Source organism: Streptomyces sp. NPDC031274, assembly GCF_055570235.1.
The window spans coordinates 12,864-121,124 of record NZ_JBVIHP010000009.1; the positions used below are offsets into that span (position 1 = coordinate 12,864).

The following is a 108,261-nucleotide window of genomic DNA, read 5'->3' on the forward strand; positions in this document are numbered from 1 at the left end:
GGGGGAAAGGGGGGGGGGGGGGGGGGGTCCGGGGGTGGTGGGGGTGCGGCCGGGGGGGGGTGGGAGTCCCGGTCCCCGGCGCCGGGACTCCAGCCGCCGTGCCTCGCGTCCGCTCCGCCGGGTCCTCTCACCCGAGCCGGCGGGTCATCCGAACTGGCCGGGCTTGTAGTCGCCCGCAGGCTGCTGGGTGAGGACGTTCAGACGGTTGAAGGCGTTGAGAACGGCGATGATCGACACCAGGGCGGCGAGCTGGTCCTCGTCGTAGTGCTCGGCGGCGTTCTGCCAGGCCTCGTCGCTGACACCGCCCGCAGCGTCGGCTATGCGTGTGCCCTGCTCCGCCAGCTCCAGGGCGGCCCGTTCGGCGTCGGTGAACACCGTCGCCTCCCGCCAGGTCGCCACGAGGTTCAGACGCTGCGCGCTCTCACCGGCATGCGTCGCGTCCTTGGTGTGCATGTCGACGCAGTATCCGCAGCCGTTGATCTGGCTGACGCGGAGCGCGACCAGTTCCGGCGTCGCGGGCGGCAGGGACGCATCCATGCCCTGCCCCGCCGCGGCGAGGTGCTTGACGACCTTGGCCGAGACGGGGTTGGTGTGGAAGTTGATGCGGGCTTGCACAATGATCTCCCTTTTGATGTCCGGCCGTTCCACCGGAGAGGCGGAAGGCCTGTTCGCGGGATCGTGTTCGTTCCCACCATCACGACGAGGCAGCCATCGGAAATGTGAGGCGGCGTCCCGACGTCACATTCCGGGCGGCTGTCTCGTCGTAGTGGTGAAGACACCTGCGGCAAAGGGAGCGGCGACACCATGAGGTCCCAGTTGGAGCCCGGAGACGGACGGCTCGACCCGAGCCTGAGCGCGATCATGAGTGAGCGGCGGCAGCTGATCAATCTCGCGTACCGGCTCCTCGGCTCTCTGACCGACGCCGAGGACGTCGTGCAGGAGGCCTACACGCGCTGGTACGCCATGTCCCCGCAGCAGCGGGAGTCCATCGCGTCCCCCGGTGGCTGGCTGACGAAGGTCGCCACTCACATCTGCCTCGACCAGCTCCGCTCGGCACGGGCCCGGCGCGAGAGCTACGTGGGCGAGTGGATCCCGGAGCCGCTGCCCGATCGCACCGAGTGGGTCGCCGGGCGGCGGGGCGCTACGACCGCCGACCCGGCCGACCGGGTCACCCTCGACGAGTCGGTCGACATGGCGTTCCTCGTCGTCCTGGAATCGATGACCCCGGCCGAGCGCGTCGCGTTCATCCTGCACGACGTCTTTCGCTACTCCTTCGCCGAAGTGGCCGAGATCGTCGGCCGGAGCCCGGCGGCATGCCGTCAGCTGGCCTCATCGGCGCGCCGCCGCATTCGTGCCGCGCACGCTCCCGAGCGTCCGGCGGCCCGCCGCGCCGCCGTCGTCAGGGACTTCAAGCAGGCGTGGGAGGCCAAGGACATCGAGGCGCTCATCGGTCTCCTCGACCCCGACGCCACGGCGCTCGCCGATGGCGGAGGCCTGGTCAACGCCGCGCCCCACCCCGTCGTGGGAGCCGAGGAGATCGCGCGCTACTTGGTGGCCGTCACCGGCATGGTGCCCACCCAGACGATCCTGGAGCGCACGGTCAACGGGCGGCCCGGCCTGGTGGTCCAGCACGGCGGCGTCACCACGTCGGTGATGGCCTTCGAGATCGCAGGCGACAGGATCAAGCGCTGCTGGGCGGTACGGAACCCCGAGAAGCTGCGGCCCTGGACGACGTGCTGACGACTGACGCACCCGGCTCCGCTTCGGCGCCGGTTTCACTTCTTATATCGCGCGAAAGGTACTTTGCTCTCTTTGTCGTGCGGTAAACTAACGAAGTGAGCCAAGGTGCTCTCTTGAGCACAAGGTTGCTCAATATTCAAGCGGGCGACGGTGATCGCCGACGGTCGGATGGGGTGGGGCAGGAGATGGGTCGCAGTGTTCGCGCCGCCTGGATCCCCGTGACCGGTACCTCCCGTGACGGCGCCGAGGTGCGTGCCGCCAGGGTCGTACGCGTCGACAACACGCCCCGCGACAGCGTGCCTGATACCGACGGCACCACGACGAGCAGCCCGCGCCGCTGACGCATCCGGAGTCTCGACTCCGTACGTCCCGCGCCCAGTTGTTGTCATCCCCCATGCCCGACGGCATGAGTGTCGCGCGCCCGTGTCGCGCTGCCGTGTCCGCCTCCTGCCGGCGAGCCGCCGCGCTTTCGGCGACCCGCGCCGGGCCGTAGGCCATCGACCCGACGAGGGAGAGCAGATGACCACCCAGGAGATTCCCGAGCAACTCCTCCACGGCTACGCCGACATACTCACCGGGGCGGCAGCGACCGGCCGCCGTCTGACCCGCGAGGAACTGACGTCGCGCCGGGCGCTCGGCGCGCAGGCCGCCAACGCCGGATACGCGTGGCGCGGCCTCATACGCGAACACCTCAACGCCACCCGGCTCCACCGTCCCGCGACCGGCGACCCGGACCACCTGCTCGCCACCGCCGAGCAGGCCATCGACGCCTTCGCCGAAGGCTACGAACACGCACAGCGCCAGGTCGTACGTCAGGAGGAGGTCGCCCGGCGCGAGTTGATCGACGATCTGCTGTACGGACGTGGGGACTTGGGCCGCCTCTCCGCACGTGCCGAGCGATTCGGTCTCAGGCTGTCCCACGCGCACGCCGTGGCCGTGGCGGAGGGCCTTTCTCCCTACGACGAGACCGATCCCGTGGCGCGGGACGTGGAGAGCGAACTGGTCGGCCGCTTCGGCGACCGCGACATCCTGCTCACCACCAAGGACGGCCGCCTCGTGTGTATCGCCCCCGCCGGCCAGGACGAGGTGCTCACCTATTTCGCCAAGCGGGCGCACGCCGCCACCGACGGCGGCCGCATCGCCATCGGGCGGCCGAAGCCCGGGGCGGCGGGTATCGCCCACAGCTACGAAGAAGCCGTGAGCACCCTGGAGCTCGCGACGCGCATGGGCTTCGACGAGCCCGTGCTGCGCGCCGCCGACCTCCTTGTCTTCCCCGTCCTCGCCCGTGACCGGCAGGCACTGGTGGACCTGGTGCTCAACACGCTCGGCCCGCTGGAAGAGGCGCGGGGTGGAGCGGTTCCCCTCCTTGAGACCCTGTTCGCCTACTTCGACACAGGGTGCGTGGCGGCCCAGGCGGCGCGGCAACTGTCGCTGAGCGTAAGAGCTCTGACGTACCGCCTGGAGCGCATCCGCACCCTCACGGGGTCCGACCCCGCCGACCCGCTGGACCGCTACACCCTGCAGACGGCGGTCATCGGCGCGCGGCTCCTCGGCTGGCCGGCCACCTCCCTGTGAGGGGGCCGGCATGAGGGTCAGTCGGTGACGTCGATCTTTCCGTTGTGCTTGGCGGGGGCCGTGCTCGCGGGTTCGGGGGACTTGCCGCCGGTGATGTTCTTGAGGAGTTCGGCGACGTCGACGCCCGTGGTGGAGCTGAGGAGTTCGACGCCCTGGGCGACGTTGTCGGCGACCGTACGGGAGAGCTGGCCCGCGCCGTCCGTGGAGATCACGGTCATCTTGTCGATCGCGCTGAGCGGTTCGGACGCCTTGGCCACCACGTTGGGCAGGACCTCGACGAGCATCTGCAGCACCGCCGCGTCGCCGTACTGGGCGAACGCGTCGGCCTTCTTGCGCATCGCCTCCGCCTCGGCGGCACCCTTGGCGCCGATCGCGGCGGCATCGGCCTCGCCCTCCAGGCGTACGGCGTCGGCGAGCGCGGCACGCTGGGCCTTCTCGCCCTCACCGGTCAGACGCGCCCGGTCGGCGTCGGCCTCCGCCTGCTTGACCAGGGAGACGCGGCGGGACTCCGCCTCCTGCTCCGCCTGGTAGCGGGCGGCGTCGGCGGGCTTGCGGATCTTGGTGTCGAGCTCGCGGTCGGTCAGCGCGGCCTGCCGCTGGGCGACCTTCTCCTGCTCGGTGAGGACCTCCTGCTGGCGGGCGGCCTCGGCGAGCGGTCCCGCGGCCCCGGCACGGGCGGCCGCCTCGTCTGTCTCGGCCTTGATCTCGGCCTGCTTGAGGTAGAACGTCCGCTGGGCGACGGCGATCTCCTCCTCGGCCTTCAGCCGGGCCTGCTCGGCGGCGCGGCGGGCGACGGCCTCGGCGATGTCCGCCTCCTGCCGGGCACGGGCCGCCTCGGGGCGGCCCAGGTCCTCCAGGTAGGAGCCCTCGGTGGTGATGTCCTGAATCTGGAAGGCGTCGAGAACCAGGCCCTGGCCGGACAGGCTCGCCTCGGCCTCCTCGGCGACCTGACCGGCGAAGGCGGCCCGGTCGCGGATGATGTCCTCCACCGACATCCGGCCCACGATGGAGCGCAGCGCGCCGGAGAGCACTTCCTGGGTGAAGCCGACGATCCCGCCCTGCTGGGCGAGGAAGCGTTGGGCCGCGGCGCGTATGGAGTCCTCGGTGCCGCCGACCTTGACGATCGCGACGCCCTCCAGGTTGGCCTTCACCCCGCGCAGAGTGACAGCGCCGCGCACCGCGATGGGGATGTGCCGCGATGAGAGTTCGAGCGTGAACTTCTGCTGGACGAACGGCACGACGAAGACGCCGCCGCCGACCACGACCTTCTGGCCGCTGTTGTCGATGACGATGCGGCCGGTGTCGGGATCGGTGGACTTCTTGCCGCGCCGCCCCGTCACGATGAAGGCCTCGCTGGGCCCGGCGACCTTGTAGCGGGTCACGACGACGAGTGCGAGCAGTACGAGGAGTACGACGACTCCGATGACGGCGATCAGAACTGGACTCATGGTGAATTCCCCCCTGCCTCCCTCAGGGCGGCAGATCGGTGATGTGGTACGTGGGGCCGGGTGTGGGCGTGGGCGCGAGCGGTGCTCAGCGCTGCACGGGGCGGACCGCGACCGATGTCGGCGAAAGCGCCGACTCCACCCAGATCTCCGTGCCGCGGGTGACGGCCACGGCGCTCCTTGCGGAGAACTTCACTGGCTGACCGCCCAGTTGGAGCAGCACCTCGCCGTACCCGTCGACGGGGATCGCGGTGACCACGGCTCCCGCGGTGCCCACGAGGTCGTCGCCCCGTGGAGTGGCCGCGGTCTGATCCCGCATCAGGGCACGGCTGAACTTCCAGGTCAGTAAGGCCGCTGCCACGCCGACGACGGCTCCGACAGTGGTGGCACCGCCCGCGCCGAGCCCGGTCGTGCCGAGCACGATCGCGCCGCCGAAGCCGAGCATGGACACGAACCCCGCGATGACGGGAAGGGACAGCAGCCCCTCGAAGAGCCCGTCGAGGACTCCGATGCCGTCGAAGAGTCCTTCAAGAACCCCGCCGAAGACGAGGGAGAAGACCAGCAGTGCGATTCCCGCGATGCCAAGGCCCAGGAAGACAGTCACCGGAGCACCTCCCCAACTTGCCGGATGTCTCGGTGTGGTCGGGATCGTCGCATGCGGGGGAGATCGCGCACATTGCCACGATCCGGCAATGATCAGCCTTCTTTCATGCCGGTCCGTGTTCCGGCCCGTGCGCCGGTCCGTGTTCCGCCTCAGCCGGTCCGGCTCCGGGCACGTCGACCGAGGAGTTCCGCCAGGCCCTGGCGCGTCGCGGCCAGGACGACGCGGTCCTGGGGGCGCAGTACGTATCCGGGGTGGAGGTCCCAGACGAGGCCCGCGGGGCGGTCGGTGTCCTCGTCGGTCCGGGCGGCCGTCAGGTCGGGGAGCCGCTCGTCCGGTGCGGTGGAATCCAGGGCGATGACCCGCCACACGCCGGGCCGGAACGATTCGGCGATGGTCCGTCCCTCCAGCTGACGGTGGCCTGCGACGTCGAGGGCGGCGAACAGGAGCACCCGCCGCTCGACGGGGATCGCGCCCAGGATCTGCCGCCCCATCATGGCTCCCGCGAAGGCGGGGGCGGCGAGGGTGGAGACGCTGCGGCTGCGCGTGAGGGCCTGCGGGTGGGCGGTGCGCAGGGTGCGGTAGACGGCGGTGGCGAACGTGTCGTCGTACAGCCGAAGGGCCACGCGGACATTGGGCTTGATCGAGCGGGCGTACAGGGCGGCTTCGAGATTCGTCGTGTCGACGCTGGTGAGGGCGAGCAGCGCGTGTGCGCGGTGGATCTTGGCGGCTTCCAGGACACCTTCGTCCGTGACGTCGCCGACGACCGTGGGCACGCGCAGGCGGCGGGCGAGCGGGATGCCGCGCGCCTCGGGGTCCTCCTCCACGCACACGACGGGGATGCCGAGTTCACGCAGACGGGCCAGGACGCGGGTGCCGATCTTGCCGAGGCCGAGCAGGACCACGTGGCCGGAGAGGCCGCGCGGTGGACGGCGCAGGGAAGAGGCCGTGCGGAAGGTGCCGAGGGCCTCCAGGACGGCGGCGAACAGCACCGGCAGGAGGAGCAACCCGGCCAGACCGGAGAGGAGTTGAAGCACCTGGCGGGCGGTGGATTCGCCGATCGCGGGGTCGTCGATGGCGAACAGGTCGAGCAGGGTCAGATAGGCGGCGGCCAGCGGGTGGGCATTGCTGGTCAGCCAGTTCGCCACCGCCAGGCCGAGCACACAGGCCATGAGCCCGGCCACCGACCAGCGCAGACGGGGCGAGAAGAGCGAACCGAACGGAAGCCCGCGCGCGGCCAGGCGGCCGGTCGACCGGTCGGACCCGGCGTACGAGACGGCCTTGAGGACCACCGTTCCCCTGCCCGTGGAGGAGCTGACGGTGCTGTCGTCGGGCAGCAGCAGGGGCCCGTCCTGGCCGCAGTCGTCCGAACCCTCCGAGCCCGCGGGGTCGTTGGTGGTCGACGAGAGCACGGCGAGCGTGCACAGGCCGGGGTCGGCCGTCGCTTCGCGGCCCTGCGGGTCGCGTTCCACGGCGCGCAGGAGCAGTCCGTCGGCCTGGACGACCTTGCTGGTTCCCGCGACGGCGGTGGCCGCCAGGGCGGGGGCCGCAGTGTCGGCGTCGGAGAGGACGGTGGTGGAGGCGTTCACCTCGGCCGGGTCCAGGCCGGGGAAGGCGACCGAGGCGGCCTGGTCGAGGAGATCTTCCAGGTGCTGGCCCAGCTTGCGGTTGTAGAGCCGGATCACGATCCGCAGGCGGGGGTTGAGACGGCGGGAGACGAGGGCGGCGCGGATGTTGGTCTCGTCGTCGTCGTACACGAGGGCAAGGGCGGCGGCGTCGTGGACGCCCGCTTCCACGAGGGCCGCCTCGTCGGGCTCCGGCGCCTCCAGGACACGGGGGACTTCGGGCCGCGCCGCCCCGTCCGCGCCGCCGGGCGTACCGGCCGCGCGCGCCATGACGGCCTGCATCCGGCCCAGGAGGGCGGTGGTCCGGGCCCGTCCGGCCGATCCCGACCGTGGGCCGTCGGCCGGAAGGGCGGAGGGGACGACGACCGTCACCCGCTCGCGGTACACCGCGCGCAGCTCGGCGGCGAGGCGTTCGGCGAGGGCGTCGTCACCGCACACGATCATGTGGCCGCTCCGCGGTGGTTGCCGCGCTTGACCGGGAAGCGGCGTGCCGTCCTCCGGATCCGGCTGGCGGCGATCCGGATGGCCGCGAACGGGCTGCGGGTTCCCGTGGCTCACGACTCGTCCTCCCCTGTACCGATGCCCACGCCGACCTCTGCACCGACGCCCGATGGCAGCAGCGAACCACGATTGATCATGAGGACCAAGGTAGTTGGCGTACGGCGCTGGTCGTTCCTGTGGGGCTCATGGGGGCGGGCAGGCGCGAAGGCTCCTGGGCAGGCCGGTCGGCGGCCTAGACTGGACCCTCGCGTACGAGACCGTCGTACGCGCGAGTCCTGGCGCGGAGGGAGGACGACCGTGGAAGCAGACGGAGCAGTCGGAGCAGTCGGAGTGGACGGCACCGGCTTCAATGATCCATCGGCCGATGTCCTCGCCGAGGCGGCCGCGGCATTCGGTCTGCTCGCCTCCTCCGCGCGGCTGCACATCGTGTGGGCGCTCGCGCAGGGCGAGAGCGACGTGACCGGTCTCGCGGACCGGGTCGGCGGTGCGCTGCCCGCGGTCAGCCAGCATCTGACCAAGCTGAAGCTCGCCGGTCTCGTCCGCTCCCGGCGCGAGGGCCGGCGCCAGGTCTACTTCGTCGACGACGCGGACGTGGTGACCGTGGTGCGCCTGATGGTCGGCCAGCTGACCGACCGGGCCGACCGCGTCGACCAGGCCGACGTCGCCGATCATGCCGCGCAGTCTCCCGGACGCCGGCTCCGCGGCCTTGGCGCCTGAGGCCGCTGCCGGTGGGCTCACCTCCCTGGAGGTGCTGCGCCATGTGGACAGCGGCCCGCGCGGCCTGACCGACGCGGAAGCCGAGCGGCGCGGAGTCCGGTTCGGCGAGAACACCCTTCCCGACCGGCGTGCGGTGTCATGGCCGCGGCTCTTCGGCCGCAGTCTGCGGGATCCGTTCACCGCGGTGCTGCTCTGCCTCGGCCTGGTGTCGGCCACCGTCGCCTCCTGGGGCACCGCCTGCGTGATCCTGTGCCTGGTCGTCGTCAGCGGAGTGCTGCGGACGTCCGGTGAGCACCGCGCCGACCGGTCCATGACCGCACTGCGCGCACTGGTGGCCACCACCGCGACCGTGCTGCGCCGCGCGGAGCGGGACGAGAGCCCCGAGGAGCGGGAGATCCGGGTCGAGGATCTCGTGCCAGGAGACGTGGTGCGGCTCGGCCCCGGCGATCTCGTCCCCGCCGACGTACGACTGCTGCGCGCGAGCGGGCTGAGCGTGCGCCAGGCGGCGCTGACCGGGGAGTCGGCGCCGGTGCCCAAGGCCGCCGCCGACGTACCGGGCCCGCTGCTCCCCGACGGAGCCTTCGAGCAGCCTCATCTCTGCTTCCAGGGCAGCAGCGTCGCCTCGGGCAGCGGCACCGCGGTGGTCGTCGCGACCGGGGCGCGGACCCGGTTCGCCGCCGCGCACGGCATGCACGGGCGGCGGCGCGGGCCGAGCGCCTTCGACCGCTCCGTGCACGGCATCTCCTGGGTCCTCATCCGGTTCATGCTGCTGACCCCGCCGCTCGTCCTGATGGCCAACGCCGCCCTGCGCGGGCGCGGCCTGGAGACCCTGCCGTTCGCGGTCGCCGTGGCGGTCGGCCTGACGCCGGAGATGCTGCCGGTCATCGTCACCATCTGCCTGGCGCGCGGGGCCTCCCTCCTGGCCCGTACGCACGGGGTGATCGTCAAAAGGCTGCCCGCGCTGCACGACCTCGGCGCCGTCGACGTCCTGTGCCTGGACAAGACCGGCACGCTCACCGAGGACCGCCCCGTCCTCGACCGCACCCTGGGCGCCGACGGCCGAGCCGCCCCCGACGCGCTGCACTGGGCCGCGGTCAACTCCTGGTGGACACTCCAGCTCGCCGAGCTGCCCGCCGCCGACCCGCTCGACGACGCGGTCCTCGACGCCGCGGACGACGGCGGTGACGCGGCGATGCGGTACGACGGCGTCGCGGCGCTCCCCTTCGATCCCGTACGCCGCCTCGCGACCGCCGTCGTACGCGGCCCCGGAAGCCTCGGCACTCACACGCTCGTCGTCAAAGGCGCGGTCGAGGCCGTACTGGAACGCTGCGTGCTCGAGGACTCCGAGCGCGAGCGGCTCCTGTCCCTCGCCGCCCAGGAGGCACAGGGCGGCCTGCGCCTCCTCGCGGTCGCCACCGCGGAGCGGCCCGCCCGCACCCGCGACTACACCCCGGCCGACGAGCGCGGCCTGACCTTCCACGGCTTCCTCACCCTGCGGGACGCACTCGCCCCGACCGCCGCCACCGCCCTGCGGGACCTCGCGGAGAGCGGCATCACGGTCAAGATCCTCACCGGCGACCATCCGGGGACGGCGGAGCGGGCCTGCCGCGAACTGGGGATCGGCGTCGGCGGAGTCCTCACCGCCGACCGTGTCGACGCCCTCACCGACGCGGAACTCGCCGACACCGCCGGGCGCACCACCGTTTTCGCCCGCTGCACCCCCGAGCACAAGGCCCGCATCACCGAGGCGCTGCGGTCCCGCGGGCACACCACCGGGTTTCTCGGCGACGGGGTCAACGACATGCCCGCGCTGCGGGCCGCCGACGTCGGCATCGCTCCGCGGGCCGCCGTGGACGTCGTACGCGAGAGCGCCGACGTGGTGCTCGCCGACAAGGACCTCACCGCGATCGGCCACGCGGTCCTCGCGGGACGCCACAGCAGCGGAAACATCGCCACGTATCTGCGCGTCACGCTCTCCTCGAACCTCGGCAACGTCATCGGGATGCTCTGCGCGGGACTCCTGCTGCCGTTCCTGCCGATGCTTCCCGCGCAGGTCCTCGTGCAGAACCTGTGCTTCGACGCCGCGCAGCTCTCCTTCGCCTACGAGCGTCCGCACCCGGCGGTCCTGCGCCGCCCCACCGTGCTGCGGCCCCGAGCCTTTCTGCGCTTCATCACCGGCTTCGGCGCTCTCAACGCCCTCGCCGACCTCGCCACCTTCATCCTCCTCGCGCTCGCCCTGCACGGCCCCGGCGCCGTGGACGACCAGGCGATGTTCCACTCCGGGTGGTTCACCGAGAACCTGCTGACCCAGGGCCTGGTGATGCTGCTCCTGCGCACCGGCCGCCGCCGGGCCGAGGGCAGGACACCGGGCCCGGTCGTCCTTTCGGTGGCCGCGCTTGCCGCCGTCGGCCTGCTCCTCCCGCTGTCGCCACTGGGCCCACTCCTGGGCATGACGGCTCTGCCGGGCCCGTACTACCTGCTGCTCGCGGTGGTGCTCGGTCTGTACGCGGCCGCGCTCGCGGCAGCTCGGCGACGGTGGGACGTCGAGCCGTAGCCAGCAGCAGCCAGCCCCTGGTCACCCGTCGTCAGCCGTAGGAGAGGTCGGAGCACGGGTTGTCGTCGGCGGAACGGGCGTCGTCGGCGACCTTGGAGGGGACGGACTCCGGCTCACCGGATGCGGAGGGCGAGGCCGAGGGGGCGTCGGCGTACGACTGGCCGAGAGTGACGGTGAGGCCGGACGCCGTCGCGGACTCCAGTTCCGCGCCGGGGAACAGGCGGGCGACGGACTTGGCCTTGGCCTTCTCGCCGGGGCCGTACGCGATCACGGTGGTGGCGTGATCCTGAGTGCCGGCCGTTGAGGTGCCGGTGACCTCGAAATCGTGTTCGGTGAGGGTCTCGGCGGCGCGGGCGGCGAGGCCGGTGACCGTAGTGCCGTTCCGCACGGCCACGGTGGCGCCGTCGCCGGAGACAGGTGCGGTGGTCGTCGCATCTCCGGAGGGCGTCTTCTTCTTGCCGGACTTGCCGGACTTGCCGCTGGCGTCCGTTCCGTCCAGCGTGCGGTCGTTCTTGAGCGACGCCCACAGCGCGTCGGCGTCCGGCTGGACGATGGCGACCCGCGAACCCTTGTACCGCCAGGGGATGGTGACGAACTTGGTGTTGCTCAGGTCGATGTCCTTCAGGGACATCACGAACGAGATGAGCTTGTCCGCGGAGCCGAGGCCGGGGTCGACGGTCATCGCATTCGTTGCGGCGTCCGCGAGCGGAAGCAGCTTGGTGGGAGTGAGGCCGTCACTCTTGACCTTCTTCAACAGGCTGGCGACGAAGGCCTGCTGGCGCTTGATCCGGCCTATGTCGGAGCCGTCGCCGATGCCGTGCCGGATGCGTACGTAATCAAGGGCCTTCTGGCCCGACACCTCCTGCTCGCCCTCGGCGAAGAGGCGCTTTCCTCGGGTGGCGCGGTGGGGATTGAGGTCGCGTTGATAGATGTCCTGCGGCAGGCACACCTTCACCCCGCCCACCACGTCCGTCAGCTCCGAGAACCCCTTGAAGTCGACGACGACGGTGTGGTCGACGCGCAGTCCGGTGAGGTGTTCGACGGTGTTCTGGGTGCAGGCGGGGTTGCCCTTGGCGGTCTCGCCGACGGAGTACGCGGCGTTGAACATGGCGTTGGACTGTTCCTTGGTCCAGCTTCCGTCCGGCAGCTTGCAGGGCGGGAGGTCCACGAGGGTGTCGCGGGGGATCGATACGGCGACGGCGTGCCGGTGGTCGGCGTAGACGTGCAGCAGGAAGGCGGTGTCGGAGCGCCCGATGTCGCTCTTGTCGCCGCCGCCGAGCGCGCTGTTCCCGTCGGTGCGGGCATCCGAGCCGATGACCAGGACGTTCTCGCCCTTGGAGGCATCCGCGTCGGGCCGGTCGCCGGAGACACCGTCCGCCGCGAAGGTGTCGATGTTGCCGTTCAGCCTGAAGTACACCCACCCGGCACCTGCCGTCACGAGGACAAGGAGCGACAGGCCGATGCAGAGCATGAGCCGCGCACGGCTGCGCTTGCGCCGACGGCCGCGTACAGCTGCACGGTGGCTGGTTGTCATGGGTGCGCCCTATCCGTCCGAGTCGTTCCGCCTTCATGGAGAGGGACCTCCCGGCCCGCCCCATGGTTGTACAGTTGCGCAATGTAGCAATCTTTTCTGAGGCTACCGGCAGCCGATCGGCGGCTGAGACATCTACGGAGAAGGGCGGACGACGATGATTCGTAACGGACTGGAACCCTGGCATCTGCTCATCGTGGGGATCGTGGTCATCGTGCTGTTCGGCTCGAAGAAGCTGCCGGACACCGCCCGCGCGGTGGGCAAGTCCCTGCGGATCCTCAAGAGCGAGACCAAGGCGATGAAGGAGGACGGGGAGCGGGGAAGGGTTGAGCGGGCCGGGGAGCGTGCCGAACAGCCTGGGGAGAAGGCCGAGCGGCTGGGAGAGCGCTGAGCGGACTGAGCGGACTGAGCGGCGGGGGAAGGGGCGCCCGTGACCGGGCCCAACTGGTCGTATTCGCCTACGAGTCGGGACTCGTCGCGGCCCGCAATGCGGCTCCGTAAGGGAAGGGGCGAAGTTTCGTGAAGCCAGGAACGTGAGGCCGGAAGGGGGAAACTCTGGCCATGGCATGATCTCCGCGTGACCGTCATACCGTTCAGACACGTCGCCCGGGTGAGACGCATCGCCGCCCTCGCGGCCGTGGCCCTGCTCGCCTCCGGATGTGGGCTCTCGGAGGAGTTGGAGCGGGAGCGGGATCCAGGACGGACGGCGCCTGCGGAGAGCGACCGGTCCGGTGCGGGGGACGGTCGGTCCGCCCCGACGGCGGCGCTTCCGGACACTCCGACCGGCGAAACCGTCGAGACGGGACCGCCGGAGGTGCCCGTCGCGCCCTCGGCCTCCTGCCCCGCCTCCGGCGTCCGCATCGAGTCGGGCATCGTCAGCTCTGCCATGGGTCTGCGCGCGATGAGCGTGACCCTCACCAACTGCGGCAAGGGCGTCTACCGCCTGAAGGGCTACCCGAAGCTGCGGGTGCTCGACGAGCACCGCGAGCCCCTCGACGTACAGATCCTCGAAGGCACCGCACCCATCATGACCAGAGACGACGACCCCGGCCCGAACCACCCCGTCTCGCTCAAGAAGGGCGAGGCGGCCTACACCGTGCTCGTCTGGCGCAACACCGTCACCGACACGACCACGACCGCCGTCAGCGGCACCTACGTGAAGGTCACGCCGATGCCGGGGGCCCGCTCCGGGACCGTGACCCCGGAGGGCCGCATCGACCTCGGCAACACCGGCCGCATCGGCACGACCGCCTGGCAGCGGGAGCCTGCGGACGACACGGACCCGTCCAGGCCTTCCAGGCCTACGGCACCCGCGCCGTCCACTCCGGCGAGCTGAACTTCGTCCGGGCGAGCTCCCGCGCCCTCGCCATCTCCTCGTCCGTGACCTTGCCCGCCGTCAGGCCGTACCGCGCGCGGAAGGAGTCGAGCATCCGCTCGATCACGGTCTCGCGGGGCAGCCCCGTCTGGCGGCGCAGCGGGTCCACGCGCTTCTTCGCGCTCCTCGTGCCCTTGTCCGAGAGCTTTTCGCGGCCGATACGGAGCACCTCGACCATCTTCTGGGCATCGATGTCGTACGACATCGTCACGTGGTGCAGCACCGCGCCGTGCCCGCCCGCGACCCGCTTCTGGGCGGCACCCGCGACCTTCCCGGCATCGGTGGCGATGTCGTTGAGCGGTTGGTACCAGGCGTTGATGCCCATATCGCCCAGGGCTTCGAGGACCCAGTCGTCCAGATAGGCGTAACTGTCGGCGAAGGACAGGCCCTGCACGAGGGAGTCCGGGACCGAGAGCGAGTACGTGATGGCGTTGCCCGGCTCGCAGAACATGGCGCCGCCGCCGCTGATCCGGCGCACCACCTGCACGCCGTGCCGCTCGGTGCCCTCCTGGTCCACTTCGTTGCGCAGCGACTGGAAGCTGCCGATGACGACGGCCGGGGACTCCCACTCCCACACGCGCAGCGTGGGCGGGCGGCGTCCGGCGGCGACCTCCTCGGTGAGCACCTCGTCCAGGGCCATGAGCAGGGCGGGGGACTGCGGGGCCTCGTGGATCAGCTGCCAGTCGTAGTCGGTCCAGTCGGTGGCGTGCGCGAGGGCGCGGCGCACCGCGGCACCCACACCCTCCGATGTGAGCCCGTAGAGCACGGAGCCCGCCGGAAGCGCCGCGTCGATGCGAGCGGCGAGGCCCGCCGCGTCGGTGTCGGCGGGGGCACCTTCCAGCGCGTGGCTCAGGGCGTCGAACGCCTCGTCAGGTTCGAGGAAGAAGTCCCCCGCCACCCGCACATGCCGCAGCACGCCGTCCTCGACCTCCAGATCCACGACGACGAGCTTGCCGCCGGGGACCTTGTACTCACCGTGCACTGTGTTTCCTCCGGGCCTTGCCGAGTCGCGGGCATGCCGATCAAGAACATGTCGATCACGAACATGCTGAATCACGAACATGCCGAATCGCGAACTCCATCAGTCTGCGATTTCATATCAGGACAACTCGACCCACTAGGGATAGATTCCCGCACAGGGTGGTCAGTCGTTCCTCGGCACCGGCCCTGACGGGAGCTGACGGGGAATCCATGAGCCACGCTGAGACGGGTGACGCAGGCGCGAGTGACAAGGCCGCCACCGTCGGCGCGTCACCGGCCGTCAAACTGACGCTCACGACGCTGACGATGATGGTCGTCGGCTCGATGGTCGGCGCGGGAGTGTTCTCGCTGCCACGCCGGTTCGCCCAGGAGACCGGGGTCGCGGGCGCGCTGATCGCCTGGGCCGTCGCCGGTACGGGCATGCTGATGCTCGCGTTCGTCTTCCAGACCCTCGCCGTCCGCAGACCCGATCTGGACGCCGGTGTCTACGCCTACGCCAAGGCCGGGTTCGGCGAGTACCTCGGCTTCTTCTCCGCCTTCGGGTACTGGGCCAGCGCCTGCGTCGGCAACGTCACCTACTGGGTGCTCATCATGTCGACGATCGGCGCCATCTGGCCGAGCCTCGGCGACGGCGACACCCTCATCGCCGTCGTCCTCTCCTCGTTCGGCCTGTGGGCCTTCTTCCTGCTGATCCGCCGCGGGGTCAAGGAGGCGGCGGCGATCAACAGGATCGTGACCGTCGCCAAGATCGTGCCGATCCTCGTCTTCGTGATCCTGGCCCTCTTCTTCTTCAAGCCGTCCGTGTTCGCGGACAACTTCGGCGGCGCGGACTACGCGGGGTCGCTGTTCAACCAGGTGCGCGGCACCATGCTGGCCACCGTCTTCGTCTTCCTCGGCGTCGAGGGCGCGAGCGTCTACTCCCGGCACGCCAAGCGCCGCGAAGACGTCGGCCGGGCCACGATCCTGGGCTTCCTCAGCGTCTTCGCCGTCTTCGCCTCGGTCACCATCGTCTCGTACGGGATCCTGCCGATGGCCGAGATCGCCGAGCTGCGCCAGCCCTCCATGGCGGGGGTCCTGGAAGAGGCCGTCGGCACCTGGGGCACGGTCTTCGTCAGCGTCGGACTCATCGTCTCCGTGCTCGGCGCCTACCTCGCCTGGACGCTGATGGCCGCCGAGGTGCTCTTCGTCGCCGCGAAGGACGACGACATGCCCCGCTTCCTGCGGAAGGCCACCTCCGAGGACGTGCCGGTCCCCGCGCTCCTCATGACCACCGCGCTGAGCCAGGTCGTCCTGATCGTCACGATGTTCTCCGACGACGCGTTCAACTTCGCGCTCGACCTGACCAGCGCGCTGAGCCTCATCCCGTTCCTGCTCGCGGCCGGTTTCGCCGTCAAGATCGCCCTCGGGTCCGGCCGTCAGGGCCAGGATGTGGCGGTCGCCGGGGAGAGCACCCGCAGGGAACTCGTGATCGCGGTGATCGCCACGCTGTACACGGCGTTCCTGCTGTATGCCGCGGGGCTCAAGTTCGTCCTGGTCTCTTTCATCCTCTACGCCCCCGCGACCCTCCTGTTCATCAAGGCCCGGCGGGAACAGAACCGGCGTCTGTTCTCCCCGCGCGAGGCCGTCATCTGCGGGGTCTCGATCGCGGGCGCCGTCGTGGGCGTGACCGCTCTCGCGGCGGGCTGGATCCATCTCTGAACCTGCGAACCTCCGAGACCTCCGATACCTCCGAGACCTCCGATACCTCCGTGACCTCCGAACCTCTCAACCTCTGACCGAGCCGTCGAACCACTGTTGCCACCGACCGACGAAAGGCGCACCGTGACAAGCCTCGACACCCCCGCCACCCCGACGTTCGGTGTCCACTCCGAGGTCGGCAGGCTGCGCAAGGTGCTGGTCTGCGCGCCGGGACTCGCGCACCGCAGGCTGACCCCCACCAACGCCGACGACCTGCTCTTCGACGACGTCATGTGGGTGGAGAACGCCCAGCGCGACCACGCGGACTTCGTCATCAAGCTGCGGCAGCGCGGCGTGGAGGTCGTCGAGCTGCACGACCTGCTCGCCCAGACCATGGCGATCCCCGGGGCGAAGGACTGGCTCCTCGACCGGAAGATCACCGCGAACGAGGTCGGTCTCGGGCTCATCGACAACACCCGCGCCTTCCTGGAGACGCTGGAGCCCAGCCAGCTCGCCGAGTACCTCATCGGGGGCCTGGCCACCGCGGACCTGCCGGACGAGTTCCGCTCCGGCTACGTCGCGCTCGTACGCGAATCCACCGGCGTACGCGAGTACCTGATGCCGCCGCTGCCGAACACGCTCTACACCCGCGACACGACGTGCTGGCTGTACGGGGGTGTCACGCTCAACCCGCTGTACTGGCCGGCCCGGCACGACGAGACGCTCCTGATGAAGGCCGTCTACCGGTTCCACCCCGACTTCACCGGCGCCACGGTGTGGTGGGGCGACCCCGAACTCGACTGGGGTCAGGCGACGTTCGAGGGCGGCGACATCATGCCCGTCGGCAACGGCGTCGTCCTGATGGGCATGAGCGAGCGCACCTCGCGCCAGGCCGTCACCCAGGTCGCCTCCGCGCTGTTCGAGAACGGCGCGGCCGAACAGGTCGTCGTCGCCGGTATGCCCAAGCTGCGGGCCGCGATGCACCTCGACACCGTCTTCACCTTCGCCGACCGCGACATCGTCACGCTCTACCCGAAGATCATGGACGCCGTGCACTCCTTCACGCTGCGCCCCCGCGACAAGGCGGCGGGTATCGAGATCACGGACGAGGGCTCGCGTGCGTTCGTCGACGTGGTCGCGAGGTCACTCGGTCTTCCCGAGCTGCGCGTGATCGAGACGGGCGGAGACGTCTACGCCTCCGAGCGGCAGCAGTGGGACAGCGGCAACAACGCCGTCGCCCTGGAACCCGGCGTGGTCTTCACCTACGACCGCAACACCCAGACCAACACCCTGCTGCGCAAGGCGGGGGTCGAGGTCATCACCATCGTCGGCGCCGAACTCGGCCGCGGTCGCGGCGGCGGGCATTGCATGACGTGCCCGCTCATCCGTGACGCCGTCGACTTCTGAGGTGCCGTGGGCGCGTGATGTCGCTCAGTACCGCTGGGCCTTGACCAGCTTCGCGGAGAGCTTCGGCTCCGGGGGTTCGTGGCTGATGGCGTACCGCTGGGCCCGCTTGCCCGGTTCGAGGTTCTCCGTGCCCACGTAGCGGGTCTCCACGGTCTTGCCGGAGGAGTCGAGGAAGTCGACCCGCACGGCGAAGTCAGCCGTCTTGTCGGTCCTGTTGGTGAAGGTCACCACGGAGGCGAGCACACCACCGGTGTCGGAGCGCGGCTTTCCCGTCATGGAGACGTCGGATGTCGCGTTGCCCCGCCCGTCGACGTCCTTCAGCGCGTTCTCGGCGGCCTGGTTGGCGCGCTCCGTATCGGCCGACACCGACGCCTCGAACTCGTCCGCGCGCTCCGACGCGGAGGCCTGTGCCGCGGAGGCCGAGGCGCGGGCCGACTCGGCGGCCTCGGAGGCCTTCGACTCCATCGGGGAGGCGGTCTTCTGCGAGAACGACGACGAGTCGGGGGCGGTCGGCCGCTCGCTGGCCTTCCGGCTGCCCTCGGCCGATGGAGCGTCGCTGTCGGTACTGCACGAGACGAGGGCGGCGGCTGTCACCGCGGCGGCGAGCGTGAGGGCGGCGGACACCACGGGCCCGCGGCGCCGCTTCCCGTTGGGCGGCATGGGGTTCATTCGGCGCGGTCCTTTCCCGGTTGCCGATGGCTGCTGATGCTTGTCGTGAGGGGGCCGGTGTCAGTACCTCAGGGCGCAGGCGATCCGGCCCCGGTCGGTGAGCGTGCCTTCGGGTACGAAACGGACCTGGGCGCCGGTGTCCAGGGCCCGCTCGACGATGTCGTCGACCACGTCGTCCACCGCGTCGAGATCGTCGGACCCGGCGGGCACCAGATGTCCGCCGTCGTCGCGCACGGTTGCCTGGTAGGTGTCCTCCACGGCGAGGAGGCGGACCCGGTCCGCCGTGACGTTCTGCCAGACCTCGTCGAGTCCGGCGGCGTACTGGTGTCGGCCCTGCGCCGCGTCCAGCTCATGCAGCGTGGAGGCGAGTTCGGCCTTGTCCCGGGCCACGAGGAAGGGGCGTACCGTCTGCCACACCGCTTGCGCCGGGCCATGGGCCAGGCCGCCGTGCGGCACCCTGGTGGCTCCCTTGGTGGCCGTCCCGGCGTCGTCGATGAGGGAGAGCGCCGCGGCCTCCCCGGCCACGAACAAGGGGCGCGGATGGGTGCGGAGCACACCGGCCGCCGCTGAGTCCGCCTCGCGCAGGAACTTGCGGGTCTGCTCGTCGCGGAACGTGCTCGGCAGGTCGCCGATCCGCTCCTTGCGCTCGGCGTCCGGGTCGTCGAGGCTCCGGGTCAGCGGGAATCCGTCCGTCTTGTGCTGGGTGACCCGCTCGGGGGTGCCGCTCCACAGCGTGACGCGGTCGGCCGAGACGGCGAGGACCCAGTAGGGGCGCTCGGCGGCCTGGGCCGCGACGACGTTGCGCGTCAGGAAGGTGTCCGAGAGCACCACCCTGGACGGCACCGTCCTGGCAAGGGACCACACCTGGTGCTCCCCGGGAGCGGCGAAGACGGCGAGCCCTTCCTCGGCGTGCACGAGATCGATCTCCGCCACCGCCCGGTCGAGCTGCGCGGCCACCTCGGCCCGCTGCTCCCTGGCCACGGCGGGGTCGGACTTCAGCCGCTCCTTGGCCTCGGCGACGAGGTTGCGGAGCCGCACGGGATCCTGGGCGTTGTCCGGCTCCCTGCGGTGGGTCGGCAGCAGGACCGTGACGGCGGGGTAGGGGCGCGGCTGACGCAGCCCGGCCAGTGTGGCCGGGTTGAGGGAGGGGTGCATGGACGTCACCCTTTCGGGGCGGGGCGGCGGATGAGTGACCCCCGGAGAGGTCGTTACGCCATGAGATGCACCCTATGCCGGTTCCATGATCAGGGCATATCGCCCGGAGATGGTCACTTCAGCGGCGCGGGGCCCGCCCTGCTGGGCGAGGGGGCGGGGCGCGGACCGGGCCCCGGGGTCAGTTCACGGGGGATTCATCTCGTATCCAGCCCCCGTACAGCCGAGCCGTACGGATTGTCAGTCCGGCGTGCTCTCATGGATACATGATCGAAGCGATCGAAGACTTTCTTGTACGTGGCGTTCCCGATGTCGAAGAAGCACTCCGCAAGGCCGCCGCGGCCGAGGTCATGCCGCGGTTCCGGCAGCTCGCCGACGACGACGTCGTCCAGAAGAGCGGACCGCACGACCTGGTGACCGTCGCCGACCGGCTCGCCGAGGAGCACCTGACGGCAGCCCTCATCACCCTGCTCCCCGGCTCCGTCGTCGTGGGGGAAGAAGCGGTGCACGAGGACCCCTCGATCTACGAGGCGATAGGCGCCGACGCGCCGGTGTGGATCGTCGACCCGGTCGACGGCACACGGCAGTTCGTGCGCGGCGACCCCGGATTCTGCATGCTGATCGCGCTGGCATGGCGCGGAGAGGTGCTCGCTTCCTGGACGTACGCCCCCGCACTCGACGAGATGGCCGTCGCGGTGCGCGGCAAGGGCGCCTGGCTGGACGGTGAGCGCCTTGTGGCCGGTTCACCGGGGGAGGTCATCGAAGTGGCGACCTCGCACCCGGACTTCACCACGCCGGAGCAGAAGCACGCGCTGCTCGGCCTGCGCGTGGAAGGCGTCGCGCCGCGGCCCTGCGGTTCGGCGGGCCTTGAGTATCTGGCCATCGCCCGGGGGGAGTTGGACGCGGTCGCGTTCTCCTGGGAGCTCGCCTGGGACCACGCGGCGGGGCTGCTCCTTGTCGCCGAGGCCGGGGGCTGCAATCTGACCGCCGCCGGGGAGCCCTTCCGCATCGAGGGCGGGAACGCGCTGCCGTTCACGGCCGGCCGGGACGCGGCCACCGTCGACCGGGTGGTGGGGTTGCTGTCGGCCGCAGCCTGATCTGCGGAGCACTGCGCGGCGGCTCGAGGTGGAAAGCCACGGCGGCGACCTCGAACTCGGCGACGGTGCCGACCTCCGGCCAGTCCTCGGGGTCGAACGGGAGCTGCAGCATGTCCACGAAACCGGCGACCGGAAGTCCTAGGTCGACGAAGAGCCCGACCGTCCCCGGGCCCCACGGCAGGACGCTGACCGTGCCGGTCAGGCGGGTGCCTTGAGGGAGCGGGCCACCCGTTTCCGGTGCCGAGACGTTCAGGCTGTGGCGGGCACGCTGCCACGCGGCCTCGAAATCCGCCTCGGAGACCGGCTCCCCGACACTGACGGGGCCGTTCGCGAGCTCGCCGTACTTCGCCTCGTACAGCTGCGCCCCCAGCGTCTCGAACTTGTCGAGAACCCAGGCCAGTTCGGAGCGCGAGGACGCCACGGAAGCAGAACCGTCCGGGCCGCGGAAGGACGCCTGACGTACGACGATCGCCTCGTCCTCCGTCTCGAACGTCTCGGACGTCTCGAACCAGTCGTCGGAGCCCGCGTCAGCCCGGCGAAACCAGTACGTCACCCGTCAGAGGCTACCCGCGCCCACGGCACTGTCGGTGGTCCGGCCTATCCTGGGCGGCAGAGGCCATCGGCTGACAAAGGAGTCCGAAGGTGCCGTCGATGCTTGATGCCGTCATCGTGGGGGCGGGACCGAACGGTCTGACCGCTGCCGTCGAGCTGGCCCGCCGCGGCTTCTCGGTGGCCGTGTTCGAGGCCAAGGACACCGTCGGCGGCGGGGCGCGGACCGAGGAGCTGACGCTTCCCGGGTTCCGGCATGACCCCTGTTCCGCCGCACACCCCCTTGGCATCAACTCGCCCGTGTTCCGCACGATGCCCCTCGACCGGTATGGCCTCGAGTGGCTCCAGCCGCAGCTGCCCATGGCGCACCCCTTCTTGGACGGAAGCGCCGCCGTGCTCTCCCGGTCCGTCGCCGAGACCGCCGCCTCGTTCGGGCCGCGTGACGCGGGGGCGTACCGACGCCTCATCGAGCCCTTCGTCGACAAGTGGGACACCCTCCTCCAGGACTTCATGGCGCTGCCGTCGACCGCCCTGCCGCGCGACCCCGTGACCCTCGCGCGCTTCGGCCTCGCGGGCCTGCCACCCTCCACCTGGCTGATGCGGCGCTTCCGCGACGACCGGGCCCGCGCCCTGTTCGCCGGGCTCGTCGCCCATGTCATCGCCCCGCTCGGCGGAGTCGCCACCGGCGCGGTCGGCATGGTCTTCGCGCTGGCCGCGCACGCCCGCGGCTGGCCGGTCGCCCGGGGCGGCTCACAGTCGATCTCGGACGCGCTCACCGCGTATCTGAAGGACCTCGGCGGCGCGGTCCACACGGACTACGAGGTCAAGCGGCTCGACGATCTGCCGCCCGCGCGCGCGTACATCTTCGACACGTCACCCACCGCCCTCGCCCGGATCGCGGGTCTGGGGCGGAGCTATGAGAACTATCGGTACGGCGCGAGCGTCTTCAAGATCGATTACGCCTTGGACGGACCCGTCCCCTGGACGGCGAAGGAGGCCCAGGTCGCGGGGACCGTGCAGATCGGGGCAGGCAGCGCAGAGATCGGCGCCGCGCTGCGCGCCGCTTCGCGCGAGAACCGCGCGCCCGATCCGCCGTTCCTGATCACTGTGCAGCCCAGCGTCGTCGACCCCTCCCGCGCGCCCGCGGGCAAGCAGGTCTTCTGGGCGTACGGGCATGTGCCGAACGGCTGGGACGGGGATCTCACCGACGCGATCGAGCGGCAGCTGGAGCGTTTCGCTCCCGGGTTCCGCGACCGCGTCCTCGCCCGCGCCACCGCGGGGCCCGCCGCACTGGCCACGCGCAACGCGAACTACGTCGGCGGTGACATCGCCTGCGGCGCCGCGAGCGGTATCCAGCTGCTGCTCCGCCCCAAGCTCTCCCTCTCTCCGTACGGCACCGCGCACCCGGCCGTCTTCATCTGCTCGTCCGCGACGCCGCCGGGGCCCGGTGTGCACGGGATGTCGGGGCACAACGCCGCGAAGGCGGTCTGGCGCAGGTTCCGTCTGTCTTGACGTGTGCCGCTCTCCCGGGACCCGGGTTGGTTGCCCTGCGTCTGCCTCCAGACGAACAAGACTTCCCCCCACCGCCTGAGCGCCCCGCGGCAACGCCCATGTCGGATTCTCGCCAGCCATCCCACCCGGCGTGGACGATCCTTGAGGCATGTCCACCGACCCGCACGCCGCGGCCACCACCACGCCGCCCCTCTCGATGCATACCGACGCCGAGCGCTGCGTACGTGCCGTGCAGTCGAAGGATGCCCGGTTCGACGGGTGGTTCTACACCGCGGTTCTGACCACCCGCATCTACTGCCGCCCCAGCTGCCCCGTTGTCCCCCCGAAGCCCGAGAACATGACCTTCTACCCGAGCGCGGCGGCCTGCCAGCAGGAAGGGTTCCGGGCCTGCAAACGATGCCGTCCGGACAGCAGCCCTGGCTCGCCCGAGTGGAATCAGCGCGCCGACCTCGTGGCCCGCGCGATGCGCCTCATCGCGGACGGCGTGGTGGACCGCGACGGAGTCCCCGGCCTCGCCACCCGCCTCGGCTACAGCACCCGCCAGGTGGAACGGCAGCTCCTCGCGGAACTCGGCGCGGGACCCCTCGCCCTGGCCAGGGCCCAGCGCGCCCAGACAGCCCGCCTGCTCATCGAGACGACCACCCTGCCCATGGCGGAGATCGCCTTCGCCGCGGGTTTCTCCTCGATCCGCACCTTCAACGACACCGTCCGCGAGGTCTTCGCCCTGGCCCCCGGCGAACTGCGGGAGCGCGCCCCGCGGAGCAGGAGGAAAGCAGCAGCTTCCGCCATGCCCGGCGTCCTCTCGCTCCGCCTCCCCTTCCGCGCCCCGCTCAACCCCGACAACCTCTTCGGCCACCTCATCGCCACCGCCGTACCGGGAGTCGAGGAGTGGCGCGACGGCGCCTACCGCCGCACGCTCCGTCTCCCGTACGGCCACGGAGTCGTCGCCCTCACTCCCACCCCGGACCACATCGCCTGCCGCCTCAGCCTCACCGACATGCGCGACCTCACGATCGCCATCAGCCGGTGCCGCAGGATGCTCGATCTGGACGCGGACCCGGTCGCGGTGGACGGCCAGCTGAGCGCCGACCCGCTGCTCGCACCCCTGGTGGCCAAGGCGCCCGGCCGCCGCGTGCCGCGCACCGTGGACGAGGCGGAGTTCGCCGTACGCGCGGTGCTCGGCCAGCAGGTCTCCACGGCTGCGGCCCGCACCCACGCCGCGCGCCTGGTCGCCGCGCACGGTGAGCCGATCGACGACCCCGGTGGCGGCCTCACCCACCTCTTCCCGGCACCGGAAGCCCTCGCCGCGCTCGACCCGGAGGCACTCGCCCTGCCGCGCAGCCGCCGCACCACCCTGACCACGCTCGTACGCCACCTCGCCGACGGATCACTCAGCCTCGGCGTGGAGAGCGGTTGGGAGGAGGCCCGCGCGCGGCTCACCGAACTGCCCGGTTTCGGCCCCTGGACGGTGGACGTCATCGCGATGCGGGCACTCGGCGACCCCGACGCCTTCCTCCCCACCGACCTCGGGATCCGCCGCGCGGCACAGGAACTCGGGCTCCCGCACACCCCGGCGGCGCTGACCGCACGGGCCGCGGCCTGGCGCCCCTGGCGGGCGTACGCGGTCCAGTACCTGTGGGCGACCGACGCCCATCCCATCAACAGCATCCCGGCATGAGAGAGCCACAGAGACAGCGGACAAGAGCCACAGAGACAGCGGACAAGAGCCGCAGAGACAGAGAACAGAGGACAGAGGACCTATGCACCGCCAACACACCCTCATCGACAGCCCCTACGGCCCCCTGACCCTCGTGGCCACCGACGGCACCCTCAGCGGCCTCTACATGACAGAGCAGCGTCACCGACCACCCGAGGAGACGTTCGGCGACCGCGACGCCGGGCCGTTCGGGGAGACGATCAGCCAGCTGGAGGCCTACTTCACGGGCGAGTTGACGGAGTTCGACCTGCCGATGCGCCTCGACGGCACACCGTTCCAGCGCACCGTCTGGCGGCAGCTCCAGCTGATCCCGTACGGCGAGACCCGTACGTACGGCGAGCTCGCGGCCGCCCTCGGCAAGCCCAACGCCTCGCGCGCCGTCGGCCTGGCCAACGGCAAGAATCCGATCGGGGTCATCGTGCCCTGCCACCGGGTGATCGGCGCGGGCGGCTCCCTGACCGGCTACGGCGGCGGACTCGACCGCAAGCAGCGGCTGCTGGCCTTCGAGGGAGCGACCGGGGGGAGCGAGGACGCCCTGTTCTGAAGCCTTCTCCTGGCGCCTTCTTCTGACGCGCTCTTGGGACGCGCTCTTCTGAAGGCTCGGCGAGGTTCAGCCGACCCGTACCCCGTTCTCCAGCTCCGCCGGCCCCGTCCCCGCGTCAAGCGCCGCGAGCCCGGCCCGTACCCGCAGCCCCAGCTCACCCGGCAGGAACTCCGCGAGGTCCTCGCGGGCCACAAGGCGCCAGGAGAGCAGTTCGTCCTCCTGGAGCCTGATCGACTTCAGCTGGTCGTCGCCGAGCACCCCGCCGTCGTACAGATAGGCGACCAGCGGAGGCCGCGCCGTACCCGGCACCCAGTCCACCGCGAGCAGGGCGCCCAGCTCGACGTCCAGGCCGATCTCCTCGGCGGTCTCGCGGCGTGCCCCCTGTCGCGGCGTCTCGCCTTCGTCGGACTCGATGGTGCCGCCGGGCAGGGCCCACCCCTCGCGGTAGTTCGGCTCGACGAGCAGCACACGCCCCTGGGAGTCCCTGAAGAGCGCGGCGGCCCCGGCGATGATGCGCGGGAGGCCCGCGATGTACGTGGCGTAATCCTGAGTGGTCACCTGGAAAGGGTAGACGCGAGGGGAGAGGGCGCGAGGGAGGCAAGAGGCGGGGGACAGGGCAGGCGCGGGGGACAGGGGAAGCCCGTGCTAGGCCTCTGCCAACTCGACTGTTCTTGCCGCGAGTTCACTGATCCTTGCGCCGTCGAAACCGAACACCGCACTGCGCACCCGGTCTTCGAGAGGATCCCGCCACTGCGCGGGGATCGCCTTGGCCCCGCAGAGGACCCCCGCGACGGACCCGGCGGTCGCGCCGTTCGAGTCGGTGTCGAGGCCGCCGCGCACCGTCAGGGTGATGGTGCGGGTGAAGTCGCCGTCACCGTAGAGGAGCCCGGCGGTCAGGACGGCCGAGTTCGGCACCGAGTGGATCCAGCCGAGCCCGGAGGTCTCCTCCTCGGTGGTGGCGAGCGTCTCCTCCCAGCTGAGCCCGGCCTCGTGCAGCGTGACGACCCGGCGCACCGTACGCGCGAGCCGACAGCTCGACGGGATCACCCCGAACGCCGCCTCGAGCGCGCCGCGCGGCGTGGCCACCGTGAACGCGGCCGCGACGAGCGCCGCCGCCCACATCGACCCGTACACGCCGTTGCCGGTGTGCGAGAGCACGGCGTCGCGGCGGGCGAGGGAGGCGGCGCGGCGCGGGGCGCCGGGGTTCGTCCAGCCGAAGATGTCGGCGCGGATGAGGGCGCCTATCCACTCCTGGCAGGAGTTCTCGTACGTTGCGGTGAGAGGCGGCTTGAGACCGTTCGCCAGATTCCGGTACGCGGCGCGCTCCGCGGTGAACGTCTGCAGATAGGGAAGGCGGAGCAGCCACAGCTCGCCGACCTGTTCGGTGCTGAACGCGAACCCGTGCGTCTCCAGGAGATGCAGTCCGAGGATCGCGTAGTCGACGTCGTCGTCACGGCAACTGCCGTGCACCCCGCCGCGCACACACTGCTTCCACTCGGGCCGCAGCTGGAACTCCTCCACCCAGGAGGGTGGTTCGGGCAGATAGTCGGTGAGCGGCAGCGCGTCGGCCTGCCGCAGATAGCGCTCGATGCGCTCACGCGTCCAGTAGTCGCCCCGCTCGATGGGTTTGCCGAGCATGTTGCCCGCGATCCGCCCGATCCAGCCGCCGAGAACGCGGTCGGCGAGTTCCATATGCACTGGGGTCATGCGTCCGGTCTACCGAATTCGGTGCGCCTTGCGCGGTCAACGCGACCGGTTCGGCGCGGATCATGAGACGTTTGTCTGGATTTCGATCGGACCATACGACTCGCGAGGGGCGGGCGACTCGAACTGAACCGACCCTTGATCGATCATTTCTGAGATCTCAGTGCACCCTTATCTATCCCTTTAGGGCGATTTAAGGGGGAGATCCGAGGCTCCGAAATGCGGGCGCCCATGGGCAGGCGCCCCTTCCTGCGGTTATGGTCGCAGCGGCGCGACTGCCTTGACGCGAGCAAGGCCCGGAAAGCAAGGGGATGCAAGGTGGCGGACGCTGCTGGGACGGCGGGGCATGTGCTCATCGCCGCGGACAAGTTCAAGGGATCGCTCACGGCCGTGCAGGTCGCGGAGCGGGTGACGGCCGGGCTCCGCCGCGTCGCCCCGCAGGTGGAGGTCGAGGCCCTGCCGGTGGCCGACGGTGGTGACGGCACGGTCGCCGCGGCGGTCGCGGCCGGGTTCGAACGCCGTGAGGTGCGGGTCACGGGACCGCTCGGTGACGAGGTCACCGCCGCGTACGCGCTGCGGGACGGAACCGCCGTGGTGGAGATGGCGGAGGCGTCGGGCCTCCAGCTGCTGCCCGAGGGCGTCTTCGCCCCGCTCACGTCCACGACGTACGGCTCCGGGGAACTGCTGCGCGCCGCGCTCGACGCGGGCGCGCGCACGATCGTCTTCGGCGTCGGGGGCAGTGCGACGACGGACGGCGGGGCCGGGATGCTGGCCGCGCTCGGTGCGGTGTTCCTGGACGCGGAAGGGGCGCCGGTGGCGCCGGGAGGCGGCCCGCTCGCCTCGCTGGCCACGGCGGACCTGTCCGGGCTCGACGAGCGGTTCGCCTCGGTCGACCTGGTCCTGGCCAGCGACGTGGACAATCCGCTGACAGGGCCGAAGGGCGCCCCGGCGGTGTACGGGCCGCAGAAGGGGGCGACCCCGCAGGACGTCGCCGAGCTCGACGCGGCCCTCGCCCACTTCGCGCAGGTGCTCTCCGAGTCGGTGGGCTCCTCCGCCCTGGAGTACGCCGAGTCCCCGGGAGCCGGAGCGGCAGGTGGCATCGGCTACGGCGCTCTCGTAGGCCTCGGCGCGAGTTTCCGCCCCGGGATCGAGGTCATGCTGGACGTCCTCGGCTTCGCACCGGCGCTCGCGCGGGCGTCCCTCGTGATCACGGGGGAGGGCTCGCTCGACGAGCAGACTCTCCACGGCAAGGCTCCCGCGGGGGTTGCGGCGGCGGCGCGTGAGGCGGGCGTCGAGGTCGTCGCGGTCTGCGGACGCCTGGCGCTTCCGGCGGAGGCCCTGGGCAAGGCGGGCATCCGGCGCGCGTACGCACTCACTGACGTGGAGCCGGATGTCGCCCGGTGCATTGCTGAGGCGGGGCCCATCCTGGAGACGGTGGCGGAGGGCATCGCCCGGGATTTCCTGGGCTGATCCCGGGGAGGGCGGTGGGAGGGCGGTCCGTGCGGGGCTTGCCCCCATCCCGCCCTTTCCCGCCCCTTCCCGAGACTGGGGCTCCGCCCCAGACCCCGCTCCTCACACGCCGGAGGGGCTGAAAGTTCAGTCCCTCCGGCGTGTGTTTGCGGACGAACCAGGCGAAGCCGGTGCTGAACGCTCTAGCCCGGCGCCAGCCGATACGCATCGAGGGCCAACGTCATCTCCATCAGGTCCCGGGGCCGAGCAAGGGACCGTGAGGTCAGCTGTTCCAACCGCCGCAGGAGGTTGAACACCGTGTTGCGGTGGCAGTAGAGCCGCCCCGCGGCCCGCCCCGCGGACCCCTCGCACAGCAGCCACGCGTCCAGCGTCTCAAGCAGCACCGCCCGATCCCCCGGCTCAAGGGCAAGGACCTCACCGAAGACGTCCGACACAAGGCGCCCCGCCAGCTCCGGCTGGCTCACCACCAGGGCTGTCGGCATCCGCTGGTCGAGCCGTACGATCCCGGTCGCGTCCGGGGGACACGTACGCAGGGCCAGTTCGGCCAGACGCCGCGCGTGGCCCAGTTCGGAGAGTCCCGCCACCACAGGGCTGATGCCGCCGGGGCCGGGGCACCGCCCGTCAAGCGCGGCGGCCAGCTCGGCCAGGCCCTCCTCCGCCCCGAGCGCCACCACCCCCACCTCCCGGTCCGTCCGCATCCGCCAGACGAAGCGGAACCCGGCCCGCTGGATCTGCCGGTGGAACGCGGCTCGTCCGTCCCGCCGCTCGGCGCGCAGCACCACCACCGCGTACGGGCCGCGCTCCGGAAGATCGAGCCCCGCGGCCACCTGCGCGGCGAGCCCGGGTCCTGACTGGCCCTCGAGGAGCGCGTCGAGCAGCGCCTGCAGCTGCTCGTCGGTGCGCCGCCGCAGCTCCATCTCCGTCGCCCGGTACGCGTCGGACGCGGACTGGGCCTGCGCGTCGACCGCCGACCACACCATCGTCGCCGACCGCATCAGGACCGCCAGCTTCTCCGGCGCCTGCCCCTCGGTGCCTTCGAGCAGCGAGTCCCAGACCAGATAGCCCGCGTTGCGGTACGAGTGCACCACCAGGTCGAGCGGCAGGCCCTGCTGCGCCCGGCGCCGACCGGCCTCCTCCGCGTACTCCAGATCGCGACGCGGTGACGCGCGCGGCGCCGAGATGGTCTCGATGCCGATCCGCATCGCTTCTTCCGCCTCCCGCCACTGCTGGTCGTGCGGGAGGACTCGCGCGTACACCGGCGAGTGCTCGAAGAGCTGCCGCAGATGTTCGTCCACCAGCTCGGGGACGCGGGGGAGCAGTGCCACGCACGCCTCCTCGAGCACCTTCCAGTCCTGGCCCGTCCGAGGTCTGCGTCCGCTCATGGAACCCCCATCGCCGCCGTCCGCCGTGACTCCGTGCTGCGGAGGATGCCATCGCTCGACCGCCCTGGCAGGCCCCTGACACGCGGTGTTGTGCCCGTGCACAACAGGCGGCCGGTCCCGCTGGTCACCCGCAGCGATTCGGACACAGGCCGTGGACGGGGCGGGCGCGGCGGTGTTGGGGTGAGCGCCACGTGCAGGGCCGTGGGGCACGAGCGGCCGAGCGTCATGAGCAGGGCAAGCGGAGGACGAGGGGGGTCCAGGTGGGTGGTTCCGGACTGGTCGTACAGGACGCGTCGGTCGGATACGGGCCGGTTCGCGCACTGCGCCAGGTGTCGCTCGAAGTGCCGGACGGCGCCGTCGTCGCCGTGCTCGGCGGCAACGGCGCGGGCAAGTCGACGCTCCTGCGCGCCATTTCACGCACCCTCGGCTTTCACCGGGGGGCGCTCACCACCGGCTCCATCCACTTCGGCGGGCGGCGCATCGACGGACTGCACGCGGACCGCGTGGTCGCCGCCGGGGTCTCCCAAGTACCGGAAGGCAGAAGGGTGTTCGCACGGATGAGTGTCGCCGACAACCTGCGGGCGGGCGCGCTCGGCTCCGCGGGAAGCCGGGGCGCGAAGGCCCGGGCCCTGGACCGCGTCCATGAACTGTTCCCCGTGCTCGCCGAGCGCGCGGGCCAGCGGGCCGGGCTCCTCTCGGGCGGCGAGCAGCAGATGCTCGCGGTGGCCAGGGCGTTGATGGCCTCGCCGAAGCTGCTGCTCCTCGACGAACCCTCGCTGGGGCTCGCCCCGTTGATGGCGGCACGCATCGCCGACACCATCCAGGAGATCAACACCCAGGGCACCGCGGTCCTCCTCGTCGAACAGAACGCCGCACTCGCGCTGCGCCTCGCCTCACGGGCGTACGTCCTCGACGTGGGCGAAGTGGCTCTCGCCGGAGCGGCGGACGAGCTGTCCGCCTCCGACGAGGTGCGCCGCCGCTACCTCGGCGTGGTCGACGAGACCGCCGCCGCCGATGCCTCGCGCGGCGTCGACGCGCTGCCGGTGCTGCGGCGCTGGGCGGGCCGACGATGACGATGAGCGAGGACCAAGGAGCGCAGGACGCGGCCGTACCCGCTCCGGAAGCAACGGCCGTACCCGCCCTGGAAGTACGGGACTTGACCGTCCGTTTCGCGGGCCTCACCGCGCTCGACGCCGTCAGCTTCACCGTCAGGCCCGGCACCGTGCATGCCGTCATCGGACCCAACGGCGCGGGCAAGTCCACCTGCTTCAACGTCCTGTCCGGCGTGTACCGCGCCACCGGCGGCAGCGTCCGCCTCGGCGAGCACGAGCTGACGACGATGCCTCCGCACCGCATCGCCGACCTCGGCGTCGCGCGCATCTTCCAGAACCTCGCCCTGCCGCCGCGCGCGACGGTCGCCGACAGCCTGATGCTCGGACGCCACCGGCTGACCCGCACGGGATTCGTCGCCGCGGGGCTCCGCCTCCCGTCGGCCGCGCGCGAGGAGCGCCTGCACCGCGAACGGGTGCGTGAGATAGCGGAGTTCGTCGGCATCGAGCATCAACTCAACACCCCGGCGGGCTCCTTGCCGTACGGGCAGCAGAAGCTCGCCGAGCTGGCCCGTGCCCTGTGCATGGAGCCCCGGCTGCTCCTGCTCGACGAACCCGTCGCGGGCATGACCGCGGACGAGCGTCGACGCACGGCGGCCGTCATCGCGGGTGTGCGCGACAGCCTCGGAATCTCGATCGTCCTGGTGGAACACGACATGGGGGTGGTGATGCGGCTCGCGGACGCGGTGACCGTACTGGACTTCGGCCGGCGCATAGCGGACGGCGCACCGGCGGCCGTACAGAACGACCCGGCGGTCGTGCGGGCCTACCTGGGAGAGGAGGCCACCTCATGAACACCTTCGTCGAGCTGCTGCTCAACGGTCTCTCGATGGGCTCCGTCTACGCCCTCATCGCCCTCGGTTTCGTCGTCATCTTCCGGGCCACCGAAGTCGTGAACTTCGCGCACGCCTCGCTGCTCCTGGCGGGCGGCTACATGACCGCGTCCCTGCACGACGACATCGGCTTCTGGGCGGCGCTGCTCGTCGGCATCGCGGGAGCCGCGGTCGTCGGTGCCGCCATCGAGTTCCTTGTCATGCGGCGCTACCGGGGCTCCGACCACAGCGTCCTGGCCATCGTCACCATCGGCGTCGACATCCTGCTCACCACCGAACTTACCCGCCGCCTCGGCACCGATGTGCTCGCCCTGGGCGACCCGTGGGGCGACTCGGTACTCACCGTCGGCTCTGTCTCCATCGCGCACACGCGGATCGCCGCGTTCGTCGCCGCCGCGCTCCTCATCTCCGTCTTCCTGCTCGCCTTCCGCTACACCTCCTGGGGCGTGGCGATGCGGGCCGCCGCGGAGAGCCCGGAGACCGCGGCCCTGATGGGTGTGCGCCTGGGCCGGGTCTCCCTCGGCGCCTGGGCGGTCGCGGGGGGACTCGCCGCCGTGGCCGCCCTCTTCCTCACGGTCTTCCCGACCCCGGGGCTCGAACGGGCCACCTCCCTGGCCGCACTGAAGGCGTTCCCCGCAGCCATCCTCGGCGGCCTCGACTCCACCACGGGCGCGCTCGTCGGGGGACTCGTGGTCGGGGTCACCGAGTCCCTCGCCACCGGCTATCAGAGTGAACTCACGTTCCTGGGACGCGGGTTGGGTGACCTCGCGCCCTACCTCGTGATGACCGTCATCCTCCTCGTCCGGCCCGCCGGACTCTTCGGCACGAAGGAGCTCACCCGTGTCTGAAGTCCTGGCCCGTGGACGGGAGTTGCGTTCCCGAAACCGTACGATGCTGACGCGCCCGCGGATGTACGTATGGATCGCGGGCGCCGTGCTCCTGCTCGCCCTGCCCTTCTACCTCGACCGGTTCTGGCTCCAGGCGGGCCTGTTCGCCATGGCGGCCGCGATCGGCGCGATCGGCCTCAACCTCCTCACCGGCGCGACGGGGCAGCTCTCCATGGGGCACGCCTTCTTCCTCGCGATCGGCGCGTACGGATACTGCGTCTTCGCAGGGGAGGGTGAGGGAGGCCTGACCGGGCTCGGGCTTCCCACCTGGATCGCCGCCGCCCTGGCCGTCGGCGTCGCGGGGATCGCGGGCGGGCTCTTCAGCCCCATCGCGGGACGCCTGCAGGGCGCGTATCTCGGCATCGCGACGCTCGCCCTCATCTTCATCGGGCAGCACGTGCTCTTCAACGCCCATGACCTGACCGGCGGCTCCAACGGACGCGACGTACCGCCCCTGAGCGTCTTCGGTATCACCTTCGACGACAGTGAACTCCTCGTCGCAGCCGTGCCGTTCGGGGCGTCGGAGAAGCTCTGGTACGCGGGGCTCGTCCTGCTCGTCGGCTGCGGGCTCTTCGCCCGTGGCGTGCTGCGCGGGCGGCCGGGGCGTGCGATGAACGCCATCCGCGACCACCGCGTCGCCGCAGGCGTCATCGGGGTGCCCGTGGCCCGCTACCGTGCGGGCGTCTTCGTCCTGTCGTCGATGTACGCGGGCCTGGCCGGGGTCCTCCTTGCCCTCGTCTTCCAACGCACCGTGCCGGACTACTTCGGCATCACACTGTCCCTCGAATACCTCGCCATGATCGTCATCGGCGGCCTCGGCTCGGTGGCGGGTGCGGTGGCCGGTGCGGCCGTCGTCTCCCTGCTGCCGCAGCTCCTGACCCGGTACAGCGACGCGCTGCCCCTGGTCTCGGCCCCCGGGACCGGCGGGATCACACCGGGTGAGGCATCCCGGTATCTGTACGGCGCCGCCGTCGTGGCGGTGGTGCTGTTCCTGCCCGGCGGCCTGGCCAGCATCGCCGCCCGGCGCTCCAGGCCGGCGTCCGGCCCAACTCCAGGGGAGGAACAATGAGTTCACGCACATTGAGAAGGACCACGAGAAGGACCACCGCGACGGCTACGGCGCTCGCGGCACTGCTCGCGGTGGCGGGCTGCAGCTCCAAGGCGAACGACGACAAGGGCGACAAGGAGGGCGCGGGCGGGGTCAAGACCGGCGTCGGCGTCTCCGCCGACACGATCACACTCGGCGTGCTCACCGACATGACCGGTGTCTACGCGACCCTCGGCAAGAGCGTCACCCAGGCACAGCAGCTGTACGTCAAGCAGACCAACGCCGACGGCGGCATCTGCGGCCGAAAGCTGAAGCTGACCGTCCGCGACCACGGCTACGACCCCCAGAAGGCGATCGCCGCGTACACGGAGCTGGAGCCCGAGGTCCTTGGCTTCGCCCAGTTCATCGGCTCCCCGTTCGTCGCCGCGGTCGAGCAGCGGGTCGAGTCCAACAAGGGGCTCGTACTGCCGCAGGCCTGGTCGGCGAACCTGCTCGGCAGCTCGTACGTCCGGGTCGTCGGCTCGACGTACGACCTGGAGACGATCAACGCGATCGACTTCCTGATGAAGGAGAAGGGCCTCAAGAAGGGCGACAAGCTCGGCCATGTCTACTTCGAGGGCGACTACGGCGAGAACGCGCTGAAGGGCTCGCAGTACATGGCGAAGAAGTCGGGCCTCACCGTCGTGGAACAGAAGATCAAGGCGACCGACAACGACATGACGGCGCAGGTCGCGGCCCTCAAGAAGGCCGGGGTGAAGGCCGTGGTGATCAGTGCGGGCCCGCGGCAGGCGGCCTCGCTCGTGGGTGTCGCGGCGGCGGGCAAGTTCGACGTCCCGGTCATCGGCAACAACTCGGCGTTCGCGCCCCAGCTCCTGGGCACGCAGGCGGGACCCGCCCTCGCGAAGAACTACTACGTGGCCTCGCCGACCCTCCCGATCGGCGCGGACACCCCCGCCGCGAAGAAGCTGGTCGCCGACTACAAGAAGGCGTATCCCAAGGACTCCCTGGACAACGGCGTGACGGCAGGATGGACTGCGGCGTCCGTCTTCGGCGAGGCCCTGAAGAAGGCGTGCGAGAACAAGGACCTCACCCGTCAGGGCGTCGACAAGGCGCTCCTGACCATCGACTCCTACGACACGGGCTTCGGCGTCTCCCAGGACTTCACCGACCCCAAGGCGCCCTCGTCGAAGGAGAGCGTGATCCTGCGCCCCGACAAGGGCGTGACGGGCGGCATGAAGGTGGTCAGGGAGCCGGGCGCGGCCGAGGCGGCTGAGGGGTACACGGCGGGGGGCTGATATTTCAGCCCGTGGGGGGTCCCCCTGCTCCTTCAGAGCTTGGGGAGATTGAGGACGAGCCCGAAGGGCGATAAACGGCACGCAAAGGGGGCCTGAACCATTCGGTTCAGGCCCCCTTTGGACCGTTCAAGCGCCGCTACGGCAGCTGTGCCGCCCGCGCCTCGCGTCGGTTGCCCCGGAAGTTGTTCACCCGTCGGGCCGTGGCGAACAGCGGGATCACCGCGCCGAGCACCAGCTGCAGCGCGCAGCCCGTCTGCAGCAGCAGCTGCCCGCCCGGAGCCTCGAAGGCCCAGGCCGCGAGCAGACCCATCGCCGCGACGATCCACGCGAGCATCGCCACCGCGAGCGGACCCCTCGGCTTGGGGTACTCGACCCGGCTCACCATGAGCCACGCCGTACCGATGATCGCGAGGAGCGTCGCCACGAAGGGCAGCTCAAGGAGAACGATCGAGACGACCGTGAGCGCACCGAAGGGCGAGGGCATGCCCTGGAAGGTGCCGTCCTTCACGGTCACGCAACTGAACCGCGCAAGCCTCAGCACCACCGCCAGAAGCACCACGATCGCCCCCACCGCGGCGACTCTCTGGTGTGCGTCGTCGGCGACCATGCCGTACACGAGCACGAAGTACGCGGGCGCCAGACCGAAGCTGATCAGGTCCGACAGGTTGTCGAGCTCCGCGCCCATCGGCGAGGACCGCAGCTTGCGCGCCACGAGTCCGTCGAAGAGGTCGAAGACGGCCGCGCAGAGCATCAGGATCACGGCGGTCGCGGCGGAGTGCCGCGCCATGCCGCTTTCGTTGCTGCCTTGCAGGTGCGGGATGAGGATGCCGGTGGTGGTGAAGTACACCGCCATGAACCCGCACGTGGCGTTACCGAGCGTGAGGGTGTCCGCTATCGAGAGGCGGAGTGAGAGAGGCATCTCCTCATCGGCCTCGTCCTCGGCCGCCTCGGGCACCCAGCCCGCTTGTGTCTCAGGATCAACCACGGTCAATGCGAGTCACCCCAGCCACGGTCTTCTGACCGACCTCGACATCCACGTCGACACCCTCGGGGAGGTAGATGTCCACACGAGAGCCGAAGCGGATCAGGCCGATCCGTTCGCCTTGCTCCACCTTCGTGCCCTGCGGCACGTAAGGAACGATGCGTCGCGCCACCGCGCCCGCGATCTGGATCATCTCGATGTCACCGAGCTCGGTGTCGAAGTGCCAGACAACGCGCTCGTTGTTCTCGCTCTCCTTGTTGAACGCCGGGACGAACCCGCCGGGGATGTGCTCCACGGACGTCACCGTGCCCGCCAGGGGCGCGCGGTTGACGTGGACGTTCAGCGGGCTCATGAAGATCGCGACGCGCGTGCGCCCGTCCTTCCACGGCATGATGCTCTGCACCACACCGTCGGCCGGCGAGATGACCCGGCCCTGGGCGATGTCGCGCTCGGGGTCGCGGAAGAACCACAGCATGCCTGCCGCCAGAGCGGTGGCAGGCACGGCCACGGCCGCGGCGCCCTTGGAACGGCGCGCACGGACGAGGCTGAGTGCCGCGGTGGCGACAGTCGGCAGGAGCCACGGCGATGCTCCGCGCGCAAGGCGTACGCCAGCGAGGCTGTCGCGTGGTGCAGAGGTTTGGCTGTGGGGCATGGATGACCTTCGTAGCGGATGATGCCGCGCACTAACGGGGGACGGCGGCTTTTTCCGGATGGTATCGGTTGCGAGCCACAACTGGGCAAGCCAGGAAGCGGAGTCGACGGCCGAAGAGTGTTGACAGGGTGTGACCTTCTTCTCGGTTAAATCACCCCAAATCGGGCATTTAGCCCTGGAGTCGATACTCTTCGAGCAGTCGGCGCCCAATGATCATCTTCTGGATCTCGGCGGTACCTTCACCGATCAACAACATCGGAGCTTCACGGTACAGGCGCTCGATCTCGTACTCCTTCGAGAAGCCGTAACCGCCATGAATTCGGAACGCGTCCTCTACGACTTCTTTGCAGTATTCGGACGCCAGGTACTTCGCCATCCCCGCTTCCAGGTCGTTTCGTTCCCCGGAGTCCTTTTTGCGTGCGGCATTCACCATCATCGCATGGGCCGCCTCGACCTTGGTAGCCATCTCGGCGAGCTTGAACTGGATCGCCTGATGCTGGGCGATGGCCTTGCCGAAAGTGTGACGTTGCTGGGCATATGAGACACCGAGCTCAAATGCACGCTGAGCGACTCCGCAGCCACGCGCCGCGACATTTACACGACCGACCTCGACGCCGTCCATCATTTGGTAAAAACCGCGTCCGGTTTCCCCGCCGAGCACGCGATTGGCCGGAATTCGTAGCCCGTCCATGATGAGTTCGGTCGTGTCGACGCCCTTGTAACCCATCTTGTCGATCTTGCCGGGGATGGTGAGGCCGGGGCGGACCTCTCCGAAACCGGGCTCCTTCTCCACGAGGAAGGTCGTCATCGACTTGTGGCGCGCCGTGCCCTCGGGGTGTCCTTCGTCACTCCGGCAGAGAACGGCCACCAGCGTGGACGTGCCGCCGTTGGTGAGCCACATCTTCTGACCGTTGAGGACGTACTCGTCGCCGTCCTTGACGCCCTTGGACGTGATCGCCGACACGTCGGAGCCGAGCGCGGGCTCCGACATGGAGAACGCGCCGCGCACCTCGCCGGCCGCCATGCGCGGCAGGAAGGTGTCCTTCTGCTCCTGCGTCCCGTGCTGCTTGAGCATGTAGGCGACGATGAAGTGGGTGTTGATGATGCCGGAGACCGACATCCAGCCACGCGCTATCTCCTCGACGCACAGCGCGTACGTGAGCAGCGACTCGCCCAGACCGCCGTACTCCTCCGGGATCATGAGCCCGAAGAGGCCCAACTCCTTGAGTCCGTCGACGATCTGCTGGGGGTACTCGTCACGGTGTTCGAGCTCCGTCGCGACCGGAATGATCTCCTTGTCGACGAACTCCCGGACGGTGGACAGGATCTCTCGCTGGACGTCCGTCAGTCCCGCGGTCTGGGCGAGTCGGCTCATGGCTACTTCTCCTGCGTCTTCTTGGGAGTGTCCAGGAGCTCCGGGCGGCCGGGCTGCTCGCCGCCGCGCTCCTTGATGTACGTCTCGGTGGGGACCATCACCTTGCGGCGGAACACGCAGACCAGCGTGGAGTCCTGCTTGTAGCCCTTGGTCTCCACGTAGACGATCCCGCGGTCCGACTTGGACTTCGACGGAGTCTTGTCCAGGACCGTGGTCTCGCCGTAGATCGTGTCGCCGTGGAAGGTCGGCGCCACGTGCTTGAGCGACTCCACCTCCAGGTTGGCGATCGCCTTGCCCGAGACATCCGGCACGGACATGCCCAGGAGCAGCGAGTAGATGTAGTTGCCCACGACGACGTTCTTCCCGAAGTCCGTCGTCTTCTCCGCATAGTTGCTGTCCATGTGGAGGGGATGGTGGTTCATCGTCAGGAGGCAGAAGAGGTGGTCGTCGTACTCGGTGACCGTCTTTCCGGGCCAGTGCTTGTAGACGTCCCCGACGGTGAACTCTTCGTAGGTGCGGCCGAACTGCATGTCAGGCCTCCGGGATCTCGAACTTGGAGGTGCGGGTCATGCCCGCGGCGCGCCCCTTGCCCGAGATGACGAGGGCCATCTTGCGGCTCGCCTCGTCGATCATCTCGTCGCCGAGCATCGCGGAGCCCTTCTTGCCGCCCGCCTCGGAGGTGCAGTAGTCGTACGCGTCCAGGATCAGCTCGGCGTGGTCGTAGTCCTCCTGGGAGGGCGAGAAGACCTCGTTGGCGGCCTCGACCTGGCCGGGGTGCAGGACCCACTTGCCGTCGAAGCCGAGCGCGGCGGCGCGGTTCGCGACCTCGCGGTAGCCGTCGACGTTCTTGATCTGGAGGTAGGGACCGTCGATCGCCTGGAGGTTGTTGGCGCGCGCCGCCATCAGGATCTTCATCAGGATGAAGTGGTAGGCGTCCGCCGGGTAGCCGGGCGGCTGCTCGCCGACGACCAGGGACTTCATGTTGATGGACGCCATGAAGTCGGCCGGGCCGAAGATGATCGTCTCGACGCGCGGGGAAGCCTGCGCGATCGCGTTGACGTTGTTCAGGCCCTGCGCGTTCTCGATCTGCGCCTCGATGCCGATCTTGCCGACCTCGAAGCCCATCGTCTTCTCGATCTGGGTGAGCAGGAAGTCGAGCGCGACGACCTGGTCCGCGCTCTGCACCTTCGGCAGCATGATGCAGTCGAGGTTCTGGCCCGCGCCCTCGACGACCGTGACGACGTCGCGGTACGTCCACTCGGTCGTCCAGTCGTTGACACGCACCACCCGCGTCTTGCCCGTCCAGTCGCCCTCGTTGAGGAACTTGACGATGGTGTGCCGTGCCTCCGGCTTGGCGAGCGGCGCGCAGGCGTCCTCCAGGTCGAGGAAGACCTGGTCGGCGGGGAGGCCCTGGGCCTTCTCCAGGAAGCGCGGGTTCGAACCCGGTACCGCGAGACAGGAGCGACGGGGTCGCAGGCGGTTGATGGGCGCGGTCATGCGGGGACCTCCAGAGGGTCGAGCTTGTTCGCTTTCCGGATCTCGTCGACGATACGGCCGATGATCTCGGTGATGCCGAAGTCCTTGGGCGTGAAAACGGCGGCCACGCCGGCCGCCTTCAGGTCCTCGGCGTCGCTGTTGGGGATGATGCCGCCCGCGATGACGGGGATGTCGGGCGCACCCGCCTCGCGCAGGCGCACGAGCACGTCCGGCACGAGCTGCGCGTGCGAGCCGGAGAGGATCGACAGGCCCACCGCGTGCACGTCCTCGGCGAGCGCGGCGGCGACGATCTCCTCGGGCGTGAGCCTGATGCCCTGGTAGACCACCTCGAAACCGGCGTCACGGGCGCGCACCGCGATCTGCTCGGCCCCGTTGGAGTGCCCGTCCAGGCCCGGCTTGCCGACCAGGAAGCGGAGCTTGCCGGTGCCGAGGTCGGCGGCGGTCTTGGCGACCTTGTCGCGGACGAGGGCGAGTGGGGTGCCCGCCTCCGCGGTGACGGCCACCGGGGCGCTGGAGACGCCCGTGGGCGCCCGGAACTCCCCGAAGACCTCCCGCAGGGCCCCGGACCACTCTCCGGTCGTCACACCGGCGCGTGCGCACTCCAGAGTGGCTTCCATGAGGTTGCCCGTGCCCGCGGCGACCTCCTTCAGCTTCTCCAGGGCCTTGCAGGGGCGCGGGTGGTTGAACGGCGGCTGGTAGCGGGTGTCGCGCCAGCGCCCCAGGGCGGTCACGACGCGGTTCTCGACCGCCGGGTCGACCGTCATGATCGCGGTGTCCAGGTCGGCGGTGAGCGGGTTCGGCTCGGTCGACTCGTAGGCGTTGACGCCGACGATCTTCTCCTCGCCCGACTCGATGCGCGCCCTGCGCTCGGCGTGCGAGGAGACCAGCTGCGACTTCAGGTAGCCGGACTCGACGGCGGCCATCGCGCCGCCCATCTGCTCGATGCGGTCGATCTCCGCGAGCGACTCCTCGACGAGGGAGTCCACCTTGGCCTCGATGACGTGCGAGCCCTCGAAGATGTCCTCGTACTCCAGGAGATCGCTCTCCAGGGCGAGCACCTGCTGGATGCGCAGCGACCACTGCTGGTCCCACGGCCTGGGCAGGCCGAGCGCCTCGTTCCAGGCGGGAAGCTGCACGGCACGCGCGCGTGCGTCCTTGGAGAGCGTGACGGCCAGCATCTCAAGGACGATGCGCTGGACGTTGTTCTCGGGCTGCGCCTCCGTCAGACCGAGGGAGTTGACCTGCACGCCGTAGCGGAACCGGCGCTGCTTCGGGTCGGTGATGCCGTACCGCTCGCGCGTGATCCGGTCCCAGATGCGGCCGAACGCCCGCATCTTGCACATCTCCTCGACGAAGCGGACACCCGCGTTCACGAAGAAGGAGATACGGGCGACGACGTCACCGAACTTCTCCTGGGGCACCTGCCCGGAGTCGCGCACGGCGTCGAGGACGGCGACGGCGGTGGACATCGCGTACGCGATCTCCTGCACCGGAGTGGCCCCGGCCTCCTGCAGGTGATAGCTGCAGATGTTGATCGGGTTCCACTTGGGGATGTTCGCCACCGTGTACGTGATCATGTCGGTGGTGAGGCGGAGGGAGGGCACCGGCGGGAAGACGTGCGTCCCGCGCGAGAGGTACTCCTTGACGATGTCGTTCTGCGTCGTCCCCTGGAGCTGCGTGATGTCCACGCCCTGCTCCTCCGCGACCACCTGATAGAGCGCCAGGAGCCACATGGCCGTGGCGTTGATCGTCATCGAGGTGTTCATCTGCTCCAGGGGGATGTCCTGGAACAGGCGCCGCATGTCGCCGACGTGCGAGACGGGGACGCCGACCCGGCCGACCTCGCCGCGGGCGAGGATGTGGTCCGGGTCGTAGCCGGTCTGCGTGGGCAGGTCGAACGCGACCGAGAGGCCCGTCTGACCCTTGGCGAGGTTGCGCCGGTACAGCTCGTTGGACGCCTCGGCCGTGGAGTGACCGGCGTACGTCCGCATGAGCCACGGCCGGTCCTTCTGACGCTCTGTCATGTGCGAACCCCTCGACCCTCAGACGTTACGGAAGCGGTTGATCGCGTCGACGTGCTTGGCCCGCGTCTCCGGGTCGCGCACGCCGAGACCTTCGCGCGGCGCGAGCGCGAGGACGCCGACCTTGCCCTGGTGGAGGTTGCGGTGCACGTCGTAGGCGGCCTGGCCGGTGTCTTCGAGGGAGTAGACGCGGGACAGGGTGGGGTGGATCTTGCCCTTGGCGATGAGCCGGTTGGCCTCCCACGCCTCGCGGTAGTTGGCGAAGTGCGAGCCCACGATCTTCTTCAGGGACATCCACAGGTAGCGGTTGTCGTACTCGTGGGTGTAGCCCGATGTCGACGCGCAGGTGACGATCGTGCCGCCCTTGCGCGTGACGTACACCGAGGCGCCGAAGGTCTCGCGGCCCGGGTGCTCGAAGACGATGTCCACGTCCTCGCCGCCGGTCAGCTCGCGGATGCGCTTGCCGAAGCGCTTCCACTCCTTGGGGTCCTGGGTGTGCTCGTCCTTCCAGAACTTGTAGCCCTCGGCGTTGCGGTCGATGATCGCGTCGGCGCCCATCGCGCGGCAGATGTCCGCCTTCTGCTCGTTGGAGACGACACAGATGGGGTTGGCTCCGCCGGCCAGGGCGAACTGGGTGGCGTACGAGCCGAGGCCGCCGCTGGCGCCCCAGATCAGGACGTTGTCGCCCTGCTTCATCCCGGCGCCGTTGCGCGACACCAGCTGGCGGTACGCGGTGGAGTTCACCAGGCCGGGCGATGCGGCCTCCTCCCAGCTCAGGTGGTCCGGCTTGGGCATGAGCTGGTTGGACTTGACCAGGGCGATCTCGGCGAGGCCGCCGAAGTTCGTCTCGAAGCCCCAGATGCGCTGCTCCGGGTCGAGCATCGTGTCGTTGTGGCCGTCCGAGGACTCCAGCTCGACGCTCAGACAGTGCGCGACGACTTCGTCGCCCGGGTGCCAGGCGTTCACGCCGGGTCCCGTGCGCAGCACGACGCCCGCGAGGTCGGAGCCGATGACGTGGTACGGCAGGTCGTGGCGCTTGGTGAGCTCGCTCAGGCGGCCGTAGCGCTCCAGGAAGCTGAAGGTGGAGACCGGCTCGAAGATCGAGGTCCACACGGAGTTGTAGTTCACCGAGGAGGCCATGACGGCCACCAGGGCTTCGCCAGGACCGAGTTCGGGGACCGGCACGTCGTCCAGGTGCAGCGACTTGCGGGGGTCCTTGTCGCGGGTCTCGAGCCCGGCGAACATCTCCGCCTCGTCCTTGTGCACGGTGATCGCGCGGTACGAGTCGGGGAGGGGAAGAGCGGCGAAGTCGGCGGGTGTGGATTCCGGCGACTGGATCGCGTCCAGGATTTCCTTCACGGTGATGCCTCCGGCGAAGTTCGTGCCCCCTTTGAGGGGAGCACGCTCTTGAGGGTTACGTCGGGTGCTGCTGGTGCAGGTGGTGGAGGGTGTGCCGTCGGTTCGGCGAAGGGTGTGGCTCGGCAGCGCTTGGTGTGGCGCGGGAGGTTGCCTGTGACGCAGGCGTCCGGGCACACGAGCCGTGGCTTGCGGGGACAGCCGGCGTACGGAAGTTCTCTGCACGCCGGCCGCCCGGACAACATCAACGTATGACACCGCGTGCCAGTGAGCAAGACACTGAGTGCCATCAATTTTTGACCGATGATCGATCAGCGCAGGTCAGAGGGTGTGACGGCATGACAGAGGGGGCGCTACCGGTTGGTAGCGCCCCCTCTGATGTCAAGGATGAAAGGGCCGAAAACGGGACCTTTCGAAGGTTTGGATCTATGAATCCCGCTCCCGCAGCGCCTTCTCGATCATCCGCATGATCTCGTCGAGCGGTGCGTCCGTCCGTGCCACGGTGACCAGCACATCGCCCCCGGTGCTCACCGACGCCGCCGGAGCGGTGGTGGTGTCACGCCCCGCCCCGATGCCCGAACCGAACGTCCTGCGGACGATGGCGAAGGCATGGTCCAGTTGGGTCTCCACGTCGCCCTGGCCGCCCGCACGCAGCCACCGCCGAAGGACGTGGTTGTGCGCCGTCACCACCGCCGACGCCGCCACCTCCGCGAGGAGCGGGTCGTCGTTGCCGTCGTGGTGGGCCTGCTCGTCGAAGTGGCCGAGGAGATAGCGCGTGAAGAGCCGCTCATAACGGGCCACCGAGGCGATCTCGCGCTCGCGCAGTGTCGGCACCTCGCGCGTCAGGCGGTAGCGCTCCACGGACACCGCGGGCGACGCCGCGTACATCTTCATGACTTCCTTGATGCCCCGGCACACCGTGTCGAGCGGGTGCTCGTGCGGCGGTGCCGCGTTGAGCACCGACTCGGCCCGGGTCAAGGTGTCGTCGTGGTCCGGGAAGATCGCCTCTTCCTTGGAGCGGAAGTGCCGGAAGAAGGTCCGGCGGGCGACCCCGGCCTGCGCGGCGATCTCGTCGACCGTCGTCGCCTCGTACCCCTTGGACGCGAAGAGCTCCATCGCCGCCGCCGCGAGCTCCCGGCGCATCTTGAGCCGTTGGGCGGCGGCGCGGCTGCCGGCCGCGCTCTCGGGAGCGTCGGGCGTAGCGGGCGTACGTGAGGACTTGGCGGCCTTGGGCATGACCCGAACGTACTGCATGTGCGCAGCCGATTGCTCCTGCGGGACGGGGCCGCCCGACGGCCCGAGCAGCCCGCCCCAGTCCGTGCGCGGCCCTGCCCCAGGCGCGCCCCCGTCCGATTCCGGCCTAGCGCCGGGCATATTCGCGGAAGCCGCGGCCGGTCTTGCGGCCGAGGCAGCCCGCGGCCACCAGGTGTTCGAGCAGGGGAGCGGGGGCCAGGCCCGGGTCGCGGAACTCGCGGTGCAGGACCTTCTCGATGGCGAGCGAGACATCAAGGCCGACGACGTCCAGGAGCTCGAAGGGGCCCATGGGGTAGCCGCCGCCGAGCTTCATCGCGGCGTCGATGTCGTCGAGCGTCGCGTAGTGCTCCTGGACCATCTTGATCGCGTTGTTGAGGTAGGGGAACAGGAGCGCGTTCACGATGAAGCCCGCGCGGTCGCCGCAGTCCACCGGGTGCTTCTTGATGGTCGCGCAGACCTGGCGGACCGTCGCGTGCACGTCGTCGTCCGTGAGGACCGTGCGGACCACCTCGACCAGCTTCATCGCCGGTGCCGGGTTGAAGAAGTGCATGCCGATCACGTCGCCGGGGCGCGAGGTGGCGCGGGCGCAGGCGACGACCGGCAGCGACGAGGTGGTGGTCGCCAGGATCGCGCCCGGCTTGCACACCTTGTCGAACGCCGCGAACAGCTGCCGCTTGACCTCCAGGTCCTCGGCGACCGCCTCGAGCGCCAGATCGACGTCGGCGAACGCGTCGTACGTACCCGCCGGAGTGATCCGGTCCAGGGTCTTGGCCGCGGTCTCCGCCGTCATCCGCCCCTTGTCGACCGAGCGCGAGAGCGACTTGCCGATACGGGACTTGGCCTTCTGTGCCTTCTCCTCGCTGCGCGCGGCGAGCACCACGTCGTAACCGGCCTTGGCGAAGACCTCGGCGATGCCGGACGCCATGGTCCCGGATCCCGCGACACCGACCGAGCGGATGGTGCGCCCACCGGTGCGCCCACCGTCCTGCGGCGGGGTCAGCGCGTCAGGCACGACGACCGAACTGCCCGGCTCCTCGTACGAGTAGAACCCGCGCCCCGACTTGCGGCCGGTCAGGCCCGCCTCGCTGAGCTGCTTGAGGATCGGGGCGGGCGCGTGCAGACGGTCGTGCGACTCGGAGTACATCGCGTCGAGGACGGTGCGGGCGGTGTCGACGCCGATCAGGTCGAGCAGCGCGAGGGGGCCCATCGGCAGGCCGCAGCCCAGCTTCATCGCGGCGTCGATGTCCTCGCGGGACGCGTACTTCGCCTCGTACATCGCCGCGGCCTGGTTGAGATAGCCGAAGAGCAGGCCGTCGGCGACGAACCCGGGCCGGTCGCCGACCGCGACGGGCTCCTTGCCGAGCGTGTACGCGAGGTCGGTGACGGAGGTGACGGCCGCGGGCGCGGTCAGCACGGACGAGACCACCTCGACCAGCTTCATCGCCGGTGCCGGGTTGAAGAAGTGCAGGCCGAGGACCCGCTCTGGGCGCGCCGACTCGGCGGCCAGACGGGTCACGGACAGCGCGTTCGTGCCGGTCGCGATGATCGTCTCGGGGCGCACGACGCCGTCGAGCTCGCGGATGAGCTGCTGCTTGATCTCGTACGACTCCGGGGCGACCTCGATCACCAGATCGGCGTCGGCCGCGGCCTGAAGGTCGGTGAAGGTGCGGATGCGGGCGAGCGCGTCACGCCGCTCGTCCTCGGTGAGCTGCTCTCGGCGCACGGCGCGCGCGGTCGACGACTCGATGGCGGCCACCGCCTGGGCGCCCGCGGCCTCGCTGATGTCGATGCCGATGACCTCGCGTCCGGCGCGGGCCAGGACCTCGGCGATGCCGGTGCCCATCGTGCCGAGACCTATCACGGCGACGGTGTTCAAGGGAGTGTCCATGCGGGGACTCCAGGAAGTGAGTGACGACTGAGGGGCGCACGCGGAGCGCGACAACGGCGGCGCGGCGTACGGAAGATGAGCTGCTGCGTGTCGTGACCGGGCGGCGAAGCGCGCACGCCCGTGAGGAGTCGACCGGCTCTGTCCCGAAGCCGCGCCGTACTGGATGGAGCTGGGTACTCGAAGTACCGAACCGACAGACACATGCACTCACGACGGCTGCGTCACCAGGCCGCCATGAGGAGGAAACTGCTTAACGAGGAGTGTGCCCCGCTCACATGAGATTAACCGGCGAGTAACGAGCGCGCCAGTCCTCAGGGTTTGTGATCTGCATCGCGGATAGGCTCCCGTCATGGACGTGGAGTTGCGCACGGTGACGGAACGCTTACGCCGCGAGGCGGGGGTCTCGGAGAGTTACGAGAGGCTGGTCGCGACCGGCGATGTGGAGGAACTCGCGGAGGCGCTCGTCGGCGCGGGCCAGCCATTGTGGGCGCGGGAACTGGCGGCGGTCCGGCTAGGTACCGCCGGTGACCGCCGGGCCTTCGAGTCCCTGGTGCTGCTCCTCAATCACCGGGACCCCTCTCGGTGCGCGGCCGCCGCTTACGCCCTGGCCAGGCTGCGCGACCCGCGTACGGCCAGGGCGGCAGCGGCCCTGGCCACCAATGAGCTGCGCATCGCCTACGCCTTGTACCCGGTGCGTCTGCTCACCGAGCTGCGCGCGCCCGAGTCGGCGCCCGCCCTCATCACCACGCTGGGGCGCAGGCTCGCCCCGGCCGATCCGTACGGGAAGATCGCGCTGGCGTGCGTCGAGGGCCTGGGGGCACTGGGGGACCCGCGGGCCCGGCCCGTCCTGACGCAGGCGTGCGGCTTTCCGCGGCTCGCCGCGGCGGCGTCCGCGGCTCTGGCGCGGCTGCCGGGCTAGCCGGTCGGGCTGGCTGGTCGGGCGGGGTGTCACAGGACGGCGTACGCCTCGATCTCCATCATGAACTGCGGCGAGACGAGCCCGGCGACCTGTACGGCGGAGGACGCCGGGAGTCGCGCCGGGTCCATGTGGACGTCCCGTGCGGCCCGGATCGCCGGCATGTGCGCCATGTCCGTGACGAAGTACGTCAGTTTCACGATGTCGTCGAAGCCGCCGCCCGCGGCCAGCAGGCAGCGCCGCAGATTGTCGAAGACCTGCCGCGCCTGGGCGGCCGGGTCGCCTTCTCCGACCAACTCCCCGTCCTGGTCGAGGGGGAGCTGCCCGGATATCGCGACGAAACGTCCGGTGCCCATGACGACGTGCGTGTACGCGGTGGCGGGGAAGACGCCGTCGGGGGCGTTGATGTGGGTCAGTCGGCTCATGGGGCCATCCTGGATCATGGTCGGGGGGAGGGGTGTGCCGCGGTCGGCGCGGTTCGTCGGCGCGGTTCGACGGCGCGGTCCGACGGCGCGGTCCGCCGAAGCGTTTCGTCAGAGCAGGGTGAGCTGGGTGCCGCCGACTGGGGCGGGCGCGGTCTCGGGCTCCTGAGGTGCGCGGATGCGGCGAGCGGCGCCCGCGCGCGTGGGTCCGATGCCGAACTCCTCGGCCAGCTCGTGCACTTGGCGGGTGATCCGGCGCTGATACCACTTGGGTGCGTAGGCGCCTTCCGCGTACAGCCGCTGGTAGCGCTGTACGAGATGCGGATGGTGCTGCTCCAGCCACGTCATGAACCACTCGCGCGCTCCGGGCCGCAGGTGCAGCACGAGCGGCGTCACGGAGGTGGCCCCGGAGGCGGCGATGGCCCGCACGGTCGCCCGCAGTTGGTCGGGCCTGTCCCCGAGGAACGGGATCACGGGCGCCATGAGCACTCCGCACCCGATCCCGTGATCGGTCAGCGTCCGTACGACGTCGAGGCGCCGCTCCGGAGCGGGCGTGCCCGGCTCGACGGTGCGCCACAGCTCCTGGTCGACGAAGCCGACGGACACGGAGACCCCGACGTCGGTGACGGCGGCGGCCTGCCGCAGCAGATCGAGGTCGCGCAGGATCAGTGTGCCCTTCGTGAGGATGGAGAAGGGGTTCGCGTGATCGCGCAGGGCGGCGATGATCCCCGGCATGAGGCCGTACCGCCCCTCGGCCCGCTGGTAGCAGTCGACGTTCGTGCCCATCGCGATGTGCTCGCCGTGCCAGCGGGGCGAGGCGAGCTGGCGGCGCAGCAGCTCGGGGGCGTTGACCTTGACCACGATCTGGCTGTCGAAGCCGAGCCCCGTGTCGAGGTCCAGATAGCTGTGCGTCTTGCGCGCGAAGCAGTAGACGCACGCGTGTGAGCAGCCACGGTACGGATTGACCGTCCACTCGAAGGGCATGCGGGACGCCCCCGGCACCCGGTTCACGATCGTTCTGGCCCGGATCTCGTGGAACGTGATTCCAGCGAACTCGGGCGTGTTGAAGGTCCTCGTGGTGACCGCGTCCGCGCCGAACAGCGCGGCGTCCGCGGCACCCCGTCGCGGGCCGTCGGTGAGGTTCTCCCAGCGCATGACGCCTCCTCGGTAGCACTGACCACAGAATAGAACATACGTTCCCTTGATCGTGCGACCCGATACCTCGATCACCTCGGCGCGACCCCGAGGTGATCTAGAGGCGACCCCGATTTGAGAGGCCGGTACGCAGGGTGGTTGGCTTTCCGCGAACCACCCCCCGAGTAACCGAGTGCTGGAGGAAGTGACATGGCGCAGGTCGAGGCGACCACGGAGCGGATCATCGCGGCGCGGCCGGAGGACGTCTTCGACGCACTCGCCGACTACGCGGACACGCGCCCGAAGATCCTGTCGGAGCACTTCAGCGAGTTCGAGGTGCGCGAGGGCGGCGACGGCGACGGGACGCTCGTCCACTGGAAGCTCCAGGCGACCAGCAAGCGGATCCGGGACTGCCTCCTGGAGGTCTCCGAGCCGACCGACGGGCAGCTCGTCGAGAAGGACCGCAACTCCTCCATGGTCACCACCTGGACCGTGACCCCGGCGGGCGAGGGCAAGGCGCGCGTGGTCGTCGCCACCGTGTGGAACGGCGCGGGCGGCATCGGCGGCTTCTTCGAGAAGACCTTCGCCCCCAAGGGGCTCGGGCGGATCTACGACGAGGTGCTCGGCAAGCTCGCCGGTGAGGTCGAGAAGTAGTCCGACGCCTGACCGGTCCGTCTGGCCGGTCTGCCTGGCCGGTCTGCCTGGCCTGTCCGTCTGACCGGCTATCAACTCCGGTAACCCGTCGGGGTTGTTGTCACGCTCACCGTTTCGAGTGGTTTTCTGTTCGGGCCACTTGTACGCCGTAGGGCTCCCACCGGCACTTACGTCTGCCGGACCCCATATAAGGGCGACTCGTCGCGCTTGCTCGTAGTTATCGCGTAATGCGAGAAATGTGCGGCGCAGGCGCGACGAGGGGAGCAGGACGTGGGTGGCACGACGCTGGTGACGGGCGCCGAACGGGAGGTCCCGGCCGCGGTCGTGGCGCCCGAGGACCCTCAGGAGGCGCCACCGCCCCAGGAGCACGTGTCGGCGGCCGAGGGACTCAGCCCGGCCCGCGTCCGCATGGTCTTCGTCGGGCTCATGCTCGCTCTGCTGCTCGCCGCCCTCGAGCAGATGATCGTCGCCACCGCGCTCCCGAAGATCGTCGGTGAGCTGCACGGCCTGGACAGGATGTCCTGGGCGATCACCGCCTATCTCCTCACGTCCACGATCGGGCTGCCCATCTACGGCAAGCTCGGGGACCTCTTCGGGCGCAAGGGCGTCTTCCAGTTCGCGATCGTCGTCTTCATCATCGGCTCCGCGCTCGCCGGTTGGTCCCGGACGATGGACCAGCTCATCGCCTTCCGCGCCATCCAGGGCATCGGCGCGGGCGGTCTCATGATCGGCGTACAGGCGATCATCGCGGACATCGTGCCGCCCCGGGAACGCGGCCGCTACATGGGCCTCATCGGCGCCGCGTTCGGCCTCGCGTCGGTCGCGGGGCCACTGCTCGGCGGGTTCTTCACCGACCACGTCACCTGGCGCTGGTGCTTCTACTTCAACGTACCCTTCGGGCTCGTGACCCTCGCCGTCGTCAGCTTCGTACTGAAGCTTCCCCAGCGCACGAGGAAGGCCCGACTCGACGTGATCGGCGCGCTGTTGCTCGCCTCGGCCTCCACCTGCCTGGTGCTTCTGACCAGTTGGGGCGGCACCGAGTACGAGTGGGGCTCGCGCGTCATCCTGGGTCTGGCGGCCGGGGCCTTCGCCTCGGTCGTGCTCTTCACCGTCGCCGAACGCTTCGCCGCAGAACCGATCATCCCGCTGCGCCTGTTCCGCGATTCGGTCTTCAACATCACCGGCCTGGTGGGCATGGTCGTCGGCGTGGCCCTCTTCGGAGCGGCCAGTTATCTGCCGACGTTCCTGCAGATGGTCGACGGCGCGAGCGCCACCGAGTCCGGACTGCTCATGCTGCCGATGATGGGCGGTGTCGTCGGCGCCTCGATCCTCTCCGGACAGCTCATCAGCCACACCGGGCGCTACAAGATCTATCCGGTCGTCGGCGGCATCCTGTCCGTCATCGGCATGTGGCTCCTCTCGCGGCTCGAAGTCGACACGCCCCGGCTGCACTACAGCATCTGGATGGCCGTACTGGGTGCGGGAGTCGGCCTCGTCATGCCGGTGCTGATCCTCGCCGTGCAGAACGCGGTACGCCCCGCCGACCTCGGCACGGCCACCAGCGCCAACAACTACTTCCGGCAGATCGGCGGCAGCGTCGGCGCCGCGATCTTCGGCACTCTCTTCGCCGACCGTCTCGCGGACTCGCTCGCCGACCGCGTCCCGGCCGGTGCGGGCATCGCGGACCCCGAGGCCATCACCCCGCAGCTCGTCCACGCGATGCCCGCCCCGCTGCGCGACGGCTACATCCAGGCGTACGCCGACGCGATGCCGCGGATCTTCCTCTATCTGGTGCCGGTGCTCGTCCTCGGCATGCTGATCACCTTCTTCCTCAAGGAGACTCCCCTGTTGTCCAGCGCAGCAGCGTCCCCGGACGCCCCCACGACACAAACCACGCCCCTTCCCCAGGCCCGCGCCTCGTCGTACGCCGCAGGAGTGCCCGTCTGCGGCACCGTGCAGCACCCGGACGGCACCGTGGTGCCCCGCGCCGCGCTGACCCTGATCGACGTGGCGGGCCAGCAGATCGGCCGTGGCGCGAGCGGCGACGACGGGCGGTACGCGCTCTCCACGCCGGGCTCGGGCTCGTTCGTCCTGATCGCGGCGGCGGGCGGCCACCAGCCGCAGGCGGTCACCGTCACCGTCGGGGAGCGCCCCGTGGAGCTCGACGTGGTGCTCGGCGGCGCGGGACGCCTGGCCGGCAGCGTGGTCACCGCCGACGGGACCCCGGTCAGGGACGCCGCGGTGACCCTCACCGACGTGCGCGGAGAGGTCGTCTCCAGTACGCGGAGCGGGCGCGAGGGCGGCTACGTCATCACGGAGTTGGTGGCGGGCGAGTACACCCTCGCCGCCAGCGCCCCCGCCTTCCGCCCCGCGGCCATGCCCGTCACCGTGCAGGCCTCGCGCGAGACCCGCCAGGACGTCGAGCTCGCGGGCGGCGCCGTTCTGCGCGGGACCGTGCGGGCCAGCGGGGGGCGGCCCGTGGAGGACGCGCGCGTGACGCTGCTCGACGCGGCGGGCAACGTCGTGGACACCCTCACGACCAGGGAGGACGGCACATTCCGGTTCATCGATCTGTCGTCCGGCGAGTACACCGTCATCGCCGCGGGCTACCCGCCGGTGGCCACCGTGCTCCAGGTCGCGGGCGGCGGGCGTACGGAGCGGGATCTCCAGCTGGGACACGAGGACTAGCGAGGACTGGAGGGGGCTGGAGGGGCTGGTTCTGGCGGGGCGGCGCAAAGTACCCGCCGGCGGCGCCCCCGCGCCGCCCAATTCCCTTATTGCACCGCACGGCAACCCGCACCGGCCGTACGGTGGTTGGGGCGGCGCAGGTCTTCGCGGTGCCGCCGGAAGGAGCGTAGGCCATGGAATCTGGCACCCCGGACGGGCCGGTGGCGCAGCCTGCCACGGCCGGCCGGATCCCCCTCGCCGTGGTCGTCATCGACGGGGCGGGCGCTGTCTCGCACTGGAGCACCGGCGCGCGCAAGCTGTTCGGGTACTCCAGGCAGGAAGCCGTCGGCAGCCCGGCGGGCGACCTGCTTCCGGTGTCCGGCGCGATACCGGACGGGCACGCGAACTTCGCTGTGTACGACGGCCTGGGGCCGGACCTGGAGACCTCCCTCGACGGACACATCTCGTACCCCTCTGCCGGGCGCGCGCGGCTCTCCGTGCCCGGCGGGCTCTCCGCGCCGGACGGGCTCTCCGCCTCCGACGGGCTCTCTGTGCCGGGCGCTGAACTCCACCGCGTGGACGTCCTGTGGTGGGCGTATCCGCTCGTCGGCCCCGGACCCGAGCGGCTGCTCGTGCTCGCGGCCGACGCCGACCGCCTCGCCGATGAGGAGGGCCACGAGCCGGGCCAAGTGGAGCGCATAGCACCCGGGTTCGCCCTGCACACGGACTTCCCCGGAGCGGACGACCTGGCGCGCCGCCTTCCCGAGATCCTGCCCAGCATGAGCGTGGGCGAGAGCTCCCGCATCGTGGCGCAGGTCCTCGAACTGGGCTATCCCGTCCTGGAGTTCAGCAAGCAGGACCGCGTGCCCGTCACCCCGGACTGGGGCGTGCCCCGGCGCGCCGAACGGGGGGCGCGCAGGCTGCGCGGTCGGCGGGCGACCGCCGACGGCATGTCCCCCGAGCTCACCACGCCCGACGAGAGCGAGGATCTCGAGTACGCGGCGGTGCGCGAGCGCCTGGAGTTCCTGAACGAGGTCAGCGGGCGCATCGGCTCCTCGCTCGACCTCTCGCGGACGATCATCGAGGTCAGCCGCGCCGTCGTGCCCCGGTTCACGGACGTGGCGGGCACGTACCTGCGCGAACAGGTCGTGGCGGGGGAGGGCTTTCCCGAGGGGCCGCCGGACGAGAGGACGATGTGGCACCGGGTGGCCGTGGAGCACACGGACGAGCCGGGACGCTGGGACGACGTCGTGCCCGTCGGCGAATCCATGCCCTTCCCCTCGCGCACGCCGTTCTTCCAGTGCATGACCTCCGGCGATCCGGTCCTCGTACCGCGCATCACGGAGGAGATGGGCAACGCGATCGCCTCGCAGTTCGAGAAGCGGGACATCCGCCCGCTCATCAACCACCGCTCGATGCTCGTCGTACCGCTGAAGGCCCGCAATGTGGTGCTCGGATTCATGATCCTGCTGCGCCACCGCGAGCGGCCCGTCTTCAACGACATGGACCGCGTCACCGGCGCCGAACTGGCCGCCCGCGCGGGCCTCGTGCTCGACAACGCCCGCATGTACACCTACCAGGAGAGCGTCGCCGACACCCTCCAGGACAGCATGCTGCCGCACATCGAGCCGCGCATGACGGGCTGCGACATCGCCACGCGCTATCTGCCGGGCACGCTCCTGGGCCGGGTCGGCGGCGACTGGTTCGACTCCGTGAAGCTGCCCGGATCGCGCACCGCCCTCGTGGTCGGCGACGTGATGGGGCACGGCCTCAACTCGGCCGCGATGATGGGCCAGTTGCGCACGGCCGTGCAGACCATGGCCGCCCTCGACCTGCCGCCCGCACAGCTCCTGCGCAACCTCGACGACCTGGCACAGCGGCTCGGCGAGCACTATCTCGCGACGTGTCTGTACGCGGTCTACGACCCCATAGCGGGCGAGCTGCACCTGGCCAACGCGGGACACATCCCGCCCGTCCTGGTCCGCGCCGTCGACGGCCGCAGCGAACTCCTCGACCTGCCGACCGGGGCCCCCATCGGCGTCGGAGGCGTGCCCTTCGAGGCGGTCACCGTCCGTGTGGCGCCCGGCGACCGGCTCCTGATGTGCACCGACGGCCTCGTCGAGGTGCGCGGCGAGGACATCGGCGTCGGCCTCGCCACCCTCACCGAGACCGCGGCCCACCCGGCGGCCTCCATGGACGACGCCTGCGACACCATCATCCGGGCGCTCAACACGCGCGGCGGACGCAAGGACGACGTGGCCCTCCTGATGGCGCGCCTGAACGGCGTCGCGGACGAGGACGTCGCGAGCTGGCGCCTCGCGCTCGACCCGAGCGAGGTGAGCAGGGCCCGCGATCTGGTGCGCGGCCAGCTGATCACCTGGTCCCGCGAGGCCCTGTCCGAGACCGCGGAGCTCCTGGTCAGCGAGCTCGTCACCAATGCCGTACGGCACTCGCGGGGCCGCCGTGTCGAACTCCGCGTCGTGCGCTCCGGGGCCACGCTGATCTGCGAGGTCGAGGACGACGATCACACCCTGCCCACGCTGCTGAGTGCGGGCCCGGGCGACGAGTTCGGGCGCGGGCTGCGGATCGTCAGCGTGCTCGCCAAGGAGTGGGGGACCAGCCGTACCTCATCCGGCAAGACCGTGTGGTTCGAGCTGGTGCCGCCGCGTAAGGGATGAGCCTGAGGGGCTATCAGGGGCGCGCGCTCGGCGGAAACACATCGAAGGCGCGGTGAATGCGTGCGCCGGTGACTTGTCCGTACACCCTGGGCGCGGTAGACCGATCTTGCCGTCGGCTTCGGCGGCCGTCGTCGCATCCTGGGGAGCGGGCATGAGCGTCACGAGTCGGTACAAGGAGGCCTGGGAAGGGTTCTGGCGGGAAGCCCCCGGCGAAGAGGGGGCCGTCTTCTGGGACGCCGAACCCGTGCTCACCGTCGGTATCCATCTCGCCCTCTTCGAACCGCACATGAGGGCCGCGGGACTCCCCGTGGTGGACGTCGGCTGCGGCAACGGCACCCAGACCCGCTTCCTGGCCCACCGCTACCCGCACGTCCTGGGCGTCGACCTGTCCGCCGCCGCCCTGGAGCACGCACGGCGGGCCGACCCGGCGGAACAGGTCGAGTTCCGGCAGGTGGACGCCGCGGAGAGGACCGAGGCCGAGCAACTGCACGCGGAACTCGGCGATGTGAACGTCTATATGCGCGGGGTGCTCCACCAGTGCGATCCCGCCGACCGCCAGCCGCTCGTCGACGGCATCGCGGCACTGACCGGCGAGCGCGGCAGAGCATTCGTCGTCGAACTCGCGGAGGCCGCGGGGACGGTGCTCAGAGGCCTCGCCGAGAGCCCCGAGGGCCCGCCACCGAAGCTGGCGCCGATCTTCGCGCACGGCATCGCTCCGGGAGAGGTCGCGGACGCGGCGGTGCCGGAGTACGTGGCTGCGGCGGGCCTCACGGTGGTGGCTGAGGGCGAACTCCCGCTCATCACGACCGAGTTCACCCCTGACGGCACACGGGTCGAACTGCCGTCGAAGTGGCTGGTGGTGGGGCGGGCGGGGTGAGCCTCGGAGGTCGGAGGTCGGAGGTCGGAGGTCGGAGGTCGGAGGTCGGAGGCCGGGCGGCCGTCGGCAGTGCTCGGTCTCGGCGGACCGGACTCTCACGAGCCGGATGCCCGCCGAGACCGGCCGTCCTCGGGATCCGCCCGCGCCGCGCCTCCGGCCTCCGCGGGTCTCAGTCCACCGCGATGGTGACGGCCCCCGGCACCACACTCCCGGGATCTCCCCGCACCACGTCACGGACCACCTCGCGGGCGGTCCTCTCGAACGTCTTGATCGCCCCCGTCCCGTGGCCGGCCCGCCAGACCAGGCCGTACCCGACCGGTTCGGCGTCGGCGAAGGGGACGTACGCGACACCTGGCCGGGTGAAGTACGTCCCGGTGTGCGCGGGAGCGAGGAACGCGCCCTTGCCGCCCGCGACCAGCATCAGCGCCTCCTGCATGTTGGTCACGCCCGGACCGCGGCTGATCGGCCTGCCGGAGGGGGTGCGCGAAGGGACGTGGTGTTCGAGCCAGTAGTCGGGTACCTCGCCGTCGATCGTCAGGAGCGGCACGTCGGCCAGGTCCTCGAGCGACACCGCGTCCCGCGCCGACAGCGGGTGCGCCGACGCGATCGCGAGGACCCGTTCCTCCGCGAGCAGCGCCGGACCCCCGCCCAGGTCCTCCTCGCGCACCGGGAACTCCGTGAGCTGCACGTCGAACTCGCCCTTGCGCAGCGGCCCGTACGGATCACCGAGCGGCACCTCGCAGATCTCCACCGCGAGCCCCGGGTGGCTCACGCGCAGCGCCTCCGTCGCCCGCATCACGATCTCACCGGCCAGCGGATTGGCGAAGCCGACGTGCAGCACGCTGTCGATGCCGCGCGCGGTGGCCGCGGCCCGCTCGACGGCGGCGTCGATGGCCCGGTGGTGCGGTTCCAGGTCGGCGCGGAGCTGGCGGCCGAGCGCGGTGAGGCCGACGCGGCGGCTCGTGCGGATGAACAGCGGGGCGCCGACACGGCGTTCGGTGCGCTGGATCAGCTGGCTCACCCGGGCGCGGGAGAGCCGCATGCGCTCGGCCGTCCTGCCGAAGTGCAACTCCTCTGCGAGCAGTAGAAAGCACTCCACTTCATCGCGTTCCATCGACGTCCCCCAGCCAGCTCGGATCGGTAAGCCTGGTTGAACGAACGTTGCGATCTTCGCCGTTGTTCCGTCCCCGCGCCCTGATCGATGGTGATCGAGCCGGGAAATACCCCGCATCAGCGGTCAATTGGCGGAGAAATCACGTGAGTACGCAGACACAGTCATCAGCCGGGGTGCCGAGCGCCTCACCGGTGGGATTCGAGCCCGGAGAGTGGGGCGTTCTGCTCGTCCTGTGCGGCGCGATCTTCCTCGAAGGCATCGATGTGGCCATGCTCAACGTGGCCCTGCCGTCCATCCGCGCCGACCTGGGCCTGTCCACGGGGTCCCTGCAGTGGGTCATGAGCGCCTACGTCCTCGGCTACGGCGGCTTCATGCTGCTCGGCGGCCGAGCGGCCGACCTCTTCGGGCGCCGCCAGATGTTCGTCCTCTGGCTCTCCGTCTTCCTGGTCTTCTCCGGGCTCGGCGGCTTCGCCACCGACGGCTGGATGCTGATCGTCGCCCGCTTCGTGACCGGCGTCGCCGCGGCCTTCATGACTCCGGCGGGCCTCTCCATCATCACCACGGGCTTCGCGGAGGGACCGCGCCGCAACAAGGCACTGCTCTTCTACTCCGGCACCGCCGCGGGCGGCTTCTCGATCGGCCTGGTGGTCGGCGGGCTGCTGACCACGCTCGGGTGGCGCTGGGTCTTCTTCGTGCCGGTGGTGCTCTCCGCCCTGATCCTCGTCGCCGCGCTCGCCTTCGTCCCCAGGTCGCCGCGCCCCGAGCGCGCCGGACAGAGCGTCGACCTGGTGGGTGCCTTCACGGTCACCGCCGCGATCGTGCTGCTCGTCCTCGGCGTGGAGCGCGCGTCGCACGCGAGCGCCGCCGCCACGACCGGCATCCTCGCCGCGGGCCTCGCCCTCATCGCCGTCTTCGTCGCCGTCGAGCGCCGCTCGGCCGCGCCACTCGTCCGCCTGGGGATCTTCCGCAGCGGCGCCCTGGTCCGCGCCAACCTCTCGGGGCTCTTCTTCGCGGGCGGCTTTTTCGGATTCCAGTTCCTGGTCGTTCTCTACCTCCAGGAGCTGCGGGACTGGTCCACGCTCCAGACCAGCTTCGCGATGCTCGTCATGGGCGTCGACGCGGTCCTCTCGCCCACCCTCACCCCCAAGCTGGTCGAGCGCTTCGGCAACGCGCGGGTGATCTTCGGCGGTCTGCTGCTCGCCGCGCTCTCCTACGCTCTGTTCCTGCCGGTGGGCGCCGACTGGACGTACCCGGCGATGTTCCCGAGCCTGATCATCCTCGGCCTGGGATTCGCCCTCGCCTACGGACCGCTCACCATCGTCGCCACCGAGGGCGTCAAGGAGGAGGAGCAGGGCCTGGCAGGCGGGCTGCTCTACACCGCCTTCCAGTTCGGCGCCGCGCTCGGCCTCTCCACGGTCACCGCCGTCAACGTCTGGGCCACCACGTCGAGTGCGCCCTCAGCCCTCCTCGACGGCTACCGCGCGGCCCTGTGGATCCCGCTCGCCGCGGCCCTGCTCGCCGCGCTGATCAGCGCCTTCGGGCTCCGCTCGCGGCCGGGCGCGGCGCCGGCGTGAGGAACTCCCATGCGACCCCGTGCCGATGCGTGGCACGGGGTCGTTCTTTCGTGCTGCCGCATTCCAGGCGTTCTCGAATGCCACGAGCAGAGGGCTGTCCGGCACCAAGTCCGCCGTGGCGGTCCACCGTTCCTGCGATCATCCGATTTAGCGGAAAAGGGCTGGTCGCAGGACGTGCGAGGTGGGTTCAGTGGTCTGGACCACCGATAGATATCCACAGGCCTGGCCGAGGCGGTGGGGCAGCGCGTACGGTTTCGAGACATGAAGATCCCCGTCACGACTGCACGGTGTCGCAAACTGCTGTCAGCGGCCCGACAGCACGCCGCTGACCTGCGAGGAGACGGACCGTCATGAAAATTCTGATCAGCGCCGACATGGAGGGCGCCACGGGCGTGACCTGGCCGGCCGACGTGCTGCCCGGCACCCCGCAGTGGGACAGGTGCCGTTCGATGTTCACCTCGGACGTCAACGCCGCCGTGCTCGGCTTCTTCGACGGCGGCGCCGACGAGGTGCTCATCAACGAGGCGCACTGGACCATGCGCAATCTGCTCCTGGAGGAGCTCGACGAGCGGGCCGAGATGCTCACCGGGCGGCACAAGGCCCTCTCCATGGTCGAGGGCGTCCAGCACGGCGATGTGGACGGCATCGCGTTCATCGGCTATCACGCGGGTGCCGGGATGGAGGGTGTGCTCGCGCACACCTACCTCGCCAACTCGATCACCGGCGTGTGGGTCAACGGCGACCGGGCGAGCGAAGGACTGCTCAACTCCCATGTCGTCGCCGAGTACGGGGTGCCGGTCGTTCTCGTCACCGGCGACGACCTGGCCTGCGAGGACGCGCTCGGCTATGCGCCCGGCGCGCTGAAGGTCGCCGTCAAGGACCACGTGTCGCGGTACGCGGCTGTGTGCCGCACCCCGCGGCGGACCGCATCCGACATCCGGGCCGCGGCGAAGGAGGCGACGCCCCTCGCCGTGCGACACGATCCGGTCCAGGGCGGTCCGTTCACCGTGGAGCTCGAATTCGACGCCGAGCATCTGTCCATGGCGTCCACCGTCGTGCCGGGCGTGCGGCGCACCGGTGAGCGGAAGATCGCGTACACCAGCGAAACCATGTACGAGGGTATTCGTACGTTCAAGGCGGTCACGACGATCGCATCGGCGGCGGTGGAGGAGCAGTATGGCTGAGGAGCAGCCGGGGCATCAGGCCACCGGACACGTCGACGGGCAAGCGCTCGACGAGGCCGTCCGGTTCACCTCCGATCTCATCCGCATCGACACCACCAACCGGGGCGGCGGCGACTGCCGTGAGCGGCCCGCCGCCGAGTACGCCGCGGAGTGTCTCGCCGGAGCCGGGCTCGAACCACGACTCCTGGAGCGCACGTCGGGGCGTACGAACGTCGTCGCGCGCATCGAGGGCACCGACCCCTCGGCCGACGCGCTGCTCGTGCACGGCCACCTGGACGTCGTGCCCGCCGAGGCCGCCGACTGGAGCGTGGACCCGTTCTCCGGGGAGGTCCGCGACGGCGTCGTGTGGGGCCGTGGCGCCATCGACATGAAGAACATGGACGCGATGATCCTCTCCGTGGTCCGCGGCTGGGCGCGCGCGGGCGTGCGCCCCCGGCGGGACATCGTGATCGCGTTCACCGCCGACGAGGAGGCGAGCGCCGAGGACGGGTCCGGGTTCCTCGCCGATCAGCACGCGTCCCTCTTCGAGGGATGCACGGAAGGCATCAGCGAGTCCGGTGCCTTCACCTTCCACGACGGGCGCGGCAATGAGATCTACGCCATCGCCGCGGGGGAGCGCGGCACCGGCTGGCTCAAGCTGACCGCGCGCGGCAAGGCGGGCCACGGCTCGAAGGTGAACCCCGACAACGCCGTGAGCAAGCTGGCGGTCGCGATCGCCCGTATCGGGGACCACCGCTGGCCGGTGCGGCTCACGCCGACGGTCCGGGCCGCCCTGACCGAACTGGGCGCGCTGTACGGACAGCAGGCGGACCTCGACGCGCCCGGATTCGACGTGGACGCGCTCCTGGAGAAGCTCGGCCCGGCCGCGGACCTCGTCGCGCCCACCGTCCGGGGCAGCGCCAACCCGACGATGCTGCAGGCCGGTTACAAGGTCAACGTGATCCCCGGGGAGGCCGCCGCCTACGTGGACGGCCGCTTTCTGCCCGGCGGCGAGGAAGAGTTCGCCGCCACCCTTGACCGGCTCACCGGACCGGACGTCGACTGGGAGTTCCACCACCGTGAGGTGGCCCTGCAGGCACCGGTCAACTCGTCGACGTACGCGAAGATGCGAGCGGCCGTCGAGGAGTTCGCGCCCGAGGGACATGTCGTGCCGTACTGCATGTCCGGTGGTACGGACGCCAAGCAGTTCTCGCGACTCGGCATCACCGGCTACGGCTTCTCGCCGCTGAGGACACCGGAGGGCTTCGACTACCAAGCGCTCTTCCACGGGGTCGACGAACGTGTGCCGGTCGACGCGCTGCACTTCGGCGTCCGCGTCCTCGACCGCTATCTGAGAACGGCCTAGGGAACACAACTGATCATGGGGGAAGAGAAGGACATGATGGAGACCCAGGCTTACGGATCATGGCCGTCACCCATCGACGCGGCGCTCGCCGCGGCCCACGACGGGTCCCCGGCCCATGTGGGCTTCGTCGGGGGCGAGACGTGGTGGACCGAGCCGAGGCCCGCCGAAGGCGGCAGGCGTGCCCTGGTGCGGCGGCGTCCGGACGGCGCCGAGGAGTCCGTGCTGCCCGAGCCGTGGAACGTACGCAGCCGGGTCATGGAGTACGGGGGGCGTTCATGGGCCGGAGCCGACGCACCGGACGGTCCGCTGATCGTGTTCGCGAACTTCTCGGACCAGCGCCTGTACGCGTACGAGCCCGACGCGCCCGGGGCCGCGCCGCGCCCGCTGACCCCGCTCTCCGATGTGGGCGGCGGCCTGCGGTTCATCGATCTGTGCGTGCACCTGGACCGACGCGAGGTCTGGTGCGTCCTGGAGGAGTTCACCGGTGAGGGGCCCACCGATGTGCGGCGGGTCGCCGTCGCCGTGCCGCTCGACGGCTCGGCGGCCGACGACCGCGCGGCGGTGCGCGAACTCTCCGACCACCGGCACCGGTTCATCACCGGGCCCCGCCTCTCGCCCGACGGCACTCGCGTGGCGTGGATCGCCTGGGACCACCCCCGGATGCCGTGGGACGGCACGGAACTCCTTGTCGCCGGGGTCCGCGAGGACGGCACGTTCGGTGCCCCGCAGGTGTTCGCGGGCGGCCCGGAGGAGTCCGTCGCACAGGTGGAGTGGGCGAGCGACGGTCGGCTGCTGTTCGCGAGCGACCGGACCGGGTGGTGGAACCTCTACCGCGCGGACCCGGTGAACGGCGGGCACGAAGACCCGATCTGTCCGCGCCAGGAGGAGTTCGCAGGGCCCCTGTGGCAGGTCGGCTCCGGCTGGTTCGCGCCCCTGGACAGCGGACTGATCGCCGTCGTGCACGGCAAAGGCGCCACCGCGCTCGGCGTGCTCGACCCGGAGACCGGCGAAGTCGTCGACGCGGCGGGCCCCTGGACGGAGTGGTCGGCGACCGTCGCGGTGAACGGCACACGCGCCGTCGGTGTCGCGGCCAGCCCCCGCAGCGCGTACGAGGTCGTGGAGCTGGACACGAGCACCGGCCGTGCCCGGGTGATCGGAGCCGCACACGACGACCCGGTGGACACCGCGTACTACCCCGAGCCGCGCATACGCACCTTCAGCGGACCGGCGGGCCGCGAGATCCACGCGCACGTCTACCCCCCGCACCACCCCACCCGCGTCGCCCCCGACGAGGAACTCCCGCCGTACGTGGTGTGGGTGCACGGCGGTCCCACCAGCCGCTCCCCGCTCGTACTCGACCTGGAGATCGCCTACTTCACCTCGCGCGGCATCGGCGTCGCCGAGGTCAACTACGGCGGCTCGACGGGCTACGGCCGCGAGTACCGCAACCGCCTGCGCGAGCAGTGGGGCATCGTCGACGTGGAGGACTGCGCGGCCGTCGCCCTCGCCCTGGCCGACGAGGGAACCGCCGACCGCGACCGCCTCGCGATCCGCGGCGGCAGCGCGGGCGGCTGGACCACGGCGGCCTCGCTGACCACGACGGACGTGTACGCCTGCGGCACGATCATCTATCCGGTCCTCGACCTCACGGAATGGGCCGCGGGCGGAACCCACGACTTCGAGTCCCGGTACCTCGACTCGATGATCGGGCCGTTCGACGAGGTGCCGACGCGGTACGTGGAGCGCTCGCCCGCGGAGCACGCCGACCGGGTCAGCGCGCCCTTCCTGCTTCTGCAAGGGCTTGACGACGTGATCTGTCCGCCCGAGCAGGCCGAGAGGTTCGTCTCCGAGCTCGAAGGGCGGGACGTGCCGTACGCCTACATCGCCTTCGAGGGAGAGGGGCACGGATTCCGCCGCGCGGACACCCTGATCAGGGCTCTGGAGTCCGAACTCTCCCTGTACGCCCAGGTGTTCGGTCTTGACCTGTCCGGTGAAACCCCCACCCTGGAGCTCTCCAAGTGACCCCCCTGATACGGCCCGCTCGGCTGACCCCCGGCGCGCGGGTCGCCGTCGTCGCGCCCAGCGGTCCCGTCCCGGAGGACCAGCTCCAGGCGGGCCTGGACATCCTGCGCGGCTGGGACCTGGAACCGGTCGTCGCCCCTCATGCCCTGGAACGGCACCCGCGGTTCGACTACCTCGCGGGCACGGACGCCGACCGCGCCCGTGACCTCCAGGAGGCGTGGTGCGACCCTTCCGTCTCCGCGGTGATCTGCGCGCGCGGCGGTTACGGCGCACTGCGGATGGTGGAGTTGCTCGACTGGGCGGCGATGCGGGCGGCGGGCCCCAAGGTCTTCGTCGGCTACAGCGACATCACCACGCTGCACGAGGCGTTCGCGGCGCGGCTGGGCCTCGCGACACTGCACGGCCCGATGGTCGCGGCCCTCGACTTCCTCAAGAACACCCGCGCGCAGGAGCACTTGAGGGCCACGCTCTTCGAACCGGAGCAGGTCCAGGTGATCGCCTCGGGCGGGACCGCTCTCGTGCCGGGCCGCGCGCGGGGCGTCACGCTCGGCGGCTGCCTCTCCCTGCTCGCCTCGGACATCGGCGCTCCCGGGGTGCGCGCGTCGGCGCGGGGCGGCCTGCTCTTCCTTGAGGACGTCGGCGAGGAGGCCTACCGCCTTGACGGCTATCTCACGCATCTCGCGCGCGCGGGGTGGCTGGAGGGGGTGAACGGGGTCGCGCTCGGCTCGTGGGTGAACTGCGATCCGTACGACACGGTGCGGGCGCTGCTCCTTGACCGGCTCGGCGGGCTCGGGGTGCCGATCGTCGAGGAGTTCGGGTTCGGGCACTGCGACGGGGCGTTGACGATTCCGTTCGGCGTGGCGGGTGAACTGGACGTGGACGCGGCGACGTTGACGCTGGATGTGCCCGCGCTGGTCTGAGGAGCACGCCCGGACGCACCCTCCTCGCGAAAATTCCGTCAACTGCCGTCCATCGCCGTCAACTGCCTTCAGCTGCCGTCAACCGTCGGCGAGAAACTCCTGTCCTGGGCGTTGACCGGCACCTGACACGTGTCACAACATGACCTCGGGCCGGTTACTTACCGGTCGGTAGCCGGTTGTCCTCAGCGTGGAGGTCTCGTGCCCCGTCGTACCGCGTCCCGTCGTACCGAGCCCCGTCGTGGTGCCGTCTCGCGTACTCGCACTCGTACTCGCGCACCGCTCGCCCTCGCCGTCGGTGCCGCGCTGGCCGCGCCCCTGGCGCTCGCGGCACCCGCACCCGCGAGCGCCACCGGACAGTTCACCGTCACCCCGTTGAAGTTCACGGTGGAAGCGGGCGGCAGGAGCTGCACCGTCGACGCCGACCTCTACCGTCCGGCCGGAGTGGACGCCGCGCACCCCGCGCCCGCCGTCCTGACCACCAACGGCTTCGGCGGCAGCAAGTCGGACGGCGGGACGGCGGCCACCGGGAAGGCCTTCGCCGAGCGCGGCTACGTCGGGCTCGTCTTCTCCGGACTCGGCTTCGGCAAGTCCGGCTGCCTCGTCTCCCTCGACGACCCGAAGATCGACGGCAAGGCGGCCTCCGGGCTCGTCGACTTCCTCGCGGGCAAGCGCGCGGCCGACGACGGCACGACCATCGACTACGTCACCAAGGACGCCGAGGCCGATCCCCGCGTCGGCATGATCGGCGGTTCGTACGGAGGGGCGATCCAGCTGGCGACGGCCGCCGTGGACCGCCGGGTCGACGCCCTCGTACCGATGATCACCTGGAACGACCTGAGCTACTCGCTCGACCCGAACAACGCGTCCGACCGCAGCGTCCCCGGCGCCTCCAAGTGGCAGTGGATGAACGGCTTCTACCTCATCGGCGAGGGCCAGCCGCTCCTCGAACCGAGCCTCGACCCTTCCCGCATCAACTCCCTCACCTGCCTGCACTTCGTCACGAAGGCCTGCGAGACGATCCGTACGCTCAACTCGGGCCGCTATCCCGCCGACAAGACCGAGGCCCTCCAGGAGTACGCGCGCAGCGTCTCGCCCGTCTCGTACCTGCCGCAGGTCAAGACGCCGACGCTGCTGATCCAGGGGCAGGTCGACAGCCTGTTCAACCTGAGCGAGGCGCAGGCGACGTACGAGACACTCAAGGCGCAGGGCACCACGACGAAGATGATCTGGCAGTCCGCGGGCCACAGCGGCGGCCTCAGCGACGCGGCGTCCGGTGAACTCAACATGTCCGAGGGCAACCTGGAGACGAGCTACGTCGGCAAGCGCGTCCTGTCGTGGTTCGACCGCTACCTCCGCAAGAACAAGGGCGCCGACACCGGGCCCGCCTTCGCCTACCATCAGGACTGGGTCCCCGCCGACAGCGGACCGAACGGCTCCTACGCCACCGCCGCCAAGGTGCCGTCCCTGAGCCAGAAGCTGTACCTGTCCGGCGACGGCAAGCTCGTCGACAACCGCGAGAAGGTCGCGCGCGGCAGCCGTGAGTACCGGAACTGGCTGATCCCCACGAGTCACTCCGAGAGCTCCCTCGCCGGGATCATCGGCCTGCCCGACCCCGCGCCGCACGACACCAAGGGCACCTACCTCGACTGGACGAGCGAGCCGCTGACCGCCCCGGTGGATGTCGTCGGCTCCGCGAAGGCCACCCTCAAGGTCGTCTCGCCCAGGACCGAGAGGGTGCAGAACTCCGGCGACGCGGCCGACAAGCTGGTCCTCTTCGCCAAGCTGTACGACGTCGCGCCCGACGGCAAGAAGACGCTGGTGCACCGGCTCGTGTCGCCCGTGCGGGTGCCGGACGTGACGAAGCCGTTCACCGTGTCGCTGCCGGGGATCGTGCACCGGTACGAGGCGGGGCACACGTTGCGGTTCGTGGTGGCGGCGAGCGACGACGCGTACGCGGGGAACCGGGGCGTGAAGCCGGTGACCGTCACCAGCGCGCCCGATGACACCGGGGTGCTCCAGCTGCCTGTCGTGCGCTGACCCTCCCGGAGGGCTCTCCCGGGACTCTCCCGGGGCTCTGCCGTGAACTCACCCGTACGGCCCACACCCCCACCCCGGAGGGGCGTCCACCGCGCGCGAACCCCGTCCAGCTGCCCATGCTGGACGGGGAAGGCCGGTCGAAGCTCCGACGGAAGGGTGTCCACGTATGAGTCCCAACACCTCCACGGGCGGCTCCAAGAGCAGCTCGGGCGGCGGGGGCGTCATGACGCCCGGCAGGATCGTCGTCGCCGTGATCGCCGTCCTCACTCTGGTCTTCATCTTCGAGAACACCCGCCACACCAAGATCAGGCTGCTGATCCCCGAGGTGACCATGCCTCTGTGGGTGGCGCTGCTCGGCACCGGCCTGATCGGCGCGCTGTGCGGGGCGTACTTCGTCCGGCGGCGCAGGTGAGGGTGCTGACCTGCGCGGGGAGCGGCTAGCGTGGCCGGATGCCCGACAGCACCGACCGTACTGACAGGACAGACAGCACCGACAGCACCGTTCACCTCGCCGAGGGGCCTCGCGTAGGCATACGTCCCTACACCTACGCCGACGGCCCCGAGTTCACCAGGCGTGCGCGCGAGAGCCGGGAGCTGCACAGCCCCTGGCTCTTCCCGCCCACCACGGACGAGGCGTACGCCATGTACGCGGGCGCGCTCATCGAGGGCCGGGGGAAGGCCGGGTTCCTGGTCTGCGAGCGGGAGGGCGGCGCCATCGCCGGGTTCATCAACATCAACAACATCGTCGAGGGCGCCTTCCTGTGCGGTGCGCTGGGATACGGCGCTTTCGCGCACGCGGCGGGCCGGGGTCTGATGAGCGAGGGGATCGGGCTCGTCACGCGGTACGCATTCGACGTACTGAAGCTGCACCGCCTGGAGATCAACGTCCAGCCCGGCAACACCGCGTCGATCGCGCTCGCCCGCCGCTGCGGCTACCGTCTCGAGGGCTTCTCGCCGGACTTCCTCCACATCGACGGGGCCTGGCGCGACCACGAACGATGGGCGCTGACCGCCACGGAATAGATGTGCCGCTCGGACGGACAGCGCGGCTTTGCGCAATCCTGACCGGGATAGCCCCTGGTCGGGACGGCGTCGACCGTGTTCCATGGTGATCGTGACGACCACCGTGCGACGTGACGTACTGACGCTGCCCGCCGCCCCGTTGGGCCCCGAGAACCCCCTGCCGCCCCTGCGGCCGCTGCGCGAAGCGCACACACTGGACGAGCGCGGCAGAGAGGGGCTGCCACGCGACATGGCGCGGCAGCTGGGGTACGAGCCGCTGCGCGGCATCCTGCCCACGCGCGTGCTCGACGGGTACGGACGCGAGCGGACCGACACGACGCTCGACACCCTGGTCATCGAGAACGACCGGCTGCGCGCCACCGTCCTGCCGGGCTTCGGCGGCCGGGTCCACTCCCTCTTCCACAAACCGACAGGCCGCGAACTCCTCTACCGCAACCCGGTGTTGCAGCCCGCGGCCTTCGCGCTCAACGGCGCCTGGTTCTCCGGCGGCATCGAGTGGAACATAGGCGCCACCGGCCATACGACCCTGTCCTGCGCCCCGCTGCACGCCGCACGCGTGACGGCGCCCGACGGCGGCGAGATGCTGCGGCTCTGGGAGTGGGAGCGGCTGCGGGACGTGCCGTTCCAGGTGGACCTGTGGCTCCCCGAGGACTCCGACTTCCTGCACGTCGGAGTGCGGATCCGCAACCCGCACGAGAAGGCGGTTCCGGTCTACTGGTGGTCCAACATCGCCGTGCCCCAGGAGCGCAGGGTCATCGCCCCGGCCGACGAGGCCTGGCACTTCGGGTACACGGGCGGTCTGCGCAAGGTGCCGGTGCCGAAGACCGACGGGGTGGACCGGACGTATCCGCCCCGCAGCGAGTACGCCGCCGACTACTTCTACGACGTACCGGACCGGGCGCGCCGCTGGATCGCCGCGCTCGACGGCGAAGGAAACGGCCTCGTCCAGACGTCGACCGACCTGCTGCGCGGCCGCAAGCTCTTCGTGTGGGGTTCCGGCACGGGCGGGCAGCGCTGGCAGGAGTGGCTGACGGAGCCCGGCACCGGCGGGTACGCGGAGATCCAGGCGGGCCTCGCGCGGACGCAGCTGGAGCACGTACGCCTGGACGCCGAGAGCGAGTTCGCGTGGCTGGAGTCGTACGGACCGCTGTCGGCGGAGCCAGGACCGGTGCACGGCGACGACTGGCGGGCCGCGCGCGAAGAGGTGCGGGCGCGGCTCACGGACGCGTTGCCGCGGGCCGCGGTGGAGACGGCGTTCGACGCGTGGCGGCCGTGCGCCGACACCGAGCCGGGCGAGGTGCTCGCCACCGGGTCCGGGTGGGGCGCGCTCGAAGTCCTGCGCGCGGACTACAAGGTGCCGGGCACGCCGTTCGCCGAGTCCACGCTGGGCCCCGAACAGGCGCCGTGGCTGGAGCTTCTGCACTCCGGGGCCGTTCCCGAGCCGCGCCGGGTGGCGCCGCCGGGCCCGACCCTGGTCGCCCCGCACTGGCGGGACATGCTGGAGACGGCGCCCGCGCGGCCGGTCGCCGAGTATCACCTGGGCGTGGCCCAGTGGCATGCGGGCGACCGTGCGCAGGCGGTGCGCAGCTGGGAGCGCGGGCTCGAACTCGCCCCCTCGCGCTGGCCGTTGCTGCGGTGCCTGGCGGTCGCCGATCAGGACTCGGACCACATCGAGCGCGCCGCCGACCGGTACGCGGAAGCCTTCGACGACCTGTGCCAGGAGCGGCGCGACGACGGTGTCCTGTGGACGTCCGTGAGCGCCTCCCTCGGCAGGGAGGCCATAGGCGTCCTGCTCGCCGCCGGACGCCAGGCGGTGGCACGCGGAGTGTGGGAACGCCTGCATCCGTCCACGCGCGCGGAGGGCCGCTTCCGCCTCGTCGAGGTCCAACTGCTTCTGGCGGAGGGGCGGAAGACCGCGGCGCGGGCGGTCTTCGACGAGGGCTTCGAGGTGGCCGACCTGCGCGAGGGCGCCGAAATCCTTGGCGAACTGTGGCGCGCGGTGACCGACGAGGAGGTGCCCGCCCGGTACGACTACCGGATGCGGGCCGCTCCGGAGGAGTGAAGGTACCTGGGGGGGGCGGGGCAGCCGCCCCCCCAGGAGCCGGTTACGCCAACTCGCCGTTCCTGGCCACGACACGGCCGCCGTGCACGACCATGTCCCGCTGTGGCATGTCCACCAGGACCTGCGGCAGGCACTCCCCGCGTACGAGGATGAAGTCGGCCGGGGCGCCGGGCTTCAGGTCCGCGTGGTCGAGGCCCATCACATCGGCGCCGCCGTGCGCGCCCACGTTGTAGCAGTCGGTCAGTTCGTCGTCCAGGCGGACGTCGGTGACCCAGCCGAGGATGTGCGCGCGGTGCAGCATGTCCGCGTTGCCGAACGGGCTCCACGCGTCGCGCACCCCGTCCGAGCCGAGCCCGACCCGCACTCCGTGCTCGCGCAGCTTCGCGATCGGCAGGACGAGGGACTCGTTCGGCGCGACCGTCGTCAGGGAGATGTCCTGCTCTCCCAGGTCGGCCGCCATCTTGCCCAGGTCGGTGTCGGAGAGGTTCGGCAGGCAGAAGACGTGGCTGACCGTGACCTTGCCGCGCAGGGAGAGGGCCTTGGTGCGGTCGATGATCGCCCGCAGGACCTCCGTGCCCTTCTCGTCGCGGTCGTGCAGGTGGATGTCCACCCCGACGCCGTGGCGGTCGGCGAGACCGAAGACCAGGTCGAGCTGCTCGTCCATCGCATGGTCGAAGCTGATCGGATCGATGCCGCCGACCAGGTCGATCGAGCCGGAACGGGCCGCCTCCTCAAGGAGTTCCGCCGTTCCGGGGGTCCGGATCACGCCGTGCTGCGGGAAGGCCACGATCTGCACGTCGAGGGCGTCGCGCAGCCGCTCGCGGGCCGCGTTCACGCCCTCGACCCCTGCCAGGTCGTAGGCGGGCGCCACGTCCACGTGGGCGCGCATCGCGCGGGTGCCGCGGGTCACGGCGTGGGACATCAGGCCGTACGCGCGCTCGCCGACGGGCCGCTGCTGGCTCTTGAAGATCTCCACGTCCTGGGCGCAGTAGTCGGCGATGCCGCTCGCCGGCTTCCGCGAGACCCAGGAACTGCCCCATGTCGTCTTGTCCGGATGGATGTGGGCGTCCACGAGCGAGGGCAGGGCGACGCGCCCGCCGCCGTCGATCACCTTGGCGCCCTTGGGTGCCCGGTCGTCCGTGATCCGGCCGTCGACCACCGTCAGGTCCACGGGGTTCTTCGCGCCGAAAGGACGGACGTTACGGAACACGACGGCCTTGGGGTGCTTGCCGTCGCCGTGGGGAGCGGCGGCGGCCGGGGTGGCGGCCGAAAGAGCGGCGCCGGTACCCGCGAGGGCTGCGGCACCGGCGAGTACGCCGCGACGGGAGAGGGGCGTCATGGAGGTCTCCTTCAGAGGTGGGGGACTCGGTGGCTCGGTCGGGTTCAGAGCGCGATGCCCGAACGGACCACGCGTACGGGCTTCTTGAGGACCGTCACGTCGGACAGCGGGTCGCCGTCCACGAGGAGCACGTCGCCGGCGAAGCCGCGCGCGAGGCGGCCCGCCGTGCGGTCGAGGCCGAGCAGCTTCGCGGCGCCCGTGGTGGCCGTGCGGATCGCGTCGAGCGCGGAGAGCCCCGCCGCGTGCATCAGCTCCACCTCGCGGCCGATGGGCTTGATCTTCCCGCCGGACGAGTCCGTGCCGGCCGCGAGCGGCACGCCGAGCTCGTGCGCGGCGAGCACGGCCCGCTTCAGGACCGGCAGGTACTGGCGCCCGCGCTCCGCGAGCACCGGGTCCGACGACTCGGCGAGACCGGCGATCGCGGTGAGGGTCGGCGTGAAGTACGTTCCCCTGCGCCGCATCTCGTGCAGCGTGCGCTCGCCGACGAAGGCGCCGTGCTCCAGCGAGCGGATGCCCGCCATGACGGCGTCGTGGCAGCCCTTCTCGCTGTAGCTGTGGCAGAGCACGCCCTTGCCGCCGCGCCGGGCCGCCGCGACCACGGCGGACAGCTGCTCGCGGTCGTACACCTGGGCCAGCGGATCCTGCTCGGGCAGGCCCGCCCGCTCGTTGACGCGGGTCTTGATGACGTCGGCGCCACGGGCGAGGTTGACCTCGACGACGCGGCGCAGCGCCTGGGGCGAGCGCACGCCGTCACGCAGCTTGGCCAGCGGGGTCAGCTCCGGGTCGGCGAGGATCGTGTCGCCCAGGTCGGGCGTGACGAAGATTCCGGCGGCGCGCAGCCGCGGTGCCTGCTCGGGTGCCTCACGGGCCAACTGCCGTACGGCGATGTCCTGGTAGAAGTTGGTCGAGCCACTGCGGGCGCTGGTCGCGCCGAACCGCACCGCGTCGCGCGCCTCGGCGGCGGTGTTGAGGTGGATGTGGGCCTCGACGAGTCCGGGCAGGATCCAGTGCCCGTGCGCGTCGAGCACCTCGGCGCCTTCGGGCACATCGGCCCGGCCGCGCCTGCCCGCCGAGCGGACGACGCCGTCCACGATGACGACCACCGCGTCCTCGGTCACCTCTCCGGTCGCGGGGTCGAGGAGTGTGCCGCCCTCGATGACCAGATCGCCACCGGCCTGCCCCCGCCTCTGCCCCTCGCGCGCGGCGGCGTTCGCCTGAGGCGCGGTGGCGGTCAGCGCGGCCGTGGTCCCGGCGAGCGCGGCCGCACCCGCGAGGACACCACGCCGGGTGAGCCGGGAGGAGGGCGGAGGGATGGACTCGACGCACATGGGGCTGCTCCAGGGCGGGTTGCGGAGGGAACGCGTCCGGAGTTTGTATACCAAGCTGGAGTGGCCCGCAAGGAGGGGCGAGGGAATGTGCGGGTTTGTGCAGGGTGCAGCTCAGAGTGATGGTGAGGTTCGGGGTTTTTGGTATACAGCGCGTTCCGGTGTGAAGAGGTGCTCTTCGCTGTTAAGAGGTGCTCTCCTCGAAGAGCGACCGCAGCGCCACCACCTGGCTGTCCCGTACGTGCAGCAGCGTGCTCGCCGCCGCCGTCTCCTCGTCGCCCGACGCGATCTGCCGGTAGATGAGGTCGTGCTGGGCCCGCATGTGGTCCGGCTCGACCCGCATGCCGAACAGGAGCTGGAGCTGCCAGCTCAGCTGCTCCATCGTGCGGGCGAGGAGGGGATTGCCGGAGAGGGTCACGATGCCCTCGTGGAACGCCGTGTGCGCGGCGACCTCGCGCGGCCCGTCGTCCACGTCCGACGCCTGCTCCGCCTGGCCGAGCGTGGCCCGCAGCGCGGCGAGCCCCGGTGGCTCATCCGGCGCGCTCGCCGCCACCCGGCGCGCGGAGAGCCGGGACGCCTGGACAGCGAGCGGCTCCCACACCTCGTACAAGTGCCGCACATCGGCGGGTTCCAGGCGCCGGACCCGCACCCCGCTGTGCGGAAGCAGCTCAAGGAGGCCCTCGGCGACCAGCGCGCGCATCGCCTCCCGCACGGGGACCCGCGACATCCGCAGCTCCTCGGCGACCTCGCGCTCCACCAGGCGCGCGCCCAGCGGATAGCGGCGGTCCACGATGCGCTGCCGGACGGCCTCGCGCGCCTGGGCGCTCAACGAAACCCGTTCCGCACCGCCCGCCGTACCGCCCTCCCTGCTGCCCGCCACGTGCACCGTCCTCCGTTCGGCCTGCCTGCCGTGGAGGATACGGGGCGGGCCGGGCGGAGTGGTTCAGCTCTCGGCGCGCCGGTCCACGTACTCGAAGACCGTGCCGTCCGGGTGCATCGCGATGAGGTTGCGACCCGCCGGGGTCGCGATGGGGCCCGCGACGACCTTGGCGCCGGACGCGTTCAGAACGGCGTACGCCTCGTCGACGTTCTCCACGGCGATCGTCGCGGAGACCTTCCGGAGGATCTCGATCTCCTTCTCGGGCCCGCTCATCAACAGGAAGCAGCCGATCGCCGCGACGGACACGCCCCCACGCTCGAAACGCTGCGCGGGGCTGCCCGAGAGACGTTCGTAGAAGGCGACCGAGGACTCCAGGTCCTCGACGCAGATGCGCAGCGTGGTTCCCAGGATTTCCATACCGGCGAGCCTAGTTGGCCGGGCCCCCATCCGTGATCGTTTCCTAGGACTTCCGGGACTTCCACCCCGTGGCGGCCACCACATCGGCCGCGATGTCCCCGATCTGCCGCCCGTCCGTCGCGACGCGGTGTGTGCCGTCGGCCGCGTGCTCCTCCGGGCGCCGGGCCATGAACGCGCCCCCGCGCAGCTGCTGTTCGAGCTCCGAGCCCAGCTCACGGGCGGTGAGCCGCTCCTCGCCGGTGGCGTCGGACGCCGTGAGGAGTACGCGGATGAGGCCCGCGCCCCCTCATGCGACCCGGTACTCCTCGACTTCCTCCGTGCGCCGCAGCTCCAGACCGTGGCCGATGCCGCCGTCGGGTCGGACGACGCCGCCCGTCGGGTCGAGGGCGCCGTCGAAGAACATCGACTCGACCCGCACATGGTCGTGCAGCCACTCGATGTGCCGCAGATTCGGTACGCACGCGGCGACCGCGGCATGCGCGTGCGGGGCGCAGCGGGCCGAGACCTCGATCCCGTGCGCCTGCGCGAGTGCCGCCGCGCGCAGCCACTCGGTCAGGCCGCCGCAGCGGGTCGCGTCCAGTTGGAGGCAGTCCACGGAGGGGATCATCCGCGCGAAGTACGAGAGGTCGTAGCCGTACCCGCCGGCCGCCACGTCGCAGACCAGCGCGTCCCGCGCAAGGGCGAGCCCCCGCAGGTCGTCCGAGGGCACCGGCTCCTCGAACCAGCCCACACCGTGTTCGGCGAGCACCCGGCCCACCCGGATCGCCTGTTTGCGGGTGTAGCCGCCGCTCGCGTCGACGTACAACTCGGCCTGCGCGCCGATGACGTCACGCGCGGTGCGCACCCGCAGCACGTCGCGGGCGGCCGCCCGGCCCCAGGCCTCACCGACCTTGATCTTCACGCGGGGTATGCCCTGGCCGTGCACCCAGCCGTTGAGCTGGGCCGCCAGATGCGTGTCGTGGTACGTCGTGAAGCCTCCGCTCCCGTAGACGGGGACCTCGTCGCGGGCCGCGCCCAGGAGACGTACGAGCGGGATCTCCAGGAGGCGTGCCTTCAGGTCCCACAGGGCGATGTCGATCGCCGACATGGCGCACGAGGCGGCACCGGGGCGGCCGGTGTCGCGGATCGCCTTCGTCATCGCCGTGTGCGCGGCGGGGATGTCGAGCGCGTCGAGGCCCGTGACGGCCGGGATGAGCTGCTCGGCCATCAGGGGCACGGTGGCCGCGGGTGCGTAGGTCCAGCCCGTGCCCGTCGCGTCTCCCGCGGTCACCTCGACGATCACGATGGTCGTGCTCTCCCAGGCGAGGGTGCCGTCCGCCTCGGGGGCGTCCGCGGGCACCAGGTAGGCGGACATGGCCGGGATTTCGATGGGCACTGCGTCCTTCATCGGGACCGTCCTGGATCGCGAGCGGGGGGGAGATGGGGGTGGGGGCCGCGGGGGAGGAGCGGCATCGGATCGCGCCCCGTTCACCTGCGGCGGCGCCTCGTACGGGTATCCCCGGGCCCGGCGGTCAAACGGCGTCCGCGTCGGGCCGGGCCGCCGGATTCCGGGGGAGTCCGGCGGGGTTCGGCTGAGTTTGACGGCGGTGCGCCGGGGCAATCGGGAGGTCCCGCGTGCCAGGGTCGTCGGGAGGACGCGCGCGGAAGGAACCGGCGGCCGACGCGGCCGGCGGACCGCCGGCCGCGAGCCCGCACCCAAGGAGGAGCCGCCATGACAAGCAAGGAAACCGCCCCGCTCGCCAGGCAGCTGCGGGTCGACTCCGTCCGGGCCGCGGATGCCGCGGGATCCGGGCACCCCACCTCCTCGATGTCCGCGGCCGACCTGATGGCGGTGCTCCTGGCGCGCCACCTGCACTACGACTTCGACCGGCCCGACCACCCCGGCAACGACCGCTTCATCCTCTCCAAGGGACACGCCTCGCCCCTCCTGTACGCGGCGTACAAGGCGGCGGGCGCGGTCACCGACAGCGAGCTGCTGACCTTCCGCAAGCAGGGCAGCCGCCTGGAAGGGCATCCGACGCCCCGCCGCCTTCCGTGGGTCGACGTCGCCACCGGCTCCCTCGGCCAGGGGCTCCCCGTCGGCGTCGGCATGGCCCTTTCGGGCAAGCGGCTCGACCGGATCCCCTACCGGGTCTGGGTGCTGTGCGGCGACAGCGAACTGGCGGAGGGCTCGGTGTGGGAGGCCGTCGAGCACGCGGGGTACGAGCACCTGGACAATCTGACCGCCATCGTCGACGTCAACCGCCTGGGGCAGCGCGGCCCCACCCGCCACGCGTGGGATCTCGACGCCTACGCCCGCCGTCTTACCGCCTTCGGCTGGCATGTCGTCGAGATCGACGGCCACGATCTGGACGAGGTCGAGCGCGCCTTCGGGGAGGCACGCTCGACCACCGGGCAGCCCACGGCGATCCTCGCCCGCACCGTCAAGGGCAAGGGCGTCGCCTCCGTCGAGGACCGCGAGGGCATGCACGGCAAGCCGCTGCCGGACGCGGAAGCGGCGATCGAGGAGCTGGGCGGCGTACACGACGTGCGTGTCGAGGTGCGCAAGCCCGCCGCCGCGCGGGCACTGCACGCGACGCGCACCGGCCATCTGGAGCTGCCGCGCCACGAGGTGGGCGACTTGGTCGCCACCCGCACCGCCTACGGCCAGGCGCTCGCCGCGCTCGGTACCGCGCGCGGCGACGTCGTGGCCCTCGACGGGGAGGTCGGCGACTCGACGCGGACCGAGTACTTCGGCAAGGAACACCCCGAGCGCTACTTCGAGTGCTACATCGCCGAGCAGCAACTCGTGGCCGCCGCCGTGGGGTTGGCGGCCCGCGGCTGGGTCCCGTACGCGTCGACGTTCGCCGCCTTCCTCACCCGCGCCCACGACTTCATCCGCATGGCGGCGATCAGCGGCGCGGGCATCAACCTCGTCGGCTCCCACGCGGGCGTCGCCATCGGCCAGGACGGTCCTTCCCAGATGGGCCTCGAAGACCTGGCGATGTTCCGCGCGGTGCACGGCTCGACGGTCCTCTACCCGTGCGACGCGCACCAGACGGGGCAGCTCGTCGCGCAGATGGCGGGTCTCGACGGCGTGCGGTACTTGCGTACGTCGCGTGGGGACACGCCCGTCGTCTACGGGCCCGGCGAGGAGTTCCCCGTCGGCGGCTCCAAGGTCTTGCGTTCTTCCGACGCCGACCGGCTCACGCTCGTCGCGGCGGGCGTGACCGTGCACGAGGCGCTGACCGCCGCCGAGTCCCTGGACCGCGAGGGGATCCAGGTGCGGGTCATCGACCTGTACTCGGTCAAGCCCGTCGACCGCGCGACCCTGCGCGAGGCCGCCGAGCGCACCGGCTGCCTGCTCACCGTCGAGGACCACCGTCCCGAGGGCGGCATCGGCGACGCCGTGTTCGAGGCCTTCGGCGACGGGGGCCCGGTGCCGCGCCTGGTGCGGCTCGCGGTGAACACGATGCCGGGCTCGGCGTCCCCCGACGAGCAGCTGCACGCGGCCGGCATCGACGCCGAGTCCATCGCGGCGGCGGCCCGACTGCTCGTGGAGCAGGCGGTCGTACGGTGAGGCCGGTCAGTGCCGCTCGGGATCCGGGGACCGCTCCTTGGACGTGGACCGCTCCTTGGACGTGGGCCGCGCCCTGAACGTGGACCGCGCCCTGAACCAGGCGTTGGCCGTGGGCCGGAACATCAGGACCATCGCCCCGAGCACCGCGCTCAGATGCAGCACGCGGCTCGCGCCGAACAGTACGTCCACCACTCCCAGATCCCGGAAGGCGTCCCCCAGGGTGTGCCCGTCGGCCAGCCACCGCACGGGCTCGATCACCAGGGACAGCGTGCCGAGGACTCCGAGCCCCACGGCGAGCGTCAGACGGGCCCAGTTCCGGCCGCGGCGCAGCTGGACGGCGAGCAGAACGGCCGCCGAGAAGACGGTCATCCGCAGGAGGAGGCCGCCCGCGATCTCCCCTGCGGAGGTGTCGCCTTCGGCGACAAGACGGCCGACCATGAGCACCGTCTCGAAGAAGCCCGCCACGACCGCGGTGATCCAGAGTGCGAACGCGGCGTGGACGGGCGGGGGAGCGGCGGCGGGTTCGCCACCGCCCGACCGCTCCCGTACCCGGTGCCCGGGAAATCTCCGCGTTCCGTTCGCCATGGCGCGCCTCGCTCACTACGGTCCGACCTGAACCGTCTTTCTGAATCCTTCCGGCGTACGCGGCCCGGGGCACGCCTGTCGGCCCCCGTCCTCAGGTGTTGTCAGCACCCCTGTGCAGCATGAAAGGAACCCCACATGACCAGCGCACGAACGCTGCGGGCGGGACGCCGCACCGTACAGCTGCACCGCCCCGACAAGGTCCTCTTCCCTGCCGAGGGCGAGGGCGCCGAGGGTGAGGGCGGAGGCGGGGGCGGCTCGGCGGGCTATACGAAGGGGGACCTCGCCGACTACTACCGGGCCGTCGCCCCGTTCATGCTGCCCCACCTGCGCGGCCGACCCCTGATGCTGGAGCGGCACCCGGACGGCGTCGGCGGGCCCCGCTTCATGCAGAAGGACACTCCCGACCACTACCCGGACTGGATCACCCGGGCCGAGGTCGCCAAGGAGGGCGGCACCGTCACCCACACCGTGTGCGACGACACCGCCACGCTCCTCTACCTCGCCGACCAGGCCTGCCTCACTCTGCACCGCTGGACGTCCAGGGTCGGCGGCGTCGGCGGTGTCACCCATCCCGACCGGCTCGTGTTCGACCTCGATCCGGCCAAGGACGACTTCGGCCAGGTGCGCGAGGCGGCGCGGCTCGTGGGTGAGCTGCTCGACCACATCGGCCTGCCGTCCGCCCTGATGACCACGGGCTCACGCGGCCTGCACGTCATCGTGCCCCTGAACGGCCGCCACGACTTCGACGACGTACGCGCCTTCGCCAAGGACGTCGCCGAGACCCTCGCCCGGGCCCGCCCCGAGCAGCTCACCACGGCCGCCCGCAAGAAGGACCGCGGCGACCGCCTCTACCTCGACGTGCAGCGCAACGCGTACGCGCAGACCGCCGTCGCCCCCTTCTCCGTCCGTGCCAGGCCCGGCGCCCCGGTCGCCGTGCCCGTCGCCTGGGACGACCTCGACGACCCCGCGCTCGGGGCGCGGCGCTGGAGCATCGCGGACGCAGCAGAGCAGGCCCGCACCGATCCCTGGGCGGGCCTGCTGCGTTCGGGGCGCGCCCTGGGACCGGCGCGCCGCAAGCTGCGTGCGTTGAGCGGATGAGTACGGCTACCACCGTGCGACGGCTACCACCGGTACCAGCGAGACCTCGTCCCGGTCGCCGTCGTGCTGCGCATCAGGAACCCGACCAGCCAGATGACCAGCACGGCGATGGCGACCCACCAGAGAATCTTCACGGCGAACCCCGCACCGAAGAGCAGCAGGGCCAGCAGAAGGACGAGCAGAATAGGAACCATAGTGTCTTACCTCCTGCTACCCCGGGTATCCCCAACCAGCCGCTCTACGCAGGGAATTGAGAACCTGTGAGTGACGCCACGCGATAGGTGGGGCAGACGTCACGCGCTTCCCGCCGGACGCCACACGTCACTTCCGGCAGAGGATCTCTCCGTGCAGCACGGCGAACCAGCCGTCGTCGCGCTCTCCCCACTCCCGCCACGCGTCGGCGATCGCCCGCAGCTCACCGGCGTCGGCGTGCCCGCCGTCGACCGCGAGTCCGGCGTACGCGGAGGCGACCGTGCGGTCCGCCCAGAGCCCGCTCCACCAGGCGCGCTCCTGTGCCGTGCTGTAGCACCAGGTGCTCGCACTCGCGGTGACGTCGTCGAAACCGGCCTCCAGCGCCCAGGACTTGAGACGGGGGCCCGCGTCCGGTTCGCCGCCGTTGGCGCGGGCCACCCGCCGGTACAGGTCGAGCCAGCCGTCCATGACGGGGGAGTTCGGGTACCAGCTCATCGCCGAGTAGTCCGCGTCGCGTGCGGCGACGATGCCGCCCGGCGCGCAGACGCGGCGCATCTCGCTCAGGGCGCGCACCGGGTCGCCGACGTGCTGGAGCACCTGATGTGCGTGGACGACACAGAAGGAGTCGTCCGGGTAGTCCAGGGCGTGTACGTCGGCGACGGCGAACTCCACGTTCCCCAGGCCCCGTTCGGCCGCCGTCGCGCGGGCGCGGTCCAGGATGCCGGGCGCGTGGTCGACGCCCGTGACATGGCCGTCGGGGACGAGCGCGGCCAGGTCGGCGGTGATGGTGCCCGGGCCGCAGCCGATGTCCAGGATTTTCATGTGCGGCTTGAGTGAATCGACGAGGTAGGCGGCCGAGTTGGCGGCGGTCCGCCAGGTGTGGGAGCGCAGGACGGACTCGTGGTGTCCGTGCGTGTAGACGGCGGTCTCCTCCGGCATGACGGGAACTCCTTCACGTTCGCTGCCGCTCGCTGCGGTGGATCGAACGGTACGCCGCCATGTCGAATAATGAGACCCGCGTATCACTATGTGGTCAACGGTGATGGCAACGACCCCCAGCCACCGGTCGGCGGCCACCGGTCGGCGTCGAAAACCGACCCTGAATCGTGGGCTGGGAGAGGAGGCCCGGGACGGGGGAGATGAAACGCATTTGCAGCAACGCGCACCCCCCACAGACAATCTCCGCATGGGACATCTGGAAGCCGCGCACATCGAGTACTACCTGCCGGACGGCCGAGCCCTGCTCGGTGATGTCTCCTTCCGTGTCGGCGAGGGTTCGATCGTCGCCCTCGTCGGGGCGAACGGCGCGGGCAAGACCACCCTGCTCCGTCTCATCTCGGGCGAGATCCAGCCGCACGGCGGCTCCGTCACCGTCAGCGGCGGCCTCGGCGTCATGCCGCAGTTCGTGGGCTCCGTACGCGACGAGACGACCGTGCGCGACCTGCTCGTCTCCGTGTCGAACCCCCGCATCCGCGAGACCGCGAAGGCCATGGACGTCGCCGAACACCTGATCATGACCGTCGACGACGAGGCCGCCCAGCTCCAGTACGCCCAGGCGCTCTCCGACTGGGCCGAGGCACATGGCTACGAGGCCGAGACGCTCTGGGACATGTGCACCACCGCCGCGCTCGGCATCCCGTACGACAAGGCGCAGTTCCGCGAGGTGCGCACCCTCTCCGGCGGTGAGCAGAAGCGCCTGGTGCTCGAAGCCCTGCTGCGCGGCGGCGACGAGGTGCTGCTCCTTGACGAGCCGGACAACTACCTCGACGTACCCGGAAAGCGCTGGCTCGAAGAGCGCCTCGGCGAGACGCGCAAGACCGTCCTCTTCGTGTCGCACGACCGCGAGCTCCTCTCCCGCGCCGCCGAGAAGATCGTCAGCGTCGAGCCGGGGCCCGCGGGCGCCGACGCCTGGGTGCACGGCGGCGGCTTCTCCACGTTCCACGAGGCGCGGAAGGAACGGTTCGCGCGCTTCGAGGAGCTGCGCAGGCGCTGGGACGAGAAGCACGCCCAGCTGAAGAAGCTCGTGCTCAGCCTGCGGCAGGCCGCCTCGATCAGCCATGAGCTCGCCTCGCGGTACGCCGCCGCGCAGACCCGCCTCCGTAAGTTCGAGGAGGCGGGACCGCCGCCCGAGCCGCCGCGCGAGCAGGACATCACCATGCGGCTGCACGGCGGGCGCACCGGCATCCGGGCCATCACCTGCAAGGGCCTTGAGCTGACCGGTCTCATGAAGCCCTTCGACCTGGAGGTCTTCTACGGCGAGCGCGTCGCCGTCCTCGGCTCGAACGGCTCCGGCAAGTCGCACTTCCTGCGCCTCCTCGCCGGCGGCGACGTCTCGCACACCGGCGACTGGAAGCTCGGCGCGCGCGTGGTGGCAGGACACTTCGCGCAGACCCACGCCCACCCGGAGCTCTTCGGCCGCACGCTCCTGGACATCCTGTGGCGCGAGCACGCCCAGGCCAAGGGGCCCGCCATGTCACGCCTTCGCCGGTACGAGCTCACCGGCCAGGCCGAGCAGCGCTTCGAGCGGCTCTCGGGCGGCCAGCAGGCGCGCTTCCAGATCCTGCTCCTGGAGCTGGAGGGCTCCACCGCCCTGCTGCTCGACGAGCCCACCGACAACCTCGACCTGGAGTCGGCCGAGGCGCTCCAGGAAGGTCTTGAGGCGTACGAGGGGACCGTGCTCGCCGTGACGCACGACCGCTGGTTCGCCCGCTCCTTCGACCGCTACCTCGTCTTCGGCAGCGACGGTCTCGTACGCGAGACGCAGGAGCCGGTGTGGGACGAGCGGCGGGTGGAGCGCAAGCGGTGACGTCTTCCGGCTTCCGGCAGAATCGCGGGCGATAGCGGCTCTGTCGGCTTCTGCCGCCTTCCGTCTTCCGGAAGAACCACAACCGGTAGCGCCTCCCGGCTCCAGGAGGACAATGGTGGGTATGGCAGACACGACTGGTACAGCGGGCCCGTCCGACCCGGCGGGCCACCCGCTCCTCGCCCGACACTCGGCCGCCATCGAACTGTTCACCGACCGCGTGCACGCGGTCGGGGCCGACCAGTGGGACGCGTCGACACCGTGCACCGACTGGTCCGTGCACGACCTCGTCAACCACCTCACCACCGAGCAGCTCTGGGTGCCCTCGCTCGTCCGCGACGGCGCCACCATGGAATCCGTCGGCGACGCCTTCGACGGCGACATGCTCGGCCCCGACCCGGTCGCCTCCTGGGACACGGCGGCCGCCGCGGCGGGCGAGGCGTTCCGTGAGCCGGGTGCCATCGACCGCACGGTCCACCTCTCCTTCGGTGACAGCGCAGCGGAGTTCTACCTCGGGCAGATGATCACTGACCTCGTCGTGCATGCCTGGGACCTGTCCCGGGCGATCGGCGCGGACGAGAAGCTTCCGGATGATCTCGTCACCTTCTCCCTGCGGGAAACCAAGCCGTACGCTGCGGACTTGGCGAAGAGCGGGGTCTTCGCCCCGGCCGTGGAGCCACCTCAGGGCGCCGACGCGCAGACGGAGCTCCTGAACCTGCTGGGGCGCCAGGTGTAGCCACGGGGGAGAGCGATGGAGGTCGGGGGAGCGAGTGAGTCACGCGTGAGCGACGAGGCATGGGAAACGTCCTTCAGAAGCGCGGACGTGGGCGAGGCACGGAAGATGATCGGTGCCGCGTTCTACAACAACTTCATGGATGTCATCGACCGGCCGCGCGACTTCCGGGCCGAGTTCGACATCGGGCAGCTCGGCGCGCTCACCGTCGGCGAGCTGAGCTGCGGCGCCGATGTGCGGATGCGGCTCGGCGAACTGGGCGCCTACCACGTGAACATCCTGCTCGGCGGGCAGATGAGCTTCCGGCAGGGCGGCGGCGCGTGCATGGTCGCGACGGCGGAACGGGCCGGGGTGTTCCAGCCCGTCGGAGACACGGTGGTGGAGCGGTGGTCCGGCGACTGCCGGATCCTCGCGGTGAAGATGGACCGCGAGACGCTCGACCAGCGCCTGGAACGGCTCATCGGGCGGCCCGTCCGCGCCCCGCTGACGCTCGCCCCCGAACTCGACACCACCCGAGGCCCGGGCCGCGGGTGGGCCCGGCTCGTCACGGCGGTCTTCGAGGAGCTGCGCGAGGAGCCCGACGCTTCGCAGGCCAAGGCATCGCTCTATACGTCGCCGCTGGTCGCAGCCCCCCTCCAGGAGGCGATCCTGAACGGGCTGCTGCTCGCCGTCGAGCACCCCTTCCGTGACGAACTCACCGCTCCGGCAAGGAAGCTGCGCCCGGCGCCGGTGAAGCGCGCGATGGACGCCGTCGAGGAGCGGCCCGAGCATCCGTTCACGCCTGCCGGGCTCGCAGCCGAGGCGCGGGTCGGGGTGCGCTGGCTCCAGGAGGCGTTCCGCCGCTACGTGGGCATGTCGCCGATGGCGTACGTACGGGACGTACGGCTGACCCGCGTGCGTGACGAACTGCGGGCGGCGGAGCCCGGCACGCTCAGCGTGAGCGAGGTGGCACACCGGTGGGGCTTCAGTCATCTGGGGAGATTCGCCGAGCAGTACCACGCCCGGTTCGGGGAGCTGCCGTCCCAGACGCTGCGGAGCTGATCGGCCGCAACCGAACTGCTGCGGAGCTGAACGGCCGCGACTGAACCGCGGTGGAGGTGAACCGTGCGCTATGCGGACACTGGCCGCGCTCAGCGGATCGTCGCTGTGGCGTAACTGACTTATCGTTTCACCTGTCACCGGCTGGGCCGGTCGCTGCCCACGGGGCCTCAACCCGCCCCAGGGGCACGGCCGTGACGGACCACCGGAGATGTTCCGGCCCGGCCTCAGGCCGGGCCGGGCCCCGAAGCGGGTCCGGTCGCTCCCCTCGCACAATCCGTGCAACCGGACCCGCTCCCTCGGCCGGGCCGGGACCCCGCCCGGCCGAGGGCCGGGTCAGCGGACTGAACTGGAGTGCGAACAGCTGTGGAGGCCGCACCCCGGCTCAGGCCGACGGCGCAGAGCTCGGAGATCAGAACTCAGAACTCAGGCCGACGCGGCGAGATCCCCGAGCGTCACCATCCCCACCGGCTGTCCGTTCTCGACGACCGGCAGCCTGCGCACGGCGTATTCGAGCATCAGACTGACGGCCGACGCCACGGCGTCATCCGGAGCGACCATCACCGGGTTCGGGGTACAGACGGCCTGCGCGCTGACGGTGAGGGGATCGGCGCCGTCGGCCACGGCGCGCAGCGTGATGTCCCGGTCGGTGAGCACACCGACCACCCGGCCCGCCGTGGCCACCAGGACATGGCCGGTGTCCTGCGCGCGCATCAGCTGAGCCGCTTCGACCAGCGAGGCGTCGGGGCCTACCGCCACGACGCCCGGTGTCATGACGTCCCTTACGACTGCAGCCATGATGGGGCCTTTCCCTGCGGGGGTGACTGGTCCCGCCGCAGTACCCGTGTGAGACCGGTCCATGCGGGTTCGCAGGGAGGGAAGTGAGGAGACCGGCACAGGGTCCGGTCGCGGCCCGTGTTTGTCCCCGGGGCCTCGGGGCAGGCGAAGTGGACAGTGCTTCGGAACGGAGGCACGTCCGTGGGTGCGGCTCGAGCACGCCCCGGGTGTGCCCCGTCGCGATCTCGCGCGCATCCCACGGTGACTCTTCAACCCAAGGCACCCACAGGGAGTTGCGACGCATCATGCGATCCGAAGCGCGACAGACGAAGCGACGTCCGCACGACGACGCCCCCGACACCGCAGCCGCCTTCCGCAGGCTCACCGAGATGCCGCACGGTCCCGAACGCGACGCGCTGCGCCAGGAGTTGGTCAAGGCCTGGCTGCCGATGGCCGAGCGGCTCGCGGGCCGGTTCCGCAACCGCGGTGAAGCGCTCGACGACCTGCGTCAGGTCGCGGCCCTCGGCCTGGTCAAGGCCGTCGACCGGTACGACCCCGAGCGCGGCAGCGCCTTCGAGAGCTACGCCGTGCCGACCGTCACCGGCGAGATCAAGCGGCACTTCCGCGATCACATGTGGAGCCTCCATGTGCCGCGCCGTGTACAGGACTTGCGCAACCGGGTCCGGTTCGCCCGCCAGGAGCTGACGCAGACCGTCCCAGGGCGTGCGCCGACCCTCGCCGAGATCGCCGAGAAGGCACAGCTGTCCCAGGAGGACGCGGCCGCCGGTCTTGAGGCGCTCGAAAGCTTCACCGCGCTATCCCTGGACGCCGAACTCCCGGGCAGCGAGGACGGATACGCGCTGCGGGACGCACTCGGCGCGCCCGACCCCGCGCTCGACGTCGTCATCGACCGCGAGGCCGTCAAGCCGCGCATCGCCGCACTGCCCGAGCGGGAACGCGACATCCTCTACATGCGGTTCTTCGGCGGCATGACACAGAGCCGCATCGCCGAGCAGCTCGGCATCTCCCAGATGCACGTCTCCCGCCTGATCAGCCGCTGCTGCGACCGGCTGCGCGACCAGGTCATGCAGGACGCGGCCTAGTTGCTGCCCGGGACCTGGGGGTGGGGGCTCGTCCGACGGGCCATGGCCAGCGCGATGTGCCGTGACATCACGTCGACCGTCTGCGCCTCGGCCATCGAGAAGGCGAGCCGCGCCCCACTCCTGAACAGCGTGAGGACACCCTCCACCGGACCGTCCGAGCGCCCTCTCAGCGGCACGCAGAGCAGGGACGTCACCTGCGCGCGTACGAGGACGGGGGCGCCGGACGAGTCGAGGCCGAAGGCCTCCGGGTCCTCCGGACGGACCTGGAGCACAGGGGCCCCGCCGCGTGCCGCCTCGGCGACGAGGGGGCACGCGGCGGGTGCCTGCGCGAGGACCTCGTCGACCGGGGCGTCCGCAGGTCCAAGGACGGTCGTACGCCGCTGTCGCGCGGCACCCTCGTCGGCTATCACCCAGTCCGCGAACCGCGGGTGCAGGACACCGGCCGCCCGTTCGAGGACGGCCGCGCGGTCCCCGGCGGGAGCGGTGAGCAGGGCGGTGGTCATGGCGTCCGCCAGGTCGAGGCGGGCCGCGTGCCGGGTCGTCTCGACGAGGTCGGGGGCGGGAGCCGGGGCCTCGTGCGGCGCTGTCCGGGAGCCTGTGGGCTTCGCGTCGGGCCGCGCGCCGGGCTGCAGCACCACCAGGACCGCCGTGCGCGGCTCCGTCCCGGGCCGCAGCGCGGTGAGCGTCGCGCGGACCGGGAGGCGCGGATCGCGCTGGAGGTGGACGGTGAGGCTGCGGTCGCCGTCGCCGCGGGCGACCGCAGCGGTCTGCGAGCGGAACGCGACCCGGTCCGCGTGCAGCAGGAATCCGGTCAGGGGCTTGCCGGTCGCGTATCCGGCGCGTACGCCCGTGAAGCCGGTCGCCGCGAAGTTCATCCGCCGGACCACCGATTCCCGGTCGATCAGGGCGACGGGCAGGGGGAGGCGCTGGAAAAGGGCCCGCAGCAGCCGCTCCTCGTCCCGGTCGGGCACGCCGCCGCCAAGACGACCGTCCGAGGCGAGCTGTTCGTAGAGTGGCATCAACTGGTCCGCGACATGGTCGAGTTCGAAAATCGCCGCGTCAAGGACCGTGCCGAGATCGTCCGTCGGTACGGAGCGGGCTGACTTCAACTCGGTGACACGGCGCATGAAATCCGCGATGTCTTCACCGAACTCCTCCGTTTTGGCCATGTGTCGAACGTATCTGCAACGGCCGTTTTCCGGGTGGCCTCACGGGAAGGCGCAGGGAAGACTCGCGGCGAAGAAGAGGGAAGAAGAGGAAAGAAGGAGGAGGAAACCACCATGCCCCTCTTACCGGAACCGAATCTGGCAGGGCCGGAGTCGGCGATGCCGGGACGCAGGCTCTCGGAACTGGCCGAACAGGCCGTGCGCTGCACCACCGCGTGCTGCGGCGCGGGCACGACCGTGTCGGAGGGCGGCAGCGAGCACCCCGCGTCGGTGACCCACCCGGACCTGGCCGGTCTCGTCGCCGTCCAGTTGAGTTCGGGTGACGGACCCATACCGGCCGCGCACGAGCGGGGCGGGCCGGTGGAGACCGGTGACCTGCTGCGGGACGAACGGTGGCCCGAGTACCGCGCCATGGCGCTCGACTCCGGCGTACGCTCCAGCGTCACGCTCCCCTTCCAGTGCGCGGGGCTCACGGTGACCCTGACCCTGTTCAGCTTCCGCCCCGACACCCTGGACGACGTCCGGCACGGCCCCGCCCAGGCGCTCGGCGACCTCGCCACGACCGGCCTGGTCCGTGACCGCCGCTACCACGCGGCCCTCACCGAACTGGACCACCTCGGCACGGCCCTGCGCACCCGCCCCGTGGTCGACCAGGCCTGCGGCATCATCATGCACGTCCTGACCTGCGATGCGGACAAGGCCTTCACGATGCTGCGCCGCATCTCCCAGACCACGAACCGCAAGCTGGCCGATGTCGCGGCGGCGGTGGTGGAGAAGCGGGGCAAGGGCCTCGAGCGCGAGCTTGCGGGGCTCGCCGCCGAGGAGGGAAACCACTCGGCCGGAGGCTCCCGCGCGCGCTGAGCGGCCCGTCGCGTTTCGATGGGTTCATGCGGACGGAATCCGAAGGCCGTGGCCCTGTCCGGTACGGGCCTCCTCTGCCGGAGCCGGGCCTGCCTGTGCTGCCCGAGCTGTCCGCCGTGCTCGCCGGTGCCGCGGGCCGTGCCCATGCCGAACCGCCTGGCGCCGGCCCCGCCCTCCTGGACGCCGCGAGCGGCTACTGGGCCCGGCGCGGCCTCCCGGTGGAGCGCGGCCAGGTCGTCGCCGCGCCCGGAGCCGCACCCCTGCTCCTCGCGCTGACCGCCGCGCTCGGCGGCGGCGACGTCCTGCTCCCGCGCCCCTGCCCGGCCTGGTGGGCGCCGCAGGTACGACTGCTCGGCCGGTCGGTGTACCACGTTCCTACGCCCGCCGAATGCGGCGGCGTCCCCGATCCGTACGCCCTCCTGGAGACCGTCCGCCGCATCCGCGCCGAAGGAGGCACCCCGCGCCTGCTCGTGCTCTCCGTCGCCGACGACCCGACGGCCACCGTGCCGCCGCCGGACGTGCTGCACGAAGCCGTGGAGGCGGCGGCGGACGAGGGGCTGCACATCGTCAGCGACGAGACCTGGCGCGACACCCTGCACCGGCCGCACGACACCTTGCTCATCGGCCCCGCCGAGATGGCCCCCGAACGGGTGACGGTGCTGACCGACCTCTCCGGAGCGTTCCTGCCGCCGGGCTGGCCCGTCGCGGTCGCCCGGTTCCCTTCCGACGCCCGGGGCGCCGCGCTGCGGGCCCGCACCCTGGACGTCCTCACCGCGCTCGGCGCCTGCGTGGCGGCGCCGGTCGGGGCGGTGGCGTCGTACGCCCTGGGCGAGCCGGACGAGGTGACCGGCCGCCTCGCCCGTGCGACCGCCCTGCACGCACGCGTGGCCGCCGCCGCGCACCGGGCGGTTCTCGCCGCGGGCGCGCTGGCCCGGCCCCCACGGGCGGGCCGCCACTTCTACGTGGACCTCGGCCCGCTCCGCCCGGCCCTCGCCGCGCGCGGCGTCGGCGACTCGCAGGACCTGGAGGACTTCCTCGGTGAGCGCCTCGCCATGCCCGCACCAGGCGGCCACCGTTTCGGCGACGAACTGGGGGCGCTGCGCGTACGCCTGTCCACCGGACCCCTCCTCGGCTCAACCCGCGAGGAGCGCCTGACGTCCCTCACCGCACCGGACGCGCTTGAACTGCCGCACGTGGAAAGGGCGTTGAGCATGCTTGGAGCGGCCTTCGGCGATCTCCGCACAGCGGCACAGCGAATGGAGCCTCCTCGGTGACGCAGCAGACGCAGACGCAGCAGACGCAGCGGGACACCGCGCCCGCGGAGGCGAGAGCTACGGACGCCGGGTCCACGGGCGCCGGATCCGCGGCCGTCAGGTCCACGGACGCCAGATCCACGCACGCCGTGCCCAGCCTGCCGACCCCCGACGCCCCTGCCCCGCTCGACCGGGACCGGGATCGGGGCCGACCGACCTCAAGCCCCCTCGCCCCGACCTCCCTCGCCCCACCCCGCACCCCCGGCATCCCCCGACTCTGGCCGAAGTCGTTCGCCGATCGGCTCACCGCGCCGTTGCCCGGGCTGCGTGCCTTCGCGCGGTTCGCGCGCGAGGGGGCCCTGCGGCCCACTCCCGAGGGCCTCGCCGACATCCAGCGGCTGCCATTCGAGCCGGGGCCGCTGCCACGCGTGGACTCCCGCACCGTGGCCGTCACCTGGGTCGGGCACGCGAGCTGGGTCGTACGGATCGGTGGGCTCACCGTTCTCACCGATCCCGTCTGGTCCCGCAAGATCCTCGGCACCCCGGCCCGCGTCACGCCCCCCGGCGTGGCCTGGAGCGCGCTGCCGCGCGTCGACGCCGTCGTCATCAGCCACAACCACTACGACCACCTGGACGCCCCGACCCTCGCCCGCCTCCCCAGGAACACCCCCGTGTTCGTCCCCGCGGGGCTCGGCCGGTGGTTCGCGCGCCGCCGGTTCAGCCGCGTCACCGAGCTCGACTGGTGGGAGGCCGCCGAACTCGCGGGCGTGCGCTTCGACTTCGTGCCCGCTCATCACTGGTCCAAGCGGAGTCTCGTCGACACCTGCCGGACGCTGTGGGGCGGGTGGGTCATCACCGACGGCGAGGGGCGGCGCGTCTATTTCGCGGGCGACACCGGTTACGGCCACTGGTTCGAGCGCATCGGCGCCCGCTACCCCGGCATCGACCTCGCGCTCCTGCCGATCGGCGCCTACCACCCGAGGTGGTGGCTCAGCGACGTCCACTGCGACCCGGAGGAGGCGGTGCGGGCGGCGGCCGACGTCGGGGCGCGCCGCCTCGCCCCGATGCACTGGGGGACGTTCCTGCTGTCGGGCGAGCCGGTCCTTGAACCGCTGACCCGGGTGCGCGGGGCATGGGAGCAGGCGGGACTGCCCCGCGAGGACCTCTGGGACCTGCCGGTCGGCGCGTCCCGGGTGCTCGGCGAGGGGCCCCAGCCCCTCTGCCCCTAGAGCCCTTCTGATGGCCCTAGGGCGCGACCCGCCGCACCTTGCGCCACACCGTCGGCGCCGTGCTGATCAGCACCGTCAGACCGACCGCCACCACCACGCCCTCCCACGGCTCGTCGAAGAGCGAGCCGCCGAGAATGCCGATCAGCTGGTACGTCAGGGCCCAGGCCAGGCACGCGGGCACGTCCCCGCGGGCGAACTCGCGCAGCGGCATCTTCGCCATCAGGCAGGCCAGCATCACCGGAATGCGCCCGGCGGGGACGAGCCGGGAGAGGACGAGGACCAGGACACCGTGTTCCGCGAGCTTCTTCTGCGCCTGCGCGAGACGCTCCTCGGGCGCGCGGTCACGGATCGCCGCGAGCCAGCGCGAGCCGTTCTTCGAGTGCATGCCGCGCCGGCCGAGCCAGTAGAGCGCGATGTCCCCGAGGAACGCGGCGAGCGAGGACACCCCGAACACCACGAGCAGCGTGAGGGGCGCCGTCTGGTGCAGGGCCACCACCGCGGCCGAGCTGACCAGCGCACCCGTGGGCACCACGGGTACCAGCGCGCCCACCAGGATGAGCAGGAACAACGACGGATAGCCGACCGCCTGCTGCGTCGACTCCGGCGTCACCTGCGCCGTCAGGGAGAGGATCACTGAGGCCCACCTCTGGTGATCTCGGGCCGCACGCTCTCGCCGTGCCCCAGGCGGTGCACCGCCACCTCGGGCGCGAGCCGCGCCGCCTGGCGCACGAACTCATCGCCAGGAGCGTGGAATTCATGCGGCCGTACGGCGTCCATGCCGATCGGCCAGTACGTCCCGTAGTGCACCGGCACCGCGCTGCGCGGCGCGATCCTCGCCAGGGCGAGCGCCGCGCGCCCCGCGTCGAGATGACCATGGCCGAGATACGGCCCCCAGCCGCCGACCGGAAGGAGCGCCACGTCGACGTCCCCGACCTCCTCGGCCATCGAGTCGAAGAGCCCGGTGTCCCCGGCGAAGTACGTCCGCGCCTCACCCCGCACCACGAAGCCGAGCGCGGGCGCGCCGTGCGGTCCGACGGGCAGCCGCCGCCCGTCGTGCCGCGCCGTCACCACGCGTACGACGAGGTCGCCCACCCGCACCTCGTCCCCCGGCACGACTTCGACGAGGTGCAGATGGGAGAGCCTGCGCGCGAGCCCGGGCACATGCCGACGCGAGCCGCGCGGGAGCAGCACCCGGGTACCGGGGGCGATCAGCGCCAGGGAGGGCAGATGCAGATGATCGGCGTGCAGATGGGAGAGGAGCACGGCGTCGGCCACGGCGGCCTCGGGAGGGGGGAGCGCGCCTCTGCGCCGGCGCAGATGGGCGAGGCGGGGGGCGAAAAGCGGGTCCGTGAGCACCCTCAGCCCCGAATCCTCGACCGTGCAGGTGGCATGACCCCACCAGGTGATCTCCACCGGCACTCCGGTTCCTCCTTCGCGCGACTGTTTACGAGCCTACGGCCAGGAGTAGGGTCTTCGGCTGACGCCAGTGGTGAGGACGCCAGAGGTGAGGGGGACGCGATGGGAGATGCCACGAGCGTGAGAGTCGTGCGGGTCGCGGCGATCGCCAGCCTGACGCCCCTTGAGGAGCTGGAAGCCGACCCCTTCCTGGTGGACTCCCGCAGCCAGCACGCGATGTGCTCGCGCTGGGCCGCCGCCCGGGGGTACGTCGTCGTCCGTGAGCTCGTCGTCCGCGGCCTTCCCGCCGACCACGCCGTGCTCTGGGCCGACGTGGACGAGGGGCTCGTGGACCTCTTCGTCGTACCGAGCCGCCGGGTCCTGGACCGCGCGCTGCGCTCGCCGGACGAGTTCACCGCGGAGTGCGGGCGGCGTGGCGTGCGGATCGAGACGGCGGGCCTCGCGGAGCCGTCGTACGACGCGGTGATGAAGGCCCATGTCCACCGGCGGCTCTCCATGCCGACAGCCGGGTACGACGGCCGCTGACCCGGCCCCGCCCACCGGCCCCTTCCCCCTGTGACAGGCTGGTGTCCGGATCTGTCATGAAACGTGAGGAGGCGCGGCGTGGGGCGAGGGCGATGGCGTGCGGTCGGCAGTGCTCTGTGGCGCTCCGTCGCCGTGTGGTTGGTCAGTACGCTCACCATGCTCGCGCTGGCCGGGATCCTGCCCGACTTCAAGCTCCAGTCCGACGACGGTGACAGCGCCACCCGCATCGCCATCACGGCCGCCCTGGGCGCCGGCGCCTTCGGGCTGCTCTCCTCGCTGGTCTGGCCCCTGCTCGTCCGGGCCCTGCTGCTCGTGCCCGCGCTCGTCCTCGGTCTTCTGGCCTTCTTCCTCAACGGCTCGCTGCTGCTGCTCGCCCTGAGACTCATCCCTGATGGCCGCGGTGACGCCAACCCCGAGACCGCCGTCGTCGTGGCCGCCGTCATGTCCGCCGTGGCCTCCGCCACCGGCGGTGCCCTCGCCGTCCGCGACGACGACGCCTACCGCCGCCGCCTCTACCGCCTCGCCGACCGGCGCCGACGCCGCCGCCGTGCCGAAGGGCAGACCGGTCCCGTCCCGCCCGGCACGGTCTTCATCCAGCTCGACGGCGTGGGCCACGACGTCCTGCGCGCCGCGGCGGAGAGGGGCCTGATGCCGACCGTCGCGGGCTGGCTCGGCCAGGAGGGCGAGCCGAGCCACCGCCTCACCCCCTGGCGCACCGACTGGTCGAGCCAGACCGGGGCGAGCCAGCTCGGCATCCTGCACGGCTCCAACCACGACGTCCCCGCCTTCCGCTGGTACGAGAAGGACACCGGGGAGGTCATGGTCTCCAACCGGCCCGCCTCCGCCGCCGAACTCCAGCGCCGCGCCATCGAGCGCACCGGCGACAGCGGCCTCCTCACCCTCGACGGCGCGAGCCGCGGCAACCTCTTCAGCGGCGGTGCCGGGCAGATCGCCCTCGTGCTCTCCCTGGCCGCACGGCGCGGCAAGGAGAACCGCTCGCGCGCCGGGTACTTCGCCTACTTCTCCGATCCCGCCAACGCCGTCCGCACCGCCCTGTCCTTCGTCGCCGAGGTCGGCCGCGAGATCGGTGAGTCGACCCGCGCCCGGATCAGGAAGCAGCGTCCGCGCATCGGCCGCGGCGGGCTCTACCCCTTCATCCGCGCCTTCGCGACCGTCGTCGAGCGCGATGTCGTCGTCACCGCGGTTATCGGGGACATGCTCGCCGGGCGCAGCGCGGTCTACGCCGACCTCGTCGCGTACGACGAGGTGGCCCACCACTCGGGGCCGAGCGGCAGCGACGTCGACAAGGTGCTCCAGCGCCTCGACCGGTCCCTGGCCCTGATCGCGAAGGTCGCCGAACACGCCCCTCGCGCCTACCGCATCGTGGTCCTCTCCGACCACGGCCAGAGCCCGGGCGAGACCTTCCGCGCCCGCTACGGCCTCACCCTGGGCGACCTCGTCAAGGCGGGCTGCGGCCTGCCCGTGCCGCGCAAGGCGCGGCGCACGCACAGCGGCGCGGAGGCCCGCTCCGCGGTGCGCGCCGCGCTGCGCCGCCCCGTCGAGGAGGGTGCGGGCCAGCACCGCCCGGCCCGCGAGGCGGAGCCCATCGTGCTCGCCTCCGGCAACCTCGGCCTCGTCTCCTTCCCCGACGTCCGTCGCCGCATGACCCGCGAGGAGATCGACCTGCGCCACCCGGCGCTCCTGCCCACCCTCGCCAACCACCCGGGCATCGGCTTCCTCCTCGTACGCAGTCAGGAGCGCGGCCCGGTCGTCCTCGGCGCACGCGGCAGCGAGGTGTACCTCGACGAGGAACCCGGCGATCCGGGGCCGCTCGCGGACTTCGGGCCCGGCGCCGCCGACGCCGTGCGCCGCACCGACGGCTTCCCGCACGTCGCCGACATCATGGTCAACTCCTGGTACGACCCCGAGTACGGCGAAGTCCTCGCCTTCGAGGAGCAGATCGGCTCGCACGGCGGACTCGGCGGAGCCCAGGGCCACCCGTTCCTCCTCTCGCCCCTCGTGCTCTCGGCGCCGATCGGCGAGGGGCACGAACTGGTCGGCGCCGAGCGCGTCCACGGAGTGCTCCGGCGCTGGCTCGGCGAGTATCGGGGCCCCGAGGTTCCGGTGGCGGGAGGGGGCGCCCCGGCTCTCGCGGCCACCGAACCCGCCATAGAGGACAAGACACACTGAACGCGCGGATGGCGGCCCGCAACAAGCGGACCGCCACCCACTGATTCCCCGACCCCCGCCGGTCCGGGAACTCCCCCCTCGGACCCGACTGCCCGCTACCTGGCGAGCGGTGCGACCACCCAGCGGCGCGTGGTGAACATGCCGTCGGGTGGGCCGATCTCGATCAGCTTGCGGGCGGCCGGGTAGGCCTCGTTGCCCTCGATCTCATAGCCGACGTCGAACGTGCCGGGCACGTCCCTGACCTGCGGCTCCTGCTGTGCCTTCGCGCTCTTGCCACCCGACTCGCCCGCTGTGACGGCGGCGAGCTCGGCGAGCAGCCTCTGCTGTGCCGCGGCGAGGGCCTGGCGCGGGTCGCGTGCCCGCGGCGCCGTCGCCTTGCCGCCCTGGGGAGGCGGCGAGATGTCGGTGCTCGGCTCGCGCGTCGTGCCGGTGGCCTCGCGCGTGGAGATCTGCGCCTGTACGACGGTCGCGTCGTTGTCCAGGACCACGCGGACGATGCCGCGGTCGGGCGTGATGACCGGTACGCCGTCGAAGACCTGCCGGAACGTCACATGCGTTTCGAGTGACACCGGCTTGCCGAGCTCCGAGCCGTCCTTCGCCCCGGAGTTCTGCATCAGGTCGTGCACGCTGTCCACGACGAGCTCGGCGCCGTCGGCGTGCTGCTCCGCGAACGCGCGTGCCGCCTCGACCGCCCGCTCCGTGGGCAGCTGGCGCAGGTTGCGGTGGTTGGCCTCGGCGAGCTTGACCCACCGGACGGCGTGCGGCGCCGTGGAGATGACCCGGTCACCGGAGGTCGCGTTCAGCACGCCCTGCCGCTCGACCTGCACCTCTTGCAGCGCCGCCGACGGGAAGTCGGCGATGCGGCCGAGCTTGGTCAGCTCCTCGCCCGGGTCGCGCGGCGCGAGCTGGACGATCTGCGGGCTGCTCGGCGCCAGGGTCAGCGGCTCCCTGAGGCTGTCGCGGGCGTAGTACCAGCGCCACGCGTACCAGTTGTCCGGCACGTGGTCGCGGTAGAGGGTGCGCTCGCCGTTGAGCCGGGCGGTGGCCTCGGCCTGGGTGGAGCCGACCGCGGCGACCGAGGGCGCCTGGCCCTTGTAGATGTCCCAGCTCGCGTTCAGCCACGCGTCGGTGAACGTCTGCCCGGCCCGCCACTTCTCCCAGAACTTCTTGCCGTAGTCCGGGCTGTCGATGCTGACGCTCTCGAACCCGAAGATCATGCGGAAGCCGATGTTGGGCCCCGCCCACGTGCGGATCGGGGAGTGCCCGCCGAGCACCCTGAGCGAGTTGCACGTGGACCAGAAGACGTAGTTCGCCTTCTCGTTGCCCAGCGCCATCCGGTTGGACACCGCGTCACTGCGGCCGTCCCAGACCGCACCCAGTGGCGCGAAGAAGACGCCGTTGCCGTCCATGCCGCCGTGACCCGAGTGGTACACGGCGACCACCGCGTCCATCCCGTAGCGGTCCTGCCAGTTGTCGTACGTCTCCTCGTACGCCCAGACCTGCGCCCCGGCGTCCGCGAACCAGAAGTTGCGGTCGTAGAACTGCTGGAGGTACGCAAGCCAGCCGCTGGCGTCGGCGTGCGTGTGGAAGAGAGTGTTCTGGTTGACGAACTTCTGGATGCTGAAGGCTCCCCACCAGCCGAAAGTCGAGTCGCGTGGAGTGGCGGCCCCCGGCTTCGCCCCTTCCAGCGGAGACGGACCGCGGTCCGAGTAGTTCATGCGCATGGCCAAACCCCCTGAGTGATCTCCTCGTCGGTGCGAGGGGGCCTCAAAGTGTCACCGCCCGACTGCCTTGCCCAGTTGCCATTCAGGCCATAGCTACTGCGCACCGGGGCTCTCGTCGGGCCTCTGACGCATCAGTAACCGTCCCCAGTGGGCCGGTCTTCGGCGTGCTCCGAGTCGGGGTGTGATCGGATGGGCGCACGGATGTTCCGGAACGCATCACGGAACCGCACTGAAGGGATCTACATCGTGGCTACCACGCGCTCCGCGCACACGGTCTGGGAAGGCAACCTGCTGGAGGGCTCCGGCACCGTCACCTTCGACTCCTCCGGGATCGGCGAGCAGGCCGTGTCCTGGCCGTCCCGCGCCGAGCAGGCCAACGGCAAGACCAGCCCGGAGGAGCTCATCGCTGCGGCACACTCCAGCTGCTTCTCGATGGCCTTCTCCAACGGCCTCGCCCAGGCCGGCACCCCGCCGACCCGCCTGGTCACGTCCGCCGACGTGACGTTCCAGCCGGGTACCGGCATCACCGGCATCCACCTCACCGTCGAGGGCACGGTGCCGGGCATCGACGAGGCCGCGTTCACCGCCGCCGCCGAGGACGCCAAGAAGAACTGCCCCGTGAGCCAGGCGCTGACGGGCACGACCATCACGCTGACGGCGAAGCTCGCCTGACGCAGTTCGGACCGTGCCGCCGTCCCTCGTGGGGCGGCGGCACAGTCATATGCGGCATTGACAATGTGCCGCTCAAGTTTTGTGATGGAGGTCGAAGTACGTCGGTCAACGGGCTCGCGGTGGAAGGGGACTGGACATGGCACGTGCAGTCGGGATCGACCTCGGTACGACGAACTCGGTGGTGGCCGTCCTGGAGGGCGGTGATCCCACGGTCGTGGCCAACGCGGAGGGCGCGCGCACCACACCCTCGGTCATCGCCTTCGCGAAGAACGGCGACGTCCTCGTGGGAGAGGTCGCCAAGCGGCAGGCGGTCACCAATGTGGAGCGCACCGCACGCTCCGTCAAGCGCTACATGGGCGACGGAAGTTGGCGCTTCCCGGAGGACGGGTCGGTGGACGGCACCCGGTACACCGCCCAGGAGCTCTCCGCCCGCGTCCTGCAGAAGCTCAAGCGTGACGCCGAGTCCTATCTGGGCGAGGACGTCACGGACGCGGTCGTCACCGTCCCTGCCTACTTCGACGACACGCAGCGCCAGGCCACCAAGGAGGCCGGTGAGATCGCGGGCCTGAAAGTGCTCCGCATCATCAACGAACCGACGGCCGCGGCCCTGGCGTACGGCCTCGACAAGGGCGACGACCAGACGGTCCTCGTCTTCGACCTGGGCGGCGGCACCTTCGACGTCTCGCTCCTGGAGATGGGCGACGGCGTCATCGAGGTGAAGGCCACCAACGGCGACACGCAGCTGGGCGGCGACGACTGGGACCAGCGCATCGTCGAGCATCTGGTGCGGCAGTTCAAGAACGGCCACGGTGTGGATCTCGGCAAGGACAAGATGGCGCTCCAGCGGCTGCGGGAGGCCGCGGAGAAGGCGAAGATCGAGCTGTCGTCGTCGAGCGAGACGGACATCAACCTGCCGTACGTCACCGCGTCGGCGGAGGGCCCGCTGCACCTGGCCGAGAAGCTGACCCGCGCTCAGTTCCAGGAGCTCACGGCGGACTTGCTCGAGCGCTGTCGCGGCCCCTTCCACCAGGCGGTCAAGGACGCGGGCGTGAAGCTCTCGGCCGTCGACCACGTGATTCTGGTGGGCGGCTCGACGCGGATGCCCGCGGTGACCGAACTGGTCAAGGAACTCACCGGGAGCGAGCCGCACAAGGGGGTCAACCCGGACGAGGTGGTGGCGCTCGGCGCGGCGCTCCAGGCGGGTGTGATCAGGGGTGACGTGAAGGACGTACTGCTCCTTGACGTGACGCCGCTGTCCCTCGGGATCGAGACCAAGGGCGGCATCATGACCAAGCTCATCGAACGCAACACCACGATTCCCACCCGGCGTTCGGAGACCTTCTCGACCGCCGAGGACAACCAGCCCTCGGTCGGCATCCAGGTCTTCCAGGGCGAGCGGGAGATAGCCGCGTACAACAAGAAGCTGGGCGTCTTCGACCTCACCGGGCTGCCTCCCGCTCCCCGCGGTGTCCCCAAGATCGAGGTCACCTTCGACATCGACGCCAACGGAATCATGCACGTCTCCGCGAAGGACGAGGCGACGGGGCGCGAGCAGCGCATGACGGTGACGGGCGGTTCCGCGCTGCCCAAGGACGACATCAACCGCATGGTGCGGGAGGCGGAGGAGCACGCGGAGGAGGACCGCAAGCGGCGCGAGGCCGCGGAGACCCGCAACCAGGCGGAGCAGCTCGTCTACCAGACGGAGCGGTTCCTCCAGGAGAACGAGGAGCGGATCCCCGCGGAGACCAGGACCGAAGTGGAGTCGGCAGCAGCGGAGTTGAAGGGCGTCCTGAAGGACAAGGCCGACGACACGGCGGCACTGCGCGCGGGCGCGGAGAAGCTGGCCGCCGTGAGCCAGCGGATGGGGCAGGCCATGTACGCGGCTGCCGGCGCAGGCGCCGATTCCGGCGGGGGCGCCGATTCCGGCGGAGGCGCCCAGGAACAGGGGGCTCCGGAAGAGGGCGTGGTGGACGCGGAGATCGTGGACGACGAGAAGCCGGGGGAGCAGCAGAAGCGGGCCGGGGAGTAGCGCACCGTCGGTCACCGGCTTCGCCGAGTTCTTCCTCGAACGCCGGACGGGCCGGATCCGGACGGGCCGGCTCCAGCCCGTCCGGAGATCACGACCCCGTCTTCTCCCAGCCCCGCCGCTCCGGACGGGGCCCGACCCTGCTCGGGTCCTTGCTCCGGTAGACCACGTACGGCCGGAACAGATACTGCACCGGCGCGCTGAACATGTGCACGAGTCGGGTGAACGGAATCAGCGCGAACAGCGCCATCCCGACCACCGCGTGAATCTGGTACAGGACCGGAACCCCCGCCATCATTCCCGTGTCCGGCTGGAGGGTGAACAGGCTGCGCGCCCAAGGGGCGATGGACTCGCGGTAGTGGTAGCCGTCGCCCGAAGCGTGCGTCAGCTTGGCCACCATGCCGAGCACGATCGCCGCGAACAGCACCAGGTACATCAGCTTGTCGTTGGCGGTCGTCGCCCGGAAGACCGGCGCGTTCGTGCGCCGCCGGTAGAGCAGCAGCAGGATGCCGAGCACCAGCATGATTCCCGCCGCCGTGCCGCCGTACAGCGAGAACAGGTGGTACGTGTGCTCGCTCACGCCCACCTTCTCCGTCCACGACTCCGGAACGAAGAGACCGACCAGATGTCCGACGAGCACGAAGAGGATGCCGTAGTGGAACATCGGCGACGCGATGTTCAGGAGCTTCGACTCGTACACCTGCGAGGAACGCGTCGTCCAGCCGAACTTGTCGTAGCGATAGCGCCAGGCGAGGCCCGCCGCCAGGAGGACGACGACCACGTACGGGATGACGCCCCACAGCAGCGTTCTCATCAGTGTTCCCCGATCATTCAGTGTTCCCCGATCATCGCGAAGGGTTCGAGGCCGACGTCCTCCCGCGGGGGCCCCGACCGGGCGAGGGCCTGCGCCTCGGCCCGGTCCTTCGGTGAGGGACCGGGCAGCGTCGCGCACACCGCCTGGAGCACGGACGCGTACGGCGTGCCGAAGTCGGTGAGGGCGAGCCGCAGCAGTTCGAGGCCCGGCCGGTGCTCATCGAGGAGGACCGGACCGGCGTGCGCGGAGAACTCCAGGACCGCGGGCAGGAAGTCAGGCAGCTCCTCGCCGGTGAACTCCATCCCGTGCTCCCGGTAGACCTCCTTGAAGCGGACCAGGGCCATCCCGCGCCGCCGTGTGTCACCGTCGCGCCACCAGCTCAGGTAGAGGCTGTGGCGGTTCTTGAAGTCGAAGACCTGCACGTAGTGCGCGGCGAGTTCGCGGCGGCCGGTCGCTGCGGCGTGCGTGAGGAACCTCTCCAACTGGGGTGCGGCGGAGCACAGTTGAGGCAGCAGGGTGCGGAATTCATCGTCCGGGTACGACAGGCAGTGCGCGGCTGCCTGGTAGAGCACGGCGTTCTCGCTCACAGTGTGTCCTTCTCGGCGGCGGACGGCTGCTCGTCGGCGGTCTGCCGGTCCCGCAGCGCGTGGAAGTTCTCGATGGTCACCAGAGGGAGCTGTTTGCGGCCCGAGTCCTGGCCGAACGGCCCGTCCCCGCCCATGCCGGGACCGCCCTCGTGGTCGAGGCTGCACGAGTCCGGAAGCGCCGATTCCTCCAGGCGCCGCGCGTCACCGACCGCGGCGGTCGGGATGACGTAGCGGTCCTCGTACTTGGCGATGGCGAGCAGCCGGTACATCTCCTCGATCTCCTGGCCCGACATGCCCACGGCATCGGCGACCGAACTGTCGGGCCGGTCACCGAGGTTGATGGCCCGCATGTGCGCCCGCATCGCCGCCAGCTTCTCCAGCGAGGCCCGCACCGGCCCCACGTCACCGGCGGTGAAGATCTCCGCGAGGTATTCGAGGGGGATGCGCAGGGTGTCGATGGCGCCGAACAGGTTGTCCAGGTCCTCGCCGTCGTGCCCGGTCTCGCTCAGCGCGTCCACGACCGGGGAAAGCGGCGGGATGTACCAGACCATCGGCATCGTCCGGTACTCCGGATGCAGCGGGAGCGCCACCTTGTACTTGCTGATCAGCGCGTGCACGGGGGAGCGGCGTGCCGCCTCGATCCAGTCGTGGCCGATCCCGGCCCGCTCGGCCTCGCGCCGCACATCGGGGTCCTCCGGGTCCAGGAAGACCCCCAGCTGGGACTCGTACAGCGCCGTGTCGTCCTGCACCGACGCCGCCTGTGTCACCTTGTCGGCGTCGTAGAGGATCACACCGAGATAGCGCAGGCGGCCCACGCACGTCTCCGAGCAGACCGTGGGCAGGCCCACCTCCAGGCGCGGGTAGCACATCGTGCACTTCTCGGCTTTGCCGGTGCGATGGTTGAAGTACACCTTCTTGTACGGGCATCCCGTCACGCACTTGCGCCAGCCCCGGCAGCCGTCCTGGTCGACCAGGACGATGCCGTCCTCCTCGCGCTTGTACATCGCGCCGGAGGGGCATGACGCCACGCACGCGGGGTTCAGGCAGTGCTCGCAGATCCGCGGCAGATAGAACATGAAGGTCTGCTCGAAGGCGAACTTCACCTTCTCCGCGGCCTTCTCGCGGGTCCTGGCCACCATCGGGTCGAGATCGCCGTACTCCGTCGCGCCGCCCAGGTTGTCGTCCCAGTTCGACGACCACTCGATCTTCATGGGCTTGCCGCTGATCAGCGAGCGCGGCTCGGCGACCGGGTAGTCGTCGCCGAGCGGGGCGTCGGTGAGGTTCTTGTACTCGTACGTCCAGGGCTCGTAGTAGTCCTTGATCTCCGGCAGCTTGGGATTGGAGAAGATCTCCAGAAGGGCCTTGAACCGGCCGCCGTTCTTGAGCTTCAGGGCGCCGCGCTTGTTCAGCTCCCAGCCGCCGCGCCACTTCTCCTGGTCCTCGTAGCGGCGCGGATAGCCCTGGCCCGGACGGGTCTCGACGTTGTTGAACCAGACGTACTCCATGCCGTCGCGGTTGGTCCACGCCTGCTTGCAGGTGACGGAGCAGGTGTGGCAGCCGATGCACTTGTCGAGATTCATGACCATGGCGATCTGAGCCATAACGCGCATCAGTACTGAACCTCCTGGCTGCGGCGGCGGATGACGGTGACCTCGTCGCGCTGGTTCCCTGTCGGGCCCAGGTAGTTGAAGGCCCACGACAACTGGGCGTAACCGCCGATGAGATGGGACGGCTTGAGGATGAGGCGGGTCAGGGAGTTGTGGATGCCGCCGCGCTTGCCGGTGGTCTCCGCCTTGGGGACGTTCACCGTGCGTTCCTGCGCGTGGTGCATGTAGACCGTGCCGGCCGGCATCCGGTGCGAGACGACCGCTCGCGCGACCACCACGCCGTTGCGGTTGACCGCCTCGATCCAGTCGTTGTCCTTCACGCCGATCGCCTCCGCGTCCTGCGGCGCCATCCAGATGCACTGGCCGCCCCGGGAGAGCGACAGCATGAAGAGGTTGTCCTGGTACTCGGAGTGGATGGACCACTTGTTGTGCGGGGTGAGATAGCGGACCGTCACCTCCTTCTCGCCGTCCGGACCGAGCCGTGGCTCTCCGAAGAGGCGGTTCATGTCCAGGGGCGGCCGGTAGACGGGCATCGCCTCGCCCAGCTCGTGGATCCAGTCGTGGTCGAGGAAGAAGTGCTGGCGCCCGGTGAGCGTGTGCCAGGGCTTCAGGTGCTCGGTGTTGAGCGTGAACGCCGTGTAGCGGCGCCCGCCGGACTCGCTGCCCGACCACTCGGGCGAGGTGATCACGGGGACGGGGGCCGCCTGCGTGTCGGCGTACGTGATGCGCTTGCCCTCGTGCTCGGCGGCCAGGTGCGCCATCTCCTGGCCCGTGCGCGCCTCCAGGGTGTGGAAGCCCTGGGTGGCGAGACGCCCGTTGGTCGTGCCGGACAGGGCGAGGATGGTGTTCGCCGCCTTGATCGCCGTGTCCAGGGCGGGGCGTCCGTCGGCGGGGCCGCCGCGTACGACGCCGTTGCGCTCGCGCAGCTCGTCGACCTCCTGGTCGGGGCGGAACGCGATGCCCTTCGCGGGCAGGCCCAGCTTCTCCGCGAGGGGGCCGAGCGCGGCGAACTTGGCGCCGATCGCGGTGTAGTCCCGCTCGACCACCGTCAGGCCCGGCATCGTCCTGCCCGGGATCGCCTCGCACTCGCCCTTGCGCCAGTCGAGGACGACACCGCCGGGCTGCGCCGTCTCGCCCGGGGTGTCGTGCTGGAGCGCGGTGGCCACGACGTCCTTGCGTACGCCGAGGTGGTCCACGGACAGCTCGCTGAGCCGTTCCGCGATCGCCTTGAACGTGTCGAAGTCGGTGCGGGCCTGCCAGGGCGGGTCGACGGCCGGGGTGAAGGAGTGGACGTAGGGGTGCATGTCCGTGGACGAGAGGTCGTGCTTCTCGTACCAGGTCGCCGCGGGCAGGACCACGTCCGAGAGCAGCGTCGACGACGTCTGCCGGAAGTCGAGCGAGACGAGCAGGTCGAGCTTGCCCTCGGGGGCCTCGTCGTGCCACTTCACGGTCGAAGGACGCTCGTCGGGCTCCGCCTCCTCAGCCCGCAGCGAGGAGTGCGTACCGAGCAGGTGCCTGGTGAAGTACTCCGCGCCCTTGGCCGAGGAGCCGAGCAGGTTGGCGCGCCACAGGGTCAGGACGCGCGGCCAGTTCTCCGGTGCGTCCGGGTCCTCGCAGGCGAAGTTGAGGGTGCCCGCCTTGAGCTCCTCGACGACATTGGCGACGGGATCACTTGAAGTGTCGCCCAGATCGAGGGAGTTGCGGTCGAAGGTCGGATACGACGGCATCCAGCCGGTGCGTGCCGAGAGCGCGAGACAGTCGGCGCCCGTCATCCCCGCGAATCGGCCCTCGCCGAGCGGCGAGGCGAGCACGTCCGCCGCGAACTTGTCGTAGCGCCACTGATCGGTGTTCAGGAACCAGTACGCGGCGCCGATCATCTGCCGCGGCGGCCTGCTCCAGTCGTTGGCGCTGGCGAGCGTCGCCCAGCCGGTCGCCGGGCGGCACTTCTCCTGCCCCACGTAGTGCGCCCAGCCACCGCCGTTGCGGCCCTGGCAGCCGGTCAGCTGGAGCAGCGCGAGGAAGGCGCGGTAGATCGTCTCGGAGTGGAACCAGTGGTTGGTCCCCGCCCCCATGAGGATCATGCAGCGGCCCTGCGACTTCTCGGCGGTCCGCGCGAACTCCCGCGCGATCTTCACGGCCTTCGCGGCAGGGACCGAGGTGTGCGCCTCCTGCCAGGCCGGGGTGCCGGGTGCGTCGGCGTCCTCGTACGAAGAAGGCCACTCGCCGGGAAGCCCCTCGCGGCCGACGCCGTACTGCGCGAGCAGCAGGTCGAAGACCGTCGTGACCAGCGGCCCGTCCTGGCCGCCGAGCCGTGTGGCGGGCACCCCGCGGCGCACGATCTCGCCGCGGCCCTGACCGTGCGTGCCGCCCTCGGTGTCGAAGCGGGGGAGCAGCACCTCGACGCCCGTCGCGATGTCGGAGTCGTGCAAGGAGAGCTGCGGCTCGATGTCGCCGAGCTCCAGATTCCACTTTCCCTTGCCGGACTCGGTCCAGCGAAAGCCCAGCGAGCCGTTCGGGACGGCGGGCTGCCCGGTGTTCTCGTCCAGGACGGCCGTCTTCCAGTCGCCGCCCTCGCCGCTCTGGCCGAGGTCGGTGGCGCGCAGGAACTTCGACGGGACGTACGCGCCGTCGCGCTCGGTCAGCGTCACCAGGAAGGGCAGGTCGGTGAACTTGCGGACGTAGTCGGTGAAGAAGTCCGTCCGCCGGTCGACGAAGAACTCCTTGAGGATGACGTGGCCCATCGCGATGGCGAGGGCCCCGTCCGTGCCGGGGTGCGGGTGCAGCCACTCGTCGGCGAACTTCGTGTTGTCCGCGTAGTCCGGTGACACGGCGACGACCTTCTGGCCGCGGTAGCGCGCCTCGGCCATCCAGTGGGCGTCCGGGGTACGCGTCACCGGGACGTTCGAGCCCCACATCATCAGATACGCGGCGTCCCACCAGTCACCCGACTCCGGCACGTCGGTCTGGTCGCCGAACACCTGTGGTGAAGCCACCGGCAGGTCCGCGTACCAGTCGTAGAAGGAGAGCATGGGCGCGCCGATCAGCGACATGAAGCGGGCGCCCGCCGCGTGCGACACCATCGACATCGCGGGGATGGGGGAGAAGCCCGCCACCCGGTCGGGGCCGTGCGTCTTGATCGTGTGGACGTGCGCGGCCGCGATGATCTCGACGGCCTCGTCCCAGGTCGCCCGCACCAACCCGCCCTTGCCGCGCGCCTGTTGGTACGTCCTGCGCCGCTCCGGGTCGCCCTGGATGTCAGCCCAGGCGAGCACCGGATCCTTCAGCCGGGACTTCGCCTCGCGGTACATCTCCAGGAGCACGCCGCGCAGGTACGGGTAGCGCACGCGGGTCGGCGAGTACGTGTACCAGGAGAACGCGGCGCCGCGCGGGCAGCCGCGCGGCTCGTACTCGGGGCGGTCGGGGCCGACGGAGGGGTAGTCGGTCTGCTGGGTCTCCCAGGTGATGATGCCGTCCTTGACGTACACCTTCCAGCGGCAGGAGCCCGTGCAGTTCACGCCGTGCGTCGAGTTCACGACCTTGTCGTGGCTCCACCGGTCCCGGTAGAAGGCGTCCGCGTCCCGGCCGCCGACGAGTCCGATGCTGTGCAGGTCGGGGGCGGCGGTGCCCCGGCGGAAGAACTTCCCCGCGCGCAGCAGCGCGGCGCCGGGCTCGGTCGTGTCTGTCACCCTTGAGCTCCCTAGGTCTGCCTTTCAACGAACCTAGGTGCGGGGTGGCGGGGGCACACGGCGGCGACGGCCGTACGGGTTGTGGGGGCGCCTCTCGTGGGGGCTCATCGCGCTCCGGAGCACGGTCCCGTCCTTACCTCCGAGGTAATCGACCCTCGCTCGCGGGCCCGGCAGGGTGGTCGCACCGGATCCGGTCCGGCGCACTCCGGCCCGGATCCGGCTTCCCTCTCCTTCCTTCCCTTCCGCTCTCGGAGGCCGGTTTCTCATGTCGACGTACTCTGCGCACCCGCTCACCGCACTGGCCCGCACGAACGACCCGAAGACGATGCTGCGCCGCTTCCTCGCCCTCGACGCGGTCGTGACGGCCGGGAACGGCATCGCGTACGCCGCTGCCTCGGGCCCGCTCGGGCGCTTCCTCGGCGTCGACGCGGGGCTCCTGCTGGGCCTCGGTGTCTTCCTCACGCTGTACGGGGCGGGCGTCGGCTGCCTCGCGTCACGCAAGAGCCCGCCCACGCTGCCCGTCCGCGGAGTGATCGAGGCGAACGCGGTCTGGGCGGTGCTCAGTGTCGTCGCCCTGGTCGCCTGGCTCTCGCCCAGCACGGCGGGCGCGGTGTGGATCCCGCTCCAGGCCGTGGCGGTCGGCGGCTTCGCCGCGTTGCAGTACGCGGCACTGCGGGCCCTGCGGAGCTAGGGCCCTAAGGCTGCCCGGCCCCTGCCCCGCGCGCGTCGAAGCGGCTGCGGGCGGCCTCGATCTCGGCGAGGTACCGGTGCGTCCAGGCGCACATGCCGTCGACCGTGGCGAGCAGCCCCTCGCCCGCCTCGGTCAGGCGGTACTCGACGCGCGGCGGCACGGTGGCGTACACCGTCCGGTGCACGACGCCGTCGCGCTCCAGGCCGCGCAGGGTCTGGGTGAGCATCTTGTGGCTGATGCCGTCCACCGCGGTGCGCAGCTCGGTGAAGCGCAGCGTCCGGTCGGCCAGGGCGTTGATGATCAGCAGCGCCCACTTGTTGGCGACACCGGCGAAGATCTCGCGGGCCAGCGAGTCGGCGCGCGTCAGATCCGCGTCGTCGGGATGGCCGCTGTTTCTCTGCTTGGTCCCCATGCTCTTCCTTTCAGCAGCTGCTAGGACCCCGGCGACTGGAGATATTTGACCGTCGCCGGGTCGGCCGGGAGCAGCGTCTCGATGGCCAGTTCGGCGACCGTCACGTCCATGGGCGTGTTGAACGTCGAGATCGACGAGACGAACGAGAGCAGGTGCCCGTCGTGCTCGATGCGCAGGGGCAGCGCGAAGTAGGGCACTTCGCTCCGCGACCCGTCGGCCTCGAAGACGCCGACACCGGGATCCTCCACCGGATACGCCGCCACCTCCTCGTACACCGCACGCAGCGCGTCGGAGCGCTGCAACGCGATCTGCCGCTCCATCTGGTGCAGCAGATGCCCCCGCCACTCGCGCAGATTGCGGATCTTGGGGGCGAGGCCCTCGGGATGGAGCGTGAGCCGCATGGCGTTCAGCGGTGGTTGCAGGAGGTGCCCGGGGACGCCTTCGAGGATCATCGCGATGCCGCGGTTCGCCGCGATCACGTCGTACGTCGCGTCGACGACCAGGGCGGGATAGGGCTCGTAGCCGCGCAGGAGCTGCTCCAGGCCTTCCCGCAGGGCCCCCATCGAGGGGTCGTCCAGCGGTGTCTCGCGGAAGCGGGGTGCGTAACCGGCCGCCAGGAGCAGGGAGTTGCGCTCCCGCACGGGTACGTCGAGGTGTTCGGCGAGGCGAAGGACGATCTCCTCGCTCGGGCGTGACCTGCCGGTCTCGATGAAGCTGATGTGCCGCGACGAGGAGTCGGCGCGCAGGGCCAGTTCCAGCTGGCTCACCTTGCGCCGCTCACGCCAGCCGCGCAGGAGCGGGCCGACGCCGTTGCTTTCCCTAGTGGTCACGGCAGTTGTCATACCCAGACAGTAATCGAAAGGGTTCGCGATCCGCGGGGCGCGTGGTCCGCGCCCGTGGCCCGAACAGGGCCGTGCGGGAGGCGCTGTGGCAGGCTGAGGGCTATACGTACATACGTACTCCCTACACACGTGAAGGAGCGCGGCCATGTCACCCGAACCGCTGTCGCAGAAGGATGTCGAGGAGCGGCTCGCCGAGCTGCCCGGCTGGTCGTTCGAAGGAGGCCGGATCACCCGCTCCTTCCGGCTCGGCTCGCACTTCGCGGCGACCGCGATGGTCGTCCACATCGCGCAGATCCAGGAGGAGCTCGGCCACCACTCCGAGCTGACGCTCGGGTACAACACCGTCTCCCTGTCGGTGAACACCCACAGCGCGGGCGGCGCGCTCACCACGCTCGACTTCGATCTGGCCCACCGGGTCGAGGGCTCGGCGGTCGGCCACGGAGCGGTCTGAGCGCCGATGCTGGACTACAGCAGGGAAGCAGACCGCTATGACGCGTCACGCGGCGGCGAGCCCCGCGCCGACGCGGCCGCCACCGCGCTCCGCGAGCTGCTGCCGCCCAAAGCCCGCACACTCCTCGACGTCGCCTGCGGCACGGGCCTGGTCACCCGGCGCCTCGCCGGGGAGGGCCTGCGGGTGACCGGAGTGGACTCGGCGCACAACATGGCGCGCATGGCGTCGGGGCGGCTGCCGGGCAGCATCGTCCTCGGCGACAGCCGTCAACTCCCTTTCTCCGACGCCTCGTTCGACGCCGTGTCCGCGGTCTGGCTGCTGCATCTGCTGTCCGGCCCCGAGGAGGCGGCGGCGGTCGTCGCCGAGTGCGCACGAGTGCTGCGACCCGGCGGCGTGTTCGTCACGACCGTCGACAAGGCCGCCGCGCACGACGTGGGCAGCGACATCGACGCCGCGCTCGCCCCGCGCCCGGTACGCGCCGCGGTCGACCTCGGGCAGGCGGTCGAGGCGTACGCGGCCGCGCGGGGCCTGACACCGGTCGGCGAGGCCTGGTTCCGCGGCCACGGCCAGGGCCGCTCGCCCCGCTCCACGATCGACGACATCGGCCGGGGATGGTTCACGCAGGTTCCGCCCGACGGTCCGCTGGCCGCACGGCTCGCGAAGAAGCTCGCGGCACTTCCCGACCAGGAAGTACCGCGCCCCGACCCACGGTTCACCCTCCGGTCGTTCCGGAGGCCGCCCGCGCGACGGACCACCGCGTTTGCCGAAACCGCAAGGTGACTGGCCAGTACGGAGTCGGCGACGCAGTCTTGGAGACGGCTTCGACCCCACTCCCGAACACACGAAGGCGGCGGCAGAGACGATGGCCCACGACCACAAGCACAGCCACCACCACGAGGACATCGACTGGGCCACCATGGGCCCGATGCTGGAGCGGAACGCGCAGCTCGCCGCCCCGCAGAACCGCGAGATCGCCGCGTGGCTGCGCACCTGGCAGCCGGAGCCGGCCCTGATCGCGGACGTGGGCAGCGGTTCGGGCTCCGTCTCCTTCCTCCTCGCCGAGACCTTCCCCAAGGCCGAGGTGATCGCGGTGGACCCGGCGGAGCCGCTCCTGGAGCGAGCAAGGGCGCGGGCCGACCGAGAGGGCCTGAAGGACAGGGTCAGTACGTTCCAGGCGGAACTCCCCGAGGGAATCGGCGAGTTGCCACTCGCGGACCTCCTCTGGATCGGCCGGGCCCTGCACCACGTCGGCGACCAGGAGGGAGCACTGGCCGCTCTCGCGGACCGCCTGGCGCCGGGCGGCGCGATCGCACTCCTGGAGGGCGGCCTGAACCAGCGCAGCCTGCCCCGCGACATCGGCTTCGGCCGCCCGGGTCTCCAGACCCGCATGGACCTGGCGGACGACAAGTGGTTCACGCGGATGCGCGCGGAGCTGCCGGGCGCGAAGGCGGTCACGGAGGACTGGCCCACGCTCCTCACCCGGGCCGGCCTGCGCCACACGGGCACCCGCTCGTTCCTCCTGGACCTGCCGGCTCCCGTCTCCGACGCCGCCCGCGCCCAGATCATCTCCGAGCTCGCCCGCCGCCGCGAGATGCACGAGAACACTCTCGAACCCGACGACCTGACCACCGTCGACCGCCTCCTGGACGCGAACGACGGGCAGAGCCTGCACCACCGGCCTGATGTGTTCCTGCTGTCGGTGCAGACGGTGCATGTGGGGGTCAAGGGCTGAGCTGCGTCGTGGAGAAGGGGGGCGGCGGATCGGCGAGCGGGCCGGTCCGCTGACGTAGGTGCGGCCGAGGGCTTCGCCGCCCACGCGACACTGGCCCGGGGGGGGGGGGGGGGGGGGGGGGGGAGCGGAGGGAAAAGCGTTCCGCAAAAAAAAAAAAAAAAAACAAAACACAACCCC

General features: G+C 70.8%; 94 protein-coding genes and 1 pseudogene. 51 read left to right on the forward strand and 44 right to left on the reverse strand.

Going from position 1 to position 108,261, the window contains the following annotated elements; genetic code table 11:
• Positions 1 to 144 precede the first annotated feature (144 nt).
• Positions 145 to 615 carry a carboxymuconolactone decarboxylase family protein gene (locus ACZ5CR_RS16290; protein ID WP_468857845.1) on the reverse strand — a complete coding sequence of 157 codons (471 nt, stop codon included), beginning with the start codon at positions 613 to 615 and terminating at the stop codon, positions 145 to 147.
• Between the two features lie 189 nt (positions 616 to 804).
• On the opposite strand from ACZ5CR_RS16290, the gene sigJ reads away from it, so the two are divergent.
• The 3 genes from sigJ (at position 805) to ACZ5CR_RS16305 (ending at position 3,315) form a co-directional block, all read left to right on the forward strand.
• Positions 805 to 1,740 carry an RNA polymerase sigma factor SigJ gene (gene sigJ / locus ACZ5CR_RS16295; protein ID WP_468857846.1) on the forward strand — a complete coding sequence of 312 codons (936 nt, stop codon included), beginning with the start codon at positions 805 to 807 and terminating at the stop codon, positions 1,738 to 1,740.
• A gap of 185 nt (positions 1,741 to 1,925) precedes the next feature.
• A complete protein-coding gene (locus ACZ5CR_RS16300; RefSeq protein WP_468857848.1) occupies positions 1,926 to 2,081 on the forward strand; it encodes a hypothetical protein in 156 nt (51 codons plus the stop codon).
• A 178-nt stretch (positions 2,082 to 2,259) separates the two neighbouring features.
• Positions 2,260 to 3,315, forward strand: coding sequence for a PucR family transcriptional regulator (locus tag ACZ5CR_RS16305; protein WP_468857850.1), 1,056 nt, complete (start codon positions 2,260 to 2,262; stop codon positions 3,313 to 3,315).
• A gap of 17 nt (positions 3,316 to 3,332) precedes the next feature.
• Here the strand turns inward: ACZ5CR_RS16305 and ACZ5CR_RS16310 are convergent, their stop codons facing one another.
• From ACZ5CR_RS16310 to ACZ5CR_RS16320, 3 genes are all read right to left on the reverse strand, one after another.
• Positions 3,333 to 4,763, reverse strand: a complete 1,431-nt coding sequence (locus tag ACZ5CR_RS16310) for a flotillin family protein (RefSeq protein ID WP_468857852.1) — start codon at positions 4,761 to 4,763, stop codon at positions 3,333 to 3,335.
• An 85-nt stretch (positions 4,764 to 4,848) separates the two neighbouring features.
• A complete protein-coding gene (locus ACZ5CR_RS16315; protein WP_468857854.1) occupies positions 4,849 to 5,364 on the reverse strand; it encodes a hypothetical protein in 516 nt (171 codons plus the stop codon).
• A gap of 149 nt (positions 5,365 to 5,513) precedes the next feature.
• Positions 5,514 to 7,430 carry an NAD-binding protein gene (locus ACZ5CR_RS16320; RefSeq protein ID WP_468857856.1) on the reverse strand — a complete coding sequence of 639 codons (1,917 nt, stop codon included), beginning with the start codon at positions 7,428 to 7,430 and terminating at the stop codon, positions 5,514 to 5,516.
• A gap of 354 nt (positions 7,431 to 7,784) precedes the next feature.
• On the opposite strand from ACZ5CR_RS16320, the gene ACZ5CR_RS16325 reads away from it, so the two are divergent.
• Complete coding sequence (locus tag ACZ5CR_RS16325; RefSeq protein ID WP_468857858.1) at positions 7,785 to 8,204, forward strand: ArsR/SmtB family transcription factor; 420 nt, start codon at positions 7,785 to 7,787, stop codon at positions 8,202 to 8,204.
• Positions 8,158 to 10,758 carry a magnesium-translocating P-type ATPase gene (mgtA, locus tag ACZ5CR_RS16330; protein ID WP_468857860.1) on the forward strand — a complete coding sequence of 867 codons (2,601 nt, stop codon included), beginning with the start codon at positions 8,158 to 8,160 and terminating at the stop codon, positions 10,756 to 10,758. Before ACZ5CR_RS16325 ends, mgtA begins: the two co-directional genes overlap by 47 nt.
• 31 nt (positions 10,759 to 10,789) lie before the next feature.
• Here the strand turns inward: mgtA and ACZ5CR_RS16335 are convergent, their stop codons facing one another.
• Positions 10,790 to 12,292, reverse strand: a complete 1,503-nt coding sequence (locus tag ACZ5CR_RS16335) for an LCP family protein (protein WP_468857862.1) — start codon at positions 12,290 to 12,292, stop codon at positions 10,790 to 10,792.
• A gap of 154 nt (positions 12,293 to 12,446) precedes the next feature.
• Between ACZ5CR_RS16335 and tatA the strand changes: the two genes are divergently transcribed.
• The 3 genes and pseudogenes from tatA to ACZ5CR_RS16350 all read left to right on the forward strand — a co-directional run bounded on the left by tatA (position 12,447) and on the right by ACZ5CR_RS16350 (position 13,625).
• Entirely contained in the window at positions 12,447 to 12,680 is a 234-nt protein-coding gene (gene tatA / locus ACZ5CR_RS16340; RefSeq protein WP_468857863.1) for a Sec-independent protein translocase subunit TatA, read from the forward strand.
• Between the two features lie 32 nt (positions 12,681 to 12,712).
• Positions 12,713 to 12,790 (forward strand): annotated as a pseudogene (locus tag ACZ5CR_RS16345) (DNA-binding response regulator); the annotation flags it as partial.
• A gap of 76 nt (positions 12,791 to 12,866) precedes the next feature.
• Positions 12,867 to 13,625, forward strand: a complete 759-nt coding sequence (locus tag ACZ5CR_RS16350) for a DUF4232 domain-containing protein (RefSeq protein ID WP_468857865.1) — start codon at positions 12,867 to 12,869, stop codon at positions 13,623 to 13,625.
• Here ACZ5CR_RS16350 and ACZ5CR_RS16355 read toward each other — a convergent pair.
• Complete coding sequence (locus ACZ5CR_RS16355; protein ID WP_468857866.1) at positions 13,591 to 14,646, reverse strand: lipoyl protein ligase domain-containing protein; 1,056 nt, start codon at positions 14,644 to 14,646, stop codon at positions 13,591 to 13,593. The two genes, ACZ5CR_RS16350 and ACZ5CR_RS16355, sit on opposite strands and share 35 nt — an antisense overlap.
• A 209-nt stretch (positions 14,647 to 14,855) precedes the next feature.
• On the opposite strand from ACZ5CR_RS16355, the gene ACZ5CR_RS16360 reads away from it, so the two are divergent.
• Together ACZ5CR_RS16360 and ACZ5CR_RS16365 are read left to right on the forward strand one after the other, a co-directional pair.
• A complete protein-coding gene (locus tag ACZ5CR_RS16360; protein ID WP_468857867.1) occupies positions 14,856 to 16,343 on the forward strand; it encodes a basic amino acid/polyamine antiporter in 1,488 nt (495 codons plus the stop codon).
• Positions 16,344 to 16,466: 123 nt separating this feature from the next.
• Positions 16,467 to 17,729 (forward strand): arginine deiminase, encoded by a 1,263-nt coding sequence (locus tag ACZ5CR_RS16365; protein ID WP_468857869.1) that lies wholly within the window; start codon positions 16,467 to 16,469, stop codon positions 17,727 to 17,729.
• A 24-nt stretch (positions 17,730 to 17,753) separates the two neighbouring features.
• Here the strand turns inward: ACZ5CR_RS16365 and ACZ5CR_RS16370 are convergent, their stop codons facing one another.
• Positions 17,754 to 18,398, reverse strand: coding sequence for a hypothetical protein (locus ACZ5CR_RS16370; RefSeq protein WP_468857871.1), 645 nt, complete (start codon positions 18,396 to 18,398; stop codon positions 17,754 to 17,756).
• 60 nt (positions 18,399 to 18,458) lie between these two features.
• Positions 18,459 to 19,553 (reverse strand): baeRF3 domain-containing protein, encoded by a 1,095-nt coding sequence (locus ACZ5CR_RS16375; RefSeq protein ID WP_468857873.1) that lies wholly within the window; start codon positions 19,551 to 19,553, stop codon positions 18,459 to 18,461.
• A 263-nt stretch (positions 19,554 to 19,816) separates the two neighbouring features.
• Here ACZ5CR_RS16375 and ACZ5CR_RS16380 point away from each other — a divergent pair, with 263 nt between their 5' ends.
• Positions 19,817 to 20,647 (forward strand): inositol monophosphatase family protein, encoded by an 831-nt coding sequence (locus tag ACZ5CR_RS16380; protein ID WP_468857875.1) that lies wholly within the window; start codon positions 19,817 to 19,819, stop codon positions 20,645 to 20,647.
• Here ACZ5CR_RS16380 and ACZ5CR_RS16385 read toward each other — a convergent pair.
• Positions 20,583 to 21,200 carry a hypothetical protein gene (locus tag ACZ5CR_RS16385; protein ID WP_468857877.1) on the reverse strand — a complete coding sequence of 206 codons (618 nt, stop codon included), beginning with the start codon at positions 21,198 to 21,200 and terminating at the stop codon, positions 20,583 to 20,585. The genes ACZ5CR_RS16380 and ACZ5CR_RS16385 overlap by 65 nt on opposite strands.
• Before the next feature lie 98 nt (positions 21,201 to 21,298).
• Between ACZ5CR_RS16385 and ACZ5CR_RS16390 the strand changes: the two genes are divergently transcribed.
• The 3 genes from ACZ5CR_RS16390 (at position 21,299) to ACZ5CR_RS16400 (ending at position 24,969) form a co-directional block, all read left to right on the forward strand.
• Positions 21,299 to 22,708: a phytoene desaturase family protein gene (locus tag ACZ5CR_RS16390; protein WP_468858222.1), complete on the forward strand. Its 1,410-nt coding sequence runs from the start codon at positions 21,299 to 21,301 to the stop codon at positions 22,706 to 22,708.
• Between the two features lie 196 nt (positions 22,709 to 22,904).
• Positions 22,905 to 24,386, forward strand: coding sequence for an AlkA N-terminal domain-containing protein (locus tag ACZ5CR_RS16395; RefSeq protein ID WP_468858224.1), 1,482 nt, complete (start codon positions 22,905 to 22,907; stop codon positions 24,384 to 24,386).
• An 82-nt stretch (positions 24,387 to 24,468) separates the two neighbouring features.
• Positions 24,469 to 24,969, forward strand: a complete 501-nt coding sequence (locus ACZ5CR_RS16400) for a methylated-DNA--[protein]-cysteine S-methyltransferase (protein ID WP_468857879.1) — start codon at positions 24,469 to 24,471, stop codon at positions 24,967 to 24,969.
• A 66-nt stretch (positions 24,970 to 25,035) separates the two neighbouring features.
• Here the strand turns inward: ACZ5CR_RS16400 and ACZ5CR_RS16405 are convergent, their stop codons facing one another.
• Both ACZ5CR_RS16405 and ACZ5CR_RS16410 read right to left on the reverse strand, forming a co-directional pair.
• Entirely contained in the window at positions 25,036 to 25,527 is a 492-nt protein-coding gene (locus ACZ5CR_RS16405; RefSeq protein ID WP_468857881.1) for an NUDIX domain-containing protein, read from the reverse strand.
• 87 nt (positions 25,528 to 25,614) lie between these two features.
• Positions 25,615 to 26,676, reverse strand: coding sequence for an ADP-ribosylglycohydrolase family protein (locus ACZ5CR_RS16410; protein ID WP_468857882.1), 1,062 nt, complete (start codon positions 26,674 to 26,676; stop codon positions 25,615 to 25,617).
• Between the two features lie 315 nt (positions 26,677 to 26,991).
• Between ACZ5CR_RS16410 and ACZ5CR_RS16415 the strand changes: the two genes are divergently transcribed.
• Positions 26,992 to 28,143: a glycerate kinase gene (locus tag ACZ5CR_RS16415; RefSeq protein ID WP_468857884.1), complete on the forward strand. Its 1,152-nt coding sequence runs from the start codon at positions 26,992 to 26,994 to the stop codon at positions 28,141 to 28,143.
• Between the two features lie 182 nt (positions 28,144 to 28,325).
• Here ACZ5CR_RS16415 and ACZ5CR_RS16420 read toward each other — a convergent pair whose 3' ends face one another.
• Positions 28,326 to 29,525, reverse strand: coding sequence for a PucR family transcriptional regulator (locus tag ACZ5CR_RS16420; protein ID WP_468857886.1), 1,200 nt, complete (start codon positions 29,523 to 29,525; stop codon positions 28,326 to 28,328).
• A gap of 260 nt (positions 29,526 to 29,785) precedes the next feature.
• On the opposite strand from ACZ5CR_RS16420, the gene ACZ5CR_RS16425 reads away from it, so the two are divergent.
• From ACZ5CR_RS16425 to ACZ5CR_RS16445, 5 genes are read left to right on the forward strand one after another with little or no spacing between them, the layout of a single operon-like run.
• Positions 29,786 to 30,598 (forward strand): ABC transporter ATP-binding protein, encoded by an 813-nt coding sequence (locus tag ACZ5CR_RS16425; RefSeq protein ID WP_468857888.1) that lies wholly within the window; start codon positions 29,786 to 29,788, stop codon positions 30,596 to 30,598.
• Positions 30,599 to 30,600: 2 nt separating this feature from the next.
• Positions 30,601 to 31,428, forward strand: a complete 828-nt coding sequence (locus ACZ5CR_RS16430) for an ABC transporter ATP-binding protein (protein ID WP_468857889.1) — start codon at positions 30,601 to 30,603, stop codon at positions 31,426 to 31,428.
• Entirely contained in the window at positions 31,425 to 32,315 is an 891-nt protein-coding gene (locus tag ACZ5CR_RS16435; protein ID WP_468857891.1) for a branched-chain amino acid ABC transporter permease, read from the forward strand. Before ACZ5CR_RS16430 ends, ACZ5CR_RS16435 begins: the two co-directional genes overlap by 4 nt.
• A gap of 43 nt (positions 32,316 to 32,358) precedes the next feature.
• A complete protein-coding gene (locus ACZ5CR_RS16440) occupies positions 32,359 to 33,423 on the forward strand; it encodes a branched-chain amino acid ABC transporter permease (RefSeq protein WP_468858226.1) in 1,065 nt (354 codons plus the stop codon).
• Positions 33,420 to 34,697: an ABC transporter substrate-binding protein gene (locus tag ACZ5CR_RS16445; RefSeq protein ID WP_468857892.1), complete on the forward strand. Its 1,278-nt coding sequence runs from the start codon at positions 33,420 to 33,422 to the stop codon at positions 34,695 to 34,697. The genes ACZ5CR_RS16440 and ACZ5CR_RS16445 overlap by 4 nt, the downstream gene beginning before the upstream one ends.
• A gap of 136 nt (positions 34,698 to 34,833) precedes the next feature.
• Here the strand turns inward: ACZ5CR_RS16445 and pssA are convergent, their stop codons facing one another.
• From pssA to ACZ5CR_RS16490, 9 genes are all read right to left on the reverse strand, one after another.
• Positions 34,834 to 35,688, reverse strand: a complete 855-nt coding sequence (gene pssA / locus ACZ5CR_RS16450) for a CDP-diacylglycerol--serine O-phosphatidyltransferase (protein WP_190080876.1) — start codon at positions 35,686 to 35,688, stop codon at positions 34,834 to 34,836.
• Positions 35,675 to 36,331 (reverse strand): phosphatidylserine decarboxylase, encoded by a 657-nt coding sequence (locus tag ACZ5CR_RS16455; RefSeq protein ID WP_160508247.1) that lies wholly within the window; start codon positions 36,329 to 36,331, stop codon positions 35,675 to 35,677. The genes pssA and ACZ5CR_RS16455 overlap by 14 nt, the downstream gene beginning before the upstream one ends.
• 169 nt (positions 36,332 to 36,500) lie before the next feature.
• Positions 36,501 to 37,706 carry an acyl-CoA dehydrogenase family protein gene (locus ACZ5CR_RS16460; protein ID WP_468857894.1) on the reverse strand — a complete coding sequence of 402 codons (1,206 nt, stop codon included), beginning with the start codon at positions 37,704 to 37,706 and terminating at the stop codon, positions 36,501 to 36,503.
• A 2-nt stretch (positions 37,707 to 37,708) separates the two neighbouring features.
• Positions 37,709 to 38,236, reverse strand: coding sequence for a MaoC family dehydratase (locus ACZ5CR_RS16465; RefSeq protein WP_468857895.1), 528 nt, complete (start codon positions 38,234 to 38,236; stop codon positions 37,709 to 37,711).
• Between the two features lies 1 nt (position 38,237).
• Positions 38,238 to 39,203: an HpcH/HpaI aldolase/citrate lyase family protein gene (locus ACZ5CR_RS16470; protein WP_468857897.1), complete on the reverse strand. Its 966-nt coding sequence runs from the start codon at positions 39,201 to 39,203 to the stop codon at positions 38,238 to 38,240.
• Entirely contained in the window at positions 39,200 to 41,227 is a 2,028-nt protein-coding gene (locus tag ACZ5CR_RS16475) for a protein meaA (protein ID WP_468857899.1), read from the reverse strand. Before ACZ5CR_RS16475 ends, ACZ5CR_RS16470 begins: the two co-directional genes overlap by 4 nt.
• Before the next feature lie 18 nt (positions 41,228 to 41,245).
• Positions 41,246 to 42,583 carry a crotonyl-CoA carboxylase/reductase gene (gene ccrA / locus ACZ5CR_RS16480; RefSeq protein WP_468857900.1) on the reverse strand — a complete coding sequence of 446 codons (1,338 nt, stop codon included), beginning with the start codon at positions 42,581 to 42,583 and terminating at the stop codon, positions 41,246 to 41,248.
• Between the two features lie 423 nt (positions 42,584 to 43,006).
• Positions 43,007 to 43,816, reverse strand: a complete 810-nt coding sequence (locus ACZ5CR_RS16485) for a TetR family transcriptional regulator (RefSeq protein ID WP_468857902.1) — start codon at positions 43,814 to 43,816, stop codon at positions 43,007 to 43,009.
• A gap of 124 nt (positions 43,817 to 43,940) precedes the next feature.
• Entirely contained in the window at positions 43,941 to 45,722 is a 1,782-nt protein-coding gene (locus tag ACZ5CR_RS16490; protein ID WP_468857903.1) for a 3-hydroxyacyl-CoA dehydrogenase family protein, read from the reverse strand.
• 349 nt (positions 45,723 to 46,071) lie between these two features.
• Between ACZ5CR_RS16490 and ACZ5CR_RS16495 the strand changes: the two genes are divergently transcribed.
• The gene (locus ACZ5CR_RS16495; RefSeq protein WP_468857905.1) at positions 46,072 to 46,641 is read left to right on the forward strand and encodes an adenylosuccinate lyase; all 570 of its coding nucleotides are present in this window, start codon (positions 46,072 to 46,074) and stop codon (positions 46,639 to 46,641) included.
• Positions 46,642 to 46,670: 29 nt separating this feature from the next.
• Here ACZ5CR_RS16495 and ACZ5CR_RS16500 read toward each other — a convergent pair whose 3' ends face one another.
• Positions 46,671 to 47,063, reverse strand: a complete 393-nt coding sequence (locus tag ACZ5CR_RS16500; protein ID WP_468857907.1) for a RidA family protein — start codon at positions 47,061 to 47,063, stop codon at positions 46,671 to 46,673.
• A gap of 108 nt (positions 47,064 to 47,171) precedes the next feature.
• A complete protein-coding gene (locus ACZ5CR_RS16505) occupies positions 47,172 to 48,215 on the reverse strand; it encodes an Rv2578c family radical SAM protein (protein ID WP_468857908.1) in 1,044 nt (347 codons plus the stop codon).
• Positions 48,216 to 48,404: 189 nt separating this feature from the next.
• On the opposite strand from ACZ5CR_RS16505, the gene ACZ5CR_RS16510 reads away from it, so the two are divergent.
• The 4 genes from ACZ5CR_RS16510 to ACZ5CR_RS16525 all read left to right on the forward strand — a co-directional run bounded on the left by ACZ5CR_RS16510 (position 48,405) and on the right by ACZ5CR_RS16525 (position 55,070).
• Positions 48,405 to 48,848: an SRPBCC family protein gene (locus ACZ5CR_RS16510; RefSeq protein ID WP_468857910.1), complete on the forward strand. Its 444-nt coding sequence runs from the start codon at positions 48,405 to 48,407 to the stop codon at positions 48,846 to 48,848.
• A gap of 270 nt (positions 48,849 to 49,118) precedes the next feature.
• Entirely contained in the window at positions 49,119 to 51,536 is a 2,418-nt protein-coding gene (locus ACZ5CR_RS16515) for an MFS transporter (RefSeq protein ID WP_468857911.1), read from the forward strand.
• Between the two features lie 173 nt (positions 51,537 to 51,709).
• A complete protein-coding gene (locus ACZ5CR_RS16520) occupies positions 51,710 to 54,193 on the forward strand; it encodes a SpoIIE family protein phosphatase (protein WP_468857913.1) in 2,484 nt (827 codons plus the stop codon).
• A 151-nt stretch (positions 54,194 to 54,344) separates the two neighbouring features.
• Complete coding sequence (locus ACZ5CR_RS16525; RefSeq protein WP_468857915.1) at positions 54,345 to 55,070, forward strand: class I SAM-dependent methyltransferase; 726 nt, start codon at positions 54,345 to 54,347, stop codon at positions 55,068 to 55,070.
• A 169-nt stretch (positions 55,071 to 55,239) separates the two neighbouring features.
• Here the strand turns inward: ACZ5CR_RS16525 and ACZ5CR_RS16530 are convergent, their stop codons facing one another.
• Positions 55,240 to 56,184 carry a LysR family transcriptional regulator gene (locus tag ACZ5CR_RS16530; RefSeq protein WP_468857917.1) on the reverse strand — a complete coding sequence of 315 codons (945 nt, stop codon included), beginning with the start codon at positions 56,182 to 56,184 and terminating at the stop codon, positions 55,240 to 55,242.
• A gap of 191 nt (positions 56,185 to 56,375) precedes the next feature.
• On the opposite strand from ACZ5CR_RS16530, the gene ACZ5CR_RS16535 reads away from it, so the two are divergent.
• The 9 genes from ACZ5CR_RS16535 (at position 56,376) to ACZ5CR_RS16575 (ending at position 68,351) form a co-directional block, all read left to right on the forward strand.
• Positions 56,376 to 57,758: an MFS transporter gene (locus ACZ5CR_RS16535; RefSeq protein WP_468858227.1), complete on the forward strand. Its 1,383-nt coding sequence runs from the start codon at positions 56,376 to 56,378 to the stop codon at positions 57,756 to 57,758.
• A gap of 350 nt (positions 57,759 to 58,108) precedes the next feature.
• Positions 58,109 to 58,942 (forward strand): M55 family metallopeptidase, encoded by an 834-nt coding sequence (locus ACZ5CR_RS16540; RefSeq protein WP_468857918.1) that lies wholly within the window; start codon positions 58,109 to 58,111, stop codon positions 58,940 to 58,942.
• On the forward strand, positions 58,935 to 60,287 hold the full coding sequence (locus ACZ5CR_RS16545) for a M20/M25/M40 family metallo-hydrolase (protein WP_468857919.1): 1,353 nt from the start codon (positions 58,935 to 58,937) through the stop codon (positions 60,285 to 60,287). The genes ACZ5CR_RS16540 and ACZ5CR_RS16545 overlap by 8 nt, the downstream gene beginning before the upstream one ends.
• Positions 60,288 to 60,323: 36 nt before the next feature.
• On the forward strand, positions 60,324 to 62,309 hold the full coding sequence (locus ACZ5CR_RS16550; protein ID WP_468858229.1) for an LpqB family beta-propeller domain-containing protein: 1,986 nt from the start codon (positions 60,324 to 60,326) through the stop codon (positions 62,307 to 62,309).
• On the forward strand, positions 62,306 to 63,229 hold the full coding sequence (locus ACZ5CR_RS16555) for a S66 peptidase family protein (protein ID WP_468857920.1): 924 nt from the start codon (positions 62,306 to 62,308) through the stop codon (positions 63,227 to 63,229). Before ACZ5CR_RS16550 ends, ACZ5CR_RS16555 begins: the two co-directional genes overlap by 4 nt.
• Before the next feature lie 303 nt (positions 63,230 to 63,532).
• Positions 63,533 to 65,266 carry a CocE/NonD family hydrolase gene (locus ACZ5CR_RS16560; protein WP_468858231.1) on the forward strand — a complete coding sequence of 578 codons (1,734 nt, stop codon included), beginning with the start codon at positions 63,533 to 63,535 and terminating at the stop codon, positions 65,264 to 65,266.
• Positions 65,267 to 65,432: 166 nt separating this feature from the next.
• A complete protein-coding gene (locus tag ACZ5CR_RS16565; RefSeq protein WP_468857922.1) occupies positions 65,433 to 65,678 on the forward strand; it encodes a LapA family protein in 246 nt (81 codons plus the stop codon).
• Positions 65,679 to 65,716: 38 nt separating this feature from the next.
• Positions 65,717 to 66,289 carry a GNAT family N-acetyltransferase gene (locus ACZ5CR_RS16570; protein ID WP_468857924.1) on the forward strand — a complete coding sequence of 191 codons (573 nt, stop codon included), beginning with the start codon at positions 65,717 to 65,719 and terminating at the stop codon, positions 66,287 to 66,289.
• Positions 66,290 to 66,371: 82 nt separating this feature from the next.
• Positions 66,372 to 68,351: a DUF5107 domain-containing protein gene (locus tag ACZ5CR_RS16575; protein WP_468857925.1), complete on the forward strand. Its 1,980-nt coding sequence runs from the start codon at positions 66,372 to 66,374 to the stop codon at positions 68,349 to 68,351.
• 43 nt (positions 68,352 to 68,394) lie between these two features.
• On the opposite strand, the gene ACZ5CR_RS16580 is transcribed toward ACZ5CR_RS16575, so the two are convergent.
• The 6 genes from ACZ5CR_RS16580 to ACZ5CR_RS16605 form a co-directional block, all read right to left on the reverse strand.
• Positions 68,395 to 69,690 carry an amidohydrolase family protein gene (locus ACZ5CR_RS16580; RefSeq protein ID WP_468857927.1) on the reverse strand — a complete coding sequence of 432 codons (1,296 nt, stop codon included), beginning with the start codon at positions 69,688 to 69,690 and terminating at the stop codon, positions 68,395 to 68,397.
• Positions 69,691 to 69,734: 44 nt separating this feature from the next.
• The gene (locus ACZ5CR_RS16585) at positions 69,735 to 71,018 is read right to left on the reverse strand and encodes an amidohydrolase family protein (protein ID WP_468857928.1); all 1,284 of its coding nucleotides are present in this window, start codon (positions 71,016 to 71,018) and stop codon (positions 69,735 to 69,737) included.
• A 181-nt stretch (positions 71,019 to 71,199) separates the two neighbouring features.
• On the reverse strand, positions 71,200 to 71,895 hold the full coding sequence (locus ACZ5CR_RS16590; protein ID WP_468857930.1) for a GntR family transcriptional regulator: 696 nt from the start codon (positions 71,893 to 71,895) through the stop codon (positions 71,200 to 71,202).
• 63 nt (positions 71,896 to 71,958) lie between these two features.
• Positions 71,959 to 72,312 (reverse strand): VOC family protein, encoded by a 354-nt coding sequence (locus ACZ5CR_RS16595; RefSeq protein ID WP_468857931.1) that lies wholly within the window; start codon positions 72,310 to 72,312, stop codon positions 71,959 to 71,961.
• Between the two features lie 43 nt (positions 72,313 to 72,355).
• Positions 72,356 to 72,481 carry a hypothetical protein gene (locus tag ACZ5CR_RS16600; protein WP_468857933.1) on the reverse strand — a complete coding sequence of 42 codons (126 nt, stop codon included), beginning with the start codon at positions 72,479 to 72,481 and terminating at the stop codon, positions 72,356 to 72,358.
• Between the two features lie 117 nt (positions 72,482 to 72,598).
• Entirely contained in the window at positions 72,599 to 73,699 is a 1,101-nt protein-coding gene (locus ACZ5CR_RS16605; RefSeq protein ID WP_468857935.1) for an enolase C-terminal domain-like protein, read from the reverse strand.
• 324 nt (positions 73,700 to 74,023) lie between these two features.
• Here ACZ5CR_RS16605 and ACZ5CR_RS16610 point away from each other — a divergent pair, with 324 nt between their 5' ends.
• On the forward strand, positions 74,024 to 75,871 hold the full coding sequence (locus ACZ5CR_RS16610; RefSeq protein WP_468857936.1) for a transketolase: 1,848 nt from the start codon (positions 74,024 to 74,026) through the stop codon (positions 75,869 to 75,871).
• Between the two features lie 6 nt (positions 75,872 to 75,877).
• Here the strand turns inward: ACZ5CR_RS16610 and ACZ5CR_RS16615 are convergent, their stop codons facing one another.
• Positions 75,878 to 76,456: a hypothetical protein gene (locus ACZ5CR_RS16615; RefSeq protein ID WP_468857937.1), complete on the reverse strand. Its 579-nt coding sequence runs from the start codon at positions 76,454 to 76,456 to the stop codon at positions 75,878 to 75,880.
• 135 nt (positions 76,457 to 76,591) lie between these two features.
• Between ACZ5CR_RS16615 and ligD the strand changes: the two genes are divergently transcribed.
• Positions 76,592 to 77,554 (forward strand): non-homologous end-joining DNA ligase, encoded by a 963-nt coding sequence (gene ligD, locus ACZ5CR_RS16620; RefSeq protein ID WP_468857939.1) that lies wholly within the window; start codon positions 76,592 to 76,594, stop codon positions 77,552 to 77,554.
• A 23-nt stretch (positions 77,555 to 77,577) separates the two neighbouring features.
• On the opposite strand, the gene ACZ5CR_RS16625 is transcribed toward ligD, so the two are convergent.
• Together ACZ5CR_RS16625 and ACZ5CR_RS16630 are read right to left on the reverse strand one after the other, a co-directional pair.
• On the reverse strand, positions 77,578 to 77,748 hold the full coding sequence (locus ACZ5CR_RS16625; protein WP_363312340.1) for a hydrophobic protein: 171 nt from the start codon (positions 77,746 to 77,748) through the stop codon (positions 77,578 to 77,580).
• A 127-nt stretch (positions 77,749 to 77,875) separates the two neighbouring features.
• Positions 77,876 to 78,685 carry a class I SAM-dependent methyltransferase gene (locus tag ACZ5CR_RS16630; RefSeq protein WP_468857941.1) on the reverse strand — a complete coding sequence of 270 codons (810 nt, stop codon included), beginning with the start codon at positions 78,683 to 78,685 and terminating at the stop codon, positions 77,876 to 77,878.
• A gap of 247 nt (positions 78,686 to 78,932) precedes the next feature.
• On the opposite strand from ACZ5CR_RS16630, the gene ACZ5CR_RS16635 reads away from it, so the two are divergent.
• From ACZ5CR_RS16635 to ACZ5CR_RS16645, 3 genes are all read left to right on the forward strand, one after another.
• Positions 78,933 to 80,552 (forward strand): ABC-F family ATP-binding cassette domain-containing protein, encoded by a 1,620-nt coding sequence (locus ACZ5CR_RS16635; RefSeq protein ID WP_468857943.1) that lies wholly within the window; start codon positions 78,933 to 78,935, stop codon positions 80,550 to 80,552.
• A gap of 121 nt (positions 80,553 to 80,673) precedes the next feature.
• Positions 80,674 to 81,285 (forward strand): TIGR03086 family metal-binding protein, encoded by a 612-nt coding sequence (locus ACZ5CR_RS16640; protein ID WP_468857944.1) that lies wholly within the window; start codon positions 80,674 to 80,676, stop codon positions 81,283 to 81,285.
• 45 nt (positions 81,286 to 81,330) lie between these two features.
• Positions 81,331 to 82,323 (forward strand): AraC family transcriptional regulator, encoded by a 993-nt coding sequence (locus tag ACZ5CR_RS16645; RefSeq protein ID WP_468857945.1) that lies wholly within the window; start codon positions 81,331 to 81,333, stop codon positions 82,321 to 82,323.
• A gap of 423 nt (positions 82,324 to 82,746) precedes the next feature.
• Here the strand turns inward: ACZ5CR_RS16645 and ACZ5CR_RS16650 are convergent, their stop codons facing one another.
• On the reverse strand, positions 82,747 to 83,118 hold the full coding sequence (locus ACZ5CR_RS16650) for a CBS domain-containing protein (protein WP_468857946.1): 372 nt from the start codon (positions 83,116 to 83,118) through the stop codon (positions 82,747 to 82,749).
• A 284-nt stretch (positions 83,119 to 83,402) separates the two neighbouring features.
• Here ACZ5CR_RS16650 and ACZ5CR_RS16655 point away from each other — a divergent pair, with 284 nt between their 5' ends.
• Positions 83,403 to 84,200 carry an RNA polymerase sigma factor SigF gene (locus ACZ5CR_RS16655; RefSeq protein WP_468857948.1) on the forward strand — a complete coding sequence of 266 codons (798 nt, stop codon included), beginning with the start codon at positions 83,403 to 83,405 and terminating at the stop codon, positions 84,198 to 84,200.
• Here the strand turns inward: ACZ5CR_RS16655 and ACZ5CR_RS16660 are convergent.
• Entirely contained in the window at positions 84,197 to 85,369 is a 1,173-nt protein-coding gene (locus ACZ5CR_RS16660) for a PAS domain-containing protein (RefSeq protein ID WP_468857949.1), read from the reverse strand. The genes ACZ5CR_RS16655 and ACZ5CR_RS16660 overlap by 4 nt on opposite strands.
• A gap of 111 nt (positions 85,370 to 85,480) precedes the next feature.
• On the opposite strand from ACZ5CR_RS16660, the gene ACZ5CR_RS16665 reads away from it, so the two are divergent.
• The 3 genes from ACZ5CR_RS16665 to ACZ5CR_RS16675 all read left to right on the forward strand — a co-directional run bounded on the left by ACZ5CR_RS16665 (position 85,481) and on the right by ACZ5CR_RS16675 (position 88,709).
• On the forward strand, positions 85,481 to 86,227 hold the full coding sequence (locus tag ACZ5CR_RS16665) for an ANTAR domain-containing response regulator (RefSeq protein WP_468857951.1): 747 nt from the start codon (positions 85,481 to 85,483) through the stop codon (positions 86,225 to 86,227).
• Positions 86,228 to 86,253: 26 nt separating this feature from the next.
• The gene (locus ACZ5CR_RS16670; protein WP_468857953.1) at positions 86,254 to 87,501 is read left to right on the forward strand and encodes an aminotransferase class I/II-fold pyridoxal phosphate-dependent enzyme; all 1,248 of its coding nucleotides are present in this window, start codon (positions 86,254 to 86,256) and stop codon (positions 87,499 to 87,501) included.
• A 128-nt stretch (positions 87,502 to 87,629) separates the two neighbouring features.
• Positions 87,630 to 88,709: an MBL fold metallo-hydrolase gene (locus tag ACZ5CR_RS16675; RefSeq protein WP_468858232.1), complete on the forward strand. Its 1,080-nt coding sequence runs from the start codon at positions 87,630 to 87,632 to the stop codon at positions 88,707 to 88,709.
• Positions 88,710 to 88,725: 16 nt separating this feature from the next.
• Here ACZ5CR_RS16675 and ACZ5CR_RS16680 read toward each other — a convergent pair whose 3' ends face one another.
• Both ACZ5CR_RS16680 and ACZ5CR_RS16685 read right to left on the reverse strand, forming a co-directional pair.
• Entirely contained in the window at positions 88,726 to 89,343 is a 618-nt protein-coding gene (locus ACZ5CR_RS16680) for a DedA family protein (protein WP_468857955.1), read from the reverse strand.
• Entirely contained in the window at positions 89,340 to 90,128 is a 789-nt protein-coding gene (locus ACZ5CR_RS16685) for an MBL fold metallo-hydrolase (protein ID WP_468857956.1), read from the reverse strand. The genes ACZ5CR_RS16680 and ACZ5CR_RS16685 overlap by 4 nt, the downstream gene beginning before the upstream one ends.
• Positions 90,129 to 90,245: 117 nt before the next feature.
• On the opposite strand from ACZ5CR_RS16685, the gene ACZ5CR_RS16690 reads away from it, so the two are divergent.
• A complete protein-coding gene (locus ACZ5CR_RS16690; protein ID WP_468858233.1) occupies positions 90,246 to 90,650 on the forward strand; it encodes a hypothetical protein in 405 nt (134 codons plus the stop codon).
• A gap of 78 nt (positions 90,651 to 90,728) precedes the next feature.
• Complete coding sequence (locus ACZ5CR_RS16695) at positions 90,729 to 92,840, forward strand: phage holin family protein (protein ID WP_468857957.1); 2,112 nt, start codon at positions 90,729 to 90,731, stop codon at positions 92,838 to 92,840.
• A gap of 95 nt (positions 92,841 to 92,935) precedes the next feature.
• On the opposite strand, the gene ACZ5CR_RS16700 is transcribed toward ACZ5CR_RS16695, so the two are convergent.
• Positions 92,936 to 94,564: a DUF6345 domain-containing protein gene (locus tag ACZ5CR_RS16700; protein ID WP_468857959.1), complete on the reverse strand. Its 1,629-nt coding sequence runs from the start codon at positions 94,562 to 94,564 to the stop codon at positions 92,936 to 92,938.
• Positions 94,565 to 94,810: 246 nt separating this feature from the next.
• Between ACZ5CR_RS16700 and ACZ5CR_RS16705 the strand changes: the two genes are divergently transcribed.
• Both ACZ5CR_RS16705 and dnaK read left to right on the forward strand, forming a co-directional pair.
• Positions 94,811 to 95,236 (forward strand): OsmC family peroxiredoxin, encoded by a 426-nt coding sequence (locus ACZ5CR_RS16705; RefSeq protein ID WP_389900772.1) that lies wholly within the window; start codon positions 94,811 to 94,813, stop codon positions 95,234 to 95,236.
• A 136-nt stretch (positions 95,237 to 95,372) separates the two neighbouring features.
• Positions 95,373 to 97,265 carry a molecular chaperone DnaK gene (gene dnaK, locus ACZ5CR_RS16710; RefSeq protein ID WP_468857962.1) on the forward strand — a complete coding sequence of 631 codons (1,893 nt, stop codon included), beginning with the start codon at positions 95,373 to 95,375 and terminating at the stop codon, positions 97,263 to 97,265.
• A gap of 88 nt (positions 97,266 to 97,353) precedes the next feature.
• On the opposite strand, the gene narI is transcribed toward dnaK, so the two are convergent.
• The 4 genes from narI to ACZ5CR_RS16730 are packed head-to-tail and all read right to left on the reverse strand — an operon-like array spanning position 97,354 to position 103,956.
• Positions 97,354 to 98,076 carry a respiratory nitrate reductase subunit gamma gene (gene narI, locus ACZ5CR_RS16715; RefSeq protein ID WP_468857964.1) on the reverse strand — a complete coding sequence of 241 codons (723 nt, stop codon included), beginning with the start codon at positions 98,074 to 98,076 and terminating at the stop codon, positions 97,354 to 97,356.
• 17 nt (positions 98,077 to 98,093) lie between these two features.
• A complete protein-coding gene (gene narJ, locus ACZ5CR_RS16720) occupies positions 98,094 to 98,663 on the reverse strand; it encodes a nitrate reductase molybdenum cofactor assembly chaperone (protein ID WP_468857966.1) in 570 nt (189 codons plus the stop codon).
• Positions 98,660 to 100,273, reverse strand: coding sequence for a nitrate reductase subunit beta (gene narH / locus ACZ5CR_RS16725; RefSeq protein ID WP_468857968.1), 1,614 nt, complete (start codon positions 100,271 to 100,273; stop codon positions 98,660 to 98,662). Before narH ends, narJ begins: the two co-directional genes overlap by 4 nt.
• The gene (locus ACZ5CR_RS16730) at positions 100,273 to 103,956 is read right to left on the reverse strand and encodes a nitrate reductase subunit alpha (protein WP_468857970.1); all 3,684 of its coding nucleotides are present in this window, start codon (positions 103,954 to 103,956) and stop codon (positions 100,273 to 100,275) included. The genes narH and ACZ5CR_RS16730 overlap by 1 nt, the downstream gene beginning before the upstream one ends.
• A gap of 265 nt (positions 103,957 to 104,221) precedes the next feature.
• Between ACZ5CR_RS16730 and ACZ5CR_RS16735 the strand changes: the two genes are divergently transcribed.
• Positions 104,222 to 104,647, forward strand: a complete 426-nt coding sequence (locus tag ACZ5CR_RS16735; protein WP_468857971.1) for a hypothetical protein — start codon at positions 104,222 to 104,224, stop codon at positions 104,645 to 104,647.
• Between the two features lie 4 nt (positions 104,648 to 104,651).
• On the opposite strand, the gene ACZ5CR_RS16740 is transcribed toward ACZ5CR_RS16735, so the two are convergent.
• Together ACZ5CR_RS16740 and ACZ5CR_RS16745 are read right to left on the reverse strand one after the other, a co-directional pair.
• Positions 104,652 to 105,059: a winged helix-turn-helix transcriptional regulator gene (locus ACZ5CR_RS16740; RefSeq protein WP_468857972.1), complete on the reverse strand. Its 408-nt coding sequence runs from the start codon at positions 105,057 to 105,059 to the stop codon at positions 104,652 to 104,654.
• A gap of 20 nt (positions 105,060 to 105,079) precedes the next feature.
• On the reverse strand, positions 105,080 to 105,889 hold the full coding sequence (locus tag ACZ5CR_RS16745) for a helix-turn-helix domain-containing protein (protein WP_468857974.1): 810 nt from the start codon (positions 105,887 to 105,889) through the stop codon (positions 105,080 to 105,082).
• Positions 105,890 to 106,046: 157 nt separating this feature from the next.
• Between ACZ5CR_RS16745 and ACZ5CR_RS16750 the strand changes: the two genes are divergently transcribed.
• The 3 genes from ACZ5CR_RS16750 (at position 106,047) to ACZ5CR_RS16760 (ending at position 108,084) form a co-directional block, all read left to right on the forward strand.
• On the forward strand, positions 106,047 to 106,352 hold the full coding sequence (locus ACZ5CR_RS16750; protein ID WP_468857975.1) for a 4a-hydroxytetrahydrobiopterin dehydratase: 306 nt from the start codon (positions 106,047 to 106,049) through the stop codon (positions 106,350 to 106,352).
• Positions 106,353 to 106,358: 6 nt separating this feature from the next.
• The gene (locus tag ACZ5CR_RS16755) at positions 106,359 to 107,132 is read left to right on the forward strand and encodes a class I SAM-dependent methyltransferase (RefSeq protein ID WP_468857976.1); all 774 of its coding nucleotides are present in this window, start codon (positions 106,359 to 106,361) and stop codon (positions 107,130 to 107,132) included.
• An 82-nt stretch (positions 107,133 to 107,214) separates the two neighbouring features.
• Entirely contained in the window at positions 107,215 to 108,084 is an 870-nt protein-coding gene (locus ACZ5CR_RS16760) for a class I SAM-dependent methyltransferase (protein ID WP_468857977.1), read from the forward strand.
• Positions 108,085 to 108,261 lie beyond the last annotated feature (177 nt).

Coding starts and splice junctions, on each gene's coding strand:
- sigJ (WP_468857846.1), top strand. CDS start 805: ATGAGGTCCCAGTTGGAGCCCGGAGACGGACGGCTCGACCCGAGCCTG.
- ACZ5CR_RS16300 (WP_468857848.1), top strand. CDS start 1,926: ATGGGTCGCAGTGTTCGCGCCGCCTGGATCCCCGTGACCGGTACCTCC.
- ACZ5CR_RS16305 (WP_468857850.1), top strand. CDS start 2,260: ATGACCACCCAGGAGATTCCCGAGCAACTCCTCCACGGCTACGCCGAC.
- ACZ5CR_RS16310 (WP_468857852.1), bottom strand. CDS start 4,763: ATGAGTCCAGTTCTGATCGCCGTCATCGGAGTCGTCGTACTCCTCGTA.
- ACZ5CR_RS16320 (WP_468857856.1), bottom strand. CDS start 7,430: ATGATCGTGTGCGGTGACGACGCCCTCGCCGAACGCCTCGCCGCCGAG.
- mgtA (WP_468857860.1), top strand. CDS start 8,158: ATGCCGCGCAGTCTCCCGGACGCCGGCTCCGCGGCCTTGGCGCCTGAG.
- ACZ5CR_RS16335 (WP_468857862.1), bottom strand. CDS start 12,292: ATGACAACCAGCCACCGTGCAGCTGTACGCGGCCGTCGGCGCAAGCGC.
- tatA (WP_468857863.1), top strand. CDS start 12,447: ATGATTCGTAACGGACTGGAACCCTGGCATCTGCTCATCGTGGGGATC.
- ACZ5CR_RS16360 (WP_468857867.1), top strand. CDS start 14,856: ATGAGCCACGCTGAGACGGGTGACGCAGGCGCGAGTGACAAGGCCGCC.
- ACZ5CR_RS16370 (WP_468857871.1), bottom strand. CDS start 18,398: ATGAACCCCATGCCGCCCAACGGGAAGCGGCGCCGCGGGCCCGTGGTG.
- ACZ5CR_RS16375 (WP_468857873.1), bottom strand. CDS start 19,553: ATGCACCCCTCCCTCAACCCGGCCACACTGGCCGGGCTGCGTCAGCCG.
- ACZ5CR_RS16380 (WP_468857875.1), top strand. CDS start 19,817: ATGATCGAAGCGATCGAAGACTTTCTTGTACGTGGCGTTCCCGATGTC.
- ACZ5CR_RS16390 (WP_468858222.1), top strand. CDS start 21,299: ATGCTTGATGCCGTCATCGTGGGGGCGGGACCGAACGGTCTGACCGCT.
- ACZ5CR_RS16395 (WP_468858224.1), top strand. CDS start 22,905: ATGCATACCGACGCCGAGCGCTGCGTACGTGCCGTGCAGTCGAAGGAT.
- ACZ5CR_RS16400 (WP_468857879.1), top strand. CDS start 24,469: ATGCACCGCCAACACACCCTCATCGACAGCCCCTACGGCCCCCTGACC.
- ACZ5CR_RS16410 (WP_468857882.1), bottom strand. CDS start 26,676: ATGACCCCAGTGCATATGGAACTCGCCGACCGCGTTCTCGGCGGCTGG.
- ACZ5CR_RS16420 (WP_468857886.1), bottom strand. CDS start 29,525: ATGAGCGGACGCAGACCTCGGACGGGCCAGGACTGGAAGGTGCTCGAG.
- ACZ5CR_RS16430 (WP_468857889.1), top strand. CDS start 30,601: ATGAGCGAGGACCAAGGAGCGCAGGACGCGGCCGTACCCGCTCCGGAA.
- ACZ5CR_RS16435 (WP_468857891.1), top strand. CDS start 31,425: ATGAACACCTTCGTCGAGCTGCTGCTCAACGGTCTCTCGATGGGCTCC.
- ACZ5CR_RS16440 (WP_468858226.1), top strand. CDS start 32,359: ATGCTGACGCGCCCGCGGATGTACGTATGGATCGCGGGCGCCGTGCTC.
- ACZ5CR_RS16445 (WP_468857892.1), top strand. CDS start 33,420: ATGAGTTCACGCACATTGAGAAGGACCACGAGAAGGACCACCGCGACG.
- ACZ5CR_RS16455 (WP_160508247.1), bottom strand. CDS start 36,331: ATGCCCCACAGCCAAACCTCTGCACCACGCGACAGCCTCGCTGGCGTA.
- ACZ5CR_RS16460 (WP_468857894.1), bottom strand. CDS start 37,706: ATGAGCCGACTCGCCCAGACCGCGGGACTGACGGACGTCCAGCGAGAG.
- ACZ5CR_RS16465 (WP_468857895.1), bottom strand. CDS start 38,236: ATGCAGTTCGGCCGCACCTACGAAGAGTTCACCGTCGGGGACGTCTAC.
- ACZ5CR_RS16470 (WP_468857897.1), bottom strand. CDS start 39,203: ATGACCGCGCCCATCAACCGCCTGCGACCCCGTCGCTCCTGTCTCGCG.
- ACZ5CR_RS16475 (WP_468857899.1), bottom strand. CDS start 41,227: ATGACAGAGCGTCAGAAGGACCGGCCGTGGCTCATGCGGACGTACGCC.
- ACZ5CR_RS16485 (WP_468857902.1), bottom strand. CDS start 43,816: ATGCCCAAGGCCGCCAAGTCCTCACGTACGCCCGCTACGCCCGACGCT.
- ACZ5CR_RS16490 (WP_468857903.1), bottom strand. CDS start 45,722: ATGGACACTCCCTTGAACACCGTCGCCGTGATAGGTCTCGGCACGATG.
- ACZ5CR_RS16495 (WP_468857905.1), top strand. CDS start 46,072: ATGGACGTGGAGTTGCGCACGGTGACGGAACGCTTACGCCGCGAGGCG.
- ACZ5CR_RS16500 (WP_468857907.1), bottom strand. CDS start 47,063: ATGAGCCGACTGACCCACATCAACGCCCCCGACGGCGTCTTCCCCGCC.
- ACZ5CR_RS16505 (WP_468857908.1), bottom strand. CDS start 48,215: ATGCGCTGGGAGAACCTCACCGACGGCCCGCGACGGGGTGCCGCGGAC.
- ACZ5CR_RS16510 (WP_468857910.1), top strand. CDS start 48,405: ATGGCGCAGGTCGAGGCGACCACGGAGCGGATCATCGCGGCGCGGCCG.
- ACZ5CR_RS16520 (WP_468857913.1), top strand. CDS start 51,710: ATGGAATCTGGCACCCCGGACGGGCCGGTGGCGCAGCCTGCCACGGCC.
- ACZ5CR_RS16525 (WP_468857915.1), top strand. CDS start 54,345: ATGAGCGTCACGAGTCGGTACAAGGAGGCCTGGGAAGGGTTCTGGCGG.
- ACZ5CR_RS16530 (WP_468857917.1), bottom strand. CDS start 56,184: ATGGAACGCGATGAAGTGGAGTGCTTTCTACTGCTCGCAGAGGAGTTG.
- ACZ5CR_RS16540 (WP_468857918.1), top strand. CDS start 58,109: ATGAAAATTCTGATCAGCGCCGACATGGAGGGCGCCACGGGCGTGACC.
- ACZ5CR_RS16545 (WP_468857919.1), top strand. CDS start 58,935: ATGGCTGAGGAGCAGCCGGGGCATCAGGCCACCGGACACGTCGACGGG.
- ACZ5CR_RS16550 (WP_468858229.1), top strand. CDS start 60,324: ATGGAGACCCAGGCTTACGGATCATGGCCGTCACCCATCGACGCGGCG.
- ACZ5CR_RS16565 (WP_468857922.1), top strand. CDS start 65,433: ATGAGTCCCAACACCTCCACGGGCGGCTCCAAGAGCAGCTCGGGCGGC.
- ACZ5CR_RS16570 (WP_468857924.1), top strand. CDS start 65,717: ATGCCCGACAGCACCGACCGTACTGACAGGACAGACAGCACCGACAGC.
- ACZ5CR_RS16575 (WP_468857925.1), top strand. CDS start 66,372: ATGGTGATCGTGACGACCACCGTGCGACGTGACGTACTGACGCTGCCC.
- ACZ5CR_RS16580 (WP_468857927.1), bottom strand. CDS start 69,690: ATGACGCCCCTCTCCCGTCGCGGCGTACTCGCCGGTGCCGCAGCCCTC.
- ACZ5CR_RS16585 (WP_468857928.1), bottom strand. CDS start 71,018: ATGTGCGTCGAGTCCATCCCTCCGCCCTCCTCCCGGCTCACCCGGCGT.
- ACZ5CR_RS16595 (WP_468857931.1), bottom strand. CDS start 72,312: ATGGAAATCCTGGGAACCACGCTGCGCATCTGCGTCGAGGACCTGGAG.
- ACZ5CR_RS16600 (WP_468857933.1), bottom strand. CDS start 72,481: ATGGCCCGGCGCCCGGAGGAGCACGCGGCCGACGGCACACACCGCGTC.
- ACZ5CR_RS16605 (WP_468857935.1), bottom strand. CDS start 73,699: ATGAAGGACGCAGTGCCCATCGAAATCCCGGCCATGTCCGCCTACCTG.
- ACZ5CR_RS16610 (WP_468857936.1), top strand. CDS start 74,024: ATGACAAGCAAGGAAACCGCCCCGCTCGCCAGGCAGCTGCGGGTCGAC.
- ACZ5CR_RS16615 (WP_468857937.1), bottom strand. CDS start 76,456: ATGGCGAACGGAACGCGGAGATTTCCCGGGCACCGGGTACGGGAGCGG.
- ligD (WP_468857939.1), top strand. CDS start 76,592: ATGACCAGCGCACGAACGCTGCGGGCGGGACGCCGCACCGTACAGCTG.
- ACZ5CR_RS16625 (WP_363312340.1), bottom strand. CDS start 77,748: ATGGTTCCTATTCTGCTCGTCCTTCTGCTGGCCCTGCTGCTCTTCGGT.
- ACZ5CR_RS16630 (WP_468857941.1), bottom strand. CDS start 78,685: ATGCCGGAGGAGACCGCCGTCTACACGCACGGACACCACGAGTCCGTC.
- ACZ5CR_RS16635 (WP_468857943.1), top strand. CDS start 78,933: ATGGGACATCTGGAAGCCGCGCACATCGAGTACTACCTGCCGGACGGC.
- ACZ5CR_RS16640 (WP_468857944.1), top strand. CDS start 80,674: ATGGCAGACACGACTGGTACAGCGGGCCCGTCCGACCCGGCGGGCCAC.
- ACZ5CR_RS16650 (WP_468857946.1), bottom strand. CDS start 83,118: ATGGCTGCAGTCGTAAGGGACGTCATGACACCGGGCGTCGTGGCGGTA.
- ACZ5CR_RS16655 (WP_468857948.1), top strand. CDS start 83,403: ATGCGATCCGAAGCGCGACAGACGAAGCGACGTCCGCACGACGACGCC.
- ACZ5CR_RS16660 (WP_468857949.1), bottom strand. CDS start 85,369: ATGGCCAAAACGGAGGAGTTCGGTGAAGACATCGCGGATTTCATGCGC.
- ACZ5CR_RS16665 (WP_468857951.1), top strand. CDS start 85,481: ATGCCCCTCTTACCGGAACCGAATCTGGCAGGGCCGGAGTCGGCGATG.
- ACZ5CR_RS16670 (WP_468857953.1), top strand. CDS start 86,254: ATGCGGACGGAATCCGAAGGCCGTGGCCCTGTCCGGTACGGGCCTCCT.
- ACZ5CR_RS16700 (WP_468857959.1), bottom strand. CDS start 94,564: ATGCGCATGAACTACTCGGACCGCGGTCCGTCTCCGCTGGAAGGGGCG.
- dnaK (WP_468857962.1), top strand. CDS start 95,373: ATGGCACGTGCAGTCGGGATCGACCTCGGTACGACGAACTCGGTGGTG.
- narI (WP_468857964.1), bottom strand. CDS start 98,076: ATGAGAACGCTGCTGTGGGGCGTCATCCCGTACGTGGTCGTCGTCCTC.
- narH (WP_468857968.1), bottom strand. CDS start 100,273: ATGCGCGTTATGGCTCAGATCGCCATGGTCATGAATCTCGACAAGTGC.
- ACZ5CR_RS16735 (WP_468857971.1), top strand. CDS start 104,222: ATGTCGACGTACTCTGCGCACCCGCTCACCGCACTGGCCCGCACGAAC.
- ACZ5CR_RS16740 (WP_468857972.1), bottom strand. CDS start 105,059: ATGGGGACCAAGCAGAGAAACAGCGGCCATCCCGACGACGCGGATCTG.
- ACZ5CR_RS16750 (WP_468857975.1), top strand. CDS start 106,047: ATGTCACCCGAACCGCTGTCGCAGAAGGATGTCGAGGAGCGGCTCGCC.
- ACZ5CR_RS16755 (WP_468857976.1), top strand. CDS start 106,359: ATGCTGGACTACAGCAGGGAAGCAGACCGCTATGACGCGTCACGCGGC.
- ACZ5CR_RS16760 (WP_468857977.1), top strand. CDS start 107,215: ATGGCCCACGACCACAAGCACAGCCACCACCACGAGGACATCGACTGG.